Source organism: Mesorhizobium sp. L48C026A00, assembly GCF_000502375.1.
Taxonomy (GTDB): Bacteria; Pseudomonadota; Alphaproteobacteria; order Rhizobiales; family Rhizobiaceae; genus Mesorhizobium; species Mesorhizobium muleiense.
Genome location: NZ_AYWU01000022.1, coordinates 1 through 115,343 on the forward strand (window position 1 = coordinate 1; position 115,343 = coordinate 115,343).

Annotated in this window: 86 protein-coding genes and 29 pseudogenes (1 of these 115 running past the window's edge); 48 read left to right on the forward strand and 67 right to left on the reverse strand. The window is 60.6% G+C overall.

What is annotated here, in order from left to right; translation table 11 throughout:
* Positions 1–548: 548 nt before the first annotated feature.
* The 3 genes and pseudogenes from istA to X738_RS70340 form a co-directional block, all read right to left on the reverse strand.
* A pseudogene (gene istA / locus X738_RS87465) lies at positions 549–2,158 on the reverse strand (IS21 family transposase); the annotation flags it as partial.
* Between the two features lie 336 nt (positions 2,159–2,494).
* The gene (locus tag X738_RS70335; protein WP_023801900.1) at positions 2,495–3,148 is read right to left on the reverse strand and encodes a prolyl oligopeptidase family serine peptidase; all 654 of its coding nucleotides are present in this window, start codon (positions 3,146–3,148) and stop codon (positions 2,495–2,497) included.
* A 129-nt stretch (positions 3,149–3,277) separates the two neighbouring features.
* The gene (locus X738_RS70340) at positions 3,278–4,453 is read right to left on the reverse strand and encodes a M24 family metallopeptidase (protein ID WP_023801901.1); all 1,176 of its coding nucleotides are present in this window, start codon (positions 4,451–4,453) and stop codon (positions 3,278–3,280) included.
* A gap of 797 nt (positions 4,454–5,250) precedes the next feature.
* Here X738_RS70340 and asnB point away from each other — a divergent pair.
* The 6 genes and pseudogenes from asnB (at position 5,251) to X738_RS86280 (ending at position 11,236) form a co-directional block, all read left to right on the forward strand.
* Positions 5,251–7,008 (forward strand): asparagine synthase (glutamine-hydrolyzing), encoded by a 1,758-nt coding sequence (asnB, locus tag X738_RS70345; protein WP_023801902.1) that lies wholly within the window; start codon positions 5,251–5,253, stop codon positions 7,006–7,008.
* A gap of 77 nt (positions 7,009–7,085) precedes the next feature.
* Positions 7,086–7,311: pseudogene (locus X738_RS87470) on the forward strand (IS110 family transposase); the annotation flags it as partial.
* Positions 7,312–7,329: 18 nt separating this feature from the next.
* Positions 7,330–7,987: pseudogene (locus X738_RS70350) on the forward strand (transposase); the annotation flags it as partial.
* Between the two features lie 243 nt (positions 7,988–8,230).
* Positions 8,231–8,972: pseudogene (locus X738_RS70355) on the forward strand (IS5 family transposase); the annotation flags it as partial.
* 271 nt (positions 8,973–9,243) lie between these two features.
* Positions 9,244–10,283, forward strand: a pseudogene (locus tag X738_RS70360) (IS110 family transposase).
* A gap of 557 nt (positions 10,284–10,840) precedes the next feature.
* Positions 10,841–11,236, forward strand: coding sequence for a tyrosine-type recombinase/integrase (locus tag X738_RS86280; protein ID WP_023801908.1), 396 nt, complete (start codon positions 10,841–10,843; stop codon positions 11,234–11,236).
* Positions 11,237–11,636: 400 nt separating this feature from the next.
* On the opposite strand, the pseudogene X738_RS83235 reads toward X738_RS86280, so the two are convergent.
* From X738_RS83235 to X738_RS83240, 4 pseudogenes are all read right to left on the reverse strand, one after another.
* Positions 11,637–11,822 (reverse strand): annotated as a pseudogene (locus X738_RS83235) (transposase zinc-binding domain-containing protein); the annotation flags it as partial.
* Between the two features lie 159 nt (positions 11,823–11,981).
* Positions 11,982–12,367, reverse strand: a pseudogene (locus tag X738_RS89230) (tyrosine-type recombinase/integrase); the annotation flags it as partial.
* 146 nt (positions 12,368–12,513) lie between these two features.
* Positions 12,514–13,539: pseudogene (locus X738_RS70375) on the reverse strand (IS256 family transposase); the annotation flags it as partial.
* A gap of 199 nt (positions 13,540–13,738) precedes the next feature.
* Positions 13,739–13,989: pseudogene (locus X738_RS83240) on the reverse strand (IS110 family transposase); the annotation flags it as partial.
* Positions 13,990–14,205: 216 nt separating this feature from the next.
* Between X738_RS83240 and X738_RS70385 the strand changes: the two are divergent.
* From X738_RS70385 to X738_RS89235, 6 genes and pseudogenes are all read left to right on the forward strand, one after another.
* Positions 14,206–14,418, forward strand: a pseudogene (locus tag X738_RS70385) (transposase); the annotation flags it as partial.
* Between the two features lie 545 nt (positions 14,419–14,963).
* Positions 14,964–16,226 (forward strand): ATP-grasp domain-containing protein, encoded by a 1,263-nt coding sequence (locus X738_RS70390; protein ID WP_023801913.1) that lies wholly within the window; start codon positions 14,964–14,966, stop codon positions 16,224–16,226.
* A gap of 180 nt (positions 16,227–16,406) precedes the next feature.
* Entirely contained in the window at positions 16,407–16,589 is a 183-nt protein-coding gene (locus X738_RS85175; protein ID WP_156942663.1) for a hypothetical protein, read from the forward strand.
* A 699-nt stretch (positions 16,590–17,288) separates the two neighbouring features.
* On the forward strand, positions 17,289–18,341 hold the full coding sequence (locus X738_RS70395) for a 3-hydroxyacyl-CoA dehydrogenase NAD-binding domain-containing protein (RefSeq protein ID WP_051407914.1): 1,053 nt from the start codon (positions 17,289–17,291) through the stop codon (positions 18,339–18,341).
* A 62-nt stretch (positions 18,342–18,403) separates the two neighbouring features.
* On the forward strand, positions 18,404–18,661 hold the full coding sequence (locus X738_RS83245) for a hypothetical protein (protein ID WP_198032871.1): 258 nt from the start codon (positions 18,404–18,406) through the stop codon (positions 18,659–18,661).
* A 222-nt stretch (positions 18,662–18,883) separates the two neighbouring features.
* Positions 18,884–18,985, forward strand: a pseudogene (locus X738_RS89235) (IS110 family transposase); the annotation flags it as partial.
* 60 nt (positions 18,986–19,045) lie between these two features.
* On the opposite strand, the pseudogene X738_RS89240 reads toward X738_RS89235, so the two are convergent.
* Positions 19,046–19,135: pseudogene (locus X738_RS89240) on the reverse strand (recombinase family protein); the annotation flags it as partial.
* Between the two features lie 531 nt (positions 19,136–19,666).
* On the opposite strand from X738_RS89240, the gene X738_RS87490 reads away from it, so the two are divergent.
* Positions 19,667–20,149, forward strand: a complete 483-nt coding sequence (locus X738_RS87490) for a recombinase family protein (RefSeq protein WP_023801917.1) — start codon at positions 19,667–19,669, stop codon at positions 20,147–20,149.
* A 224-nt stretch (positions 20,150–20,373) separates the two neighbouring features.
* Here the strand turns inward: X738_RS87490 and X738_RS87495 are convergent, their stop codons facing one another.
* From X738_RS87495 to X738_RS70445, 8 genes and pseudogenes are all read right to left on the reverse strand, one after another.
* Positions 20,374–20,697 carry a hypothetical protein gene (locus X738_RS87495; protein WP_023801918.1) on the reverse strand — a complete coding sequence of 108 codons (324 nt, stop codon included), beginning with the start codon at positions 20,695–20,697 and terminating at the stop codon, positions 20,374–20,376.
* A 77-nt stretch (positions 20,698–20,774) separates the two neighbouring features.
* Complete coding sequence (locus X738_RS85180; protein WP_023801919.1) at positions 20,775–20,981, reverse strand: aminotransferase class III-fold pyridoxal phosphate-dependent enzyme; 207 nt, start codon at positions 20,979–20,981, stop codon at positions 20,775–20,777.
* Positions 20,982–21,048: 67 nt separating this feature from the next.
* Positions 21,049–21,786 (reverse strand): annotated as a pseudogene (locus X738_RS83250) (IS5 family transposase); the annotation flags it as partial.
* Between the two features lie 207 nt (positions 21,787–21,993).
* A pseudogene (locus X738_RS83255) lies at positions 21,994–22,745 on the reverse strand (IS5 family transposase).
* A gap of 167 nt (positions 22,746–22,912) precedes the next feature.
* Complete coding sequence (locus X738_RS89245; protein ID WP_084833845.1) at positions 22,913–23,440, reverse strand: group II intron maturase-specific domain-containing protein; 528 nt, start codon at positions 23,438–23,440, stop codon at positions 22,913–22,915.
* 12 nt (positions 23,441–23,452) lie between these two features.
* The gene (locus tag X738_RS70435) at positions 23,453–24,652 is read right to left on the reverse strand and encodes an IS256 family transposase (protein WP_023801922.1); all 1,200 of its coding nucleotides are present in this window, start codon (positions 24,650–24,652) and stop codon (positions 23,453–23,455) included.
* Positions 24,653–25,264: 612 nt separating this feature from the next.
* Positions 25,265–25,432, reverse strand: a complete 168-nt coding sequence (locus tag X738_RS83270) for an ATP-binding protein (RefSeq protein ID WP_084833847.1) — start codon at positions 25,430–25,432, stop codon at positions 25,265–25,267.
* A 988-nt stretch (positions 25,433–26,420) separates the two neighbouring features.
* Positions 26,421–26,840 carry a hypothetical protein gene (locus tag X738_RS70445; protein ID WP_023801925.1) on the reverse strand — a complete coding sequence of 140 codons (420 nt, stop codon included), beginning with the start codon at positions 26,838–26,840 and terminating at the stop codon, positions 26,421–26,423.
* Positions 26,841–27,563: 723 nt separating this feature from the next.
* Between X738_RS70445 and X738_RS70450 the strand changes: the two genes are divergently transcribed.
* Together X738_RS70450 and X738_RS83275 are read left to right on the forward strand one after the other, a co-directional pair.
* The gene (locus X738_RS70450; protein WP_210163893.1) at positions 27,564–29,201 is read left to right on the forward strand and encodes a formyltransferase family protein; all 1,638 of its coding nucleotides are present in this window, start codon (positions 27,564–27,566) and stop codon (positions 29,199–29,201) included.
* A gap of 390 nt (positions 29,202–29,591) precedes the next feature.
* Positions 29,592–30,025: pseudogene (locus tag X738_RS83275) on the forward strand (IS21 family transposase); the annotation flags it as partial.
* Here the strand turns inward: X738_RS83275 and X738_RS89250 are convergent.
* Positions 29,919–30,212, reverse strand: coding sequence for an iron-sulfur cluster assembly scaffold protein (locus tag X738_RS89250; RefSeq protein ID WP_373420459.1), 294 nt, complete (start codon positions 30,210–30,212; stop codon positions 29,919–29,921). The pseudogene X738_RS83275 and the gene X738_RS89250 overlap by 107 nt on opposite strands.
* Before the next feature lie 574 nt (positions 30,213–30,786).
* On the opposite strand from X738_RS89250, the gene X738_RS88485 reads away from it, so the two are divergent.
* The 5 genes and pseudogenes from X738_RS88485 to X738_RS89780 all read left to right on the forward strand — a co-directional run.
* Entirely contained in the window at positions 30,787–31,011 is a 225-nt protein-coding gene (locus X738_RS88485; protein ID WP_084833848.1) for an MmgE/PrpD family protein, read from the forward strand.
* Positions 31,008–31,421, forward strand: a complete 414-nt coding sequence (locus tag X738_RS70460) for an MmgE/PrpD family protein (protein ID WP_023801929.1) — start codon at positions 31,008–31,010, stop codon at positions 31,419–31,421. The genes X738_RS88485 and X738_RS70460 overlap by 4 nt, the downstream gene beginning before the upstream one ends.
* A 493-nt stretch (positions 31,422–31,914) precedes the next feature.
* Positions 31,915–38,982 carry a non-ribosomal peptide synthetase/type I polyketide synthase gene (locus X738_RS70465; protein WP_156942664.1) on the forward strand — a complete coding sequence of 2,356 codons (7,068 nt, stop codon included), beginning with the start codon at positions 31,915–31,917 and terminating at the stop codon, positions 38,980–38,982.
* 3 nt (positions 38,983–38,985) lie between these two features.
* On the forward strand, positions 38,986–39,381 hold the full coding sequence (locus X738_RS89255) for an aminotransferase class III-fold pyridoxal phosphate-dependent enzyme (protein WP_084833850.1): 396 nt from the start codon (positions 38,986–38,988) through the stop codon (positions 39,379–39,381).
* A 97-nt stretch (positions 39,382–39,478) separates the two neighbouring features.
* Positions 39,479–39,610 (forward strand): annotated as a pseudogene (locus tag X738_RS89780) (IS110 family transposase); the annotation flags it as partial.
* Between the two features lie 150 nt (positions 39,611–39,760).
* Here X738_RS89780 and X738_RS85190 read toward each other — a convergent pair.
* Positions 39,761–39,940: pseudogene (locus X738_RS85190) on the reverse strand (transposase); the annotation flags it as partial.
* A gap of 714 nt (positions 39,941–40,654) precedes the next feature.
* Between X738_RS85190 and X738_RS70470 the strand changes: the two are divergent.
* A pseudogene (locus tag X738_RS70470) lies at positions 40,655–41,032 on the forward strand (DDE-type integrase/transposase/recombinase); the annotation flags it as partial.
* Here the strand turns inward: X738_RS70470 and X738_RS89785 are convergent.
* Positions 41,027–41,416 carry a helix-turn-helix domain-containing protein gene (locus X738_RS89785; protein WP_245277777.1) on the reverse strand — a complete coding sequence of 130 codons (390 nt, stop codon included), beginning with the start codon at positions 41,414–41,416 and terminating at the stop codon, positions 41,027–41,029. The pseudogene X738_RS70470 and the gene X738_RS89785 sit on opposite strands and share 6 nt — an antisense overlap.
* A 96-nt stretch (positions 41,417–41,512) precedes the next feature.
* On the opposite strand from X738_RS89785, the gene X738_RS89790 reads away from it, so the two are divergent.
* Positions 41,513–41,824: a hypothetical protein gene (locus X738_RS89790; protein WP_023801937.1), complete on the forward strand. Its 312-nt coding sequence runs from the start codon at positions 41,513–41,515 to the stop codon at positions 41,822–41,824.
* Here the strand turns inward: X738_RS89790 and X738_RS89795 are convergent.
* The 9 genes and pseudogenes from X738_RS89795 to X738_RS86285 form a co-directional block, all read right to left on the reverse strand.
* A complete protein-coding gene (locus tag X738_RS89795) occupies positions 41,791–42,870 on the reverse strand; it encodes a recombinase family protein (protein WP_441295557.1) in 1,080 nt (359 codons plus the stop codon). The two genes, X738_RS89790 and X738_RS89795, sit on opposite strands and share 34 nt — an antisense overlap.
* Before the next feature lie 227 nt (positions 42,871–43,097).
* Entirely contained in the window at positions 43,098–44,219 is a 1,122-nt protein-coding gene (locus X738_RS70480; protein ID WP_023801939.1) for a recombinase family protein, read from the reverse strand.
* Complete coding sequence (locus X738_RS85195; RefSeq protein ID WP_156942665.1) at positions 44,216–44,692, reverse strand: hypothetical protein; 477 nt, start codon at positions 44,690–44,692, stop codon at positions 44,216–44,218. The genes X738_RS70480 and X738_RS85195 overlap by 4 nt, the downstream gene beginning before the upstream one ends.
* Positions 44,673–45,353 (reverse strand): IS110 family transposase, encoded by a 681-nt coding sequence (locus X738_RS70485; protein ID WP_023801940.1) that lies wholly within the window; start codon positions 45,351–45,353, stop codon positions 44,673–44,675. Before X738_RS70485 ends, X738_RS85195 begins: the two co-directional genes overlap by 20 nt.
* Before the next feature lie 283 nt (positions 45,354–45,636).
* The gene (locus X738_RS70490) at positions 45,637–46,473 is read right to left on the reverse strand and encodes a LuxR family transcriptional regulator (RefSeq protein WP_084833855.1); all 837 of its coding nucleotides are present in this window, start codon (positions 46,471–46,473) and stop codon (positions 45,637–45,639) included.
* Between the two features lie 1,084 nt (positions 46,474–47,557).
* Positions 47,558–48,400 (reverse strand): 2OG-Fe(II)-dependent halogenase WelO5 family protein, encoded by an 843-nt coding sequence (locus X738_RS70495; protein WP_023801944.1) that lies wholly within the window; start codon positions 48,398–48,400, stop codon positions 47,558–47,560.
* A complete protein-coding gene (gene ectB / locus X738_RS70500) occupies positions 48,390–49,649 on the reverse strand; it encodes a diaminobutyrate--2-oxoglutarate transaminase (RefSeq protein ID WP_031256055.1) in 1,260 nt (419 codons plus the stop codon). The genes X738_RS70495 and ectB overlap by 11 nt, the downstream gene beginning before the upstream one ends.
* A gap of 514 nt (positions 49,650–50,163) precedes the next feature.
* Positions 50,164–51,434 (reverse strand): annotated as a pseudogene (locus tag X738_RS70505) (integrase core domain-containing protein).
* Positions 51,435–51,464: 30 nt separating this feature from the next.
* A pseudogene (locus X738_RS86285) lies at positions 51,465–51,677 on the reverse strand (1-aminocyclopropane-1-carboxylate deaminase); the annotation flags it as partial.
* Positions 51,678–52,643: 966 nt separating this feature from the next.
* Between X738_RS86285 and X738_RS70510 the strand changes: the two are divergent.
* The 5 genes and pseudogenes from X738_RS70510 to X738_RS85205 all read left to right on the forward strand — a co-directional run.
* On the forward strand, positions 52,644–52,886 hold the full coding sequence (locus X738_RS70510) for a hypothetical protein (RefSeq protein WP_023801948.1): 243 nt from the start codon (positions 52,644–52,646) through the stop codon (positions 52,884–52,886).
* A gap of 23 nt (positions 52,887–52,909) precedes the next feature.
* Complete coding sequence (locus tag X738_RS70515; RefSeq protein ID WP_023801949.1) at positions 52,910–53,695, forward strand: acetoacetate decarboxylase; 786 nt, start codon at positions 52,910–52,912, stop codon at positions 53,693–53,695.
* Positions 53,679–53,819 carry a hypothetical protein gene (locus tag X738_RS85200; RefSeq protein ID WP_023801950.1) on the forward strand — a complete coding sequence of 47 codons (141 nt, stop codon included), beginning with the start codon at positions 53,679–53,681 and terminating at the stop codon, positions 53,817–53,819. Before X738_RS70515 ends, X738_RS85200 begins: the two co-directional genes overlap by 17 nt.
* Before the next feature lie 163 nt (positions 53,820–53,982).
* A complete protein-coding gene (pyrE, locus tag X738_RS70520) occupies positions 53,983–54,579 on the forward strand; it encodes an orotate phosphoribosyltransferase (protein WP_023801951.1) in 597 nt (198 codons plus the stop codon).
* Between the two features lie 347 nt (positions 54,580–54,926).
* Positions 54,927–55,037 (forward strand): annotated as a pseudogene (locus tag X738_RS85205) (glycine oxidase); the annotation flags it as partial.
* A 288-nt stretch (positions 55,038–55,325) separates the two neighbouring features.
* On the opposite strand, the pseudogene X738_RS70530 reads toward X738_RS85205, so the two are convergent.
* The 29 genes and pseudogenes from X738_RS70530 to X738_RS70655 form a co-directional block, all read right to left on the reverse strand.
* A pseudogene (locus tag X738_RS70530) lies at positions 55,326–55,682 on the reverse strand (pyridoxal-phosphate dependent enzyme); the annotation flags it as partial.
* A gap of 37 nt (positions 55,683–55,719) precedes the next feature.
* Positions 55,720–55,944, reverse strand: a complete 225-nt coding sequence (locus tag X738_RS70535) for an exopolysaccharide production repressor protein (protein ID WP_245277783.1) — start codon at positions 55,942–55,944, stop codon at positions 55,720–55,722.
* Positions 55,945–56,006: 62 nt separating this feature from the next.
* Entirely contained in the window at positions 56,007–56,324 is a 318-nt protein-coding gene (fdxB, locus tag X738_RS70540) for a ferredoxin III, nif-specific (protein ID WP_023801956.1), read from the reverse strand.
* Positions 56,321–56,524, reverse strand: a complete 204-nt coding sequence (locus X738_RS70545; RefSeq protein ID WP_023801957.1) for a CCE_0567 family metalloprotein — start codon at positions 56,522–56,524, stop codon at positions 56,321–56,323. The genes fdxB and X738_RS70545 overlap by 4 nt, the downstream gene beginning before the upstream one ends.
* A gap of 25 nt (positions 56,525–56,549) precedes the next feature.
* Entirely contained in the window at positions 56,550–56,933 is a 384-nt protein-coding gene (locus X738_RS70550) for a DUF269 domain-containing protein (protein ID WP_023801958.1), read from the reverse strand.
* 435 nt (positions 56,934–57,368) lie between these two features.
* On the reverse strand, positions 57,369–58,529 hold the full coding sequence (locus X738_RS70555; RefSeq protein ID WP_023801959.1) for a TlpA disulfide reductase family protein: 1,161 nt from the start codon (positions 58,527–58,529) through the stop codon (positions 57,369–57,371).
* A 463-nt stretch (positions 58,530–58,992) separates the two neighbouring features.
* A complete protein-coding gene (locus X738_RS83295; RefSeq protein ID WP_084833852.1) occupies positions 58,993–59,166 on the reverse strand; it encodes a FixH family protein in 174 nt (57 codons plus the stop codon).
* A 372-nt stretch (positions 59,167–59,538) separates the two neighbouring features.
* Positions 59,539–60,426 (reverse strand): universal stress protein, encoded by an 888-nt coding sequence (locus X738_RS0143105; protein WP_031256062.1) that lies wholly within the window; start codon positions 60,424–60,426, stop codon positions 59,539–59,541.
* 107 nt (positions 60,427–60,533) lie between these two features.
* Positions 60,534–61,238 (reverse strand): winged helix-turn-helix transcriptional regulator, encoded by a 705-nt coding sequence (locus X738_RS70565; RefSeq protein WP_373420460.1) that lies wholly within the window; start codon positions 61,236–61,238, stop codon positions 60,534–60,536.
* Positions 61,239–61,346: 108 nt separating this feature from the next.
* Positions 61,347–61,826: a NifX-associated nitrogen fixation protein gene (locus tag X738_RS70570; protein ID WP_031256066.1), complete on the reverse strand. Its 480-nt coding sequence runs from the start codon at positions 61,824–61,826 to the stop codon at positions 61,347–61,349.
* A 17-nt stretch (positions 61,827–61,843) separates the two neighbouring features.
* Positions 61,844–62,341, reverse strand: coding sequence for a nitrogen fixation protein NifX (gene nifX, locus X738_RS70575; RefSeq protein WP_023801965.1), 498 nt, complete (start codon positions 62,339–62,341; stop codon positions 61,844–61,846).
* Positions 62,307–63,689, reverse strand: a complete 1,383-nt coding sequence (gene nifN, locus X738_RS70580; protein WP_023801966.1) for a nitrogenase iron-molybdenum cofactor biosynthesis protein NifN — start codon at positions 63,687–63,689, stop codon at positions 62,307–62,309. Before nifN ends, nifX begins: the two co-directional genes overlap by 35 nt.
* Positions 63,690–63,698: 9 nt before the next feature.
* Positions 63,699–65,186 (reverse strand): nitrogenase iron-molybdenum cofactor biosynthesis protein NifE, encoded by a 1,488-nt coding sequence (gene nifE / locus X738_RS70585; RefSeq protein ID WP_023801967.1) that lies wholly within the window; start codon positions 65,184–65,186, stop codon positions 63,699–63,701.
* A gap of 56 nt (positions 65,187–65,242) precedes the next feature.
* Positions 65,243–66,784, reverse strand: coding sequence for a nitrogenase molybdenum-iron protein subunit beta (nifK, locus tag X738_RS70590; protein WP_023801968.1), 1,542 nt, complete (start codon positions 66,782–66,784; stop codon positions 65,243–65,245).
* A gap of 127 nt (positions 66,785–66,911) precedes the next feature.
* Positions 66,912–68,414: a nitrogenase molybdenum-iron protein alpha chain gene (nifD, locus tag X738_RS70595; RefSeq protein WP_023801969.1), complete on the reverse strand. Its 1,503-nt coding sequence runs from the start codon at positions 68,412–68,414 to the stop codon at positions 66,912–66,914.
* 100 nt (positions 68,415–68,514) lie between these two features.
* Positions 68,515–69,408, reverse strand: coding sequence for a nitrogenase iron protein (nifH, locus tag X738_RS70600; RefSeq protein WP_023801970.1), 894 nt, complete (start codon positions 69,406–69,408; stop codon positions 68,515–68,517).
* 469 nt (positions 69,409–69,877) lie between these two features.
* Positions 69,878–71,134: a type II toxin-antitoxin system HipA family toxin gene (locus tag X738_RS70605; RefSeq protein WP_031256068.1), complete on the reverse strand. Its 1,257-nt coding sequence runs from the start codon at positions 71,132–71,134 to the stop codon at positions 69,878–69,880.
* Entirely contained in the window at positions 71,109–71,435 is a 327-nt protein-coding gene (locus tag X738_RS70610) for a helix-turn-helix domain-containing protein (protein ID WP_031256070.1), read from the reverse strand. The genes X738_RS70605 and X738_RS70610 overlap by 26 nt, the downstream gene beginning before the upstream one ends.
* Positions 71,436–71,556: 121 nt before the next feature.
* Positions 71,557–72,141, reverse strand: a complete 585-nt coding sequence (locus tag X738_RS89265; protein WP_051407917.1) for a transposase — start codon at positions 72,139–72,141, stop codon at positions 71,557–71,559.
* Positions 72,142–72,280: 139 nt separating this feature from the next.
* Complete coding sequence (locus X738_RS70620; RefSeq protein WP_023801974.1) at positions 72,281–73,447, reverse strand: NAD(P)/FAD-dependent oxidoreductase; 1,167 nt, start codon at positions 73,445–73,447, stop codon at positions 72,281–72,283.
* A gap of 54 nt (positions 73,448–73,501) precedes the next feature.
* A complete protein-coding gene (gene fni, locus X738_RS70625; protein WP_031256073.1) occupies positions 73,502–74,551 on the reverse strand; it encodes a type 2 isopentenyl-diphosphate Delta-isomerase in 1,050 nt (349 codons plus the stop codon).
* Between the two features lie 85 nt (positions 74,552–74,636).
* Positions 74,637–75,533 carry a terpene synthase family protein gene (locus X738_RS70630; RefSeq protein WP_023801976.1) on the reverse strand — a complete coding sequence of 299 codons (897 nt, stop codon included), beginning with the start codon at positions 75,531–75,533 and terminating at the stop codon, positions 74,637–74,639.
* Positions 75,530–77,080: a hypothetical protein gene (locus X738_RS70635; RefSeq protein ID WP_023801977.1), complete on the reverse strand. Its 1,551-nt coding sequence runs from the start codon at positions 77,078–77,080 to the stop codon at positions 75,530–75,532. Before X738_RS70635 ends, X738_RS70630 begins: the two co-directional genes overlap by 4 nt.
* A 148-nt stretch (positions 77,081–77,228) precedes the next feature.
* The gene (locus X738_RS70640; RefSeq protein WP_023801978.1) at positions 77,229–78,227 is read right to left on the reverse strand and encodes a polyprenyl synthetase family protein; all 999 of its coding nucleotides are present in this window, start codon (positions 78,225–78,227) and stop codon (positions 77,229–77,231) included.
* Positions 78,228–78,381: 154 nt separating this feature from the next.
* On the reverse strand, positions 78,382–79,725 hold the full coding sequence (locus X738_RS70645) for a cytochrome P450 (RefSeq protein WP_023801979.1): 1,344 nt from the start codon (positions 79,723–79,725) through the stop codon (positions 78,382–78,384).
* Complete coding sequence (locus X738_RS0143110) at positions 79,725–80,549, reverse strand: SDR family oxidoreductase (RefSeq protein WP_031256075.1); 825 nt, start codon at positions 80,547–80,549, stop codon at positions 79,725–79,727. The genes X738_RS70645 and X738_RS0143110 overlap by 1 nt, the downstream gene beginning before the upstream one ends.
* A 27-nt stretch (positions 80,550–80,576) precedes the next feature.
* Positions 80,577–80,864, reverse strand: a pseudogene (locus X738_RS87535) (ferredoxin); the annotation flags it as partial.
* A gap of 1 nt (position 80,865) precedes the next feature.
* Positions 80,866–82,155, reverse strand: coding sequence for a cytochrome P450 (locus X738_RS70650; RefSeq protein ID WP_023801981.1), 1,290 nt, complete (start codon positions 82,153–82,155; stop codon positions 80,866–80,868).
* A gap of 93 nt (positions 82,156–82,248) precedes the next feature.
* Positions 82,249–83,451: a cytochrome P450 gene (locus tag X738_RS70655; protein WP_023801982.1), complete on the reverse strand. Its 1,203-nt coding sequence runs from the start codon at positions 83,449–83,451 to the stop codon at positions 82,249–82,251.
* A 1,574-nt stretch (positions 83,452–85,025) separates the two neighbouring features.
* Between X738_RS70655 and X738_RS70660 the strand changes: the two genes are divergently transcribed.
* The 3 genes and pseudogenes from X738_RS70660 to X738_RS70665 all read left to right on the forward strand — a co-directional run bounded on the left by X738_RS70660 (position 85,026) and on the right by X738_RS70665 (position 88,266).
* Positions 85,026–85,559 (forward strand): peroxiredoxin, encoded by a 534-nt coding sequence (locus X738_RS70660; protein WP_023801984.1) that lies wholly within the window; start codon positions 85,026–85,028, stop codon positions 85,557–85,559.
* A 69-nt stretch (positions 85,560–85,628) separates the two neighbouring features.
* Positions 85,629–87,065 (forward strand): RNA polymerase factor sigma-54, encoded by a 1,437-nt coding sequence (gene rpoN, locus X738_RS0143120; protein WP_031256078.1) that lies wholly within the window; start codon positions 85,629–85,631, stop codon positions 87,063–87,065.
* A 57-nt stretch (positions 87,066–87,122) separates the two neighbouring features.
* Positions 87,123–88,266 (forward strand): annotated as a pseudogene (locus X738_RS70665) (MFS transporter).
* An 83-nt stretch (positions 88,267–88,349) separates the two neighbouring features.
* Here the strand turns inward: X738_RS70665 and X738_RS0143125 are convergent.
* On the reverse strand, positions 88,350–88,697 hold the full coding sequence (locus X738_RS0143125) for a hypothetical protein (protein WP_031256079.1): 348 nt from the start codon (positions 88,695–88,697) through the stop codon (positions 88,350–88,352).
* Positions 88,698–88,715: 18 nt separating this feature from the next.
* On the opposite strand from X738_RS0143125, the gene X738_RS70670 reads away from it, so the two are divergent.
* From X738_RS70670 to X738_RS86295, 6 genes are all read left to right on the forward strand, one after another.
* Entirely contained in the window at positions 88,716–89,087 is a 372-nt protein-coding gene (locus tag X738_RS70670; protein WP_023801990.1) for a type II toxin-antitoxin system RelE/ParE family toxin, read from the forward strand.
* Positions 89,087–89,482 carry an XRE family transcriptional regulator gene (locus X738_RS70675; protein WP_023801991.1) on the forward strand — a complete coding sequence of 132 codons (396 nt, stop codon included), beginning with the start codon at positions 89,087–89,089 and terminating at the stop codon, positions 89,480–89,482. Before X738_RS70670 ends, X738_RS70675 begins: the two co-directional genes overlap by 1 nt.
* Before the next feature lie 66 nt (positions 89,483–89,548).
* A complete protein-coding gene (locus tag X738_RS83305; protein WP_023801992.1) occupies positions 89,549–90,163 on the forward strand; it encodes a hypothetical protein in 615 nt (204 codons plus the stop codon).
* The gene (locus X738_RS83310; RefSeq protein ID WP_023801993.1) at positions 90,133–90,531 is read left to right on the forward strand and encodes a hypothetical protein; all 399 of its coding nucleotides are present in this window, start codon (positions 90,133–90,135) and stop codon (positions 90,529–90,531) included. The genes X738_RS83305 and X738_RS83310 overlap by 31 nt, the downstream gene beginning before the upstream one ends.
* 102 nt (positions 90,532–90,633) lie before the next feature.
* Positions 90,634–90,891 (forward strand): hypothetical protein, encoded by a 258-nt coding sequence (locus tag X738_RS83315; RefSeq protein WP_156942666.1) that lies wholly within the window; start codon positions 90,634–90,636, stop codon positions 90,889–90,891.
* A 190-nt stretch (positions 90,892–91,081) separates the two neighbouring features.
* A complete protein-coding gene (locus X738_RS86295) occupies positions 91,082–91,252 on the forward strand; it encodes a hypothetical protein (RefSeq protein ID WP_023801995.1) in 171 nt (56 codons plus the stop codon).
* Positions 91,253–91,265: 13 nt separating this feature from the next.
* Here the strand turns inward: X738_RS86295 and X738_RS70685 are convergent.
* A pseudogene (locus X738_RS70685) lies at positions 91,266–91,915 on the reverse strand (IS110 family transposase); the annotation flags it as partial.
* A gap of 82 nt (positions 91,916–91,997) precedes the next feature.
* Here X738_RS70685 and X738_RS70690 point away from each other — a divergent pair.
* Positions 91,998–92,186, forward strand: coding sequence for a hypothetical protein (locus tag X738_RS70690; protein WP_023801997.1), 189 nt, complete (start codon positions 91,998–92,000; stop codon positions 92,184–92,186).
* A 109-nt stretch (positions 92,187–92,295) separates the two neighbouring features.
* Here X738_RS70690 and X738_RS86300 read toward each other — a convergent pair whose 3' ends face one another.
* Positions 92,296–94,314: a hypothetical protein gene (locus X738_RS86300; protein ID WP_198032872.1), complete on the reverse strand. Its 2,019-nt coding sequence runs from the start codon at positions 94,312–94,314 to the stop codon at positions 92,296–92,298.
* A 2,369-nt stretch (positions 94,315–96,683) separates the two neighbouring features.
* On the opposite strand from X738_RS86300, the gene X738_RS70700 reads away from it, so the two are divergent.
* The 7 genes from X738_RS70700 (at position 96,684) to X738_RS70725 (ending at position 105,578) form a co-directional block, all read left to right on the forward strand.
* A complete protein-coding gene (locus X738_RS70700) occupies positions 96,684–97,775 on the forward strand; it encodes a hypothetical protein (RefSeq protein ID WP_023802000.1) in 1,092 nt (363 codons plus the stop codon).
* A gap of 188 nt (positions 97,776–97,963) precedes the next feature.
* Positions 97,964–98,773: a hypothetical protein gene (locus X738_RS0143140; RefSeq protein ID WP_156942667.1), complete on the forward strand. Its 810-nt coding sequence runs from the start codon at positions 97,964–97,966 to the stop codon at positions 98,771–98,773.
* Positions 98,774–99,217: 444 nt separating this feature from the next.
* Positions 99,218–100,525, forward strand: a complete 1,308-nt coding sequence (locus tag X738_RS70705) for a metallophosphoesterase (RefSeq protein WP_023802002.1) — start codon at positions 99,218–99,220, stop codon at positions 100,523–100,525.
* Positions 100,518–101,612, forward strand: coding sequence for a GTPase-associated system all-helical protein GASH (locus X738_RS70710; RefSeq protein WP_156942668.1), 1,095 nt, complete (start codon positions 100,518–100,520; stop codon positions 101,610–101,612). The genes X738_RS70705 and X738_RS70710 overlap by 8 nt, the downstream gene beginning before the upstream one ends.
* A 6-nt stretch (positions 101,613–101,618) precedes the next feature.
* The gene (locus tag X738_RS70715; protein WP_156942669.1) at positions 101,619–102,635 is read left to right on the forward strand and encodes a TRAFAC clade GTPase domain-containing protein; all 1,017 of its coding nucleotides are present in this window, start codon (positions 101,619–101,621) and stop codon (positions 102,633–102,635) included.
* Positions 102,628–103,548: a TRAFAC clade GTPase domain-containing protein gene (locus X738_RS70720; protein WP_156942670.1), complete on the forward strand. Its 921-nt coding sequence runs from the start codon at positions 102,628–102,630 to the stop codon at positions 103,546–103,548. Before X738_RS70715 ends, X738_RS70720 begins: the two co-directional genes overlap by 8 nt.
* Positions 103,533–105,578 carry a GAP1-N1 domain-containing protein gene (locus tag X738_RS70725; RefSeq protein ID WP_156942671.1) on the forward strand — a complete coding sequence of 682 codons (2,046 nt, stop codon included), beginning with the start codon at positions 103,533–103,535 and terminating at the stop codon, positions 105,576–105,578. The genes X738_RS70720 and X738_RS70725 overlap by 16 nt, the downstream gene beginning before the upstream one ends.
* Positions 105,579–105,891: 313 nt before the next feature.
* On the opposite strand, the gene X738_RS0143150 is transcribed toward X738_RS70725, so the two are convergent.
* Positions 105,892–106,404, reverse strand: coding sequence for a hypothetical protein (locus X738_RS0143150; RefSeq protein ID WP_031256086.1), 513 nt, complete (start codon positions 106,402–106,404; stop codon positions 105,892–105,894).
* 293 nt (positions 106,405–106,697) lie between these two features.
* On the opposite strand from X738_RS0143150, the pseudogene X738_RS70730 reads away from it, so the two are divergent.
* Positions 106,698–107,647 (forward strand): annotated as a pseudogene (locus X738_RS70730) (IS481 family transposase).
* A 349-nt stretch (positions 107,648–107,996) separates the two neighbouring features.
* Here X738_RS70730 and X738_RS85210 read toward each other — a convergent pair.
* From X738_RS85210 to X738_RS70755, 4 genes and pseudogenes are all read right to left on the reverse strand, one after another.
* Positions 107,997–108,104: pseudogene (locus tag X738_RS85210) on the reverse strand (ABC transporter permease); the annotation flags it as partial.
* 260 nt (positions 108,105–108,364) lie between these two features.
* The gene (locus X738_RS70740; protein ID WP_031256088.1) at positions 108,365–108,976 is read right to left on the reverse strand and encodes a nitrogen fixation protein NifQ; all 612 of its coding nucleotides are present in this window, start codon (positions 108,974–108,976) and stop codon (positions 108,365–108,367) included.
* 319 nt (positions 108,977–109,295) lie between these two features.
* Positions 109,296–109,528 (reverse strand): annotated as a pseudogene (locus tag X738_RS70750) (ferredoxin); the annotation flags it as partial.
* Positions 109,529–109,568: 40 nt separating this feature from the next.
* Positions 109,569–110,786, reverse strand: a complete 1,218-nt coding sequence (locus tag X738_RS70755; protein WP_031256090.1) for a cytochrome P450 — start codon at positions 110,784–110,786, stop codon at positions 109,569–109,571.
* A gap of 437 nt (positions 110,787–111,223) precedes the next feature.
* Here X738_RS70755 and X738_RS70760 point away from each other — a divergent pair.
* Positions 111,224–111,564 (forward strand): annotated as a pseudogene (locus X738_RS70760) (hypothetical protein).
* Between the two features lie 91 nt (positions 111,565–111,655).
* On the opposite strand, the gene X738_RS70765 reads toward X738_RS70760, so the two are convergent.
* Both X738_RS70765 and X738_RS81825 read right to left on the reverse strand, forming a co-directional pair.
* The gene (locus tag X738_RS70765; RefSeq protein ID WP_023802016.1) at positions 111,656–112,723 is read right to left on the reverse strand and encodes a hemin-degrading factor; all 1,068 of its coding nucleotides are present in this window, start codon (positions 112,721–112,723) and stop codon (positions 111,656–111,658) included.
* Between the two features lie 33 nt (positions 112,724–112,756).
* Entirely contained in the window at positions 112,757–112,933 is a 177-nt protein-coding gene (locus X738_RS81825; RefSeq protein ID WP_245277779.1) for a hemin uptake protein HemP, read from the reverse strand.
* A gap of 518 nt (positions 112,934–113,451) precedes the next feature.
* On the opposite strand from X738_RS81825, the gene X738_RS70770 reads away from it, so the two are divergent.
* Together X738_RS70770 and nifS are read left to right on the forward strand one after the other, a co-directional pair.
* Positions 113,452–113,772 carry a HesB/IscA family protein gene (locus X738_RS70770; protein WP_023802018.1) on the forward strand — a complete coding sequence of 107 codons (321 nt, stop codon included), beginning with the start codon at positions 113,452–113,454 and terminating at the stop codon, positions 113,770–113,772.
* 281 nt (positions 113,773–114,053) lie between these two features.
* Positions 114,054–115,343: the 5' portion of a cysteine desulfurase NifS gene (gene nifS, locus X738_RS70780; RefSeq protein WP_280811027.1), read on the forward strand. The gene runs 108 nt beyond the window's last position; only the first 1,290 of its 1,398 coding nucleotides appear in the window; the start codon lies at positions 114,054–114,056; its stop codon lies off the right edge, out of view.

Sequence of the window (115,343 nt, forward strand, 5' to 3'; positions counted from 1 at the left end):
AGCAGCATGGCAAGCCATTCGCCGTGCTCGAGGCCGCGCACTTCGGACTGTGCGTCGAGTTCCTGGAAAGCGGTTGCCATGCCGTAAAGGCCGAGCTCTCGCAGCATGTCGATGGTGGGATTGATCAGCATGGGTGGATCTCCTCAATGAAAGTAATCAGGGCCACGCAGATTGGCGTGATCGACGATGGCGGTTGGTTCGGTGGAATGGCGTGCGGCTTTGTGGTTGGCGATGAGCGAAGCAATGCTCTTGCAGTTCAGGCCACCGATCTCGACAGCGCGGGCTGACACGGCTTCGGCCCGATTGCGATCGATGTCCCGAAACAGGCGTAGGATGCCCAGACATGTTCGAAAGCCCTGCTCGGGATGCGGACGGCTGGCGAGAATTGCGATGACCAGACCTTCGGTTTGCGGCCCGATCGACGTGGCCCAGCGGCGAAAGCGCTCCGGCGTCCATTCGGCATAGCGCCGGTGGGAACTGGGCATGTGATCCGGATCGGTTCCATGGCGAGGACCTCCATAGCGGCGCTGATGCACCGCGACGCGNCGTAGGATGCCCAGACATGTTCGAAAGCCCTGCTCGGGATGCGGACGGCTGGCGAGAATTGCGATGACCAGACCTTCGGTCTGCGGCCCGATCGACGTGGCCCAGCGCCGAAAGCGCTCCGGCGTCCATTCGGCATAGCGCCAGTGGGAACTGGGCATGTGATCCGGATCGGTTCCATGGCGAGGACCTCCATAGCGGCGCTGATGCACCGCGACGCGCTTGCCGCGGTGGAAGATCTCGATGGTGCGCGCCGTTGCTCTCAGATCGACCTGCTGACGAATGAGGCTGTGGGGCACGGAATAAAAGAAGGTCTTGAACTCGACATGATAATCCGTCGAGACGCGGGCCAAACGCCATTCGGCAAACTCGTAATCCTCCAGTGGAAGACTGGCCAAAGCCGGGCGCTCGACGGTCTCGAAGAGCTGTCGGCGACTGACGCCCAGCCGGCGCATGACGTGGTCGTTNCGCCATTCGGCAAACTCGTAATCCTCCAGTGGAAGACTGGCCAAAGCCGGGCGCTCGACGGTCTCGAAGAGCTGCCGGCGACTGACGCCCAGCCGGCGCATGACGTGGTCGTTGATGCGATCGAGCGCCTGGGCAATGGCGGCATTGGCTTCAGCAAGCGAGAAGAAGGTCTGATTGCGCAGACGCCCCAAAATGCAGGACTGGGCGAAACGCACTCCATTCTCCACTTTCGATTTATCCCGGGGCTTTCTTGGCCGTGCCGGAAGAACGCCGACGCCATAGTGGGAAGCCATCATGCCGTAGCTGCGGTTGATCTCGGGATCGTAGAAACTGGCTCGACTGACGCCAGACTTCAGATTGTCGGGAATGACGAGTCTGGGAACGCCATGAAAAAAACGAAACATCCGGACATGCGAGCCAATCCAGTCGGGGAGCGTTTGCGTCCAGGTGGCCTCGGCAAAGGTGTAGCTGGACGCACCCAGCACCGCCACGAAGATCTCCGCCTCGCGGATCTCACCGGTCTTGCGATCGACAATCGGAATCTTTTTGCCGGAATAATCCACGAAGACCTTGTCGCCGGCCGCATGCTCCTGGCGCATCGTCGGTGACAGTCGCTGCTTAAATCCCCTTAGAAGTTCACAAAAGCGACTATAGCCGTAACCGTCGGGNTGCGATCGACAATCGGAATCTTCTTGCCGGAATAATCCACGAAGACCTTGTCGCCGGCCGCATGCTCCTGGCGCATCGTCGGTGACAGTCGCTGCTTAAATCCCCTTAGAAGTTCACAAAAGCGACTATAGCCGTAACCGTCGGGATGCGACCCACGATACTCCTCCCACAGGATGAGCAAGGTGACGCCGGGCTTCTTGAGCTCGACCGCAAGATCGGGCCAGTTCGGTTCCGTGCGTCGTCGCGTGCCCTGTTTGACGCCGTTGCGACTGAAGAGCTTGTGCTCAAGCGCATCGTCGGTCAGCTCGCCCGGCAAGGGCCAGCTCAATCCAACCGCGGCTGCACGCTGCAAATTATCCTGCACCGTACTGCGCGCTATCCCCAATACGACCGCAATCTCGCGGGAGCTCGTCCCGCTTCCGGCAAGCCGCAGCATCTGTCTCAATTGTCTCATGGTCAGCCTTCTCTTTGCCGGCATCAAAATGTCCCCGTTCATGGCGAGGTGATTGATGCCAAAGTTGCTGACCCAGGAGGTAATCTTCAGTGCCGAAAACTGGCCGGCTTTTGATTGGAANGAGGTGATTGATGCCAAAGTTGCTGACCCAGGAGGTAATCTTCAGTGCCGAAAACTGGCCGGCTTTTGATTGGAACGGTGGCCGGCTTCAAATCGGAATGGTGGCCGGTCTTTGATCGGAATGGCGGCCGGCTTCACGTCGGAATCCGCAGGTACCAGAGGCGCCGAGGGCCTGCATAATCAATAGCGACGACAGAGTCCCTTTTGCCCACAGTCGTCAGGGTTTGCGACATTCTCCGCTCAGCCGCTCGATCGTCGAACTTGCTCGAGCACCCAGGCGATGCGAAATGCGGCTGTCTCGGCTACGCTAGGCCCATGTGACGCGCTGCTGTGGCCGCCCACCATCCGCATGCGGAAGACTAGCTCGGGGTCACGATCGGCCGCAGAACCGACGCTGCGCCACGTACCGAGCGGCTGGTAATAGAGCACCTGACCGTCATTGAGTGCGGCGTCGACGTACGTTGGCGGAAGTGGGCGATTGGCGCTAAGGTCGTGGTATGGGTCGTAGCTGCGCAGGTACCGATACTCGTGAGCAATATGGGGATCTCCGTACTCCGCCGTTTCCGGTAGGGCGTACGGCATCGTGAAGTCCATCTCGGTATCTAGGATGTCCTCGAGCGGAACCTCGGCGAGCACGGCGCGAAACAACTCGGGCCGCAAGAGGGCCGCGGCAAGCACGGTACCCCCGACAGCGCTCGCTCCCTCAATGACAATGCCGTCGCGGGTGGCGACTCCCTGCTCAACGAGCCCCTCGGCAGCCGCGATCAGATCTGTGTAGGTGATACGTTTTCGATCGCGGATAGCCGCCTCGTGCCATGGACGTCCGAGCTCGGCGCCCCCCGTACGTGCACGATACCGAAAGCAAATCCGCGATCGAGCAGGCTCATATTTCAAGAAAACGTGAAGTACGCGATGGCTTCTACAAGGTCCTTCAAGCCATGCTCGGAGAAAATTCCCGGAGACCCTCCGAGCCGCACCGTTGCCCCCTCTTTGTCCATCGACTGGATTGGACAGGCCTAAGCATCATGCGCGATAGAGCGTAGGGGGCGTTTGGCTCAGTAGTTCCGCACCACGCTCTGTCACTAGGACGTGGGCGCCAGCCCCAAAGAGGTAGCCGTTTTCACTGCACAATATATTTGGCATGTGCAAGGTCATGCCGGGCTTCAGGATATCCTCCGCGCCCGGCTCTATGCTCAGGTCACCGCGTTCAGTCCACTTAATGCCAGTCTGGTATCCGGTTCGTTGGCGAAAGACTCCCTTTCTCCCAGATCGCTTCAGCACCTCACGGCCGGCAGCGTCGACTGCCGCCGCGGAGGTGCCCGGCTTAACTGCCGCAACGAGGGCGTCAATGACCTCCTCGGCCAAGGCGTGTAGAGACTCAGCCTCAGGATGTCGGCCAAGAACAGCGCACCGGACCATCCCTACGGTGTATCCGTGTTTTGATGCGCCGATTTCCAGAAAAGCTGGTTCGTTGTTTCTAATTGGATGCTGAGATGGCGGGCCATGCGGCAACCTAGTCCGTTCCCCGAACAAAATGGCACCGGGAGAAAGCCCAATTTCCCCGCCAGCGTTGCTGGTTTCTGCCCTGACGGCCGCCGCCATGATCGCTGCCATCTCCAGTTCTGTAACACCTTCCCGTAGCGAGCTTTGGAAGGTTCGCACTGCCAGATCAGTCATGCGCATTGCGTCGCGCATGCACTCCAGTTCTAGCTCGCCCTTCACCGCTGCCACCAAAGAAACCAGCCGAGTGGCGTCAGCGATCTTTAAGTCGGGAAGCTGCGCCTGAAGCGCATTGACATCTGCCAGCGCGAGGTTCCAGCAGCCAAGCTCAAAACCGATCCTCTTGCTTTGCAAACCATACCGACGAAGGACGTCGGCACACACTTTCCCAAAATCTTGCTGATGGGTATAAGTAACTATCTCATCAATACAACTATACGAACGAACCGCTTGCTCGTCATACTGCCTGACAACAAATATTGGCGGACGACCGGGCACCATGATCAAAGGAAACGGTGCGAAGTATCCACCACTGCCATCGTATCCGCTGAGATACCGAAGATGGCCATGGGCAGTCACTACAAGAGCGTCTAGCCCCGCGCTCGCCACTGCCGCCAGCACGTTGAGCTGCCTGCGCTCGTACTCGGATCTCGGGAACGGGACACCCGTCAGAGGAATAGCTGAGGACATCGTCGCCATATCTCACCTCAATGATTTGCCATGTAGTGGTTTGGTTACGCGACAGTACGCATCGGACCGATGCTAGAAGCTGTCGCTTAACGTTCAGGACATTGGTTCAGGCAGACATTCCACCGTCCTAGCGGCTTGCGTCAAATGCAGTTTTTATATCGTCGTCATCTGGCGGCGAGATGCAGCAAAGGCAATGGCGATCAATGAGGATATTCCTGCTCCGCCACGTATTCGGTCCGCGGTGAAGTGCTTGCCAACTCTGATTCCAAGAACGTCAGAGATTATAGGCCAGGTACCAACGCACGAAAAGCAGGATCACGGACTGGTCGAGCTGACGGCCTTGAAAATTGCGACCCTCCGAAAATGATGGAAGGCTCCATGCCACTGTGCTGGTAATCAAAAGGTGGCAACAGATCCCCTATTCAGCCGTTGCAACAAAACCTCCACTTGACAACTACCAGAACAGGTCGGTGCGCGTTTTGTAGTGGTTTGCTAGGGTATTTGGGAATGAACCGTCGCGACGCATCGAGTTTACTCAACTTGAATCGATGAGACGGGCGTGAAGATTCATAGCTTGTTCGCAACTGCGGTGCCCCCGGCCCCGAAGTTGCACGACAAGGCAAGGAGCCAAAACATGTGCGGCATCTGTGGATGGATTGATTTCGATCGTGACCTAGGAAGTCCCGACGCGCGCAGGGAGCTTGCCGACATGACGGCCACCATGGCCTATCGTGGTCCGGACGACGAGGGGACTTGGATCGACGGGCCTGCGGCACTGGGACACCGCCGCCTGGCGATCATCGANTATGACGGCCACCATGGCCTATCGTGGTCCGGACGACGAGGGGACTTGGATCGACGGGCCTGCGGCACTGGGACACCGCCGCCTGGCGATCATCGACATCGAGGGCGGTCGTCAGCCGATGACGCACCAGGAAGACGGCCGACCGGCGTTGGTGCTCGTCTACACGGGCGAGACTTACAATTACCGCGAGCTGCGTCAACGGCTTGCCGCCCGGGGCCATCGTTTTGACACGAGCAGTGACACCGAGGTGGTGCTGCGCGCCCACCGCGAGTGGGGCCACCGCGACCCCCGCAGCGCCGTGAGCGAACTCAACGGGATGTTTGCCTACGCACTCTGGGACACCGCCAAGCGCGAACTGCTTCTCATACGCGACCGGCTCGGCATCAAGCCGCTTTACTACTACCCGACCGAGCACGGAGTGTTATTCGGCTCCGAGCCAAAGGCGATTCTCGCCAATAGTCTCGCGGAACCGGCCATGGACGCCGACGGGCTTCGTCGGACCCTGTCCTTCATATCCGACCCGGGCAGTACCGTGTTCCGCGGCATGCGTGAGGTACGGCCCGGCCACATCGTCCGCGTGACCCGCGACGGCATCAAAGAGATGCGCTACTGGCATCTCACCGACAGCGGGCACACCGACGACGTGCCTACCACCGTTCGGCGCGTCCGCGAGTTGCTCGAGGACACGATCCAGCGGCAGCTCATCGCCGACGTGCCGCTGTGCACACTGTTGTCGGGCGGGCTTGATTCCTCGGCCATGACGGCACTGGCCACGCGCTTCAGCGACGAGCGGATCCGGTCCTTCGCCGTCGACTTCGTCGGCTACTCTGATAACTTTATTCCCGGCCCGTGGCACCCCACACCCGACGGGCCGTACGTGCAGGAGGTCGCAAAACACGTTGGTACCGACCACACGGACATCACGTTGTCCGCGCACGAACTCATGGACCCGAACGTGCGGGCCGCCACTCTCCACGCCCGCGACCTGCCGTTGACCTACGGCAACATAGATAGCTCGCTCTACCTGCTGTTCGGGGCCATCAGGCAGCACTCGACCGTGGCTCTGTCTGGGGATTCGGCCGACGAGCTTTTCGGCGGCTACTTTTTCTTCCACGATCCCGCGAACGTTCAGCGCGACACGTTTCCCTGGATCGAAGACAGCGACGATATCGTACGGCGGTCCCTAGACCCCGGCCTGGTCGAAAAACTCGACCTCACCGGCTATGTCGACGAGCAGTACCGCAGGGCACTTGCGGAAGTACCCGCCCTGACCGGGCCGGCCTCGGCCGATCCGCACGAGCGTCGCATGCGCGAGGTCTGCTATCTCTTTCTCACACGTTTCCTGCCGCCGGTGCTCGACCGCAAGGACCGGATGAGCATGGCTTTGGGTCTCGAGGTGCGGGTTCCTTTCTGCGACCACCGCCTTGTTGAGTACGTGTTTGGCACCCCATGGGCCCACAAGACTTTCGACGGGCGCGAGAAGAGTCTATTGCGGGCCGCCACCGCGGACCTGCTCCCGCTGTCGGTGGTGCAGCGAGTGAAGAGCGCGTATCCGGCTATCCAGGATCCCACCTATGACAGAATGCTGCGCACGCGTTTCACTGCGCTGCTGAATGACCACAATGCGGCAGTGGCGCCGCTGTTGTCCCTCGACCGTTCCCGCGCGTTGCTCAATGCGAACCACAACCTCAGGGGGGTAGAGCATATCCTGACCCTGCAGGATTTCCTGACCGATTACAACGTGAGCCTCACGATCTGAGACTGCGGAACGCATAAGGATACCAAAGGAGTCCGCGCGTCCAATCGTCCTGTCGGACCCTGAGGCGCGCGACCATACGGCGGGTCGTGTTCGAGACGGGGCCGCTGTGAATGTGGTTCTATCATGCCTGACCGCAGAGGGCCTGCTGGTGATCTGCATCGACTCGCGGCATGCCAGGGCTGCGCTCGATATGGCCGCGGACAAGACCGATGCGAAGGATGCGACGGCCCGGCACATCCGGCGGAGGTCGTCTTCTACCGAGAGATTCGGGCCAAAGGTTTCGACAGTATGCTGATCCGCAGCTGATCACCGTCGGTTCGTGCCAACACCTGCTTGCCGGCGATCTGCACTGAGACCCGCCGCACCAAACGTTCCTCAAGGCGCAGCCGAATAACAGCGATCGCAACGATGCGCGCGGCATCGCCCAGATGATGCGCTTCAACTTGTGCCGCCCCGTGCACGTAAAGACGATGAGCAGTCAGAAGCGCCGAGCGGTGCTGACGGCGCGCAAGCTGCTGCAGGAAAAAGGCTCTTGCCATCGAGAACGAACTGCGTGCGGCCTGCTGCGCAACTTCGGTCTCAAGGTCGGCGTAGTCGGCACGGAAAGTTCGAAGCACGCATTCGCGAGCTCGTGGAAGGAAATTTCGATCTGTCCGAATTGTCGAGCCGCTGCTTGATGCGCGCCGGAAGCTGCGAGAAAATATCGTGACGCTGCACCGCAAGCTTCTGACGATCGTCCGGGATGACGAGGTCTGTAGGCGCCTGATGATGGTTCGCGGCGTTGGTCCTGTCGTGGCGCTGGCCTATACGCGACGATCGACATTCCTCAGCGGTTCAGGAACTCCAAAGCGGTGGGGGCGATCTGGAGCTGACACCCGTTCTCGACCAATCAGGCGAGAGCCACCGCATCGGCTGCATCTCGCTATGTGGCGACGTCATGATGCGAAATTTGCTCTACGAAGCCGCGCAGGTCCTGCTGGCCACGTGAAAAAATGTATGGTCCGCCCCGTCCGTCCAAGGGTTCGCGACATCGCCGACGACGATTCCAGTTGCATAAATGTATCCGGCCCCTCGCGAGTGGACGGCTGTTGCAGCCATACCATGATGAGATCCGTACACGCCGTTCCCAATAAATGGTTCGCAAGCGCGCACCTATCCTCCCGTGAATCCTATCAGGCCGCAGCCCCTTTCGGTGGAGGCTGGTTTGTGATTCAAGCTGTGGATGTGGACCGAACAGAGCCGTGGCCGGATGGCCAGATCGCCAAAAAGACCAAGCGCTACCCGTCCGATGTGACGGACGAGGAGTGGGAACAGATCGCTCCGCTGATGCCCAAGCCTGGGCGTCGCGGCCGTCCGCGCGAGGTTGATTTCCGTGAGGTGATCAACGCGGTGCGCTACTTTGTGCGCTCGGGTTGCGGCTGGCGGATGCTGCCGATCCATTTCGGCGCCTGGCAGACGGTCTGCGGCTGGTTCCGCCAGTTGGCGCGGCGCTTTCTGTTCCAGACCATCCACGACGTGGCGCTGGATCGCGAGACCGGGCGCGAGGCCAGCCCCACGGCGGGCGTGATCGACAGCCAGTCGGTCAAGGCTCCGCACGCGGAAACAAGAGGGTACGACGCCGGTAAGAAGATTGTCGGCCGCAATCGCCACATCGCCGTCGATACGAATGGGCGGCTGTTGATGGTCAACCTGACGCCGGCCGACATCTCCGACAGTTCCGGGCTCTTCTGGATGGCATCCGCAAGCGCTGGCCCTGGGTGAAGCATCTATTCGCCGACGCCTACGACCGACTGAAGCTCATCCGCGGATCCGACGAGAAGGGCTTCGAAGTCTTGCCCCGCCGCTGGGTCGTCGAGCGAACCTTCGGCTGGATGACGCGGTGGCGGAGGCTCGTGAGCGAGTACGAGAAGCGCATCGACGTTTCTCACGCCATGATCCTCGTCGCTAGGCGGCGATCGCATCCCCGACGTCTTGCGGAATCGGCAGACGCACCTCGTAGCGCGCGACTTGCCCGAGACCCGCAGCGAGCCTGGCTCCCACTCGATGTCGTCGAGGCGGAGTTGCGCCACGTCGCCGGCCCGCAGCCCGAGGGCGCACCAAGAGATGGGGTATTCGGCTTGAGCCCCATCTTCGGGTGAGCGTGCATGGTGGATATGTTGAAGGTGCTGCGCTTCGAGCTGATGATAAACGTGGTCTGCTTGGAGCAGCCACAAGCATCAGAGGGAGAAGCGCAGCATGAAATATTATGCCGGATTGGACGTCTCGGTGAAGAGACCGCAGTGTGCATCATCCACGAAACAGGCCAGATTTGCCGCGAGATAAAGGTGGCGAGCCATCCAGAGGATCTGGCACGGGTGCTCAAGGATCCCAACTGGCGGCTTGAGCGCGTTGGGCTTGAAGCCGGGCCCTTGTCGCAGTGGTTGTTCGAAGGCCTGGCCAGGGCCGGCCTGCCGGTGATCTGCATCGAGACCCGCCACACCAAGGCATTCCTTAAGGCGCAGGTGAACAAGACCGACCGCAATGACGCCCGCGGCATTGCGCAGATGATGCGGGTCAACCTGTTTCGCCCGGTGCATGTGAAGACCCTGACGAGCCAGAAGCGCCGGGCGCTGCTGACCGCCCGCAAGCTCTTGCAGGAAAAGGCCATTGCCGTTGAGAACGACCTCCGCGGCTTGCTGCGCAATTTCGGGCTCAAGGTCGGCCCTGTTGGTGCCGTCAAATTCGAGGTGCGCATCCGCGAACTCACCGAAGGCATGCCTGACCTAGCTGAGATCGTTGAACCGCTGCTCGAGGCACGCAGCAAGCTGCGGCAGAACTTTGCCACGCTCCACCGCAAGCTTCTGACCCTTGTCCGCGACGATGCGGTCTGTCGGCGGCTGATGACGATACCTAGCGTCGGTCCGGTGGTGGCGCTGGCCTATACCGCGACGATCGACATCCCGCAGCGGTTCAAGAGCGCGAAGGCGGTCGGGCCGGCTCTTGGCCTGACGCCGGTGCTCGACGAGTCGGGCGAAAGCCGGCGCATCGGCCGGATATCCTGCTGTGGCGACCGCATGCTGCGAACGCTGCTCTACGAGGCCGCGCAGGTGCTGCTGACGCACGTGACGAAATGGTCGTGGCTGAAGGCCTGGGGGATGAACGTCGCCAAGCGGCGTGGCCGACAAAAGGCCATTGTCGCGCTGGCACGCCGGCTGGCGGTGATCATGCATCGCATCTGGAGCGACGGCACGCGGTTCCGCTGGACGCGACAAGATATCATGCCGGCGGCCGCCTGATCGCAGGCCCCGACTACTTGCAGCCTGCCGCCGTGCGCGTGGCCCGTCAAGGGCAAGTCGCTGGGCGATGGCCTGTCGGCCACCCCTGACCGGCCACGGCGCGCGGGCGGCAGAGCGGAACCCCGGGTCGGGACGAGAAGATGCTCACCAGACCTCGAACAAGGGGAGACGGGTATGAAACGAGCGTGACAAGGATCACGCCATAAGGTTCCACTTGCCGGTGTAAAAGTGTCCTTCGCGGGACGATGGATGAGGTGAGTTCGCAATGTCCGCAGTACCGATCGCATCACCGATCAGGACGCCCAAGAGATTTGTTCCGCCTCATTCTTCTGATCCCCATCCAGGCGAGGGCCCGAGCGCCGATCCCGTAGAGAAGCACGACCCCGCGAAAGACATCAGACGCCGGCGAAGCGAAAAGCTCGACAAGCGCTTGACTTCAACGCGCCGAATAGAGAAGGACGATCGCGCGGGCGCGCGACAACTTCGCCATCGTATGCCGCGATCAGCCGGTTCACCTGCTCCGCCGCCAGATATCGCGGCAAGTCGGCAAGCCTCCAATGGGCATGGCCAGGAACGACATCGGCGAGACCTGCTCGGCAGCGGCCTTCGACAGCAAGATAACGCAAGAACGCGCGCAGGCTGGTCGTCAACTTCTCGATGGTTCGATTGCTGGATTGGCTCGCGCGGTCCAGGAAAAAGCTGCGAATGGCAGCCGCGACCGGGCCATGCTGCATCTGGCGGTTTGTGCGGGGCTGCGCGTGTCCGAGCTGACGGGGTTGAAGCTCGAAGACATCGACCTGTCGTCGATGTGCATTCGTGTCCTGGGCAAGGGACGGCGGGAACGGACGCTTCCCTTGTGGAAGACCACGGCCGCAGCCCTGCGCGCCTGGCTCGCCGTTCGCGGGCGGGTCGCAGCACCCGAGGTGTTCGTCAACGCCGGGGCGTGCCGCTGAGCCGATGGGGCTTCGCCTATCTCCTCAAACAGCATGCAGCGACCGCCGCTCGAGCGCATCCTGGCCTCGACAAGAAACGCATCTTGCCCCATGGGCACACATGCGCGATGATCATCCTGCAAGCAACGCATGACATCGTAAGGTGTCGCTGTGGTTGGGGCACGCCACTCTGACGACCACTGAAATCTACACGCGTGGCGATCCGACAGAAAAGCTCGACGCCATGGAATCGATCGTTCCACCACATCTGCGTCGCGGCGCGTTCCAGCCGTCCGACAGCTCATCGCGCTCCTCAAGCGCCCTTCGTAATGGTGAGCCGGGTTGGCGGCGTGGACAGAAGAGCGCGATCAAGTCGCCGCCAGCTCCCCATTACTGGATCTGCCCATAAGGCAGCTGTTGAGGCGATGCGCCGGTGGCCGCATTGATCACATGCTTCGACGTGCCCGCCGAGCGCGGCGGGCCGGCACAGTTCGATCGCCGTCATGACGCGGCGCTGGGCGGTCGACAGCGAGGCATCATGCTTTGCGCGATAGGCTCCGCCGTAGCAGCGGAATATGTCCCGCCGCTTCCGACCCCGAGCGGCCATTGCCGCTCCAATCAGAAGTATTGCGGCTTGGCAGGCGACAGGGTGGGCGCCGGACGCGGCAAGAGCTCGAAGGGGCTCGACCGTGGCGCAGACCTTGTTGGTGGCGATCCGCAGGTAATGGGCGGTGGTCGCGAGGCTGCGGTTACCGAGCAACAGTTCAATGGTGCGCACGTCGGCGCCGGCCTCCAACAGATGGACGGCGAAGGCGTGCCGCAAGCTGTGCGGCGTGACCGGTTTGGACAAGCCGGAGCGTCGCGCGCTTTCGCGCAGGCTTGTCCCACCGCATCCCTGGTGATCGGCTGGCCGGCGCGATCGCCGGGGAAGAGCCACGCATTTGGCCGCCGCTTCCAATAGTCGCGCAGAATCTCCAGAAGCTTGGGCGACAGCATCACATAGCGGTCCTTCTGACCTTTGCCCTGGTCGATGCGGATGGCCATTCTCTGGCTGTCGATGTTCGTGGGTTTCAGCTGCACCGCTTCCGAGATACGCAAGCCGGCGGCATAGCAAGTGGTCAGGATGGCGTGGTGTTTGACGTCGAGACGCAACCGAGGAACCGCTGAACTTCCTCGGGACTGAGGACGATCGGGAGCCTCTGCGGCTTCTTGGGAAGTGGGAGGACCTCTTCAGGCGCCCAGTGCCGATCGAGCGTCACATTGTAGAGAAAGCGCAGCGCCGCAATGGCGGTGTGAATCGAGTTCAGCGCCTCTATGGCGTTGGTGGTGTAGATGATCCGCCGCACGCTTTCGGGATAGGCGAAGAATGGGACGACGTGCTGCCAGTTGCGCCGCCAGCTTTGCGTGATCGCCGGATATCGCTGCCCCCAGTAGCCGGCCTCGAAGTCATCAAGGGCCTTCATGCCGGCGTCGGCGTCCCTGGCCCGGTAGATCGCCCGCAGCGCCGGCACGACGGGCTTGCGGTCCTTCCAGGACACGAACTCCAGGGAATGGCGGATCAGGTGCACGATGCAGGTCTGGACGACGGTTTGGGGAAAGACGGCGTTGATCGCCTCGGGAAAGCCCTTCAGGCCGTCGACGACGGCGATCAGAATGTCGCCGACGCCGCAGCTCTTCAGCTCGTTCATGACGCGCAGCCAGAACTTGGCGCCCTCGGTCTGCTCGATCCAGATGCCCAGAATCTCCTTCGTGCCATCGGGCAGGATGCCGAGCGCGATGTATACGGCCTTGTTCCTGACGAAGCCCTCGTCGCGGATCTTGACCCGGATCGCGTCGAAAAAGACCAAGGGAAAGCAGGCATCGAGCGGCCGGTTCTGCCATTCGGCAACCTCCTCCAGGACGGCATCGGTGACAGCCGAGATCAGGTCCGGCGATACGTCGATACCGTAGAGCTCCTCCAGGTGGCCGCGGATCTCGCGCACCGTCATGCCGCGCGCATACATGGAGATGATCTTGTCGTCGAAGTCTGGGAAGCGGCGCTGATATTTGGCGATCAGCTTCGGATCGAAGGTTCCGGCACGGTCGCGCGGGATCGTCAGCGTCATCTTCGATGTGCCCGTCAGCACCGACTTCCGCGAATGGCCGTTGCGACGATTGACGTTCCCCTCGGTGCTCTCGTCCTCGAGGTGCTCGTCGAGCTCGGCGTTCAAAATGCGCTCCGAAAGCGCCTTCTTCAGGTCGTCAAGCAGACCCTCCTTGGCGAAAACCTCGTTCGGATCACGACCGGCAAGCAGCTGGTCCAGAAGTTCTTTCTCGATAGCCATGTGATGATTCTCTCCTTTCCATCATCATGGCCTCGCGCACAGAATTCCTGACAGTCCCGTCCGATCAAGTGCAAACTTCTACACATGACCAGCACGACAGACGACGCGATCAACACCACGCCGGCGGCCCACACCCTCCTTGCCGCTCCGCAATCGCGGAGCGGGTCAGTCCAAGTGAAGTATGCTCACCTGACCATATCTTTACGCACGGTTTGGCATATCGCGGAGGGATCAGCTTCACGTGCCCGAACGACTGCAGGAGACGCGCCCAGCGGTGCGATCCGCCGCACGCTTCGATCGCTACCACGTCGACGACAGCTTCTCGAACAACATTACCACCTCCTTGCGCCGCAACTTCTTGCGCAGCACCGGCCCCTCAGCCGCGTTTACGCCATGGAGTTGGAAGACGTGCTTTGACGTGTCGATGCCAATTCGAATAATGTGTTCCACGGACGGTCTCCTTTGCTAGAGATTTTGCAACGACCCCATTCTGGAACATCGATGCCGTGCGGGGGCCGTCCACCCCACATCATACGGCGGCCTAACGTCGACCGCGAAGAGAAGCGAGTGACCCGCGGGGCGACATGGTCCGGAAAAATATCAGGAGGAGCTTGACCTCAACGACCCAATCACAAAAGCCTGCTAGGTCCGTCTCGTTCTGCACCCGCATACTGGTTAATGCTCACCCTGCGCGAGGCGGTGCCCACGACCCGTCATCTGCGCAACGCCGAGTTCGCCACGGTGCGGCTCAGGCTTCTCAAGCTCAGCGCCCGCGTTGCCGAAACGGTCTCGCGCGTCCGCCTGGCCTTCGCCGCCGTCTGTCCTGAGGCAAGTCTGTTCCGAGCGATCGCCATCACGCGGCAGCCCGCGGCGCCATGAGCGCCGGGGCATCAAGCCCCAAATGAACCCGCATCAGCCGACCTCCAGCGTGTTCCAAAGTCCAGTCTCAGCTGCGGTAAAAAAGACGCCTAACACCTTCATGACCGAACGCTCAGCGACAAGGGAACCAGCTGCTCGTGAATAGGACGGGCTAGCCTGGAAGCAGTAGAAATCATGTTGTTTGAACGCACTCAGCAAGAGGCATCGACATTCCGAGCAACGGCGTGACGAGGCTGGGTGTTCAGCAGGCGAGCTGTACAGAACTCCGGTCTGGCCCGGTACCAGCGCACGCAATGCTGGATAACTGACTTGTTATACTGGGGTCTCTGGAACATCACAATTCTCCGAGGCTCATCGAGACGAATCCTGTCACACCGGCTGCAATTAACGGCGCAACAGATCCTACAAATACATTTCACTGAATCTTTGCAACCGCAAATCGCTGACAATGGTACGTTCATCCCAAGGTCTGAGGTGAGGCAAGGATCAAAAGCGATACCAGTTTTACGCTGTGACCGCACAGCACGCAACGGAGGTCAGTTGCAATGGCAAGAAGAGCACTCATCATGGTTGAAGGCCACAGGCGTATTGGTCTGCTATTCGCCCAAGCGGCCCGGCGTCTTGGTCTTCATCCAATCACCCTGTCGGCTGATCCAGCTCTATACGACTACCTGGCAACGGAAAAGCTTGAGGTAATCCGTGTCAATACTGACAATCTTGATGCGCTGATCCACGAATGTTCCCGATTGCGCGTGAACTATGATATTGCTGGCATTACGGGCGCCGAGGAGGAAGTCTATGCGACAGTTGGCAAGCTCTGCCGACATTTCGATCTACCGGGACCGAATCCCGCATCGATTGAACGATGTTGCGACAAATTCACTCAACGGCAGCTCCTCGCGGAGGCCGGCGTTCCAATACCTGCTTATCGCTTAGCAACGAATGCGCCGGACATAGAAAGCTTTGCCTCGGAGATCGGCCTGCCCGTGGTTCTCAAGCCAGCCGTCGGCACCGGCAGCAGTGGTGTCCGACTGTGCCGCAACGTCGGCGAGTTAGCCGAACATGCGACTTATCTGTTGGGCGGGAAGCACATTTGGCGGTCTTCGCCGCGGATACTGGTCGAAGAATTCGCAGAGGGCCCCCACTATAGCGCTGAGATGATGGGAAATGAGGTTATAGGGCTTACGGTCGCTGACCTCGGCCCCCTACCGCATTTCGTCGTTCGTGAGGCCACCTTTCCCGCCCCGTTGAGTGATGAAAAATATAAACGTATCGCCGATGTTTCGCTGAGTTCTTTGCAAGCTCTCGGCCTTGCCTGGGGGCCAGCAAGCGTTCAACTCCGGTTGACGAAACGTGGCCCAGTCGTCATTGAAGTCAATCCGCGTCTTGCGGGTGGGACCACCCCTCAACGGATTCAACTGGCTTACGGTGTCGATCTCGTCACCGAACTCATCAAGCTTGTCATCGGCGACGAATGCGATTTGCGCAGAAGGCATTCACAGACTGCGGCCACGCGGTGCCTACTTGCTGATCGCGACGGCATTCTCGATTGGATCGATGGCGACAGTCGGGCAGCTGCGATCCCAGGTGTCGCCGAGGTGAAATTTTATGTTGGAGCCAAGACGTCGATCGTCAGGAAAGGCGATCACCGAGACTCTATGGGACATGTCATCGCCGCTTCACCCAGCCTTGCTGAGACCGAAGCGATACTTCAGCGTGCCGTCGACTTAGTCCGTTGGTCGATCGCACCATTTTCGACCGACCAGGAACATCAGCGGCCCCTCACCACTCCGCACCAGCGCAGGTGACCGGCAAAGGGTGATCGTGGCCGAACGTCGGGGCAACCGAGAGCACGAGATGTTGCGTTCCTGCTGCACCGCTCTTTTGCCCAAGGGAACAAACCGGCCTTCGACAGGCTGTGTAGCATGACGCGAATAGTTACTGCGGGACCTTGGACAGGATCGAGTTGTCCAGTGGCGGGGGGTGGTGTGCGCGACGACCTTACTAAAGTCCCTGATGGAAGAAAGACCATTGCACTTTATCGAGTCACGGCATTCTCGCTGGTCGCGCGCGGACTTAGCCGTGGCGGCAAAACCGCCAGGTCATTCTGGAATTCGCCGGCGGCAGCTACAAATAAGATCATCCGCGATGAAACGGCTTCACCCGATTGAGAACGCTACCGCATTAAGCTCCTCCTCATGCCGACCTCGAACACTTCCGGGCGACTTGCTATGGTTCAGACCATGGTTGCCTGGGGCACCGTCACGTGAGAGATGTGATTCGAAGGCGAAATGGATGCCGAGGCGCACAGACCGCTTGGCGACAGGTGACATTTTACACGTCTGGACCGCGTTCAGCAAATGCTCCGACCACCATCCGGCACTTGGAATGTGTCAGGGATTGTCTTCGGCTGCGGAGCTACACCGCGATGCGACTCAGCGAAGACCGCGGCTGGCACGTCAAAGGCCTCGCTACTTCGCATATCTTAGGGTCCTGTGCCGCGACAAGCGTGTTGTACCGGTTGAGCTCCAAGCAGATTGCGGACGTCCACGGGTGTCCCCTGGCGCCAGCGGCTTGGTCAGGGCGACATCAAGCACATTCACGAGGGTAACCTCCGCGTCTTCAACGGGCGTTCGCCGTAAGACAACCCGCATTCCGCCTCCCCTATGCGCTGGCCTCGAACTGCAGGACAAGTCCTTCACGAAGGGCCGCCGCGAAGACTAGCCATGGAGGAGCGGTACGCGATGCCATGATCGAACGGCCCAGTGACATCAGTTGCGTGACCCGCCACCGAGGCGGAATCGACCTCTTCAAGACGCTTGCCAATAGATGTTCGAATCTCTGAATGAACTAGCAAGAGGACGTGCGGCATGCCTCAACTCTCTCAGTCTAAAAAGGAAAATCAGTCAATGCAATCGGATTACACTAATGCGTCGCGTATTGCGCCAGACGCCGTCAAAAAGGTAGGTCTCGTTGGAGCGGGAACGATTGGCGCTGGTTGGGCGACGCATTTCCTCGCGCGTGGGCTCGATGTTATTGTCGTCGCCCCGAATCCAAGTGCCGAAGAACGCATGCGCCGCACGATTGCCAAAGCATGGCCAGTGATGGAAAGTAAAGGGCTAGCAGAGGGGGCGTCACTCGATCGGCTACGTTTCCAAGAAAAGCCGGATGGTGCCTTTTCCGACGTCGATTTCGTGCAGGAATCGGCTCCGGAACTGCTGGACGTCAAGAACGCTGTCATCGGCGATATCAGCAAAGTCATTCGGCCGGACGTCGTGGTTGCCTCCTCCGCGTCATATCTTACCGCAACAGACATCCAGCAGCATTGCCTCAATCCTGCACGATTAATTGTGGGCCATCCGTTTCATCCCGTTTATCTGTTGCCCCTGGTGGAAGTTGTTGGTGGCCGACGCACATCGCCAGACACGGTCGATTGGGCGATGAAGTTCTATTCATTGTGGGGCCACCGCCCGTTGCGTTGTCGAAAGGAAGTATTGGGTCACCTGGGCAACCGGCTACAACGGGCATTGTTTTCGGAGGCATTACGCCTCGTTGCCGATGGCGTGGCGACTACGGAGGAGGTTGACGCTGCCATGACTAACGGAGCGGGACTAAGGCTTGGCTTACTTGGACCGTTCATGACGCGTGCAATGGCTGGAGGAGACGCCGGACCAAGAACCGTCATTGAGCGGCAAAGAACCAACAAGATTACCTTTTCCTTTGAGCGTAACAACCCTGAGTTAACCGACGCTCTTGTCGATGACCTAGTCGCAGGAGTGGTGCGGCAGATCGATGGGCGCGCAATCGAGGATTTGGAAGAGGCACGAGATGCTTACATTCTGTCGCTGATAACGCTACGGGACCAGGCGCTTGCCCGTGCCAGCGTCCACAAGACTGAAGGCACTCAGCGCGATTCCAAATAAAGATACCATAGCGGCATCAACGGCTTGGCGCCGCTATTTTCATCGCCACCCCGAGCTTTTGTTTGACGTCGACCGCACCGCTGCACGCGTTGGCGATCTGCTGCAGCTTCCGGTTAGACGAGGTGGTGGCCGGCGTCGCTCGAAGCGGGGTTGTCGCAGTGATCCGCGGCGGAACTGCGCCGGCCGACCGGACCATCGGCCTCCGCGCCGACGAGGACGCTTTGCCCATCATAGGCACCTCAGTCGCCACGGCGTTTGGCCCGGAGGCCGGCCTCGACTACGCCGGTATGCCATCGATGACAATTGTCCCGTCGAGGTAATTCTGGACGCATATGTGCTAAGCATAGCTCTCATCGGCCCTATTCGCGGCCATGTCACGCGCGGCCTGGGCATGCCGCGCGTCTCCTCCAGAACGCGTGGGGTGGGCGCTCTGACCCGAACCTCGCGGCAGAAGCCGACCTCGGCCAGAAGCTGTCGCCGTGCGGTGATCAGCGTGCCGTGCGGTGATCAGCGTGCTGTCGAAACTTAAGACGCGTTTGTAGATATCCAACCAAATCCGTGGCTTGATGAAGACGTTCGGCATGTTCGTGCCCCTATGCGCCGGCAGCATGTTCGAGCGCAACGTTCGCGACCTTCTGCAAGGGCCAGTCGCGTCCGTTACGCGCCAGACGCGGCACTTCGATTGCGAACACAGCACCGACACGGCCTTCACAGATCGCTGACAGCAGCTTCTCGAACCCCGAACGACTGACGCCCGAACCCGAGCGGCCAAGGTCGTCATCGATAACTGTCACATCCGTCCAGCAAGAGCACGGGCGCGCTCGGCAAGACCATTTGACGCCGCCGGCTCTTATGATTGTTGGCAAGCTGGTCGACGGTCGATTGGATCCTCCGTCATCCAGAACGGCAACTGCACCAGGATGCCGTCAGGCTGGCGAATGATCAGAGCGACCTCGTCACCACGGCGATTGCGCCCGGCAACAATAACCGCTTCCCCGTAACGGGATGAAATCGATAGCGGATAATCGCTTCACCCGAATGATAGCGGGCATTATGAAGTTGTTGCGCCTAAGTCGGGCACCGACATGAGCAGACGGCAGTGCTGGTGCTCACGGCCATAACCGCCAGCTGCTTGCTCAGCTCTGCTGTTTGGATTCGCATATCATTCCACTCATGAAGCATCGGTGCAACGATGCGCACCGGCTTGTCTTCGCCACACGCTGATCGAATTTTGCGGTCTGGCTGGCGCGGTGATCGTCGATGAGGATGGCATCTAAGAACCCCGCCATCCAAACGATCCGTTATTGCTGGGCATGAAAGGGACGATGAGCGAGCTCGAACTGTCGCTCCTGCGGGCCCGTTCGATGGAAGCCTTGAAGCAGAAAGCACGACGGGGCGAGCTCTTCTTCACGGTCGCCGTCGGCTATGTGAACGTGGGCTCTGACAAAATCGAAAGGGATCCCGACCTGCGCGTGCGCGAGGCGATTGGGTTGGTCTTCACTCGCTTTGCCGAAATGCAAAGCATCCGCCAGGTGTTCTTATCGCTTCGCAGTGACCAGATAGCGCTGCCGTACATCAACCCCAGGATCTCGGGACAGCAGCAGGTGCTGTGGAAACCTCCGGTCTACACGACGGTGAGCAACCTTCTCACCAATCCTGTTTATGCCGGCGCTTACGCCTTTGGCCGAACCGGAAGTCGGACGATAATCGAAATGGCCGCAAGCGAATCGTGCGCGGCCGTCGCAAAGCTCGCTCAGATCGGGCAGCTCGTTGATCATCACGAAGGCTATTTGCCCTGGGCAGTTTGAAAGGAATCAACGGCTGATTACTGACAATGCCAACGGCAAGGGCATGATGGTGCGCGGGCGAGTGCGCAAGGGAGAGGCTTTGCTCGCCGGGCTAATTGCGTTGCGGTCATTGCGGCCGCCGGCTGCTTGTTGGCTATAATGGCGCCAAAGGTGATGTCGGCCGCCATAAGTGTGACGCGACCCGGAGCAATCCCGACGGTGATCCCTATATCTCGTTTGGCGCATTACGGGTCGACGAGGCGGTGGGAGCCGAGATCGTGCGGTTGCTGCAGCCGCTCGGCGTTGAAGCGGCCATCCAGACGATCGCACAGCGGGAGCATCAGTCTGGCGAAAAACAGCGCCAGATCAAGTTGGCGCTCGAACAGGCGCGATATGAGGCAACCAGAGCGCGCGGGCAGTATGACACGGTCGACCCTGAGAATCGTCTGGTTGCTCACGAACTCGAGCGCCGGTGGAACGGCGCCCTCGCGACCGTACGCGCACTCGAGGAAGAACTGGAGGCCGTGGTTCGACAGCGGCCGGCCGCTTTGAGCGCCGAGGAGCGCCACCGCGTATTGCAAAATGGGGGTCGACCTGGAAGCCGCGTGGCATCATCCGGCGGCCACGGCCGTCACGCGTAAGCGCATCATCCGATGGCGTCGTTCAGAGCATTAACGATCACAGGGTCACTGTGGCCATAGAAGCCAGCGATAAAATCGTCGGCGAAATCGATGTAGGTATGTCCGTCAAGGTCGGTGAGGTGGCTTCCTGAGGCGCGATCAATGATAAAGCGGAAAAGATCGAAGTGCAGTGCCGTCCGCGTGCTGCCACCTGGCAGGACCTGTGCCGCCATTTTGACTTGTTCCGCGCTTTTGGGGTGGCTCACCATATAGTCGCGTTCTTAAGGCCGCAGACTCATAAGCCCGCAACCATATGCGAACTGAAGCGAGTTTGATCGCTTGCGAGAAAGTTTCGCGGATCGCGGTCGTATCGGGTCGCTATTCCTCTGAAATGTTTGAGCTATTGAAGTATCGCTCGACGAGGTTGCGCTGCTTGTAGCCCCATGCGCTGAAAAAGAAGCTGCCGGTTCGGGTTTTCTTCGGCGGGATGTTGGCCCAGGCTCCTTTTTCTGCGGCGAGGGCCGCGAATGGCGTCGCTGTCGTAAGCACGGTCGGCGAGCAGGATCGCGTCGGGCTGGAGGGCGTCGGGCATGGCGAGAGCGGGCCTGCCGTCATGCGCCTGTCCGGCCGTCAGGACGAGATCGATTGGCCGCCCTTCGGCATCGACAAGCGCATGAATCTTGGTGGTGAGGCCGCCGCGGGAACGTCCCATGCAACCATCGTCATCGCCCCCCTTTTTGCCGTGGCCGCATGCTGGTGAACGCGGACACAGGAGGAGTCGATTATGATGATCTCGCCGTCAAAAGCCTTGGGAACCTCCGCCAGCAGCCCCAGACCCCGGCTTTGCGCCATCGCACGAACCGGTTGTAGCATGTCGTATAGGGACCATAGCGATCCGGCACATCGCCCATGGCGAGCCGGTTCGGAAGCGCCACAGGATGTCGTGCGGTCATCAACACGCGCCACACGGCGAACCTTGTTCGGCAAATGCGGTTGGATCACGCCCAATTTAAAGTCGCTCAGTTCGTAACGACGCATCCAAGCCTCCAAAAGAAGCCTTGAATCAGAACTCGTCACAAAACGAAACTCAGTTTATGAGTTTGCCGGCTAGTCTTAGTCTAGTTCGTCGAGCACCTGCTCAAGGCTGGATGTTGCCGACCGATTTTGTTTCACCATTTCCATATCTCGATTTGGAAGAGTTGAGTTTCAGGAGGCTCGTCGACTAGCAGGGTCAGTACTCATTGATCAGAGCCAGAAGATGACGGCTGCAGCGATGCAGATGGCAAACAAGTAGGTGTGGGCACATCGGTCGTAGCGCGTTGCGATGCGTCGCCAGTCCTTGAGCTTGGCGAATAGGTTCTCGACCCTGTGCCGCTGGCGATAGAGTGTCTTGTCGTAGGCGTAAGGGAGTTTGCGGTTGCGGCTCGACGGATGCAGGGCACGATGCCTTTGGCTTGGAGTTCTTGGCGGAACCAGGCGCTGTCGTATCCGCGATCCCCGATCAGACTTGAAGCGGGCGGCAGGGCGTCGAGTACAAGGCGGGCACCCTTGTGGTCGCTCATCTGGCCTTCCGACAGGAGCAGGATGATCGGCCGTCCGTCAGCATCGCAGACGGCATGCAGCTTGGAGTTCAGTCCGCCCTTGGTGCGCCCGATACGGCGGGGAACATCCCCTTTTTGAGCAGGCTCGCCGCGGTGCGGTGGGCCTTCAGGTGGATCGCGTCGATCATGATGCGCTCGGGTCTCGGCCCTTCGCCGGCCAACGCGGCGAAAATTCTGTCGAACACGCCGAGCCGGCTCCAGCGGATGAAGCGGTTGTAGAGCGTCTGTGCGGACGGTAGCCCGCCGGCGCATCCTTCCACTGCAGCCCATTGCGGATCACATAGACGATGCCGCTGACGACGCGTTGGTCATCGACCCTGGCACCCCGTGCGACAGCGGAAAATGTGGCGAAATCCGCGCCATCTGGCGCTCGCTCAGCAGAAACAAATCACCCATAGCGGCCTCCTTCAATGGAGACCGTGAATCACATCTCAAACGAAATTAATAGATCCTGAGCCTAGCACTACTTTGGCAGATTTTTAGTTCTGGGCGCGTTTTGAGGATTGATCGGGATAGGGGGACGCCTCGCGGCGCCGCCCCTCCCACACCACCGGGCATACGGATCACGTACCACGGCGGTTCGACCGGATTAAGCTTAGACAGAGACATAGAGACGGGGAAGACCGAGCGACTCGAAGTGTTGGTTGCGCAGGGCCTGTTGGACCGCCGGGTGTCCTGACATGCGCCAGAATCCCGTCGGTGAACCGGCAGCAACCGCGGCCCGGAGCTTTGGCACGCCACGACGGCGCAGCTCCTTGTAGCGGTTGTGCCCGTTCCCCCATTGCCGCCAAAGATAAGCGTAATCTTCGGCGGGTCCACGCTTCCAAGTTCGTAAGCACCCGTGGGGTCTGGCAGAAGCCGAAGTAGCCGCGCCATCCGATGAGGTATGGCTTCAGCTCCTTGACCAGCTGCGGCAGACTTATGCCCCGGGTCCGGCGTGGTGATGACCTATGACACGTGTTTAACGACGTCGTTTGCGACGTGTCTTGGGCGAGGTTTGCGATGCGTGTCGAGATTCTTGGTGAGGAACGGCGGATCGTGCCCACTGGCGTGATGTAGCTGACGGCATTGGTCGCCGTGCTCTCCGGCATGGGCCGGAATGATCAGCGCGCCACTGCCGGCAGGCTGATGAGCGGATCATCGCTCATCTGGCTGATGGTCTCAAGCGTCATGTAGCGGGCCCGCTGCACGGCCCATTCATCGTTCTGTTCGAGCAGGAGCGCGCCGACGAGACGGACTATGGCATCGTCATTGGGGAAGATGCCGACGACCTCGGTCCTGCGCTTGATCTCGCCGTTGAGGCGCTCGATCGGGTTGGTGCTATGCAGCTTGGCGCGGTGCTCCCTGGGGAAGGTCATGTAGGCGAGCACGTCGGGCTCGGCGTCGTCCATGATGGCGGCGAGCTTGGGCACCTTCGGCCGGATCTGGTCGGCGACGGCGCGCCATTGGGTGCTGGCGGCTTCCGGCGTCTCCTGGGCGAAGGCTGTGGCGATGAAGGCCGAGACGACGCGGCGGCCGCTCTTGCCGGCATGCGCCAGCACGTTCCTCATGAAATGGACCCGGCAGCGCTGCCATGTCGCGCACAGCACCTTGGTGACGGCCGCCTTGATGCCTTCATGGGCATCGGAAACGACGAGCTTGACGCCGCGCAGGCCGCGCCGGGTCAGCTTGCGCAGGAACTCAGTCCAGATCGGCTCGGCCTCCGAGGTGCCGATCTCCATGCCCAGCACCTCGCGCCGGCCGTCGCTGTTGACGCCGACGGCGATGATGACGGCGACCGAGACGATGCGCCCGCCGCGGCGCACCTTCAGGTAGGTGGCATCCACCCACACGTATGGCCAGTCACCCTCGATGGGCCTGTCGAGGAAGGCCTTCACCTTGCCGTCGATCTCTTCGCACAACCGGCTGACCTGGCTCTTGGAGATGCCGCTCATGCCCATGGCCTTGACCAGGTCGTCGACGGAGCGTGTCGAGATGCCCTGGATGTAGGCCTCCTGGATGACGGCCGTCAGCGCCTTCTCGGCCATGCGCCTGGGCTCCAGGAAGCTCGGGAAGTAAGAGCCCTTCCTGAGCTTGGGGATGCGCAGCTCGACGGTGCCGGCCCGCGTCTCCCAGTCTCTGTCGCGGTAGCCGTTGCGCTGAGCCGTGCGCAGCGAGTTCTTCTCGCCATAGCCGGCGCCGGTGGCGGCGCCCACCTCCAGCTCCATCAGCCGCTCAGCGGCAAAGCCGATCATGTCGCGCAAGATATCGGCGTCGGGGGTCTTCTCTACGAGCGTACGCAGGTTCATCATGTCGTTGGTCATCGGTGGTTCCTTCGAATCAGGTTGTGTCAGCAACCCAACCCTACCGAAGAACATCGATGACCGCCGCTACGCCGCTCGCTTGCNCCATCATGTCGTTGGTCATCGGTGGTTCCTTCGAATCAGGTTGTGTCAGCAACCCAACCCTACCGAAGAACATCGATGACCGCCGCTACGCCGCTCGCTTGCTACAGCGCTGTTGAGGGCGCGCTCGCGAGCGGCTTCGCTACCGCCGAGCTACACCACTCAGCGGGGCACGACCGAACGGCGTGTCACCGAACTTGTCATGAGACCTTCTTCCTCGATCGCTTGGTGCGTGTGAGCCGTGCTCGCATGGTATGATTTGGTCATCCGAGAGTTCGATCTGCCACGGCTGCCCCTTCGTAAGCTGGCGCCCCTCGAGCAAGCCGCATGCGAGATAGTCGAAAACAGTTTGTGGTGTGACGCCCAGGGCGGCCGCCGTCCCTTGAACCGAGTAGGTTCCGTCTGGCCATCGGTCGGGATTGGCGCTCGTCCCGTTGATCTTGACGGTGGGGATGCCCCGCCGTGTTCGCAGAAGCCAGACATTCTCGCCCTTGAACGCGCAGCCGCGTGCTGCGACAGAGCCTTCCGCGTTCAGCGCCGATAACGTTCCTCGACGATTTCGAACAGGTGGAAGCGCTGTTGATCGGTGAGGCTGTGGGTTCCGAAGTCATCGAGGATGAGCAGTTGCGCGCGGTGAGTTTGTCGATGAGGCGTGGGAAGCGGCCTGGCGAGCGCCAAATCCTCGAACAGGCGCGGCACGCCTGATTGTCAAGCATGCTCCTGTTCGTTTCCTCATCTCCTCGTTCGGCCATTGGCGACCATCTTCTCGTCCCGACCTTACCCTGGCGCTCGCCGCCGCGCGCAGTGACGGTCAAGGATGGGGACGCAGGCCCATCGCGTGAGGGACTTGTCCTTGACGGTCACGAGGGCGAACGGCAGGCTGACTGGTCGGGTGAGCCCTTTTTTGCAGGGGAGCCAAAAAGCCGACGACAGATTCCGAGGCGAGTTCGCCGAGCCAGGCGCGAAGGGTCGCGCGGCAGACTTGTATGCGGTCGATTCCCGTGGATCCGAACCATGATGCAGCATGCCCATCGGGGCGAAGCTCCGGGGCGGCGGGCCCATTCTACATCGGCGGTCCGAAGGACCATGTGTAGCTTCGGGTTGCCGCCACCTCGGATCGTCATCGGCAGCCTCGGCCAATTGGGCGACCATCTCCTCGTCCCGACCTACCTTAGCGCTCGCTGCCGCGCGCAGTGATGGTCAAGGATGGGGCCGCCAGGCACCCATCGCGCAGCGACTTGTCCTTGACGGTCACGAGCACGGCGGCAGGCTGTTTGGCTCGGCGAGACCTGAACGAACGAAGACAATTCCGAGGGGAGCTCGCCATCAGGCGTGGTAACGCGCCGCAAGCTTGTATGCGATTGATCCTCGCGGATCGCGAACCATGACGCAGCCATACGCATCAACGGGCGAAGCTCCGGGCGGCGGACCCATTCTACGGGCGCGGCTTGAGAAGCCATGTGAGCGATCGGGTCACCGCCACCTCGGAATCCTTGTCGCTAGACCTCTTCCGGTCCACCGGATCGGCTGTCTCCCTCCTCTGGCATCATGCCGCGCGCAAAACGACGCCTTTCGGGATTTCACCAGTCGTGACCAGTCGCCATAGTGCTATCAACAGTTTGAGCGCCAGTGCCACGATCATTGTCTTGCGCGTGCCGCCGCGACCATCGGCGGTGCGCGTCGTAAACTATCGGGCAAGGGCGCTGTCCTTTTGGTATTGTAGAAAGCGCCACGCCAGCAGGATGATGCCGTAGCGAACGCGCACATTGCCGGCCCGTGCGAGCCCTTTCTCGCGCCGACGTTTGGTCGTCGGGCGCCCGGTGAGACCCGCGTACCGGGGCGATCGCTCTTCGATCGCGTAAGTCGCGCGACAAAATCTCATGGAGCAGCACGTCTGCCGTCTCGACGGCAATCCCGATGACCCGCGCGAGGGACGAACCATCGCATGCGCCCCTTGCTCCGCCGCAGGTACCGTGGAAGCTGAGGCGCGCCGGTACAAGCGCTCGCGTTCGATCTCGCGGATCTGTTCGTGTAGCAGCCGCATTCGGGTAAAGTCGCGGCTCAGTTCGGCGCGCGTGTTCTCTGCGTTGTCTTCCAGCGCCGGCATCCCGAGTGGCCGCTTGCCGCCATCGGCTTAGAGAATACAGACCCGTCGCACCAGCTGCGGCCGGTTACGTCCGGTGTGGACCCGTTCCGTTCATGGACGGGCACCCGCCAAGGAGCCCCCCTCGGGAGCGAGTGATGTGAAAGTTGCGACAATGTCTGACCTGCGACATAGCAGAGTTGGCCCCATCCTGTTGAGCTAAAACGGTTTCTCCTTGGCACGCCGTATGCACGTGAGGTGTAAAAGTCCCTGAACTAAGGAGAAGCACTCGGAAGCGTATGACACTCCACTGAATACTGAACTTTCATCCAGTGGCGGTTAGAGCCTCGGCTGTTTCCTCTCGTGATCGGCATGCTGCAACACCCACAGAGGGTTGCGAGCCAGTGGTTTTGGGACAGACAGGCGGCGGCGACTTCTCTCTCATTGAGATAGGTGTGATGATGCAGGATCGTACTGAATTTCGAGCGGCTCCGAGACAGCCAGAAAAGTTCAAGGCAAAGTTCCGCCGTGCTCGATTGGGTACTGCCAGAGGAAGCGCAGCGGCTAGCACAGAAATTTTGCAGACTGCACATAAGATTCCCCCGGGGCCGTGAGATGACCCAGTCGTCCTCAACCACTCAAATAGGCGATAGGGATGAGCACCGCTCTGGAGCCCGATCAGTCCCGTCTAGCATTATTATCGGCAAGGGTACGCTCGCGATCAGCTGCGCTCAGCAGGCAATGGAGATGGGCCACGACATTCGCGCGGTGCTGTGTGCAGACGCGATATTCGCCAGCTGGGCGGCTCGCGCCAACGTCCCGTGCATTGCAAGTGTGGCAGAGCTCTCGAGCTTCCTGAAGACCGAGCCGGTGGAGTGGCTTTTTTCCGTTGTCAATCCGTTCATCTTGCCGGCCGATGTGCTCGGGCGGATCAGTCAAGGGGCTTTCAACTACCATGACGGCCCTTTGCCGCGATATGCCGGAACTCACGCGACGTCTTGGGCGCTGCTGGCGCAAGAGTCCGAGCATGCCATCACGTGGCATCGTATCGCTGACGGTGTTGACACAGGTGACGTGGCGGTTCAGCGCCAAGTGTTGGTGACGCCCGCCGATACGGCACTGACCCTGAACCTCAAATGTTACGAAGCCGCTGTCGAGGGCTTCCGCGAGCTTTTAACTGGCTTAGCGGGGGGCAAGCTCAGTACCCGTCCGCAGGCATTGGAAGACAGAAGCTACTTTCCCAGACATCGGCGTCCCGATGCGGCAGGTATTCTGCGTTGGGATCGATCCGCGCAATATCTGTCGGCGATGACGCGGGCCTTGGATTTTGGGCCGTATTATCCCAATCCATTGTGTCTGTGCAAGGCCATCGTAGGGGAAGAGGTCGTCGCCGTCAGGCGCTTGGAGGTGTTGCCTCGTCGCTCGGGCTTTGCGGCAGGTCGTCTGCTTGAAATCCATCCGAGCCATTGGCGTGTGGCGACGGGTACGCAGGATGTCGACGTCTGGTTTGGCAGCTTGGACGGCCAGGCTCTGGAGGCGGGAGCACTCGCCAGCCGCTGCAATCTGGATGAAGGCGAGGCCCTTCCTGTCTTGAGCGACGATCTGGTGCGGCGCCTAACTGCTATCCATGAGGAGATAGCGCCTTCAGAGAACTTCTGGCGGCAGCGGCTTGAGCAGTTTAAAATAGCGGAGCCGCCTTTCCTGTCATCCGGCACAGCCGAAGCGCCGGCGAGATGGCAGTCGAGTTCGTGGCTAAGCCCAGGGGCCTTGGCCGAGCTGTCGGCCATTGATCGGGTGGAATACTTGGTAACGGCTTGGCTGATCTATCTGGCCCGCATCACAGGCCAGGGAGAGCTTCAGCTGGGATGGACGCCGGCGCCGACAGCGTCGCGAGCCGGCATGCAAACAGTGGAGGCCGTTATCGCTTCTGCCGTGCCCATGGAAGTCACCATCGACCTTGCCGATCACTTCAAACAAATACGCAAAGCGGTGGCGGCCGAATGTGCTCAGCTGAGGGAGCGCGACAGCTTTGCGCGCGATCTTATCGGGCGCTGCCCGCCATTAAAGGGGATGGAGGCGCTACGATCGCAAAGGCCCTGGCCGGTTGGAATGGCGATTGCGGCAGAAAACAATGGTGCCGTTGTTCACTCAGCCTCGAAGGTGTGTTGCGAGGCAGCCCTGCCGGGCAAGTTGCTGACATTTGAGGTTTGCGCTCTGGATGGGAGCTTTCGCTGGCACTTTGATGCCAGTCGCCTCGCACCCCAGCAGATCGACCGCATGACGCAGCATTTGCAAACTTTGTTACATGGTGTAATGGTCGATGCCGGGCAGCCGGTCGGCCGCATCGAGCTTTTGCCGGCCGAGGAGCGCGGCTATCCCCTGTAGGAGCTGAACCGGACGGCGGCTTCTTGTCCTGCGGACAAGTGCATCCACGAGCTGTTCTCGGCGCAGGTGCGCCAGGCGCCGGATAGGGTGGCGGTGGTGCATGAGGCGAGGAGCAGCAGGCGAGCGCGGTGGTGTTTCGGGCTCGCGACCTGCTGGTGCAGAGGACGCAGTTGATCAACGCCCTGCACGAGCAGCCGTTCGAATACGGATTGGTGGTGGCCAAGCGGCCTTCCCATGTGGCCAGGCTGCTGGAGTGCCTGCGGAACCCGCAAAGTGAGATACCGGCTGCGGCACGGCTGGCGCTCAACCTGCTGGTGGAGGCACTGGGGGACGCTGCACGACAGGAAGAATGGAGAATCACCTTCGTGCCAGGCCGCTACCGACCATCAGATGAGGCCCTTTATGAAGTTACGACAGGAACACACGACCGAGGTTGCCGCGGCCAAGGCGTCGATCAGCAGAGCGACGGCCTATCGCATCAAGAAGAATCCGGACCTGCCATCGCAAAGCAAAAGGCTCGCGGCCGGCGACGGCCTGACCCTCTCGAGCACCTTCGATACCGAGGTCGTTCCCCTTTTGAAGGCGGCGCCAGGTATCCATGCTGTCGCTATCTACGAAGATATACTGCGGCGGGACCCGGAACTGAGCGAGGGCATTCGCCGGACCCTGGAGCGGCGCATTCGGTCATGCTCGCCATCCAGGGCGAAGAGCAGAAGGTCATCTTCCGTCAGGTTCACGAGCCCGGCCGGCCCTGGCTGTCGGATTTTGCCGACATGAGCAGCCTGGGCGTGTCGATCGCTGGCCAGCCGCTCGATCATCTGCTCTAGCACTTTCGGCTCGCCTGGTCGGGCTTCGAGCACACCTAGGCTCTGCGCTGCGTCCAAGCGCTATGATGATCATCAATTTATGCGCATCGCCGCAGGAGATGGCGCCAACTTCACCGACTGCATTGGCTTTTTCCAGCACGCCGGCATTCTTCGGATTGAAGAAGTGTTCACTGTAGTCCCACATTGCCCCTGAAGCGCGGTCCTCACGGCGGCGACGGCATTTTCGGTGAGCGTGATCATGGGACGATTTCTCCTCGGTCCGTGACGCATTCGCGTGGTGACCACGCACGTTCCGTGCCAAAAGAAAAAATCATTTCAAAACAGTAGACGGCTCTACCACCCTATGTCGCATGTCTCGACATCGGACAACGTGGAACCCGGTTGAATGATGCGTGAATTCGGCTCCCACCGCAGAGGAATTCTATCCGAGATTCAGCGGGAACGCCGAGCAACCGGTACTTACTGTCAGGTTTGTCGAGTCCGCAACACGGCGGTGTTTGGCCAGGGTTCCTGCTATACTCTTCTACAGCTTTGAATAGATTCCTTCTGGCTCTTTATGCGTAGTTGGCACGACTTTTGAACCTGTCTCGCGGCGAGGCGGCAGGAGTTGCTGACCGGTATTCACATGGGACATCTTCGTCGACGGCAGAACTAGGCACTTTTTCGACAAGCGGCCGGCGGGCCGCACTTGATCTTGCGTTTTCAGAGAGGTTCAAAATCATGTCGCTGACACAAGACGTCACCACTAGGTCGCCAACATCACGTACGATGAGCTTCCGGCACACGTGCGCGACAAGGCGAAGCTGCTGGTCCTCGACCACGTCGGCTGCATGATCGCGGGAAGCATGACGCGCGGGGCCAGGCAGATGACGCCTTACCTTGGGCGCATCGACTCCGGTGGGGCCAGCACCGTGTTCGGTCCGTCGCTGCGCTTCCATCCCGCTAATGCGGCCCATGCTAACGCGCATAGCGCCAGCATGTGAGCCTCGATGACTCCTACATTCTCTTCGGCCATCCAGGCGCGTCGAATATCCCGGCCGCCCTCGCCGTCGCCGAAGAGCTCGGCAGCTCTGGAAAGGAGCTGATTGCAGCGATCGTCGGCGGCTACGAAATGTCGCTGCGCCTTGGCACCGCCATGCGTCCGAGCGAAGACCGCGACCGCAAGGTAAAGGGCTATGCCACCTGGCAGATATTCGGCGCCTGCACCGCGGCAAGCCTATTGCAGCGATTCAGCGCCATCCAAATTGCGGATGCCTACGGGCTAACGCCGATGCATGCTCCGCTCCCCTTCTTGTGCAAGTTCCACTCACGGCCGATGAGCCTTTTGAAGAACAATTACGGATGGGCGAACAAGGGCGCCATCATGGCGGTGGACCTCGTGCGCCAGTCGTGACAAAGTTCGCTGCCGGTCCGCCACATCATCGCTTTTCAAGGCCTGCTCAGGCTTCACTCACGTTACGGCCCATCGGATTGCTCAACCGCTCAAGGCGGCCTCTGTCACGAGGTTTCGACCCGGCCAGTTACCCGACCGAGCCGCTCGTCAGCTACCAGACCAATCGACTACTATCTGGGTGGAACCTTCCTCCACTGGTGATACGTGCCATCGGGGCGCAATGAATTTTCAGGCTAGGAGACGCATACGCTGCCGACAATTCGCGATGTGGAAAGATATATGAAGGCTGTTCAACGATCGCGCTCGGCTTGATCCTCGTCATGCATGTTGGGTATTCCGATGAGGCCGGCCACCGATTCCGATTTGAAGCCGCAAGTATGTATTATACAATACGAAAAGTTCATATGTATGACACAATAATTCTCCAAAAATTCGAACCGCTTCTACGAGAAGAGGGGTAGCGTTCTCCGCACAACAAGTGACGGAGAAAGCAATGGACCATTTCACGCGTCGGCTGTCGCATGGCCAAATGGGCCTTTGGCTACATCATCAAAAACGACCGACCGGTAGCGAATACAATCTACCAGTCGAACTTCGCATAAGGGCCCCGTTCGACATTGATGCCTTGCGGCGCGCACTCCAGGCATTGATCGATCGTCATGAAATGCTGCGCACGACCTTCCATCAGGAAGGCGAGCACGTCGTTCAACGCATTCATCGGACAGGCTCCCTGAGTCTTCATGTGGTTCGGCTGCCAGGAGTCGAAAAGGCGGAGTTCCATCAATCTATCGCCGGAGAGGCCCGCTTGCCTTTCGACCTGGAACATGGGCCGTTGTTTCGCGCTCACCTGTTCATTCGAACTGCTACGGAAGAGGTACTCCTTCTCAACTTCCATCACATCGTTTCCGACGCCTACAGCATTCGTACATTCCTGCACGAGTTCGGAAGACTTTACCAGGCGTGCTGCGGCAACGCGGAAATGCCGAGTCTGACCACCGCTGCTCCTTACGAAGACTTCGTAGCCTGGCAAGGGCGCCTTCTTGCCGGCAACGACGGAGAACGCATGTGGACCTACTGGCGCAACCAATTTGTCGATCACGAGGCCGACTTGGCGCTTCCGACAGACCGACCACGAGAAGCGCATGCCACGCACACCGGGTCTGTTGTCTCGCTGGACCTTGAGATGCCGCTGATCTCGCGCTTGGAGCAGCTGGCGCACAAAGAAAAGGTAACGCTGGCCACCGTCCTGCTTGCTGCCTATTACGTCCTGCTGCATCGTTATGGCGAGCAGGACGACATCACCCTCTACGTCCGACGCCTCGGTCGTCCAGCAGGAAATTTCTCGGGAACCTTCGGCTACTTTGTGACCTTGGCAGCGTTACGTCAGGATCTTTCCGGAAATCCCACTTTCCTCGACCATTTGCGGCAGGTCCGTCACGTGATGCGATGCGCGCGCAGTCACGAGTATTTTCCTCTTCCACTACTGTTGGAGAAGCTCAAGCTACCTGCCGCACCTGGCAATCCGCTCGCGCAAGCAGTCTTCAACTTCACTCCGGAGGCAGTGAGTTCTCTCGGCTTCACGCCATGCGACGTCGACCTATCCGGCTTGCCTGCACAAATCCGATTTTGCGAGACCGATACCTGGATCGATCTTGACTTTCGTATCCTCGCTGGCAAAGACAGCGTCCGCCTTAACATCGTATATAATGCGGATTTGTGGGATGGCAGAAGCATCGAGCGGCTTGCGAAGCACTATTGTTTGCTGCTTGATGCGATTGCAGATGCGCCTTCGCAACGGATAGGCGGTTATAGTCTTCTAACGCCAGAGGAAGAGCACCAGCTCCTGCATGATTTTAACGACACAGCTACACCGTTTCCCTCCGACATTTGCCTGCACAATCTGATCGAAGCGCAGGCCGCCAGTTACCCAGACAATATCGCTGTCAGCTGTCCCTTGGAGGCGCTCAGCTATGCTGTCCTTGAGCAAAGGGCAAACAGGCTTGCCCGTCAGTTGATTTCAAAAGGTGTCCGCCTTGGAGATGTGGTCGGCGTTCTCGTTGAGCGTTCGTGCGATCTCATTGTCGGCTTTCTAGCGGTATTGAAGGCGGGGGCCGTCTATCTTCCTCTCGATCCGCAACTCCCAGCCCAGCGCCTGCGCTTTATGGTGCGGGACGCTGGCGCCATTGCGGTCATCAGCAGAACGGAGCTCAAAGAGCAAACGTTCGGGAAAGCCGATCCAGCGCCAAACATTGGGGGCCTGAATGGATGTGCGATGGTTCTTTTCGACCAGGACCACACCGAAATTGCTCTGCACGAAGTCACGCCTCCGCAGTGCCCCGCCGGCCCCTCCGATTTGGCTTATGTGATCTATACGTCCGGTTCCACGGGGCAGCCGAAAGGCGTGATGATTGAACATCGAAGCGCCTGCAACATGGCGGAGGATCTAAGACGCACCTATCAGCTGGGGCCGGATAGCCGGGTATTGCAGTTCGCTTCCTGCGGATTTGATGCATCTCTGTTTGATTTCATATTGGCCTTATCTTCTGGTGGTCGATTGTGCCTTGCGCCGCCATCAGCGCCACTGCCGGGAGCAGAGCTTGTCGAGTTCATGCGCCGTCAGCGCATTACCGCTGCCGGTCTTACGCCCACAGCATGGAACTCCTTGCCGTCGACGGACCTTCCTGATCTCACCGTGGTCAAGTCAGGTGGAGAGCCTTTGCCGCCGAGCCTCGTTGACCGATGGGGTGGGAAGCGCCGCGTCTTCAATTCCTATGGCCCCACCGAAACGACCGTGTATTGCATAAGGACCGAGGTGAAACCCGACGGGCGAAAGCCGCCCATCGGGCGCCCTGCCATCAATACCAAGGTTTACATTATCGATCGCTATGGAAATCCGGCGCCGATCGGCGCAATCGGCGAGCTCTGCATCGGGGGCGTCGGCCTGGCTCGCGGCTACATCAATCACGATGAACTCACGCGCGAGCTTTTCCAGCCAAACCCCTTTGATGATGAGCCGCAGTCCAGGCTCTATAGGACTGGAGATCGGGCCCGGTATCGGTCAGATGGCACGATTGAGTTCCTAGGTCGGAAGGACGGACAGATCAAGATCCGCGGCGTGCGGGTCGAGCTTGCCGAAATCGAGCAGTGCCTGATGGAACACGAAAACGTCAAAGCATGCTGCGTTACGCTGACAGACCGTCTCGATGAAAATGCGAGCCTGACAGCCTACGTGGTGAGGGCACGGGACAATTCGGAGGATACCGATGAACTTCAGTCTTTTCTGCGCGCCGCGCTGCCTGGTTACATGGTTCCCTCACAGTTCGTGTTTCTCCCGCAGCTACCGACCAATCGCAGCGGCAAGATCGATCGGCGCGCCCTTCCCCGGCCGAGAAACGCCTCGAAATTAAAGGCCGCAACTTTACCGACCGGTGGGTTGCAGGCGGAATTGGCTGAAGTCTGGAAGGATGTGCTGAAGCTGAACTCCGTCAGCGTTGAGGACAATTTCTTCGATGTTGGCGGACATTCCCTGGCCATCGTCCAGGTTCAGGCGCGCATCCACGATCGTTTGGGAATTGATTGCAAGATTCTGGATCTTTTCAAGCATCCCACCATAAGAGCGCTCGCTGCGCACTTGAAGGCGATTCCAGCTGCTCTTCACCCCCTCCAAGATTTAAAGAAACCAATCGGCTTTGCGGGAAACGGGAAGGAGCCCAAACAGGATCGCAATGCTATCGCGATCATCGGTATGGCGGGCAGGTTCCCGGGAGCGGAGAATGTGGATCAATTCTGGAGCAATCTGGTCGATGGCATTGAGTCCATCGCAGATCTGGATGAACAGACATTGCGAGAAGCTGGCGTCGATCCTGAGACGTTTGGCAAGCCTAGTTATGTGAGGCGCGAAGCCGTTGTCAGCGGAGTTGATCTGTTTGACTCAGCATTTTTCGGCTTCTCGCCTAAGGAAGCAGCGTGGATGGACCCGCAACAACGCTTCCTGTTGGAGACAGCGTATCAGGCGCTCGACCATGCGGGATACGGATCTCGCGAGACAGAGGGTGACCGTGTTGGTGTCTTTGCCGGCGTGGGTGCCAACCACTATCTCGCCGACGGCGAAGCGAGCCGCGACCTGCTGGATTCAGAGAAGTTGCAGATTCGCATTCTCAATAGCTGCGATTTCACGGCGACGCGGATTGCCTATAAGCTCAACTTGACCGGCCCCTGCGTCTCAGTTCAGACGGCCTGCTCCACTTCGCTGGTTGCTGTCCACCTCGCTTGCCAGAGCCTGCGCGGCAATGAGTGCGACATGGCGCTGGCAGGCGGTGCATCGATTTCCCTGCCGCACGGAAAAGGTTATCTCCATCAACAGGGCCACATCTTATCCCCTGACGGCCACTGCCGCGCGTTCGATGCTAAAGCACAAGGAACGGTGAGAGGCAGCGGAGCCGCGGTCGTCGTTCTCAAGCGGTTGAGCGATGCCTGTAGAGACGGAGATTATATCTGGGCGGTCATAAAAGGGACCGCCATTAACAATGACGGCGCCGCAAAGGTAGGCTTCACCGCCCCCAGCGCCGACGGCCAAGCTGCAGTTATTCAAGATGCCCTCACCGATGCTGACGTCCCAGCGGATACGATTGGCTACGTGGAGGCGCATGGTACTGGAACCTTCCTTGGAGACCCCATCGAAATCTCCGGCCTGAGCAAGGCCTTCAGTTCCCAGACCGCACGAAAACAATTCTGCGCAATTGGTTCGGTGAAGACAAATATCGGCCATCTCGACGCCGCAGCAGGTGTAACGGGATTGATCAAGCTCGCCACAATGCTGAACAAGGGCGTCATTCCCGCTAGCCTACATTTCGATGCACCCAACCCAAATATCGACTTTCAAGAGAGCCCGGTACGGGTAAACAAGACCCGCACCGCTTGGCCCAAAGGTGATGCGCCAAGACGCGGCGGGGTTAGCTCATTTGGCATTGGTGGCACGAACGCGCACGCGATTCTCGAGGAGGCTCCGCCGCGAACCGGGGAGCAGGCGAGTCGCAGGCCGCACGTCTTTCCGGTGTCGGCGGCGAGCAGATCGGCAATGACCGAAATGCTCCGGCAACTGGCCGGCTTTATGCGCCGCAAGGATATTCAGCACAGCGCAGCTAACATCGCATACACCCTGCAAAAGGGTCGAGCCGCTCTCCGATACCGCGCGAGCTTCGTGGAATCCGACCTGGCGGAATTAGCCGACCAACTTGATCAGGCGGCACTGCAGACGGACGCGTTGCGAGGAGTGTCAAGCAGTGAACACCGTATCGTGTTCATGTTCTCCGGCCAAGGCGGGCAGCAAATTGGAATGGGTCGAGAGCTTTACGAAAATGAGCGGGTGTTCCGAAGCGCGATCGACGAATGCGCAAAGTGGCTTAATGAGTTCGCACATATTGATTTCCGCCCCCTCCTCTACGGGGAAGGCAAATCCGATCGTGAGCTTGAGCTTCAGCTGGAAGCTGTCATACAGCCCGTCATCTTCGCCACCCAATATGCAATGGCGAAGCTCTTCATGTCGTGGGGCGTTTTCCCCGCAGCTGTGATAGGCCACAGCATCGGAGAATATGCGGCAGCTCACATTGCGGGCATCATCTCGTTACCCGATGCCATTCGACTGACGCTGATAAGGGGACAGTTGATCTCACGTGTGCCTGCAGCCGGCATCGTTGCAGTCGGCCTATCGCCGGAAGAGCTCCAGCCTTATTGGAACGAAAGCCTCTCATTGGCAGCAATAAACGGGCCGCGTCAGTGCATCGTTTCGGGAGCCGCATCCGAGATCGCAGCGTTTCATGAGCGATTGCAGGAGAAATGCATCGCAAGCAAACCAATACGCGCAACTCATGCGGTGCATTCATCGTTGCTCGATCCTATCCTTCCGGAGTTTAGGATTGACGCAGAACAAGTCGAGTTGCAGGCGCCGCAAATACCCTTCATGTCAACAGTGCTCGGTGACTGGCTTGAGGCTGATGTGCCTATGGACGCCAGCTATTGGGTCCGCAATCTGCGAGAGACGGTGCAATTCCATCTGGCTTTCGATCGGCTGGTGGAATCGGGCTACGAGTTGTTCATCGAGATGGGGCCCGGCGCAGCTCTGACCAGACAATCCAGGCAGGTCAAGTCAAAGAGCGACCGGCGCGGCTTGGTCGCTTTTCCAGCCTTGCCAGGAGGCAACCATGGACAAGGCGATCACGCGACACTCTTACATACGCTGGGCAAGCTGTGGACCTGCGGCGTTCGCATCGATTGGTCTGGCCTGCAAGGCAATAAGCCTCTGCATCGGATTCCTCTCCCCCCGTATCTTTTTGATCGCAAGCGTTACTGGCTCGATGCGGTCGCCGGCAAAGAGAGGGGACAAAATGCTGATTTGAATCAACCCGATACTGCGGCTGTATTCGTCGATCGCGCGGCTGGAGAAGAAGAAGCGCGCGGTCCGAATTTGATTGAGATGTCTGGCGAGCCAGCTTTGGACCGCCAAATCGCGGCCGTCTATCGAGACATTTTGGGCTTGGATGACGTTGCCCTGACCGACAGCTTCTTTGATCTTGGTGGCGATTCATTGAGCGCCTTGAGCGTCATCAATCGCATCGAGCAGCTCACGGGAGGGAGATTGGCTCTCTCCCTGCTGCTGGAACAGCAGACACCAAGAGAACTCGCAATAGCCCTCTCGAAGACCCGTGGAAGCGCGCGTCCGGGAGCATTGGTGCCGATACAAAGCGGTGGTTCGCGGGCGCCTCTGTTTTGCCCCCACCCTTTTGGCGGGCATGTGCTCTTCTATACGCCTCTTGCTAAAGCACTGGGCGTGGAGCAGCCGCTCTTCGGTCTCCAGGCGCGCGGTCTGAACGGTGAGGCAAGACCTTATCTGAGCATTCCGGAGATGGCGCAGGAATATGTTGAGGCCATCAAGAGTGTTCAGCCACGCGGCCCTTATCAACTCGCCGGCTTGTCCATGGGCGGCAGCATTGCTTGGGAAATGGCCTGCCAATTGCGCGATGCTGGTGACGAGGTCGCAATCCTTGCGCTGCTCGATGCCAAAGCGCTTCACAAGCATGAAGAGGACATAAGCGGCCGGTATCATCGGCTGCTCGGCCACAGCCCCATTCCCGATTGGCTAAGCGAGCAAGCGGTCATATTGAGCGTCCTTTTTCCCGCGCTCAAGAAACATTGGCGAAAGCTGAAATCCATGAAACGCGAGCGTCAGGCGGTGGCCTTATTCGATTTCGGAAGGCAGGCTGGCCATGTCCCAAAGATGACCGACGCACAACTCGACCATATCCTGACGGTTGCCGAGGCTAATAGAATTGCGCTGCGTGACTATACGCCTCGGCCCAACGACAGTAGGGCCATTCTTTTTGCGGCCAAGAAGGGACTTCGTGTGTCCTCCAATCAACCCGATGGCGATCTTGGGTGGAAGCAATTCGCGCGAGGCCACTTGGAAATTCATGAGGTGCCAGGTGATCATTACACCATGGTCTCTCCCCCTCATGTGAGCGTCCTGGCAAAGAAACTTAACAACTATCTCAATGCAAACGACTGAGCGATGGCACCGGCACGTCCTCATAGGCACGAAGAGGGGCTGGCCGAAGCGATATGCAGTCGTTTCCCATCAATCGAGCGTGTCCGCTTCTGCAATTCCGGCACCGAGGCCAATCTGGTGGCAATGGGCTTGGCGCGCGCGATTACGGGTCGGCCATTGGTCCTTGCTTTCCGCGGCAGATATCACGGCAGCCTTGCGAGCTGCGTAAGAATTGAAGCGCCGCTCAACGTCGACAAACCGCATATGCGCTTTGCTCGCTACAACAACGTGGAAGACGTCCGGCGTGTCCTGGAGAAAAATGGCCCACAGACCGCCGCCATCATCGTCGAACCCATGATGGGGAGCGGCGGCGGCATGCGACCAATCCTTCCTCGCCGCTCTTCGGGTCGTTGCGGATGAGTGCGGCGCTCTTCTTATCTTCGATGAGGTGCAGACCGCCCGTATTTCCCCGGGCGGCCTCCAGGATCTGCTCCGAGTCCGCCCCGATCTCACAACTCTCGACCGAACGCGTGATTGCTTGGGAAGCTGGCTCAACTGTCTTCAGTCTCGCATGCATCCGAACAAAGCCGTCGTCGCACTTGCCGCCAAGATGGCACGCATTGTCTGGGTGNCTGTGCAAAAAAGCGGGCTTCGTGCCCGAACCATTTATTGGGAACGGCATGTGCGGATCTCATCATGGCCTGGCCTGCAACAGCAGTCCACTCGCGAGAGGCCGGATACACTTATGCAATTGAAATCGTCATTCGTGATGTCGCGACACCACCGACGGGGCGGACCATACATTTTTTGACAGAAGCTCGCGCAATGCCGAGGCTTCGAGCATCTGGTCTGCGAGCAGCTTCTTCAGATTGGCGTTCTCGTCTTCCAAGGCCTTCAGCCGCTTGGCGTCGGAGACGTCCATCCCGTCATACTTGGCCTGCCAGTTATACAGCGTCGCCTCGGAGATCCCGTGCTTGCGTGTCGATGCCGGCTCAATACTCCCCAGAAGTGCCGNTACTTGGCCTGCCAGTTATACAGCGTCGCCTCGGAGATCCCGTGCTTGCGTGTCGATGCCGGCTCAATACTCCCCAGAAGTGCCGTTTGAATCTTCCCCAGTTTAGCGCTGTCGCCGGTCTTCCGGAGCGCGCGCCGGGAGACCGGCGGCGCGTGATCGTTGATGCTTCTCCTGATGGTCGAGAGAGGGATTTCGGTGATCAAGATCGGGGAGATGATGATGATACTGGATTTGCATCGGCCGGGCCTGTCGGTGTCGGCGATTGCCAGCAAGAGCGGGATCGACCGCAAGACGGTGCGCAAATACATTGCGCGCGGGCTCGAGGCTCCGGCCTACGGACCGCGCAAGCCGCGTCAGGCGGTGATCGATCCCTTCACAGCCTACCTTCGCGAACGGGTCACGCGATATCCAGGGCTCACCGGCAGCCGGCTTTTCCGCGAACTGAAGGACCTCGGCTATGGCGGCGGCTACACGGCCGTTACCGACTTCCTGCGCGACGTCCGTCCTGCCGCGGCGGAGCGCGGATACGAGGTTCGCTTCGAGACCCCGCCCGGCGAGCAGGCGCAGGNAGCTTTCGACGAACAGGAACGGGATTTCAGAGCAGGCGGCGGCTACACGGCCGTTACCGACTTCCTGCGCGACGTCCGTCCTGCCGCGGCGGAGCGTGGATACGAGGTTCGCTTCGAGACCCCGCCCGGCGAGCAGGCGCAGGTCGACTTCGCCCAGTTCAATGTCGTCTTTGCCGATGAGCCGACCACGCCGAGAATCGTCTGGCTATTCTCCATGGTGCTTGGCTTCAGTCGTCTTATCTGGGCACGCTTCGTCGTCCACCAGGATCTGCCGACTGTCTTGCGCTGCCATGCTGGGGCTTTCGAGGCGCTGGGCGGCGCTCCTCGCGAAGTGCTTTACGACCGTATGAAGACGGCTGTGATCTGCGAAGGCGATACCGGCGGCATCGTCTACAACCGTGCCCTCGTCGATCTTGCCCGCCACTATGGTTTCCATCCCAAGGCGTGTCGGCCTTACCGCGCCAAAACGAAGGAGCAGGCATCACGATGCACCTTGTTGGAGTGGTTGAGCGACAATTAATCTGGGCGGACGACCACCATATCGACTGCCGGCGCCTTTTTCGAGTCTGACGTTGCCCGGCGGTTCGTACAGGTATCGATGGTTGGTGGCGTATCGATGGCGCTTGAGAATGCCCTTGCGCCCGAGTTGGTGAACGGTCGAGACGCACACGCCGAGCTGCTGGGCTACTTCCTCGCCGGTGATCATGCCGCTCTCCCGCAGCCGTTCGTACCGGCTCTTCAAACCATAGGCGCGGCGCACGAGCATAACCTTCTTCAGCGTGAAGAGTTCGCCGCGCCAGTTGCGATGCCCGAGTTCATTGAGACGGGCGGCGATCTGCTGGTCGTTGGCGGTCTCCAGCAGCTCGTTCATTAACGCCACGACCTGTGCCGGCGTCTTGCGTATCACTGACATAGGCCGTGGTCTGGTCACCGACAGACTCTGCGTGCGCCCGCCGCGCCAGCGGATATGGATGTTGACCTGCTCGTCGACGAGCAGCGTGACGTCTTCGATGAGAAGGCCGAGCATGCGCTTGCGTTCGACGGCACCGGTGCGCTCGTCGTTCCAGATGCGCGGAAAATCGGCGGCCAGCGCCCTGATGCGCTCCTGCGCGGGCTCGTCCAGCAGCGAGCGGTCGGCCTCGTTCTGGCGCTCGTGCTCGCGCTGGAGCGCGTCGACGTCGCGCAGCCGCGCGTTCCAGTCGGCTTCCAGCGCGTCGGCGACCAGGCGGTTGTCCGGATCGACCTTCAGGTAGCGTCGGCGGCCAGTTCAGCCTCATAGCGGGCGCGTTGCAGCTGCGCGCCGCGCAGCGCCGTGGCCTGCTCCACGCGCTGGGTGATCTCCTGCTGCACGGCAAGCGCGACATCGATCGCTGCCGGCGCCATCGCCTCCAGCAGTAGCGCGCTCACCGCGTCGTCGACCGGAGCGCCGCGCACCCATTGGCAATGCTTGCCGGCGTGTCGCACGACGGCTTCGTTGCAGACGTAATACGGGCGCAGCCGCCCCTCGAACGGCTCGTAATGGACCCGCATGCGTGCACCGCAGCGGCCGCACAGCAGCCGTCCCTGCAACAGACCGCTACCCTGGCGGGGCATGCGCCCACGCAGGCCGGGTGAAAAACCGGCAGCGTTCTGCTCCAGGGTAGTCTGATTGCGCTCGTACTCGGCCCAGGAAATGTAGCCCTCGTGGGCTTCGGGAATGAGCACCTGCCAGTCGGATCTCGCCACGCGCAGCTGCACGGACTTGAGCTTGGCATTGTAGGCGGTGCGCGTGCGCCCATAGGCGAACGCGCCGGCATATCGCGGGTTGTGCAGAATCTGGAGCACGCGGGAATGGTCGATCTCGCTCCACAGGACGTCGCCCTTGCCGATGCCGCGACGGATACGCCGGGGAAAGAGGATCTTCTCGCCCCGCAGGCGGCGCACGACGGCGCAGGCCGAGCCGGTCTCGCGGAAGGTATCGAACAGGAGCCGCACCGTGTCCTGGATCTGTCGGTCGGGATCGAGCACGACCCGCGCGTCTGGGGTGTAGACCAATCCAATTGGCAACGGCATCTCGAGCTCGCCGCGGCGCGCCTTGTTAAGAATGCCGCCTTGCAGCCGCGACTTCAGGATGTGCAGTTCGGCCTCGCTCATCGTGCCTTTCAGCCCGAGCAGCATGCGATCGTTGAAATAGGCCGGATCGTAGACGCCATTCTCGTCCATGATGAGCGTACGCGCCAGGGCGGCCAGCTCAAGGAGACGGTGCCAGTCGGCATTGTTGCGCGCCAGGCGCGACCCTTCCAGCCCCAGCACTATCCCTGCATGCCCCATCGCCACTTCGGTCACCAGGTGCTGGAAACCGTCGCGGTCCTGCGACTGCGCGCCGGAGAGGCCAGGTCCTATCGATGACGTGGACACGTTCAATCGGCCAGCCCAGCGCCACTGCGCGATCGCGCAAGGCGTATTGCCGCTTGGTGCTCTCGGTGTTCTCGAACACCTGACGAAGAGAGGACTGACGCACGTAGAGGAATGCATCACGCCGCAGATGGTCGGCGTCAACCTTCATGGCGAAGTCAGTAAACATGATTCCCTCGGGTCTCACCGCCAGGGTTGCTTCGGGTGGCGTCACACTTATAGCGGCCGACATCGCCCTTGGTGCCGTTGTAGCTGACAAGCAGGCGGCGGCCGCAATGGCCGCAGCGCAGCAGGCCTGCGAGCAAAGCTTCCCCCTTGCGCACCGGCCCGCGCACCATCATGCCCTTGCCGTTGGCATTGTCAGCGATCAGCCGTTGGTTCCTTTCAAACTCCGCCCAGGACAAACAGCCTTCGTGATGGTCAACGAGCAAGACAGCCCAATCTGAACGATCTTTGCGACGGCCGCGCACGATTCGCTTGCGGCCGTTTTCGATTATCGTTCGACTTCCGGTTCGGCCAAAGGCGTAAGCGCCGGCATAAACAGGATTGGTGAGAAGATTGCTCACCGTCGCATAGACCGGAAGCTTCCACAGCACCTGCCGTTGTCCGGAGTTCCTGGAGTTGAGGTACGGCAGCGCGATCTGGTCGCTTCGAAGCGACAAGAACACCTGGCGGATGCTATGCATTTCGGCAAAGCGGGTGAAGACCAACCCGATCGCCTCTCGCACACGCAGGTCTGGATCCATTTCGATCTTGTCGCGGCCTACTTTCACATAGCCGACAGCTACCGTGAAGAAGAGCTCGCCCCGTCGAGCCTTCTGCTTCAAGGCTTCCATCGAACGGGCCCGCAGGAGCGACAGTTCGAGTTCGCTCATCGTCCCTTTCATGCCCAGCAACAACCGATCGTTTGGATGGCGTGGTTCATAGATTCCATCCTCATCGACAATCACCGTGCCAACCAGTCCGCAAAATTCGATCAGCGTGTGCCAGTCACGTCCATTGCGCGCCAGACGCGACACTTCGATCGCAAAAACGGCACCGACGCGGCCTTCACAGATCGCTGCCAGCAGCTTCTCGAAGCCCGGACGACTGATGCCCGACCCCGAGCGGCCAAGGTCGTCGTCGATGACTGTCACATCCGTCCAGCCAAGAGCATGGGCACGGTCGGCAAGTCCATATTGACGCCGCCGGCTCTCATGGTTGTTGGCAAGCTGATCGACGGTGGATTGCCGAATGTAGATGAAGGCACCGCGCGCCAGGTGATCAGACGTGATCTTCATCGCCGGCCTCCGTCACTGCGGGGACGCTGAGTGTTTCCGACAGCAGCGCGCTCACCAGTGGCAATAGCTTCGTCCGCTCGGACGCTGCTACCGGCACCGGTGGGGTCTTGGGCACGAAGAGATCGAATTGGCGGTGACAGGGTTGCCGTTGCTTCATGCTTGTCTCCTCCTTCGTGACGGGAATCGTCACGCAGCAAGGTTAGAGAGGCATCGAGCTCCAGACGAAGTTCGTGCAGATACGCCAGCGGCAAACGGGGACGCTTCGTCATCATCATCGCCTCCGCCTGATCTTCCGTCATCCAGATCGGCAGATGCGCCAGGGTGCCGTCAGGCTGGCGGATGGTCAGACTGACCTCGTCACCACGACGATTGCGCCCGGCAACAGTAACCGTTTCCCCGTAACGGGGATGGAATCGGTAACGGATAATCGTCTCGCCCGACTGATAGCGGGTATTATGAAGCTGTTGCCCCAACGCCAGGCATGGTCATGAGGCGACGGCAGATGGGATCCACTCGAACCGCTCTCAGGACGAGCCGGTGCAGATCCGCCAGGTTCTCGCGCAGACACCTGTGCATCTGCAAGAGCGGTTCAAAGATACCCAGCAACAGCCGATCCGCTCCGACCAGCTGTCGAACCCTTGCCTCGAAACGAACGCGCGTGACGGCGCCAATCTTTAGCCCCAGGGGACGCAACAAGCCTCGGATGACCTGCTCGTTGGCAGTGACCGCCCTGACGCCAGCCTTGCACGCGGCGGTGAGCGTGCGCAGCCTCTGGCCGGCAGCGGACTTCAGATGAACTGCCTTGAACCAACCTGTGCGCACAATCTGTGCAATCCCCTGCGCGTCATTCCGGTCCGTCTTCACCGTCATCGTGCCCAGAGCCGCTTTGACATTTCGACTCTCGAGACACACGACAGGGAAGCCCTCGTCGACCGGGTGTCCGCCGATCCACTCCGATGTCGCACCGGCTTCCAAGCCACCGCGAACTAGATCGTCCCGCCATCGCTGAAGTGCAGCCGTCACAGCATCCGGGTCACCGAGCACCTTTCCCTGCCACAGCATCTCGCCGGTCTCGGCGATAACGCAAATAGCTACAGCGTCGAGTGAAGTATCCAGTCCTGCATAAACACTCATGCCGATCTCCTTTTGCCAGGTCGGCTCTGAGCATCAGACAAACGTCATGATCCGAAAAGGGGCCAGGCGTTCAGCGAGCTGAACCGAATACCCCTGCTCTTCCGTAAACCGATTTATCTTCATCAGTCCGTCCTTCAATCAACGCCCGGACTCTAATCTTAGATGGAGGAAATTCTCAGTGGCAGATCACATGGACTGTCGGCGTCACGCTCTCGGGCGCGCGGCGTAGCTCGACAGCCACAGGTCGGCCAGAACCGAATAGCACCAGCGGCGGCAATCCCCTTTATAATTCGATGATGCCGAAGTTCACGGCTGTTATCGCAGCGAGCGTTCTGCTAGCGGCGTCCAATTTTCGCATCACATTTTTTATATGGAAATTGACAGTGTTTACGGAAATCCCCAAAATCATTCCTATTTCCCATGACGATTTTCCTTTTGCCGTCCATAAAATGCACTCTTTTTCTCTCGGAGAAAGCTCAGGAACTTCCTCGACCCCACTTGAACTGGAGAACTCCGCCACCCTCAGATGAAAATGTAACGCGGCAAGTTGCAAGCAAGTCATTGTTTTTTCTGGAAATTCATGCTCCCAAGGTCGAGCAAAACTCATGATCGCGAAGCTGCCATCCGGGCCGTGCAAGGGAACGCTAATGCCTGACCTTAAGCCGAACCTCGCAGCCTCGTCGAAAACGCGACGCTCGTCTTTAGTCGTGCTTGCGTTGTTATACGCCTCGCTCCATCGGAAGGCGCCTGCCCGCTTTCGACTCGTTTTCACGATCGGGTCTATTCGGTCATAACTCATTTCGAAACAGCGCTCCTGCCATTGATGAGGATAGGTCAGGATGGGGACCGGATGGTGTCGGACCGGCCTGGAGCGTCTTTGGTCGGGCAGGGAGCCATAGGCGATCCAGGGGCAACCGAAATTACGTGCAAAACCAGACAACAGATCGAACAACTGCTCGGATTGAGCAATGGCATCACTCTGTTCGAGAAACCGGCCGAGTTCCTCGGCAAACGCCACTGTAGCCGCGTTCGGGCAATGCAACGGGACAAAAGAATATCGGTCGGACACTCTGGTTGCCTGCCCTCGAAATCGGGGGGCATTGATCGGCGAGAGTTTCATAGTTCTCTGCTCCGCAGCCATTTTGCCGGATGACACTGACGCAAAAGTTTCCGGCCGTGATGGCTGAGGCTGGGCCCTGTCCTCGGCAGGCCGGAAACCCCAAAACCTTACCACCTTACTACCTTGCATAGATTATGTTTTCGCTAAGCGTTAGTTTTGCCTATTTTGCAGAATTGTAATATTACGATAGTTTAGTCCTGTAAGTTTGTTATCCTATAAAATATCCGTCGAAACTGGGCCGCATTTCCGCGCAATCCATGCCAGGAGCTTCTTTCTGGACTTTTCGCCTGGAAGGCTGACCGAGACATACGTTGCAGAATAGTCACGGGGCTTTTCGAAAGATGTTCTCTGCTTCGGTCGGAGCTTGCATCGCGCTCAAGGCAACGGTGCAACCCCCTGGGGCTGAGGTTAGGGATCGCATCCCTCAAGGCTATCCAGCATATCGTCCAGAGGCAGAAGCGTCTTCTTGCGCAATGCCAGCACAATGGCTCCTCCGCCGAGGTCAGCACCGTGCTTCTGGGCACCCATCGGTTCATCGGATGGCTTAATCCTCACCGCCCCAATGCCGTGCTTTGATCGCAGCTAGCGAGGACGTTGCGAAGTTGCGCGGGGATCAGACAGGCCGATAGATTGCAAGCCTCCATCGCCAATGGAAGCACGCTGCCAGCAAGAGCCAAGGACGTAGGCGGCAGACCCGCGGCCTGTTCGCGGCTGGGATCGCCCCGGCCTGCACCATCCCGCTCGCGCCGAACTGCTCGGTGAGGAGGTTGATCTGCTGTGGGGCGCCCTACATCGACATGGACCGGGACGGCTGCCTCTGGTCCACAGGACCGACGTTCCAGATCCTCGTCCTGACGTACTTCGGCCGCGAAGACCGACTTCATCCGCGAGCCCAAATCCATTGGCGGCGACCGACCAAAAACGATGATATGGCTAAGAGCCTTGGGTTATGACCCCCGCGCTTACTGTTTATTGTCGCCACATCGAAGGCAGCTTTCTGCTACGCCGAGCTGCGCCAGCGCCCTGGCGGAGTGCCAGGTATGCCAGGCAGGCCGTCCACCAGATCGGGTCACAAGGTCCAACTTCAAGTCCACCAGAGAACAAGATCCGGCCGCGCAAACCCGAAAAAGCTGTTCAGCACCAGGCGACGCTTTCGGTTGCCTGATTGACCGGTGACCCCGTGAACGAAACCGCCATCGATCAGGCCGATATCCCCCGCCCTGAGCTGGAAGTCGCGACAAGGAACGCCCTCGAGATAGGCTGCCGAATAGGGATAGCCCGTAGTCTCCACACCTTGCGACTTTCGGTCGGTGACCGTCGGCTTGTGGCTCCAGAGCCGCAGATTGCCACCTTCCTCGGGCATGCTGGGATAGAAGTTGAGTGCTGCGACGGTGTTGTGCGCCACCGCAGAAAGCTCGTAATCGTTCCCAGCACATAACACTTGAGCGACGTCGTCGTGGGGGTCCAAGGAGAATGTGCCGCTGCCAGACCAACTGAGAGCGCGACAAACATTAGCCTGACCGTGCTCCGAACGGGCCAGCCGCAATTCAATGCCCTGTTTGCGAAGCTCGCGCTTCAATGCGTCGAACAATGCTCGGACCGGATCAACCAGATTCTCAAAAAGGGCGTCGACGTACGGTCGCGCAGTTTCCGCCTCTGCGAAATAGGTGGCTGCATCCTTCCTGTAGTGGGATGCGCCGACATATTGTCCGGGGACGCCATCCTTACGCTCCTTGAGACTGGGACTGCCACTGAAATTCGCGGTGATCTCCTCGGCTATTTCGGTGCTGAAAGCTTGCTTGATGTGCAGAGCGGTGATCTCACCTTTCAGGACTGAGATGATCTCCGCAGTGCTGATCGAGCCGGTTCGCTCTCTAATCTCGACAGGCGAGATGGCTGGGGCTTGGAACACTTGATTAGTCTCCATTGGCTTGCTCCTTTAGTGCGTGATCAAGGATGGCGATGCCATGATCGAGTTCGTCATCGGTGATGGTTATCGGCGGGAGGACTTTGATGACGTCACGATTTGGTCCGGAAGATTCGATCAGCAGGCCATTTTCGAACGCGACATCGTGCACACGGCCGACAACGGCCTGCGAGCGGCACTTGAGGCCGGCCATCAGACCGCGGCCGCGCTTTTGTTCGATGCGCTGAGGAAATTTCGCGACGAGGCGATCAAGGTGTTTTTGCAGGTTGACAGCAGTCCGCTCGACGCCTGCAGTAAACTGCCTGTCGGACCACAGTTTGCACATCGCCCCTGCAGTCACGAAGGCGAAATTGTTGCCTCTGAAGGTACCGCTATGTTCTCCGGGATTCCAAATGTCCAGGTCGGGGCGAATCAGAACGATAGAGAACGGACTGCCTGATCCGCTTAGGGACTTTGAAAGGCATACGATGTCGGGATCAATCCCCGCGAACTCAAACGAGAAGAACTCGCCTGTTCGTCCCGCACCCGCCTGGATGTCGTCGACGATCAAAACAACACCGTGCTTGCGGCAAATGCGCTGAATCTCTGTGAGCCATGCTGCAGATGCAGTGTTCAGGCCGCCTTCTGCCTGGATAGTCTCCAGAATGATTGCGGCTGGCTTTTCTATGCCGCTCCCTGGATCCCCCAAAACGCAGTCGATGTAGCCGGCGGAATCAAAAGTTTGGTTCGGATAGCCGTCATAAGGGACACGGATCACATCGTGGCGAGCAACGCCGCCTAACTCCTTGGTTGACGCCGAACCCGATACCGCCAGAGAGCCGAGCGACATCCCATGGAAGGCGTTTGTGAAGGCCATAACGCTCGAGCGGCCGGTATATTTTCGCGCCAGGGCCAGTGCCGCTTCGTTAGCGTTTGTGCCGGTCGGCCCAGGAAACTGTATTTTGTAGGAAAGGCCTCTAGGCTTCAGGATCGAGTCGACAAACAGTTCAATGAATTCACGCTTTGCCGCCGTATACATGTCGAGCGATAGAATAATGTTCTCGCCAACCAGGTATTCGATTGCTGGTGCAATAATATTCGGGTTGTTGTGTCCGTAATTGAGGGCGCCGGACCCTACGAGGAAATCGATATATGGCTTACCGGCCTCGTCCCAGATTGTCGCCCCAAGGGCTTTCGTAAAGACTGTGGGAAACGACCGCGCGTAGCGACGAACGTTAGACTCATAAGTCGTAAAAACGTCGGTGTTCATTTCAGGGTCCCTCTGCGTGTCGCGTCGCGTTCAACGAGCAAGTGATTAAATGCGTTTGGTTTGTTGCGGTTGTTTTCAGTTTCACTGAAGATCGGAACGGTCCGGGCGGAACTTTGGACGGTCGTGACTTCCCATGAATATGTTCGGAATGCCGACACGCTCCTCAAAAAGGTCCGCGACAAAAGGGAGACCGGACTCGCGCGACAGCTCAACTGCTGCACTGACGCACTTCGGAACCTCTACCGTAGTCACGTTGCTCTGCACGGCGATATCTCTCGTCTATGCGTTGGAACGAACTTAGTTCTAGAGTTTTCGGGGAGGCGTCGATACTACGGTATTTGGTAGTTGACGCACCTGCTTGTACCCGGCGAAACGCCCTGCCAACCCTATCAAGCTCAGCGCTAGCACCGGCTCATGGGTGGCAGGCGCTTCTGCCATGCAGCAGCATGCTAACGTGTTGCAGGCGCTCCGGGAGCAACACGAACCATCGTGCCCCTGACCTGCCACCGAATTTTCATCCAGCGGCAATTAGAGCCTCGGCGGGTTGTACGCCGTGTGGCGCGGGTTGAGCAACGGGCGATCGGCGGGAGCTGGTCGGGGTTGTGCAGCTGATCGCCCGTTGCGGTGAGATTGGCGGAATAAGCCGCGGGCGTGATGTAGCNGGAGCTGGTCGGGGTTGTGCAGCTGATCGCCCGTTGCGGTGAGATTGGCGGAATAAGCCGCGGGCGTGATGTAGCCGAGCGCCGAATGTGGGCGCGATCGGTTGTAGTCGTCCGCCCATTCGGCGATCGTCGTCCGGGCATGGTCGAGGCCGAAGAACAAGGTTTCGTTCAAGAGTTCGTCGCGCATCCGGCCGTTGAAGCTCTCGCAGAAGCCGTTCTGCATCGGCTTGCCCGGCGCGATGTAATGCCATTCCACCTTGTGATCCTTCGACCAGGCGAGGATGGCGTTCGAGGTGAACTCGGTGCCATGGTCGGAGACGATCATGCCCGGCTTGCCGCGGCGGGCGACCAGTTCCGTCAGTTCGCGCGCGACACGCCGGCCTGAGATCGAGGTGTCTGGGATCGCCGCCAGGCATTCGCGTGTCACGTCGTCGACGATGTTGAGCACGCGGAAGCGCNGAGATCGAGGTGTCTGGGATCGCCGCCAGGCATTCGCGTGTCACGTCGTCGACGATGTTGAGCACGCGGAAGCGCTGGCCGCAGGCGAACTGGTCGTGGACGAAGTCCATCGCCCAGACGTCGTTCGGCCTTGCCTCGACCAGGATCGGTGCGCGGGTGCCAACCGCGCGTCGTCGTCACCGTCGCTTGCGAACCGTCAGCCCTTCCTCGCGATAGAGCCGATAGATGCGGTTGATCCCCGACGGCTCGCNCACCGTCGCTTGCGAACCGTCAGCCCTTCCTCGCGATAGAGCCGATAGATGCGGTTGATCCCCGACGGCTCGCCCTTGCGTCTGAGCAGGATGAACAGCCGCCGATAGCCGAAGCGCCGGCGCTCATTGGCAAGGTCTCGCAAGCGGCCGCGCAGTTCCGTCTCAGACGGCCGGCAAGACCGGTAACGGATCATCTTGCGGTCGGCAGCGACGATCGAGCAGGCCCGCCGCTCCGACAGGCCCATGGCGGCCCTCAGATGCGCGACGGCTTCGCGCTTGGCGACGGGCCCTACCATTTTTGAAAGAAGCTCGCGCAGCGCCGAGGCTTCCAGCATCTGGTCGGCAAGCAGCTTCTTCAGCTTCGCGTTCTCCTCCTCCAGCGCCTTCAGCCGCTTGGCGGCCGCGGCGACCATCCGCGTGTGGTTGGACTGCACGCCGCCGATGGAGACGAGCGTATCGGCATTTGACGCGATCGCGTCGGGGATGATGTATTCGAGCTTGCGGAGCTTGTTTCTGTCGAACGCGAGACCGGAGTTGCAGTCCTCGCGTTTGGCGTAGATTTCCACCCCTCCCCCGAGATGCTTGCCGAGGCGTTCGAGCTTCTCGATGGGCGTGGGTCCAAAGGTGAGTGGATATCGTTCGAACTTTTGCAGCATGTTCTCTCCGGCAACACGTGATTGAGCTGGAACTTTGGCGGCTAGTCGCCGTTAGACGCCGGCTCATGGCTGCTTTCCACCCAAAAGCGGTATTCCCTTTCGGCTCCCAAGCGTCAGATTTTCACCACTAATAGCGTAAGACGATCTTGCAGCCGCACGCCGCCCTGATAGCACTCCCCGCCAGCGAAGAGCAGGATCTCGCCAGGCGGCATCCCACCGGATCGCTAACCGCCAGCCGAGGCTAGTCCGTGCCGTTTCGTTGAGGCGCGGCGCCAGTCGATCGCGACGAGCGCGCCGCGTCGCGAATGGTGAGACCGGGTTGAGCGGAGGGCCCGGACGGGCGAGTTGAGCATGTGCACACGCTGGAAACGATCCAGCGTGTTGGGCGGGCATTGCTGCCCACTACAGGCCGCAAACCAAAGGCGCAACACCGCTGCGCCAGTCCTCCTCTCCGCCAAATGTCTGGGCTGGTGCGCTTCAATCAATGTCGATGCGGCTATACTTCGACCAAAATAGCGGGCTCTCACTCTTTCGCCAGACATTCGCCTAACAGCGCTGTCCCTTGTTGACGCCGGCGCGCATTCACCCTCTCCTCCGTTGATTGAGCTGGTACAGCTCCGGGCCAATGGTGGGTGGAGCATAGCGACGGAGCCATTTGCCTGAGCGGCAGAGACCTTCGAGGCGCAACCTTTTCCGCATGAGCGAGATATCCTCCCAACCCGCAAGCTGTTCCGTTCGGAGCTGTCCGATATCCGACAATGTCGGATTACGCAACGTAGCTGAGCCAGATCCATCGCTTTGCCTCGAAACGACTTCTCATTTTGGCATGGTAAATGCTTGCTCATCCGCAAACCAGCACGCTCGACCAAGTCCTGGCAACAAGAGACGGTTGCTCATCCGGCTCGGCGATGCCCGCCGATCCACCTTCTCCTACAACGAGGGCAGCCAGGAAGCAGCGCCTTCAAAATGAGGAACAAAATCACTTTGCCTCAAACCTTGCCACTCGTCCCGCGACCACAACCGGAGCCATCGAACCGCGTCCGCGCCCAGATCCTGTCCGGCATCATCGCCAACGAGCGCGCCCCGAAGGCAATCGCTCAGCGCAAATCGCTGCGCGCGATCTACCGCACGCATCCTTATTCGAGGCCGAACGACGGCGCCAAGGAGAGCCTCGCCGCTAACACTCAGACCGATCTAAGCGCCGCTTGATCCAGCACAAAGGAATTTCAGACATGCACCAAGACACCGTCCGGTCGAGAGCTTTCGCCATGCCCCTGACCAGCCCGGCCTACCCGGCTGGCCCATATCGCTTCCGGAACCGGGAGTATCTGATCATCACGTATCGCACCGATCCGCAGAAACTGCGCAACCTGGTGCCGGAGCCGCTCCAGTTTTGCGAGCCTCTCGTCAAATTCGAGTTCATTCGCATGCCGGACTCGACGGGCTTCGGCGACTACACGGAAGGCGGACAGGTCGTCCCTGTCTCCTTCCGCGGCCGCAGGGGGAGCTACACCCACTGTATGTTTCTCGATGACCATCCGCCGATAGCCGGCGGCCGCGAGTTGTGGGGCTTTCCCAAGAAGCTCGCCAGCCCAACGCTCCGAACGGAGACGGATACCGTTGTTGGCACGCTGGACTACGGCCCCGTCCGCGTCGCGACGGGTACCATGGGCTACAAGCACCGAGCCGCCGACCTTGCGAGCGTGAAGGCCTCGCTCGCCGAACCGAACTTCCTCCTAAAAATCATCCCGCATGTCGACGGCACGCCGCGCATCTGTGAGCTCGTGGAATATCACCTGGAGGACATCGATCTGAGGGGCGCCTGGACCGGCCCGGCAGCCCTGAACCTCTGGTCGCATGCGCTTGCCCCCGTCGCCGAACTGCCGGTGCTGGAAGTGGTCTCGGCCGTACACCTCGTCGCAGATCTCACGCTCGCGCTCGGGAAGGTCGTCCACGACTACCTCGAGCAAGCCGAGCCTCGCTATCCGAAAGGAAGAACCCATGAACTTTCAGAATGATATCCTATCGAACCAGCGCGACGACGGAGCCGGTGGCGGGCTTCTCGACAAGGTGGCGGTGATCCCCGGAGCCGCGAGTGGCGTCGGCAAGGAGATGGCGCTCATGGGAGCCGCCAACCCGTGATTACGCTTTAGGCCGCAATAACGATAGGGGAAAATCTGCGCGAAACGGTCGCACCGGTATTGACTTTAATTGACACATCCCGCGAACACTTGCATAAGCCGCATAGCGGTAGTAGCTGAGGGCATGCCGCACCCAATTTTTTCCTAGGGGCGAGGTCTGATCTATGGCGGCACTGGCAAAATTCAGACCAGTTGATTCCGGCCAACACGACAAGGACGAGCTCCGCGAGATTGTCCGTGAGCGCTCTTTTCGATTCGGACGCTACACGCTCTCGTCGGGCATAGAGAGCGATATCTATTTCAATATGAAGCCTACTATGATGGTGGCGCGCGGCGCGCAACTTGCCGCTCTTGAGTTCCTAAAGATCGTTGAGCAAACGAAAGCAGAGTACGTCGGCGGCCTTGAAATGGGCGCGGTCCCCGTAATCGGATCAATGGCGGCTGTCAGCTCGGTCATGAACAAACCGATAAACACGATCTTCGTTCGCAAGGCTCCAAAGGCCCACGGCACAAGGGACGTGATTGAAGGCCTTGGCCCCAAAGAAGATCTCAAGGGAAAAGTCGTCCTGATCGTTGACGACGTTGCCACTAGCGGCAAGTCGATATTGAAGGCGATTGAAGAGGTTCGCCACGTCGGGGGCATTGTGCGTGACGCTGCTTGCCTCGTGGACCGCGACGAGGGAGCTACGGCGCTGCTAGCCCAACATGGCGTAGCGCTGCATTCCGTGCTGCATGCGAGCGAATTTGTGGAACGCCACTGACAATCTCATACAAAGTCTTTCCGGCGAGCTAGCCTTAGAGGACATTCCGCCGATTTGCAGCGAGTGCAAGCGCCTCGCGACTGAGAGCGATTGCCCTTGCCCATCCTCCCTGTTGTTGGTGCAACATATGCTCGCTGCCGTTCACCAGCGGCTTGACGCCCTTGGCTACCTCTCCGAGAAAGGCGCCATAAGACTGAAGGCTTTTACCGATTATCTGGCGGAGGTCGTTCGCATAGCTTCAGAGACCGGCGACGCGGCACCCTGGATTGATCTAGCCAGGCGGTTTAGCGCTCTTTTCGGTCCCGAAGAGGTTGCCCATTAGGGCTTATCGCGCTTTTGCTGGCGAGCAGATCGGCGGCAATGCGTCATGGTTCGCCGGCGGCATGCCGGCGCCATGGTGCGAGCGTAAAAGCGCCGAGCACCCGGTGCTGGATCTCGGACGCGACGCCGCCGACTGGTAGGATGCGGCGTTGGTGCACGCCTCGTGCCGCGTTCCAAGCACGGATGAGCTGCGTCTCCCCATTCCGTGGTATCATGCTCGCGACCCCCTCGGTGGCGTGTCATACAAGCGGGCCCGCGCGAATTGCCATCGAGATAGACCCGATTTAGACATTCCGAATGAACCCGGTCACCTTCGCGTTGGGCGGCAGTTAACAGCCGGTCCCGGGTTTGCCGGGCAGGCCCCCGAACGAACTTGGAGCGCATCGCTGGCACGGCAGCGCGGCGCAATCGCAATCCGTGGAGCGTCAGCCATTGCGAAAGGTGTATCCATAACCGTTGATCGCCGGCGCGCCGCCGAGATGCGCATAGAGGACCCTCGACCCCTCCGGAAAGAAGCCTTTCCGGACGAGGTCGACCATCCCTTGCATCGATTTGCCCTCGTAGACGGGATCAGTAATTATACCCTCGAGCCGCGCACACAGGCGGATGGCCTCCTTCGTTGCCTCGGACGGAAGGCCGTAACACGGAGACGCATACCCCTCGAGCAACACCACGTCATCCTCAACGATTTCCGTGCCAAAGTCGACGAGCTTCGCAGTATGCCCGGCAATGTTTAGCACCTGCGCCTTGGTTTGGGCGGGAGTGGCGGAGGCATGCCGCCCATAGGAAGGAGCTGAGGCACGTCTGAAGATTCATTCCTCACCTCATCATCGTCTGGCGGCTGGTATCCAGTTCCTTGCAACGACCGAAATGCTCAGCCCTTTGGCCAGCTCTGCTAGCGCAGCTGGACCGCCAGATCAGAAAGAGCACGCTTGCGAAATACGCCAGCTGAAGGAGCAACGAACAAGCCAGCGTCGTGACGACTACTGTGCCGATGGAATGAGAAGCGAAGTAGACGGTCAGAGCGGTGCTGCACAGGACCATTCCCAGGACGCGACAAAGGATTTTTAAGGGCAACGCCGTTCTCCTGGTTTTGTCTCCTCAGATCATGCTGCGACCTGGTCGGCCGCAACATGGGTCTGGCAGTTCTTCGGGCAGACGCGGCCGCAGGCTCCGCAGCCAACGCAGCCGCCGGCATGATCGACGACCATGATCATGCGATTGAGCTCGCCGTCGAAATCGTCACCTTCGCCGTCGCAGGCGCCGAGGATTTCACCCGCGTCATCGACGCCGTAAAGATGCATGACCTCGCGAGAGCAGACTTTGAAACAGCGGCCGCAGCCGATGCAGGTCGTGCCGTCTATAGCGGTGAGGTATTCCGGCATCCATCCGGATCCGTCGCGGGTGGTGAATGTGCTCCTCATCGTAACTTCTTCATTGCAGCGAGCTCTCTCTTGGCACCATCCAACTCGGCAAAAACGGCCGACGTTTCCTCGGCAACTTCCTCTATCTCCGTCCATTTTCCCGGGAGATCCTCTGCAAGGTCGCGCAATTTCATCTTGGCAACTGCCGCGCGCAGCTGAAGCTTTCGGACTTTCTTCCCCATCTCATCTAGCTTTGACATAGATCCTTCCTCGAAATCGGTTTCTTCACGCCCGTGCCACGTCGGGATAGGCTTCAATGGCTGCAGTCGCATCGTCGACCAGTTTCGTACCGGCCTCCGCGAGCTTCCTGAACGTCTCGAAGCCGAACCGGTGGATGGTTTCGACAGAGCAACCAACCGCCCGACCGTGAAAAGCAATCTCCGAAGCCCCCATAGCTTTCATCTCAATCATTGGCGGTGTCACCAGGCCGGAGCGCTCCTCGATCGCAAGCCCCACGGCGGTGTAAAACATGTGGAGCCTCCACAGCACGTCCGGATCGGGATCGCCGATGACAGGAATCGCACGGCGCTGTTTTCTGGTGACGATGAAGTCTGCCAGCAGCTCGGCGTCCGATTTGCCTTTCCCACGAGCCGTAGGAGTCTTGAGCACGGATCAGCCGCACGAGGCATCTGACAAAAGGCATGGGCAAGGGCCGCCTCGTCCTCGTTGATAGCCCGGCTGACCGCGGCACCAGACATTTCGTCTTCTCCTCATTTCAATCCTCTTCCTCGAAGCACGATGTCTGTTTTCGGGGACGCCTACTTCGGGCAGACTTGCGCAGCCGGCGCCCGGCTCGGGGCGGCCGATTCCACGCAATGATGTCCCACTGGCCGACCTTGAACACGTCCTCGACTGCGAGGTCTTCCACCCCGGCCGGAATTCGCGTCGAACATCACTTCCGCCGCGATGCGGCCGCAGGTCATCGCAAGATACGAACCTCGAACCTGCTGCAAACATCCGCCCTGTGCTGCATGGGGCCTGCTTGCTGCGGCCACGCCAGGGAAATGAACGAGTTGGCCCGTAAACATTCGACCATCCCCCCTTTTAGGTGTTCTTCTCGCCCGGCTGCGCTTTGGCCCCTTCGGGAAGCTTGTTTTGCGGAGCCGCACAGAGAGAGCCGTAGCAAACCTTCCCACCCCTGTAGTTGGCGAGGGCCTGCAGCAAATCCGGTAGAAGGTGCTCTTTCAATTCGTCCGGGACAGGCTCCGGACCGTCCAGCGACTGCAGTGCCAATTCGACCAGCTCGATCGCGCGATTGTTGTTGCCGTTCTCGTAATGGTACCGGGCGACTGCGGGATAAGACCGGAACTTAGGGCTGTCGCCTTGCGGGGGATTCAGTGCCAGAATGTGTTCGGACAGCTCCTTGCCCATCGCGAAGCGCTCAGCGGGGGGAAGGCGCGAATGGTCATTGGCCGGATGGAAAAGTTGGTCTAGCGCCGAAACCATCCAGTCCTCGGAGTTTTTGTCGATCGCGTCGCGAACCAATTGGCGCATCACGGGCAAGCCGGTCCACATGTCTTGTATTTTGTGGAGCAACAGGTGCGCATGAGCCAGGCGGAAATTGATGTCGTCGGGCATCAAGGCGATGCCCCCTTCGATCGCCCAGAGCGCCGTCTTCCAATCTTCTAACTTCACCGCCGCCCAGAATGTGTCATCGATCGGCTGCTTCAATGCTTTTTCGCGCGCCATGGGCTCGCTTGTGGCGATCCGCTCCGCATCGGCGGCTTTAGCTTTATCGCTGATGCGCCAGCTGCCGTTGAGCACTTTCGGCAAAACCTCATCGAGTTGGCTCGGATGACCGATAAAGGCGATGTGGCCGTCTCGGTCGACCACGAACGAGGCCGGAATCCCAACAGAAAAGCTGGGCTCCCTCCAAAGCTTCTTCATTTCACCTGTGTAGTCGAACGCGATCCGATAGTTCAGATGCGAGCACTTTTCGGTCAACCACGCGTCCAACTTGGTTCGAGCCTCAATGGCCGTTGGAGCGTCTTCATCAGCCGCGACGCCGACGACCTCAAGTCCGCCGTCCTTGTATTTTTCCTGGAGCCGCATCAGATCGAGCATCTCCGCCACACATAGTTCGCACCAAGTTGCCCAAAATTCGATGATATACACTTTGCCGGGTTGGACGTTCGTCAGGGGCTCGCCACGCAGCCAGGTGTCCACTTTGATCGGAGGAGCCGGTGACTTCATCTGCAATACCATGCTGCTCTCCAAAGCTGTTGCCACAGGTTGCGCGACTTTATGCGCGAGCTTGTTTCCCTCTTTAAAGAGGGGGCACACGGGCAGGAAAAGGAGAGCATCGCTCGTCTCGCGCGTCTGCGTGCAGTCAGCCTTCACGCAGTGTTGCCGCATCACAATCCGCAAACACCGTGCCAGCGCGCTCAGGGGGGTAAGCGCATGAATCGCTAGAAAAACCTTCAAATGCCAAGATGGCCCGTTGTATTGAAGCCGACATGTTTCTGCCCCTGTCAGGTTTTGAACAAACATCACGCGCTTCACGTCGGCAGAAAAGCGTGGCCCGGAAGACTCAATATGTATTCGGGCCGAGGGACGAGGCTGATGGACATCATGACAGCGTTGGCTGCCGCCAGGCCCGTCATCATCGTCCGCTTCACGCCACCGGCTGAGCATCTTGCCGTTCCGGTCCCTCAGGCGGTAGCGGATCTCACCATTTGCGGTTGCAGGGAGGCGCTCCATCCCGACCGAGCGCCGCCTGCGCCCTGCCCTCTTGCGCGTTGCGATTGAATTCCTGGCTGGCGACATGGGAGTTGTTCACGACGAAGCCGGTCCTGCTGCGGCTCGCCAATACCGCCATCGTCAGACCGACGATGATGATCATGACGGAAAACGTCAGGATGAGCGCCGGCCGGTGAACTCTGCGGGATTCCTGCTTTGTGTTTATCTTCTGTGTTCCCGGTGCTCAGGTGCAACGGAACCTCGTGGCGCGACCTGAGCGTTGGCGGAATTGACAATCCAAGACTGCTCGGTCGCCACGCAGGTTGGGCGGACCAACGGGAAACGCTGAAGATGCGGCTGTCCGCCACGCGCGTTAGAGACGTTCGGGATGTTCTCGGCGACGGCGCGTGCAGATTGGCTCCTAGGAGCTTCGCGAAATGTGCGCGTTTGCCGCGGCCTTTCTCCGACTTGGCACCAGGATAGGTGACCCAGGGGAGTAGAGCTTCGAACAGCATCGGTGCTGCTTCAAAACCCGTCAGCGAGCCAAAAACAGCGGCAATGGCGGCTTCCCCACTATCCATCTCGTTACGCCACCGAAGAGCCGCTCGCGCAGCCGTCGGCTGCCATAAGCGCCCATCACTATCATGTCGGCAGACGTGTCGATTGCGTGCTGCGCGAGCACCGTGGCCACTGGTTTGCCGGCGCTCGCCAGCCGGTCAACCGACACCCAAGCACCGTGCCGAGTGAGATAGGCAGCGATGTCGGCTCCCGGCTCGGTACCGTTTCCGGTGCAGGTCGCCTCCGGATCGACTAATGCGACGCGAACTTCCTCAGCACCGGCTAGCAGATCCAGCGCTTCCCGAACCGAACGGGACGCCTCGACTCGCGAATCCCAGCCGACCAGCACGCGCCGTGGCGACAGAGTCGCCTCAGCGCCCTCCGGCACGACAAGCACCGGCTTTCCCGTATCGAACAGGCTGCCGTTGATAACAAGGGGTCCGAGATTAATGTCGTTGAGAAGTGCGGGGCCGACGATTGTCAGGTCGTTGCAGCGCGCCCGCTGTCGCACCGCGTCACCGACGCTGGCCTGATCGCAGTAGTGGGTATCGACGTCATAGCAAAGCCGCATAGCTCTCAGCTGTTTCTGAATTTCCTTGGATGTTGTTTCCAGTCTGGCCATGTCCTGTGAAAATCTCTCGATTTGCCTATACCGTTTTTCCAGTGCGGCAATGGCGTGTGCGCGTTGTTCAGGCCACCCGGGGATGCCATCGCCCAGCGGCGGAGGCGACACAGCGAGCGGCGGAGGCGACATAATCAGTACCGAAAGATACGCGCCGACCTCCGCACACAGGCCGGCTGCTATTCTTACATCCTGATCGGAGTGGTCAGCTCCCGTCACAATGAGTATTTTCTTGAAGGCCATCTGACTGCTTCTTTTTAGAGTATGTCGTACCTGTAGGCGCGTTTCGAAGCCGCAAGACTTGCCCTCAGCACGACGGAGACGAGAGTGGCACTACATCCGTTCGCTATTCAGTCGTCCGGCTTCTCGAGCGAGTAGCCGGCCGACCTGACGGTACGAATGACGCTGCCGGGCGAGGCCGTCTTCAGCGCCCTTCTGATCCGGCTGATATGGACGTCGACGGTGCGTGCACCGATGTGGATATTGTCCGGCCAGGCCGCGGCGATCAGCTCGTCTCGGCTGAAGACCTTGCCGGGATTCTCAAGCAAATGCCGCAGTAGGTTGAATTCGATCGGTCCCAGATGGATGTCGTGGCCATTGCCGCGAACTCGGTGGGCATCGAGCTTCATCTCAAGGCTGCCGCAGCAGAGCCACCTGCCGTTTTCGATCCCGTTTGAACCCGGCTTCGGCAGCGCCAGCTTCGTCCGTAGACAGTCGAGCAGCTTGGCCGGCGCGAAGGGCCGCACAAAGCTCTCGTCAATACCTGCCTTCAAGAGATCGAGGTGCTGGTTCTCGGCGCCGGGCGCGATCAGCGCAATTACCGGCAGGCCGCCGGTCCGGGGCGCCCCCTTGAACCGGGCGCAGATTGTGGAACCTATCGCACTTGCTGGCCCGCAGTCCAGCACTACCGCCTGGAGCTCCCGTTCATCGGCCAATGCAAGTGCTTCCTTCACGCCGTCTGCCGGCTCACTCGTGAAGCCGTCCACTCCCAGAATGTGGCTGAGGAACAGATACAACTCAGCATCTTGCGAACAGATCAGGACCAGTGGCTTCATCAGCGCTACCCCAAGAACCACATCAGCCTCGACCGCCTCGATTGAGAGGGCTGGCCATCGCATGTCCTCAAGGCCTGACATGATCCCCTTGATCGAAAATCGGTTCCATCACGCCCGCGCCACCTCGGGATGAGCCTCAATGGCTGCGGTCGCATCGCCGGCCAGTTTGGAACCGGCCGCGGCGAGTTTCCAGAACGTCTCGAAGCCGAACCGGTGGACGTCGCGCAGGGTCTTGGACAGAACGACCAACCGCCCGGCCGTGAGAAGCACGCGCCCGAAGCCCTCATGGCTCATCTCCATCATCGGCGATGCCATCAGGCCGGAGCGCTCCTCGATCGCAAGCCCGACGGCGGTGTAAAACATCTCGAGCCTCCACAGCACGTCCGGATCGGGATCGCCGATGATCGGGATCGCACGGCGCTGTTCCCTGGTGATGATGAAGTCGCCCAGCAGCTCGGCGTCCGATTTGCCTTCCCAAGACCCGTGGGAATCATGAGCCCGGACCAGCCGCACGAGACATTTGACGAACGGGGTGGCAAGGGCAGCCTCGTCTTCGGCGACAGCAGGGCTAACCACGGCGTCAGACATTTCGCCCACTCCTCATTTCAGTCCTCGTCCTCGAAGGACGGTTTCTGTACGGCGACCCCTGCCTGCGCCAGCACCTTGCGAAGCCAAGGGGGAGGACACGTCCTGAGCATCATCTGCGTGCGCAACAGCACCTCTTGGATGGTTTGGGGCTGCGGCACTTTGATCGGATGGATTTTCGCCGAAACAACCTTGGCTGCCGAAGGTCCACCGATCGCCAGACAAAACAGGAGATGACAGCCCTTCAGCGCCTCCACCTTCGGGGTGATGCGGTCATCACCCTCAGTCCGATGCTCCCCGCTCTCATCGGAAACGTCATCGAAGGCCACGACTTCCACGAGATCCCACTCCTCCCGCGTCACGTCGTAGATGGCAAAGCGCTTGGCCGACCCGAAATGGGCATTGAGTTCCTTCATGTCTTGCGTGGCGATCGCCACCCGCAATGCGCCGGCTTGGCGTTCTGGCGTCGGTGCGTGAACCTCGTCAGTGACGAGCGAGAGGCGACGAACGGAGCTCATCTGGGATTTCTCGCTTACGGAGTGGATCAAGCGCCTCAGGCGTCGGCGCGTGCCGGTTGGCTTCAAAAATGTTGGCAACCTCGAAGATCAGGTCGCGGGTCCCTTGGTAGAGGATTGTGAGCTTGTGCTGGCTGCCGAGCCGGTCGAAGATCGGGAAGCCGACCCGCATGAGCGGAATGCCGAGGCGCTGCGCCGCCTGGCGGCCGTGGGAATGGGTGACGAGAAGATCAGCGCCGGCGCCAAGAGCTTCCAAATCGCCGAGATCGCCGATCTGAACCGACTGCGCCGATACTTCCTCCAAAATTTTCGACATGTCGGTCGTGGTGACCGCCGCCGCGATTTCGGAGCCCATGCCGATGAAGAAGCTCGCGAGTTGGTAGAGTTGGTCTGGTTCAGCAGCGATCGCAATTTTCTTGCCTCCAAAGTGGAAATGTCCGTCGAGCAACGCGTCCTGCAACTGCGCCCGGCGACGGCGCACCCCAGCCGGCGCCCGCGCGCCCGAAACCGCGGACAGCAGCGAGACGAACCGGTCGGCGTCCTTCAATCCAGTCAGCGACCGGAACAGCACGTAAGGCACGCTGGTCAACCTCTGCAGCATCTCGGCCGGGCGGCGCATATGCTCACCGATGACGATGCATTGCTCGGCCGTGCCAAGCTCACGGATATCCTCGACATTGGTGCCGCCATAGGTGGTCGTGACCCAGCGGTCGGGCACTGTACCGTCGAGCGAGCCGGAGACGTCCGGCAGAATCACCGGCTTGAGTCCAAAGCTTTCAACCATCTCACGCAAATGCTCTAGGTCAGCCACAGTGAGGTTCCAGCCAGGCAGGATCACGATCTTTTTCGACTGCCGCGCCTGCTCGCCGGGCCGCGTAATCCTTTCGATCATCGCGGTGACAGCCTTGGCCCAGCCCTCTTCGATCGCGCCGTCGAAATCCGGTGTGTTGGCTAGCACCACCTCCGTACCCGCGAGTTCTTCCGCGCGCTTCAGCCTGATATCGGCGATATCTCCTGCGCAGTCTTCGCCCCGGGTTTCCACCAGCGCCGTCGTGCAGACCCCGATCAGCGTTGGCTTTGTGCGGGCCTTGAGGTTGAGGATCGCCTCTTCCAGATGGTCTGCCCCGCCGAGGATCGTCGCCACCTCGTCCATCGCCGTTGTCTGCAGGGGGATGGCTTCCTTGAAATGCCGCACGAAGAGCACGAGGGCGAAGCTGGTGCACCCCTGGCTGCCGTGGAACAACGGCATCGCGCCGTCGACGCCAAGAAAGGCCAAGGCGGCACCCAGCGGCTGCGACGACTTCAGCGGATTGACCGCCGCCGCTTTGGTCTGGGGAAGGATGCGGACCATCGGCTTTCCTCACTCGCCGAAATCGTCGGCCGTCGTGCCGGCGAATTCCTGGACAACATGCAAGGTCGCGGTCTCGCTTTTCGTGCTCGGCAGTTCCTCCCTCACCGCGGGCTGGCAATCCCATGGTGCCGGCTCCCGCACCTGGCGCCAGATCGGGTTATGAATGGCGAGGTCGATCTGGCGTACGAGTTCCACCATGCCGTCATAGCCGGCGTAAGGGTGTTGGCGCTCCTGGTTGATATCGAGCCATGGCGTCTTCGCCTTCAGCGCGATGAATTGCGTGCGCCCGCCAGACAGCATGATATCGGCCTTGCATTCTGAGAGCATGGCGTAAAGCTCGCGCGCTGCCATCTGCTCAAATATGTGGTTGTCGTCCTTGAGTATCTGCTTGATGCGCTCCTTGTCTTCGACCGTCGACTTCTTGACAGAGGTGCCGACGATCTCGATTCCGATCTCCATCAGCGCATGGACGACCGACCAGGACTTCACACCGCCGGTGTTGAGCAGCACGCGCTTGCCTTCGAGCCTCGGCCGGTAGGCCGCGAGCTTCTTCCAAGCGATCGCCTCCTCCTCTGCAATCAACGCCTCGGTGCGGCCGAGGATCTCCGGATCGGCACCCTTCTTCACGAGCAGCTGAGAGATCTGTCGGAGCGCTTCCGAGGTGTCGGTGATGCCGTAGAAGGAGCCCTCGAAAAACGGGATGTCCCAGCGCTGCTCCATCTTGCGGGCGAGATTGATGAGGGCGGTCGAGCACACCATCATAGCCGCCCGGGCGCGGTGCGCGCAGGCAATATCGAAGTAACGCGCGTCACCCGGAATGCAGGCGCGCACCCGGATCCCGAGCCGATCCAGCAGCGGCTTCACCAGCCAGAATTCGCCCGAGAGGTTGAATTCGCCAAGAATGTTGATGTCGTAAGGGCCGGCATCGTCGGGCTCCACCGTGCCGATGACATGCTCGAGCAACGCCTCGCCGGCAAGCTTGTTGCCGAGATTCTTGGAGCCGACGAAGCCCGGCGCATTGACCGGCACCACCGGCAGCCCAAACTTTTCCGCCGCGCGCTTGCAGACGGCCTCGATGTCGTCGCCGATCAGCGCCGTCACGCAGGTTGGATAGACGAAGATAGCCGGCGGCCCATACGCTTCCTTGATCTCGCGGATCGCTTTGAAGAGCTTCCGCTCGCCCTGCCCCATCACAACATCGAGTTCGGTGAGGTCGGTCGTGAAGCTCGTGCGCCACAGCGTTGGCCCGGACGAAGCCGCACCGCGGTTGTCCCAGGAATTGCCCTCGCAGGCGAGCGGCGCATGGATCAGGTGCGCGACGTCGGTGATCGGCTGCAGCACGATCTTGGCGCCATCGAAGGCACAGCCGCCGGCCGCCGCCCCGGGGGTCAGCGGCTTCGAACAGCCCTCTTTGCGCGCCTTGGCATCCTTGCCGCGGTTCTTCTCGCAGGCAGGCTCGTTGAAGACATCCTGGATTTTGGCTCTGAGCAAGGACATTGCGTCGGTCTCCAAAGTCCCTCAGGAAGACGACCGGCCAAAGCCGACCGTCACGCTTAGCGGGTGAGGTCATACGAATAGTCCGTCACGCCCGTCTCGCTTGTCTCGCGATCGAGCTTGTCGAAGATCTTGTCGAGGATCGTCGTCAGGACGCGCAACCCGCCTTGGTAGCCCATGAGCGCAAAGCGATGGTGATGGTGGCGGTCGAAGATCGGAAACGCCAGCCGGATCAGCGGCGTGCCGGTGTCGCGCTCCAGATACTTGCCATAGGAGCTGCCGATCAGCAGGTCCACCGGCTCGGTGAAGAGCAGCGAGCGCATCGCCCAGAGGTCCTTGCCCGCCCAGACTTGAGCGTCCTTGCCGAAGGGCGATGATGCAAGCAGTTCCTTCAACTCCGCTTCCCATGCTGAGGTGCCGTTGGTGGCGAGGCAATGGGTCGGCTCGCCGCCCGTCTCCATGATGAAGCGGGCCATGGCGTAGACAAAGTCCGGATCACCGTAGATGGCGTATTTCTTACCGTGCAGCCAGGATTGGCTGTCCGCCATGGCGTCAACAAGTCGGCCGCGCTCCAGGCGGATTGTCTCGGGGATTTGCTTGTCGGAAATCGCGGAGACCTCCATCAGGAAGTCGTCGGTCGCCTGGACTCCGAGCGGGTAATGGAACGAGGCAGTCGCCTGCCCTACCCCCTCGCAATACTCCAGTGTTTTTCGGGTGTTGTAATGCTGTAGCGAAAGTGTCGCCTCGGCGTTGAGTGCCTTCCTCACGTCTTCGATCTTCGTGCCGCCGTCGTACATGCGGTATTCGCCGTCCGACGGCGTGTCGAACTGGTCAGAGGCGTCTTGGATGAAGGTATAGGACACGCCTATCAGATCGAGCAGGCGCTTGAGCTCCCGGTTGTTGCCAACGCAAAAGCCGTCGAAACCCGGAATGATGTTGATGGTTGCCTCGGCTTCCGTTCGCTCCTCGCCTTTCCAGAAGTGCTCCAAAATGCCCTTGACCGTTACGTCATAGCCGTCGACATGACTACCGACGAAGGCCGGCGTGTGGGCGAAGGGCACGTCGAAGTCGCGCGGGACCGAGCCTTGGTCCTTGGCGTTCTCGATGAAGCTGTGCAGGTCGTCGCCAATGACCTCGGCCATACAAGTGGTCGAGACGGCGATCATCTTCGGGTCGTAGAGTTGGTACGTGTTGGCGAGCCCATCGACCATGTTCTTCAGGCCGCCGAACACTGCCGCGTCCTCGGTCATCGAGGAGGAAACTGCCGAAGCAGGCTCCTTGAAATGGCGCGACAGGTGCGAGCGGTAATAGGCTACGCAGCCCTGGCTGCCGTGGACGAAGGACATGGTTCGCTCGAAGCCCGCGGCCGCGAACACCGCGCCAAGCGGCTGGCAGGCCTTGGCGGGGTTCACGACAAGCGCTTCGCGAGCGAGGTTCTTTTCGCGGTATTCCCACGTCTTGGTGAATTCGCGTTGGTCGGTAACGACCTGGTCCGGGTGCGGACATTCGAAATTCAGCCTCTTCTCGGCGAGCATCTGCCTGTATTCCGGCTCGCGGAACAGGGGCGCGTGGTCGAGAACTTTTTCAGCCGACTGCGGCATGGGTGGTTACCTCTTTTCCACCTGGCCCGCCATACGGCGGCACAGGGACGTCGAAACGTTTCAGGTCTCCCGCGGACAAAGGGCCACAGGCGTTTAACGGCCTCCCGGCTTACGGAAGGCCAGGTTTTCATTCGGCTGCGATCGCCGCCGACGGCTCGGCTTTTTTCTTCCAGGGGGCGTCGTAGAGGTTCCAGACCGGGTTGTTGATGGCCAGATCCATGTCGCGGGCGAAGATGGCGAAGCCGTCGTAGCCGTGATACGGGCCGGAATAATCCCAGGAATGCATTTGACGGAACGGTATGCCCATCTTCTGGACCGGGTACTTCTCTTTGATGCCGGAGCCCACGAGATCAGGACGGATCCCCTCGATGAACTTCTCCAACTCGTAACCAGTCACGTCGTCATAGATCAGCGTGCCCTTCTTCACGTAGTGGCCGGTGCGCTGATAATCGTCGTTATGGCCAAATTCATAGCCAGTGCCGACAATAACCATGCCCAGGTCCTCATATGCCGTGACAACGTGACGGGGGCGCAGCCCGCCGACATAGAGCATCACCGTCCTGCCTTCGAGGCGCGGCCGGTACTTGGCTATGACCGCATCGACCAGGGGCCGGTATTTGGCGATGACCGCCTCGGCCTTGGCCTCGATTTCCGGCCCGAAATGCTTGGCTATCTTGCGCAGAGAGGCTTCAGTCTGGGAAGGGCCGAAGAAATTGTATTCCATCCAGGCGATGCCATACTTTTCCTCCATATGCCGGCAGATGTAGTTCATCGACCTGTAGCAATGGATGAGATTGAGCTTGGCCTTTGGCGCCCGCTCTATTTCGGCCAGCGTAGCGTCGCCCGACCAGTTGGCGACCACGCGCAGGCCCATCTCCTCGAGCAGGATGCGCGAAGCCCAGGCGTCGCCGCCGATATTGTAATCGCCGATCACATTGACATCGTACGGGCTGGCCTCGAACTCGACGTCCTTCTTCTCGAACACCCAGTCGCGGATCGCGTCGTTGGCGATGTGGTGGCCGAGTGATTGCGAGACGCCGCGGAAGCCCTCGCAACGCACCGGCACGATCGTCTTTTCGTGCTCCTTGGCCTTGTTGCGGGACACCGCTTCGGTGTCGTCGCCAATCAGGCCGATCGGACATTCGGATTGCACGCTCATGCCCTTGTTCAGCGGAAACAGTTCCTCGATCTCGTCGATGATCAGTTCCAGCTTCTTGTCGCCGCCGAAAACAATGTCCTTCTCCTGGAAATCGGAGGTGAACTGCATCGTGACGAACGTGTCGATGCCGGTCGTGCCGACGTAGTAGTTGCGGCGTTGCGACCAGGAATATTGCCCGCAGCCGACTGGGCCGTGCGAGATATGGACCATATCCTTGACTGGACCCCACACCACGCCTTTCGAGCCGGCATAGGCGCAGCCGCGAATCGTCATCACGCCGGGGATGGACTTGATGTTCGATTTTACCTCGCATTCGGAAAGGACCTCGTTTTCCTCGCCAGCCTCGTCGCCGCTCTTTGCGACGCTGAGGTGCTTCTTGCGGCGCTTCGCCGACTTGTCAGGATATTGCGACAGCACCTCCTCGATAAGCTTCGCATGGAGGGCGCCGTCATTCTCGTATTCCAGGCTCATGGGACCCCTTTCAAGGTTCAGGGTGACGCCTCACCAACGAGGCGCCGTTTTTTTGAAAGGCGCGCCGGGTCAAGGCCGCGCCCCCAGTCAGTAGCGGTGGTTACTGTGCGGCCGCCTTGGCCGCTTCCTTGACCTGAAGCTCGGCAAGCATCTGCTCGTCGGTCTTCATGATGCCGAAGTCGAGCAGCATGTCCTCGAGCTCCTCCATGGTGATCGGGGTCGGGATGGTGCCCTGGCCCGAATTGGCATGGATCTTCTCGGCCAGCGCCCTGTATTCCCCGGCCTGCTTGGAGTCCGGCGCATACTGGATCACAGACATCTTCCTGAGCTCGGCGTGCTGGACGATATTGTCGCGGGGCACGAAGTGGATGAGCTTGGAATTGAGCCTGGAAGCCAGCGCTTCGGCGAGGTCGAGCTCGCGGTCGGTTTGGCGCTCGTTGCAGATCAGGCCGCCGAGCCGCACGCCGCCCGAATGGGCGTATTTCAGGATGCCCTTGGCGATGTTGTTGGCGGCATAGAGCGCCATCATCTCGCCGGACATGACGATATAGATTTCCTGGGCCTTGTTCTCGCGGATCGGCATCGCGAAACCGCCGCACACCACATCCCCGAGCACGTCGTAGGAGACATAGTCGACATCGTCGTAGGCACCGTTCTCCTCGAGGAAGTTGATCGAGGTGATCACGCCGCGGCCGGCGCAGCCGACACCTGGCTCAGGGCCGCCCGACTCCACGCATTTGATGCCTTTGTAGCCGACCTTGAGCACGTCCGCGAGTTCCAGGTCTTCCACCGAACCTTCCTCTGCGGCGAGGTGCAGGACCGTATCCTGCGCCTTCGCGTTCAGGATCAGGCGGGTGGAGTCGGCTTTGGGGTCGCAGCCGACGATGAGGATTCTCTGCCCAAGGTCGACAAGGGCGGCGAGCGTATTTTGGGAGGTGGTGGACTTGCCGATGCCGCCCTTGCCGTAAAAGGCGATCTGACGCAAACCTGACATGTAGCTTTCCTTCCTTCGTTCCATTCATCGCGGCTGCCGCGACATGAATGCCGGTCGGGCAGCTGTCGCCGCCTCGCACCCAAGGATCTCAAGACTCGTGCCAATTTGGCTGATCGAACCGAAGAATAATTTCATGGTTGCTTTTCAGGGATTTAGCTTGAGGCCAAGGAAAGGATCGTCGGAACAAGCCGTGTAGCGGACTCGACAATGGTGACACAAAGCGTCGGATCGCGAGCCTCAGTCACCCCAATCGTTCGAACCGCAGTGGGCGAACAGCATCTCGACCCTCTAACGTTAATTGCGGGATGGGCGAACTCTTCTGTTCCGGCGAGCTGACGTGCTTGCTCTCGCGTGTCCTCATCGACACTGCGAATCTTGCGCGCCACGCTGGCATACCTTCGATCCACGGCCATCCATACGGGGCCGCGGGCGATAATTCCGCCATATCACCAACTCGAGGGGACTCGGCTCACTTATCGGCGCAGGAGTTCAGTACCGGCGTCATCGCCTTCACATGTTCGTCGATCCGCTCGAGCACTTTCGCCGCGACAACGTCGCGCTCAGGCAGATGCCACCAGTGCTCGTTGACGAGTTCGACCGTCTCGACCACTGCCTTCAGGACTGCGGGCTCCGGAAGCCTTGCACGGTTCGCAAATGCTTTCCATCGCGGTGCTGCTAGCGCCTTGAACGAGCGCTCCCCTCCAAGCGAAAGCGCCATGGCGCCGGCGGGAATATATGGCACGGTCGACAGAACGTCGTAGATTGGTGCAAGCACCGGCTTGTCGCCGTTACCGGGATAAATCAAAGACCAGTTCTTGAGGTGCATGTCGCCATTGCCGGTGATGACCGTCAGCACCAGGCGGCGGACGAATTCGAGAGCCGCCGTAGGCGAGACGGCCATGCCAAGGGCCAAGGCTATGTCGTGATAAGCGGCCCCCTCATATTTGCGCGAGGGATAGACACCGAAGACCTGAGCGAAATCCTCGATGTGTATCCTCTCACCATCGGCCACGCGATCGAAGCGTTTGACGAGAAGGACCTTGCCCTCCGACAGCGTGTTGAATTCTTCGGGAACGCCCTCAAAATCGGACTTCTCGACCAGTTCGCATTCAGGAACCTCCAGGCCGATTGCTGCAGCCAGCGCGAGGTTGGCGAATTCGTTTTCGGAAACGCCTGGAAACGCCGTCGGAGGGAACTTGGCGTTGTATCGGCCCTGCTCGTCGTCCATCGGCAAGGTAAGGCCGCCGCCTTTTCCAGTGTTCTTCATGACCGACAGCTTCATCTGCACGCCGGCAAGTGAGAACCGCGCCTTGGGCTTATCCTTTGAAGCATCCTGCGAAACTGCTATCGCGCTGTCACTGGGCAACGCCCGTACGGCTCCCGGCAGATCGGCGCCCAGCGCCGCTAAAAGATCGAAATCATTGCCTGGCCGCACATTGCCTTCGTGGTGCTTTTCCATCGCCTGGCGCAATTTCTCCTCCGGCAGGAGGTTCGCGAAGAAGGCGGGCAAGGCGCCCGCCAGAGGCTTCGGATCTTTCCGCAATCCTCCCGTCGCTGCCCGGAACGACAGGCTGAAAACCGGAAAGCCGCCCGTCGCGCGGTAGGCCTCATCGAAGTTGAATGCGTTGAAATCGCCCGGCGTCCTAACGATTGTGCCGATCTTCAGTGCGTTCAAGAACACGTCCAGCGACGGGATCGTCTTAGGTGCGCGAAAGACTGGAGCCATGATAGTCATCGTCAGGTTGAGAAACAAAGGCGGGTCGATCGTCATCATCATGCGGGCGCAATAGAGCCTGGACAGCCGGCACCATGACTTGCGGAACCAGCATCATTTCCAGACCGAGCGCGCGAGCGATATTCATGAGCGTCGTCGCACGCGCCGCTGCGGCTCCCTTTTCGATGTCGCGATAGCGGGGACGGGATATACCCGCCAAGTCAGCGACCTGCTCCTGCGTCATGGCAGCGGCCAGCCTCGCCTGCCTGAAAAGCCCACCGATCTCGCGCAGAATTTCCGATTCAGAGTCCATCATGATACCTATAGGATGTATTCCAATGCGCGATGATACGCAAAGGTACTCATCCAGCGAGCAAGTCAAAACTTTAGATCTGTTCGCGTATCATATATAAAAATAATGATATGCAAAGGGATCAATCCTTCTTCGAGGATCTCTCAGACTTTAGCGCCGCACAGCGAACGGCGTTCCTCCGAGAACAGCTGCTATGGCCACCGGGCTCCTCTGATGGCGCCGCCGCCGGTTTGCCAGGTTTCTTGCGGCCTGCGGCCTGGTGCTGCTCTTCTTTTTCGGCCTCGATCCGGCGCTCTTCGTGCGCCGCCAGCTTGCCTTGGCTTCCAGCGACGCCATCGGCCTGCTGGATCGTGGCCAGCCGCTTCTGCTTGTCGCCGGCCCAATCCGGCATCTCGTCGCCGCGCTTGTCCTTGCCGAAAGTCACGTCCTCCTCGGCATCCGCGGCCTCGGCCGCCGCCAGCATGCGAGCGACTTCGGCTTTCAATTCCAGCTCGCGCTTCTTCATGCGCTCATAACTCATCGCCTTGTGTTTCGACGCGTTCGCCTTGATCTTCGTGCCATCCAGCGCGACATGGCCGAGTTTGACCAATCCTGCCGTCTCACACAGCTTCAGAACCTGCACGAACAGCGCCTCGAGCGCCTTCAAATGCCGCTTGCGGAAGTCGCTGATCGTCCGGAAATCCGGCGGATCGAGCGCCACGATCATCACAAAATCATTCCGTTCGCGGCAGGCCCTGGCCGGCTGTTTTCGCCAGCTTTGGGCCATCGACCGCCTGTTGCGTTCCTTCGCCCCCTGTGTCCCTCCAGCATCAAAAGGACCGTCGCGGCGCACCCGCCCTTCCTGCTCAAATCACATTCAATTCCCTGGAAGCCCGCCCCTCAGCGACACGGCTGTACCCGAACGCCGTGCAATCCACCGTGCGGTAGCCACCATGCACGATCAGCTCGGCCAGCGCCTTGCCGACGGCCGGCGCCTGCTGCAGGCCGTGGCCGGAAAAACCGTTGGCGAACAGGAAATTCCCGACTTCGGGATGCGGGCCGATCACGGCGTTCTGGTCGAGTGTGTTGTAATCGTAATGGCCGGCCCAGGCGCGCGTCGGCTTGATCGCCTCGAAGGCGGGGATGCGGGTCGCCAGCACCGGCCAGATCACCTCTTCGAACAGCGGCCAGTCGGGCTCGAAATCGCTCGCGTCGGCGGGACCGTCGGCCTCTTCCGGTTCGGCCCCGCCGGTGATGTAGACCGAGCCTTCCGGCCGGACATAGATGCCTGAGGGATCGACCAGCAGCGGCATGTCGTCATATTTCTCGCGCGCCTCGAAGATGAAGACATTACGCTTGCGCGGTTCCACCGGCAGCACCAGTCCGGCCATTGCCGAAACCTTGCCGGCATTCGGCCCGGCGGCGTTGACGACGATGCCGGCGTCGAGCCTTTCGCCATTGTCGAGGCTGACCCCGGTGACGCGGTCGCCCTGCCGTTCGATGCCGGTCACGTCGGCGGTGATGAAATCGATGTTTTTCTCGCGCAGCGCCTTGCGGAACAGCATCAGCATGGCATGCGCGTCGAACCAGCCCTCGCCGCTGCGGCCATAGGCGCCGGCGGTGATGCCCTCGGCCGACAGCCATGCAAACCGGCGGACAAGCGCCTCCGCATCCTCGAGCACGATGTCGGCGCCCTCGGCCATCTGCGCCTCGTGGTTGGCTCGCAGGATCGGCAGCCCGTCGTCACCGGCAAGGATGAGATAGCCGCCTTCGCGAAAGCCGATGTCGGCGTCCGCGCCAAATTCTTCCCTGAGCCGCCGGAACAGTTTCAGCGTGAATTGCGACAGCCGGATGTTTTCCGGGATCGAAAACTGCTGGCGGATGGAGGCGCAAGACAGCGTCGTCGCGGCGCGGGAAAATTGCGGGTCGCGCTCGACAAGCGCGATCGAGCCGGAAAATCCTTCCTCGCGCAGATAATTGGCGACCGAGGAGCCGACGATGGCTCCGCCGATGATGATGATGTCGTAATGCACTTTTTCGCTTCTCCAGTTCTAGGCGCCCGCCGCCACGTGCGGGCGATGCCGGCATCAACCGGCGGGCAGATGTGCCGAGGGCAACAAGCGCGCCTGACGCAACGCCGCCAGATCAGCCGAGCCGGTGCAGAAGCAGGCGACGGCCAACTGGCGCATGACGATCTCGAAATGCGCGACAACCGCCTCGGTGGATACCCTAGCCGCGCGCAGCACGCCGGCCGCCTGCCCGGCGATGTCCGCGCCCAGGCGGATGGCCTTGGCCACGTCGACGCCGTCGCGGATCCCGCCCGACGCAATCAGCTTCACTGTTGGCAGCGCCCGACGTACCGCCTGCACGCTGGCCGGGGTCGGAATCCCCCAATCGGCGAACGCCATCGCCACTGCACGGTCGGCGGCATCGCGGGCGCGCTCGCCCTCCACCGCGGCCCAACTGGTGCCGCCGGCGCCGGCGACATCGATCACCGCCACGCCCGCCTCGACGAGCGCACAGGCCACCGAGGCGGACAGGCCCGACCCCACTTCCTTGGCCACGATCGGCACGCCCACGCTGCGCGCGGCGCGAGCGATCTGCGCCAGGACGCCGCGCCAGTCGCGGTCGCCCTCCGGCTGCACCGCTTCCTGCAGCGGATTGAGATGGACGATGAGTCCATCGGCCTCCAGCGCATCCACAGCCCGGCGCGCCATGTCCAGGCCGTCGGCCTCGCGCAGTTGCGCGGCGCCGATATTGGCCAGCAAGGGAATGTCTGGGGCCAGGCGGCGCAGCGCGCGCGTCAGCCCCTGGGAGTTGCGGGATTGCAGGCTCACGCGCTGCGAACCGACGCACATGGCGATCCCCAAGGCTTGCGCTGCCTCGCTCAGATGCCGGTTGATGGCCTCGGCGCGTGGCATGCCGCCGGTCATGGAGCTGATCAGCAGCGGCGCGCGCATGGTCTTGCCCAGCAGCGAGGCGCGCAGGTCGATCTGCGTCAGGTCCAACTCGGGCAATGCGCAGTGTTCGAAACGGATGTACTCCCAGCCGGCCGCGACCGTGGCCGGCGCCGTTCGCCGATCCAGCACGATGTCCAGATGGTCGTCCTTGCGCCGGCTCAGGGCGGTGTCGCTCATGCTCGCTCCATCCGTCGCATCGGGCGACGGCGTTGCGTCGGATCGGACCGAGGGCAGCGCGCGCACGCCGCCGCCTCCCGCGCGTTCAGGCCGGCGCACGCTGGCCCTCCCCCGCAGCGTCGCTGCGGTAGCGGCTGGNCTGGTAGTACTGCGCGCGGATGGCCGCCATGGCCTCGATCAACGGTCCCCACGGCGCGGGAAAGCGTTCTTCCGCCATCACCCGGTGCAGCATGCGCGTATGGCCGGCCAGCTCGTCGTTGAGGAACTCCACCACAGGCATAGCCGGATAGCGCTGCAGCAGCAGGATCGCCGCGTTGTCGGTCTCGCCGGCCGACCTGTCCTTGTCGCGTCCATGCAGATCGTTCTGCAGGCGCCCTATCGCGGAGATGAGCCGCAGGACGTGGCGGAACGCCGGACGCGCGCGCAAGGTCGCCATGTCCAGCCCCCACAGCAACGACAGGCAACAGAACACGTTCGTGTAGGCGATCGAATCGATGCCGTTGTGCAGGTATTCGGCGTAGGACCAGCGTTCCGCCCCTGCCGCCTGCGCGTGTCCGGCGCGCAGCGCCGCGCAGTAGCACCGGGTATCGTCGAGAAGCTGAGCGTAGTCGCGACGATCGTAGGCGAGCGCGGCCAGCGAAGCGCGCAGCACAGCGCAGCCCTCGAATCCGGGGAGCGTGCACGGCCCGCCCTGCCCCAGCGCCTGCTCCACCGCGGCGAGCTGCTCCGGCGCGATCAGGCCAAGGTCGTTGCAATCGTCGAGCCAGAACAGCAGCGCCAGTTCGCGATAGAACGCCACGATCAGCGTTTCGTCCTGCGGATCGCGGCCGGTGCGGGCGCTGGTGTCGCGCAGGCTCGGGTGGATGCGCTGCAGGATATACTGGCCGCCCCTGACCGCTTCCACGGCATGCTCGTCGGCGAACCCGGTCAGGGAACGCCCCCACTCCAGCACCTGCTGCAGCGCGCGTTCGGTCTGGATCATGGCGCCGCTCCTGCTCCCTCGGCCAGGACGTGCAACCCCCAATGAAGCGCCAGCCACAACCCGGCAAGTTCGGCCACGCGCACCACCCGGGTGGGGCAATACAGTTCCTTGCCGATCCACAGCGGCGTTTGCGGCAATCCACGCGCGGCATGGCGGGCGAGCATCCACTCCAGCGCAGGCGCCACCGCCTGCGCGATGCGCCGGCGCCCTGTCGCCTCTTCGCTCCCGTCTATCACGTGCAACGCGAACAGCGCATAGGCGGTTTCCTCGAATGTAGACGCGCGACCGGCGCCCCAGCCGCCGTCGTCGCGCTGCGCCCGCAGCAGCGCCGCCAGCGCGCGCTCGTCGCGCCACTGGGGCCTGCCTTGCGCCAGCGCAGCGACCGCGTGCGCGGTGGGATACAGCCACGAAACGTGCCATTTTTCGTTGTCCCATAGACCGTGCGGGTTGCGATTGGCCTCGACGTAGGCGCTGGTGCCGGCGGCGGGCTTTCCCAACATTCGCAACGCATGCAGGGCATGGATGTTGGTCGACACCGAGGCATTGCGCTCGCCGGGGAAGGTGACGAACAGCTCGCCGATTTCGAAATGGCGCAACGCATCGACCGCCGGGTCGCGGCCTGCAAGGCGCAGGACGCACATCGCAACGGCGGTATCGTCCGCATCGGCCGCGAAGTGCAAGGCCGGGCCCAGACCGCGCACGTCCAGGCGGGCGTCGAGCTGCGCGACGATCACTTGCACCGCCTCGGCGAGCGCGGGATGCGCGAACAGACCGGCCAGATGCAGGGTGTACAGCGACCAGCATGGCTCGAATACATTGATCGGCCAGACGTTGGGAAAGACACCTTCGATGCCGCTGCGCGTGGCCCGCGATGCCGCCTGCAGATACGCGTCGGCGCGCCCGACCTGCGGCGTGCTTCCCTGTGTCACGGCGTGCGCACGCCACGCGGCGGTGGCCGCCGGACTGATGCCGATGCTGCCGTCGTCATCCGGGCATACGGTGGTCGGCGTCGTCCCCCAGGCTTCCCAGGAGTGCAGCAACGGATGACCGCTCGGCAACGTCGCCACCGCCCCCAGCTTGACCAGGCACGCTTGCCGCAACGGCAACAGCGCCGGGTGGCGCGGAAACGCCACGCCGCCCAGCAAGGATGCGGCCTCGCCGCACAACTGCGGCAGGATCAGCTCCGCGCCGATCGGCGCGTCTTCCGGCACCGCATGCGCGTAGGGATCGGGCTTGCGCTCGAGGAACCGGGTTGCAGCCTGGACTGCGTCGGCAGCGCCGGGAAGAGGATCGGCACGCTGCAATGCCAGCAACGCCGCCCACGTGGGCGCATGGCGGAACAGTGGGAAGTCCGCGCTTCCCCATCCGCCATCGGCCTGTTGCTGCGCGATGAGCCACGCGTACGCGTCCTGCCGACCGGTGACGTTGCCGTGGAACTGCAGAGCTCGCGCCGTGTCGTAGACGGACGGGCCGACGCTGCCGCCGTCGCTCATCTCGCCCAGCAGGTGGCGCAATTCGGAAAGGATCTGTTCGGACAGCGCGTTCACGCGGGATGTTCCTTCTGCAGACGGTTGACGAGAACCAGGATCGGCAGACGCCGCGCACATCGCCGCGGACTCGGACACAGTGCAGCATGCACCGCTGCCGCCGGCCGATCGCAGCGGCACAGGGTCGACTGCATGCGGACGGGCGTGCTCATGCGCATGGCGCGTGCTTGAACAGATACCCGTTGGCCCGCTGCAGTATCTGCGCCAACCGTTCCGCACGCGGCCCCAGCGGGGCGATGGCTTCCCCGGCGTCGCGCAACAAATCCAGCGCGAACTGGCGCGCTGCCTGCAGCCCCATAATCGACGCGCAGGTCGGCTTCTGCGCCGCCGCATCCTTGCCGGGGGTCTTGCCCAGCGTCGCGGTATCCGCTGTCGCGTCGAGAATGTCGTCGACCACCTGCAACGCCAGGCCGAAACAGGCGGTGTAGCGATCGAGCGCACAGTACAGCGCAGCGTGCGCGGCATCCTCCGGGATGGCGCATAGCGCGCCCATGCGAACGGACGCGCGCACTAGCGCTCCGCTCTTCATCCGGTGCATCGCCACAATCCTGTCCAGCTCGGCGTGCTTTCCGACCAGCGACAGATCCATGGCCTGCCCGCCTGCGGCACCCTCGGCGGATACGGCCTGCGCCAGTTCGCGCACGAGCGCGATACGGTTGTCGCCCGGCGCATCCAGGCTCGCCAGGGTCAGGAAGGCGTGCGCCTGCAGCGCATCGCCGACCAGGATCGCAGTGGCTTCGCAGAACTTGACGTGCACGGTCGGAAGGCCGCGGCGAAGCACGTCGTCGTCCATCGCGGGCAGGTCGTCGTGGACCAGGGTACAGGCGTGCATCATCTCGATGGCGGCGCCGACGTCGTCGAGCATGTGCGCCGGCGTGTCGGCCAGTGCGCCGCCAGCCAGACAAAGCAAGGCGCGGGTGCGCTTCCCGCCATGCAAGGTGGCGTAGCGCATCGCCGCCATCAGCTCGGTCTCACCGTCGTCTTCGGCGCAGAGAAGACGCGCCAGCGCCTGTTCGACCCGCTTTGCGCCGTCCTGCATCCAGATCTCCGGCAGCAGCCTGCCGGATGCGCCGCGCGCCTGCGCGCCCAATCCGCCGAGCGCGGAAACGCCAGTTCGGTCGTCGTGTAGCGTGGAACCGGTCTGCATGTTTTTCATGTCCTTGTACCTGACACGAGATGGCCACGGCGAGCGCCAAGCCGCCGCGGTGTTGCCGGCGTCGCACCGAGCGCGTGCGCTGAGTGCAGCAATGCCGCGCCTCGCCGGCGCCGCTGCCTCGCCACACGGGGCATGCGATGCCAGCTCATGAGAAGCCTATGCGGATTGCCATGGACGGATGTGCAGTCGGGTAATAGCGCCGGCCTTTTTCGACGCCGCTCAGCAACCGCGGCCGCACCCCGGCCTTGTGCATGGTCAGCGCCAAGGCGATGCAGAACTGCACCATTTCCAGCCATACCAGGTGGTAGCCGATGCAGACGTGTGGGCCGGTACCGAACTGCAGCATGTCCACCGGCCGGATCGGCTCCGTGCGTTGCAGCCACCGCGCCAGGCGGAACTGATCAGGCGCCTCGTGCAGCAGCGCAGAGGTCGAGAAATGCAGCAGCGGGATGCACAGATGGGTGCCCGCGGGAATGCGCCGTTGGCCGAGTTGCAATTCCTGCAGGGCGCGACGCGGCAGGAGCGTGGTCGCCGGATGCAGGCGCAGCGTCTCCCGGAACAGCGCCTCGGCGACCGGACACACCGCCAGGTCCGCGTGCCGGGTCGGCACCGCGCCCACGCGTTGCGCCTCCTCGACCAGGGCGTCCCACAGCACAGGCTGCCGCGCCAGCTCGATCACCATCCAGGCCATCGTCGAGGCAGTGGTGTCGTGACCTGCAAGCAGCAGCAGGCGGATATTGGCGACCAGAACGTCATCGGAAAGCGCATCGTCGCTGCGGTCGAAGGCGCTCACCATGTCGTTGATCAACCCGGTGCGCGCGGCATGCGCGCGCGCGTCGCGGACGAACTGGCGCAACTGTGCGTCGATCCAGTCGCGGGCGGCGCGGCCGCGCCGCAAGGGCAGTCCGGGCAGGTCGACCGGGGGCGCGACGATCAACTGCAGCAGTTGCCGGTACTTGCGATGCCATCCCGGCAGGTCCTGCGCGGGGATTCCCATGAGGCTGAAGATGAGCTTGAGCATCAGGTCGCCGGTTTCGCGCAGGATGGTTACGTCGCCGCGGTCGCGCCACGCCTGCACCCGCGCCCAGATGACGGGCGCGAACAGGTCGCCGATGCCGGCCTGGGTCAGCCCCTTGGGCAGGAACGCCGCCTTGATCGCATCGCGCGCCTGCCGGTGCGCGCCGCCGTCCTGGGCAACCAACGTTCCGCCAAGCAATTCGGGCGCGATCTCTTCGATCAGCGCCGAGGACACGTCCTTGTGCCGGAGCAGTGCGAACGCATCCGGATCCACGCAGGTCATCAGGTGTCCGGCAGGGCCGAAATCCAGCCAGAAGTGGCTGCCCAGCGTCCGTTCCGCGCGCCGCAGCAGGCGCGGCAGGTCGCAGACGATGGCGGGAAGATGCCCGACCAGGGGGAAAGCGCCGGGCATGACCGGGATGTCGTATCGCAGCCGGTGCCGACGGTTGAGCGGGTTGAGCAACATGTCCATCAGCAGCGCGCCGCCGCGGCCGCTTCGGCGGTGTCGCCGGCAGGCCGCGCGGCGCAGCTGTTGCCACCGTCGGCGTACGTCGGCACATGCGCCAGCATGCCGCCGTCGATGCACACGACCTGGCCAGTGATGAACGCAGCATCGTCGGAGAGCAGGAACGCCACCAGCGCCGCCACGTCCTCGGGGCAGCCGACGCGCGGCAGGAGCTGGTGCCGGCGCAGATGCCGTTGCATGCACTCGTCCAGCTTGGCGAGGAGACGCTCGGTCATGACGAGACCCGGCGCAACCGCGTTGCAGCGGATCTGCGCATGACCGTACTGGGTGGCGAGCGAGGCCGAGAGCATGTTCATCGCCGCCTTCGACGCGGCGTAGGACGTCTGCGCCGTGTCACCGCTGAGCCCCTGGCACGACGACATGTTGACGATCGCGCCACCGCCGCGGGCGATCATCCGTGGGATGGCCTGCCGGCAGCAGAGCAGCGTGCCGCGCAGATTGGTCGCCATCGTCTGATCCCAGACCGCCAGGTCCAGGTCGAGGATCGCGCGGTCGAGTGAGGTCAGATGCATGGCGCTCGCATTGTTCACTAGCAGGTCGACCCCACCGAAGTGCCGCTCCGCCGTCTCGAACAGCGCTGCCACCGCCTGCGCATCGGCGATATCCATGGCCAGGGGCAGCGCGTGGCCTGCTTCGGCCGCGATCTGCGCGGTGCAGGCGATGGCCGCCGAGCCATCAATATCGGCCACCACCACTCTGCCGCCCCCGCGCGCGATGGCGAGGGCGCATGCCTTGCCGATGCCGGCGCCGGCGCCGGTCACCACGGCCACCTTGCCTTCAAACCGTCCATCGTGTCCTCCTGGATTGCGTTCGTCTTTCGCGGCATGCCGCTCGGCCTCCGCCGGAGAAGGCGCAGGGTCGGCGCTGGCGCGCTCGCCATCGCCAGCGTCGCTTTCGATGATCCGAATGGCGGCGACCGGGCACTGGCTGGCCGCGAGCCGCACGGCGGCGTGCAGCGCCTGCGGGACCGTCGCCACGCACACTTCGGCCACGCCGTCCGGTTCGCGCTGGCGAAAGGTGCCCGGCAGCGTCAGCACGCACTGCCCGGTGGTTCCGCACAGATCCTGGTCGACCACGACGCGCATCTCAGCCCCCCTGCGCATGCAGCCGCACCGGCAGCGCGCGGAACGTCCTAAGGAACGCGGAGGGCTCCCGGGTCGGCTGCTCGGCCAATGCCAGCGTGGGGAAGCGCGCCTGGATCCGCGGCAGGCTCTCGGCCAACTGCACCCGGGCCAGTTGCGCACCGAGGCAGAAGTGGATGCCGTGGCCGAAGCTCAGCATGATCTTCCCGTCGATCGACATGCCAGGACTGGTGCCGTAGAACCGCGCGGGATCGAAGCGGTCAGGATCGGCGAAGGCGTCCGGGTCGCGATTGCCGGCCGCGATCAGCACGCGCACGTCCGCGTTCTTCGGGATCACCACGCCGCCCAGTTCGATGTCGCGCTGGGCGATACGCGGAATGGAGCTGAACATGGCGGGCGCGTCGAAGCGCAGGACTTCTTCGACGAATGCCTTCACCCCCACGGCATCTCCTTGCAGCCAGTGCCGCTGTTCGGGATACGCCAGCATCGCCAGGACCGCATGGTCGATGGCCGCAGCAGTGGTGGCGAAGCCGCCCAGCAGCATGCCCCACAGCATGCTGATCAACTCCGCATCCGACAGCATGTCGGCATCGTCGTCGTGTGCGCCGACCAGCATTGACACGATGTCGTGGCGGGAATCGGTGCGCCTGCGCTGTATGAGGTCGCCGAAGTAGGCCTGCACCCTGGCGCTGGCCGCGTCCGCCGCGGCGAGCTGGGGATCGCTGGCGTGCGGGCTCAGGCCTTCCAGAATGGCGCTGATGCCGGCGACGAGCCCGAACATGTCGTCCTGGGGCATGCCGAACAGTTCGCCGAAAACCAGCATGGGCAAGGCCAGCGCGAATTCCCGATGCAGGTCCACCGCCTCCCCGCGCTCCAGCGCGGGCGCCATGCCGTCCAGGCGCGCTGCGACGATGCGAGCGATGGTCGGCCTCAGGTTGTCGATCTGGCCCATGGTGAAATCGCGCGAGATCAGCCGGCGCAGACGCGTATGCGTCGGTGGTTCCTTCATCGCTAGCGTGGACGCCAGCAGATTGAGTGACAGGCTGGTCGCCGCACGCGGGAAATAGCGCGCCAGTTCGCCCGGCGCCGGTCCCCGAAAAGCATCGCCCGTGGCCTTGAGCGCCCAGTAGATGTCGGCGTGGCGGCTCAACAGAAAGAGGCCCGACGCCGCGCGATGCACCGGATCGTGCTCGCGCAACCACCGCATGAACGGATACGGGTCGTGGATGCACGCTGGCGACGCCAGTTCGGCGAAGGCGTCCCGGCATGCTGGCGTGGTTTCTTGCACGTCCATCTTGGTTACCTGTTGGCTGGCTGATCTGACCGGCGCGCGCCAGGCGCGCCGGCAATTGCGGAGAAGATCGCGATTCCCGGCGGCGTCCGCGCATCACCAGAGCACCGGGAACTCCTCGAACCCGCCAGTGATGATCTCCTTGCGCAACTTCAGTTCTTCGGGCGCCACGGCCAGGCGCAGCGCGGGAAAGCGCTGGAAGATCGAACCGAACACCACCTTGAGTTCCAGCCTGGCCAGCGCCGCGCCGATGCAGTAGTGCGGCCCGTAGGAGAACGCCAGGTGCGGGTTTTCGTCGCGTCCGATGTTGAAGATTTCCGGGTCGTCGAAATGGCGCGCATCGAACGACGTCGCCGGCAGGCCGACCAGCACCTTGCTCTCCGCGGGAATATGCACGCCCGCGATGGTCACGTCGGTCCTCGGATAGCGCATGATGCCGTCCCAACCCGCGCCCGGCGGGTACATGCGCAGGATTTCCTCCACCGCCTTGTCCACCAGAGATGGATCGCCGACCAAGCGTTCGCGCTGTTGCGGATGGCGGAACATGGCCAGCAGGCCGAATTCGATCTGCGCGACGGTGCTCTCGTGCCCCGCCACCAGCATTCCCGCCGCCAAGCCGATCGCCTCTTCCTCGGTCGCCTTGCCCTGGTCGACCGCCGCGAGCAGATCCGTCAGCAGGCTGTCGCCCGGATCCTGGCGCTTGTCCCGCATCTTGCCGCGAATGTAGGCGCGCAGTTCTTCCCAGGCCAGGCGCGACGCGCTGCGCGGGCCGCTTTCATGCTGGTGCGTCATCACCTCGTCGGACAGCCCGGCGAAAAAGGCGTGATCCTCGTAGAGCACGCCCATCAGCGCGCTGATGACCATGGCCGGAAGCGGAATGGAGAGGTGGCGCCGCAGGTCGGCGGGCTGGGGCTGGGCCGCCAGCGTCTCGAACAACTGCGAGGCGATCGCCTCGACCTGCTGCTCGAGCAGCTTGACCCTCCGGTTGCTGAAGGCCGGCGCCACGATCGTGCGTAAGCGGGCATGCTCGCCCCCCTCGTGCGAGACCAACCACCCCGGCGAACCAAGAATCACCGAATCCGGGGTGAATGCCGCCGGCGGCATTCCCGAGGGCCGGAACGCCGCGTCGGACAGCACCGCCTTGGCTTCATCGTAGCCTGTCACCCACCAGCCTTCGTGCCCGGACGGGAAGCGCACGCGGTGGATCGGACCGTTGGCGCCTAGCGCCAACATCTCGGGCGAGGGCTCGATGTGATCGACGCGCCACATCGGCAGCGTCGGCAAGGGTTGTTCGGACATGGTGGCACTTCACTCTCTAAGCGATGGAAGGGCGGAAGGTGACCGGCAGGCGCTACGGGCATCGAATGACGTAAGACGGCATCTAGACGACGTCCTCCGCGGCGTAGCCCGACTCGATTATCAAGATCGGCCAACGTCTAACTGCCTAGGCATACCGCGCGGCGAGATGCAGAACGTTATCCTGCGCCTTCGAGTTCAGGATAAGGCCAGTGTGGCGGGCCTTTGAGCGCAGCCGGCCATCAAGATTCCTGCGCAAGGGTCGACAAGGGCGGCGAGCTGTTTGGTAGGGGGCGGTTTCGCCGAGCGCCCCTTCCCATAGAATGCTATCCGATGCGGATTTGGCATTTGCTTTTCTTTCTTCGTTCCATCGATCGCGGTGTCATCCACGAAATGAATCGGTCGGGGCTCCCGGCTCGCAACGAGGGAGCTTCAAAACTCGTGCCAATTTGGCCGACCCAGCAGAAGCCGCGCCTTTGCGGACCTTTCGGTCGGGCCTGCGACATTCTTGTCCAGTTTCGAACATGAGAGGGTTGCGAATGGGACACGCTTGGAGAATTCGGTCCTCACGGAATCAGGGCGCTTGCCGAAGAGCGCGCGCGCTCATGGTTGCTGCGACAGGCGCGTGTTCGCGATAGCCGTGCCTCCGCACGCAAGAACACGCTAGCGGCACACGCTACGCAATCGCTGCAGTGCCCGCCGGTGTGAGGTAGTGCATCGGCTCGGCTTCCGATTCGTCTTTGCCCAGCCGGGGCGGAAGCGCCGAATATCCGCACCATACAGCACCCGTTGTTGCGTGTGGTGACGAGGCGGTTATAGCGCGCGCCCGATCTTCTAAGACACGGCCTCCGAGAAAAAGGGGGCGGTCCAAAAGCATCTCTATTTGAAATGGCACGCCGCTTGCTGCTCCTGGTCAGAGCCCATCAAAACACGATGAAAGCGACTTGCGCCATGCCCGACACGCGAAACTCTAGACCGTGGCCTGAGGAGACGGTGCCCGTTCCCGCTGAACATCGGTACATCATCTCCTCCGGAGGTCCTTCCTCGGCAGCCGCTTTGCGCACGGCTGGTCCGATGCCGGCACGCCAACAGATGGCGCTCGCGCAATTGCCGTCTACCGGTTCTGTTCAGCGTGTGAGTGCCCAAGAGCCCCATCAAACGGTCACCCAAGCCAAGGTCGGCGGGTCGCTGCCAAATATCGACAATACCCTGAACCAGTTCAGTGACGCGGGTCTCTTGCGTGAAGTCACATTTGAGGCCTCGACATGCTTCCGATATTGGCTACTTCCGGCCGCTATCACTTTTTCCCGGGCACGAGCGCGAGTGATCGATGCCGCTTCCGACGCCATAGCCGTGGGAAGATCGCCCAAGCGGCTCGACGGCATCCAGCTCGCTCAGATCGATGACGTTCGGGTGGCGAAGACCAAGAGCCAAGACGTTCCCATACATCGGGATGGAAAAAGGAGGTTGCGAGCCGCGCGGTCCTCACTTCGTGCCCGGCATACGAGCCTTTGCTCGGTATTGCGCCAGCCTCTGCCAGAATCCAGCGCGCCAGTTTTTTCCTGAGGAGCAAGTTGATGACCGTTCAAAAGAAGGTTCCCTTCGTCACCTTTCTCACGCGTGTTCGCGATGAGTCAGTCCAGGGGCCAAATCCATATCGCTGGGAAGAAAAGACCTCTGACGACTACTTTGCCGGCAAGCGCGTCATCCTGTTCTCACTGCCTGGCGCCTTCACCCCGACCTGCTCGACCTACCAACTGCCCAAGTTCGAAGAGCTCTATGATGAGTTTGAGAAGGAGGGAATTGACGCGATTTACTGCGTCTCCGTCAACGATGCCTTCGTCATGAATGCGTGGGGGAAGTCCTTGGGCCTGCAGAAGGTCGAGCTCATCCCCGATGGCTCAGGCGAGTTCACACGCAAGATGGGCATGCTGGTCGCCAAGGACAATCTCGGCTTCGGGATGCGGTCCTGGCGCTACGCCGCCCTGATCAACAATGGCGTGGTGGAGCAGTGGTTCGAGGAGGAAGGTTTCTCCGACAACTGCGAGGCCGACCCCTATGGCGTCTCATCCCCGCAAAACGTTCTCGAAACGCTGAAAGCCGCCGCATGACCTAGAAAACGTCTCACTGGTGCCATTGCCCGCCCCAAGAGGCTCCTCGACAGGACCATCGCGCTCACCATGCAATCCTCAGCAAGCCTGCTTCAGCGCCAGAAGCAATCCATGGTCGCATCGCCTCAACTCATTGAGTCGATTCGCCTGCTGCAACTGGCGCATACTGAACTGCATCAGTTCGTGGAGCGGGAAATTGAGAAGAACCCGCTGTTGGAATCTGCATCAAGCGATGGCGGGCCTTTTGACGACGTTTCGATTTCGGGAGCGGATCAGCCTATCGGCCCAGGCGCAAACGCCGTTGACGGACCGACCGGGGCAGGGTCGCCTGAACGGCTCGGGCAATGGAAATCACTTCGCAACAGGACCAACAACCCGCCGGGCAATGGCCCTTCCCTCGACGAGTTTGCCACCCTCGCCGAAACATTGCACGACCATGTCGCTCGTCAGATCGCCCTCACTGCGTTCACACCACAGGAGCGGCTGATCGCTGGCCAGCTTGCCGCCGATCTGGAAGACACTGGCTATCTTCGGGCAAACGTTTTGGAGCTGGCCGAGAGCCTGAATGTCCGTGAGGCTGCTGTGGAACGGGTTCTCGGAACGTTGCAGCAATTTGATCCACCGGGAGTTTTTGCGCGAAATCTCAGAGAATGCCTCGAGATCCAGTTGCGCCAGCGAAACCGGCTCGACCCGGCAATGGCAGCTTTGGTTGCCAATCTTGAAATGCTTGCGCGACGCGATTTTGAGGCGCTGAAGCAGCATTGCGGCGTCGATGAAGAAGACCTTCTCGACATGATGCATGAGATTCGGGCGCTCGATCCCAAGCCTGGGAACAGATTCCAATCCGGTGCGTCTGAATCAATCATACCCGACGTCTGGGTCACGCCCTCGCCGCAAGGCGGGTGGCAGATCGAACTTGATCCGGCCACGCTGCCGAAGCTGCTGATCAACCAAACCTACTATGCCGAAGTCACGCGTCAAACTGCCCAAAATTCGAAAGATCAAGCATTTCTCGACGAATGCTTGCAAAATGCGAACTGGCTAATCCGCAGCCTCGATCAGCGCGCCAAGACCATTGTTAAGGTTGCGGCTGAAATCGTGCGTCAGCAGGATGCCTTTTTGGAACATGGCGTCGCCCACCTGCGGCCTCTCAATCTTAGAACCGTCGCTGATGCGATCGGCGTGCACGAGTCAACGGTAAGCCGGGTGACCTCGAACAAATACATGCTTACCCCGCGCGGCGTCTTTGAGCTGAAGTATTTTTTCACAGTCGCGATCGCGTCCTGCCAAGGCGGCGATGCGCACTCCGCCGAAGCTGTCCGGCATCGGATCAAAGCGATGATTGCCGCAGAATCTCAGGGCGACGTGCTTTCCGATGAGGACATCGCTGCCCGGCTGAAGGAAACCGGCATCGATGTTGCGCGCCGCACCGTCACAAAATATCGCGAAGCAATGAACATACCCTCCTCCGTGCAACGCCGCCGGGAAATGCGCCTGTGTTTTTAAATTTGGGTCAAGGCAGCCAAGATCACGTTGCATTGCATCAAAGTGGAGACTTCGTTCATGACCCAATCCGCGGCAGGCGTCGTGGACGCTGTTCTGCACGACTCAGAAAAGCCCGTCCAACCGTCTGGTCCCGCATGGGGTGCGGTCATTTCGCTTTCCTTGGGCACGTTCGGGCTGGTGACGGCAGAGTTTCTGCCTGTTAGCCTGCTCACGCCCCTCGCGCATGATCTCGGTATCACCGAGGGAGCGGCTGGNCCGCAGGATCGTCATGTGGGCGATGACGCTGCTGCTGATCCTGTCGGACGTTCTGGCGGCCGGCGCGTGGTCGCTGGCGGTTCTCCTGACTGCACGCGTCGTGCTCGGCATAGCGCTCGGAGGCTTCTGGTCGATGTCGGCAGCACTGGCGATGCGGCTCGTTCCAAGCCACCTCCTGCCGCGCGCTATGTCGATCATCCTCACCGGCGTTTCCGTGGCTACCGTTTGCGCAGCTCCAATCGGCGCTTATGTCGGCGATATCTGGGGATGGCGAAGCGCCTTCATGCTCGCCGCAGTCGGCGGCGCGGCTACACTGCTGGTGCAACTCATAACCATTCCGAGACTGCCTCCGATTGGAGTGGCTAGCTTCCGCAGCCTGCTGGATGTGGCTAAGATTCCGATGGTCAAGGTCGCGCTTGTGGTCGTCCTGCTGGTCGCTTCCGGCCACTTCGCCGGAATCACTTATATCCGCGCCTTCCTCGAGAAGATTCCCGCGCTTGACGTCGAGACGATCTCGCTTGTGTTGCTTGCTTTTGGCATCGGCGGATTCTTCGGCAATTTGGCCGGCGGGCTTCTAGCCGAGTACAGTCTCAAGGCAGTCGCGGCCCTTGCACCGCTGCTCATAGCGATAGCCGCTGTTTCGCTGCTGACGACGGGAGCATCGGCCTTCGCCTCGGCGATTGCGGTTGCAGCGTGGGGCTTTGCCTTCGGCGCGGTGCCGGTGGGATTACAGACGTGGATGGTGCGGCGGGCCGTTCCCGAGCAGGCCGAAAGCGCCGGTGTGCTGATGGTCGTAGCATTCCAAGTGGCAATCGCAGCCGGCGCGATTTTCGGCGGAGTATTGGTGGACAATGCCGGGATTACCAGTGCCATTGCCTACAGTGCTGTTGCCACGTTCGCCGCCGCCCTGACAGTGTTCCTGCTCGGCCCGAAGCGCGAAACCTAGACCGCCTGACAGAAGAGGCCTCAGCAGCGCAGCGGGACGAGAGATGCGATGCACGGCGCGGCGCGGCGCGGTCCTCCGCACGATTACGCATGGACCAGCGCAAGCGCCTCGCCGGCTTCACCTCCGGGCCACGCGACCTTCGCCGCCAGACACGCGAACCTCGCCGGCACCGGTTTCCATTTGGCGACGGTGAGCGCTGCCGGCGCGATGGAACCCTTGCTGGCGGTCATATCCTTCACGACAAGCCGGGATTCTGGGCAAGCGACAGCTACGCGCCGGCCATGCCCGTCAGAACGCCGGTGACGATGCCGCTCGATAGCGCAGACAGGTCGCGAATTGCCAGTCGTGTCAACGGCGGCCGGATTATCGTCGACCGCGCTATCTTGTTTCGGCCGCAGACTATCGTTCGGCAGCTTGATGATGTTGACCACATAGCCTAGGAGCTATATATGACTTGGGAAGTCGTTTTTGGCGATGAGTTCGATAGGGAGTTCGAGGCGTTGCCCCAGACAGTCCAAGATGAGCTATTGGCCTCGGCTAAGCTGCTCGGTGTGTTCGGGCCCCAGCTGGGGCGACCGCATGCGGATACCTTGAATGACTCGTCGTTCGCGAACATGAAAGAACTTCGCTTCGACGCTGATGATGGTGTCTGGCGGGTTGCGTTCGCATTCGACCGGAAGCGGAAGGCGATCCTGCTCGTCGCCGGCGATAAGTCGGGCGTGAGTGAGAAGCGCTTCTATAAAAGTCTGATCGCCAAGGCGGACAAGCGCTATCAAGGGCATCTCGACCGTTTGGCGGCGGCGAAGAAGGAGAAGAAGTGATGGGACGCAAGCTTGACGACCTAATCGCTGCGCTCCCCGAGGATCGTCGGGAGCGGGTCGACGCGCGTTTCGAAGAGTTAAGGGGAGAAGTCGAGAGTCTCGGCGATTTGCGGCGTGCCGCTGGAAAGGCCCAGGCCGAAATCGCTTCGGTCCTCAAGATCAAGCAGCCTTCGGTCTCGAAGATCGAGAAACAAGCCGACATGTACTTGTCTACTCTTAAAAGCTACGTCGAGGCGATCGGGGGGCAACTCGAACTCGTCGTTCGCCTTCCCTCGCGCGCGCCCCTCCGTATAGAGCGGCTCGGCGACGTCGTGGCTCCCAAAGCCGTCTCCGTGCGTAGCGTTAAAAGAGCGGCAGGTGGACGTAATCGCACAAAGGCCGCACGCGCCGGCTGACCTCACTCTGTTTCGGCTAAAGACTACCGATGGGGCGAGATGGTCTCGTCGATGCAAGGAGTAGGTATGAGCAACGTCCTAGTTAAGCCAAAGACCGACCTGCCCGCCGTCACACTGCCCGACGTGACCCCTCTCTCCTCGCCCATGCTAGCCCAACTTACCGCCGCGTTGGGAGTCCCCCGCAATGTGCTCGCCGAGGACGACCAGATCGCCCATGCTTGGTCCCAGCTCCCACGCCTGATCAAGAAGATCCCTCCGCACCTGCGCGATGAGCGGATCGTCAAAATGTGTGTCGCCGTCGCCAGCGGTCTGTTCGACGCAGCGATCAACTACGTTTGGAACGCGGCCGTGGTGGAACTGCGTGACAAGGTGCGACGGTTCGGCATCAACGTCGTCCCTCAGATCCTCGACGACAAGTCCTTCGACGAGGACACGCTCCTCGACCTCAAGGACGCCGAGCTGCTCGACCTCTGCCGTAAGCTCAACCTGATCGGTGACGACGACTTCTTTTTCCTCGACCAGTGCAGGGCCACACGCAACAGTTTCTCTATCGCACACCCAGCTGCGGGGACGGTCGACGAAGACGAGTTCCTGAGCTTCCTAAGCCGCTGCCAGAAGCATGCGCTCTCGAGCGCCCACACCCTAAGGGGGTGGACACAAAGTCCCTGCTCGCCGCGCTGAAAGCAACGAAGTTCAAGAAGGATCAACGACAAGAATGGGAACGCCGTATCCAGGAAACATTCGAGGCCCAGCGCGAGCTGATCTTCGTCATGTTACACGGCATCTACTGTGACCCAGCGTCGGGAGAGGAAGCCCGCCTGAACGCCATCGCAACCTGCGAATCGTTCAGTAACGACCTTAGCCCCCGGACCAGGTCGGCGCTGGTGGATCGACACCAGGACTATAAGGCAAAAGGCGACGAAGCTCGTCAGAAGGCTTCGCTGCAGTTCTTCGAGACGCTGGGCCAGTTGTCGCTGCTGAGCGAAGCCGAGGTTCACAGTATCTTCACATCAGGGAGTAGGAAGCTCTTAAGTGTGCACAATGGCTGAGATAACTTCCACAACGAGCCGCCCTTCGCCGATCGGCTCCTCAAGCTGTCGCGGAAAAACCGCGTCCCGGAAACAGCGCAGGCCACTTTTGTGGAGGCAGTCGTGACGGCAGCGACTGGCAACTCATACGGCGTCTCGAACGCGGCGTCGCCATCCTACAATGAGATGGTCAAGTCGTTCTCGCCAAACGAGGTCAAGCTGATGCTGGATCTACCGAAGGCCTCAACCCTCGTCGCAAGTCGCATCAACCTGAACAGCGGCTGCGAGAAGCGGTTCCGCTCGCTCGTCGCTCTCGTTGATGCCAAGACGGTTCCCACGGCCTCGAAGAGCCTTTACGCAAAATGGGTTCCTAAGCCTTGATTCGCTGCGTTCCCGCTGACCCTGTTTCGCCCCTAGACTACTGTATGTAGGTGACCGGCAACCCGCTGGTTCGCAAAAAGGGGACGGCGAGGTTGAACGAGGAAGAACCCCCGGGATCAGGTCCCGTCGCCAAGGCGTCGGTCTTCTTGTCCAAAGCCCAGAAGGCACCGAGGCGAAGGACGCACTAGGCATGATCGAGGCGCTTCATGCGAGTGGCTACCTCGCCGGTCTGAAGCGTATGCTTCAGTCCAAATGGTCCAAACTGCCTGCGGCCGATGTCGACGATAGCGTCGCCGAGGCGGTCGAAGGCGCGTATTCCGCTGTCTCGACAGGACGCAGGGTCGGCAGCATAGGTGCCTAGCTCTGGAAGGCGGCTGACAACATCGCGAACGACCGATGGAACCGCGGCCACGCGCCATCGCTGCCAGCTGCTTGCTCAGCTCTGCGTTTGGTATCGGATACCACTCCATGCCTGCAGCATTGGCACGACGATGCGCGCCAGCTTTGCTTCGCCCTGCAGAAGATCGTGAACGTTGCGCTCGAACACGCTGCCGGCGCCCTTGGGCACGACAAGGCCGAACGTCTTCATCAATCCGCGAATTTGGTTGGATATCTGCAAACGCATCTTGAGAAGCTGGCGCCGCGCGGTGATCAGCGTGCGGATCAGCATGCTGTCGAAACCTTTGACCCGAACCTCTCGGTAGAAGCCGACCTCGGCCAGATGTGCCAGGCCATCGGCATCGTTCGCATCGGTCTTGTTCGCGGCCATGTCGAGCGCGGCCTTGGCATGCCGCGCGTCGATGCAGATCACCGGCAGCCCCTCCGCCGTCAGCGCATGGTAGAACCACACCGACAGCGGCCCCGTCTCGAATACCACCCGCCGCACATCGGGTGCGCGCTTGCGGATCAGCGCCGCGAGTGTTGCGGGTCGGACGCGCACTTGCCCCCACATCCTTTTGCCGTCCTGCCGGATCGAAATTGCCGTCTCTTTCATGGATACGTCGAGACCGATATACTGCTCCATGGCTGTCCTCCGTTCGATGCCTGGGCCCGGTGTTCATCGTGAGCCCGTTCTTCATCCTATCGGGGGACAGCCAGCCGGCCAGATGTTCGAACATCGCCGCTACATCTCAGGTGGCCACCGCTTCCGCGATTACTTCATGTTCGTGCATGAGGCGCATTGCAGCCCGGCGGCTGTGGGGCCGGAAGCGGACTGGCAGCTTCTTTCATGCTCGAAGCGATTGCAGACACCAACAGGATGCTCGCGGCCCGGCCTGATCGAAGGCCCGGACTAGAACAGCGGATACCAAAAAGGTCGTGCCAAACCATTATTGCGTCACGCGTTGGCTTAGGCTTTGCTTCTGCCGTATGCCAGTATTTTTTGTCCCGTTCGAGGTATGAATTCTAGTGACGAAGACGGCGGCGAATGCCCGCCTCTGTGTCCTGCTGATCGGCTTCACGCTCATAAGACCTGACCATCGACATCAGCAGCGAGGAAGACACAAAGGGATGTGTGAACTGCAACGCGTCGGCCCATTTGCGATACTTGTCCGCAAGCTCGCGTTCCTGCCCTCCGCCTTCGCCTCGCCAGTGGACGCCGCGTGCATTGTAAAGACCAGTGTGCGCCCCGTTTGAAAGGCACTCCGATTGGAGGTCTTCCATCACGTCGCGAACGATTTCGTTCGGCCAAACCTCATCCTCTCCCGCTGGTGCGCCTGAGAAAAGTTTGCCAAGACAAAGATCGGCTATATCGCCACGGTCGAGTTCGGCGCACGCTTTGCGTACAGTAGAAACCCATTCGCTGAGCTTTTCGCGCTGTTCTTTTTCAGTAGGCTTGCCCTGTCCGGGAATTCGTTCCAGCGCTTCGAGCAGGCGGTAGCCGCGTGTCGCGAGATGCTCACGGCCTTCCCCAACCCGGTATTCGGGAGGGTCTTCACCGCGATCTTTACGCTTGTACGCCCAGGCGACCGCCTGGACGAACATGTCGGGGTGGTCCTCAACATAGCGTTCAAGATTCGGTATTTGATGCCCGTCGCCGCCACGGAAAGTTCGGGCGAGCACATCGATGTAGGCGAATTCCAATCCGGCTTTCTCTTCGAGCGAAATATCCGGGTTGCGGTCAAGCAACTGGAAGGCCCGCTGAATGTCGTAATCATGCAGCTGATATTCCCCGGGCTTGTCGTTCCCTCCCTGCGCCATGCCCGAGAGCATCTGGACGAGAAGAGGTGGGCGAATCTCATCCAGCTTGAAGTGCAAAGCCGCAAAGGCAGCGCGGGGTCTCTTGGCTTGGAGAAGACGGCGCACGCTCTCGTTGTTCTCATCCGGCGCATCAAATGCGTACTGAGGCACCACATCGCGCCAATAGGTAGCGCGCGCCTCGGCCGACAGCTGATCCACAAGTTCCCACGTCGTAAGCCGGTAGGGAGATAGAAGCAGGAGGCGAAGAGCCTCTTCTTCTGTTAGCATTGAGCGCAAGTTCGTGTAGAGGGCCCCACGGCGATCAGCGTCCATCGCCCAAATTGCCCCTGCGGCGATGCCGTCCCTGCCGGTTTCGCCCCTGGGCGGACGCAGGGACCGCAAAACGAGGTCCTGGATCTGATCTTCATTGAGGATGCCGCTCGCCAGATACGCGCCGATCTGACGCTGCGAGCTGCCTTTGGTCGCGAGATCAAACACACCATCGAGGCTGCGTTCCTGGACGACTGCCGTCAGTGCTTCAGTACGAAGCTTCTCGACGCGTTTCTCGCGCGCCTGAAAGTCGATTTCTTCTTCGGCGAGTTCGTCGGCCGACTCGTCGACCCAGCCCTGACGGAAAAGCCATTCGTGCTGATAGACAACATCCGTGGGCCGCATCGCTTCGTAGATCGCCTTCGCGGTTTTGGAGAGACTTGCGTGCCCTTCCTCATCAGCTTTCTTGCGGCCGCGCCGGGAGAGCACTGTCACACGTAACTTTTCGCGAACCTTGGCGATTTCGTCATCGTTGGCGCCGCTCTTGCGCCACTCGTCGATGATTTCCCAGACCCGCACCTGAAACTCAGGCCCAAGCGCATGAAGTCTGCCGATGAGATCACAAAGCATCTCCACTGTATAGAATGGTCTGCTCAGAGCGATCTCTACCATTTCGAGTACGAAGGCGTTGATTGGGCCCCGTGTCTTGAAGGGTTCACCAAAGCCATAGCCGTCGGGCCGCCACTTGGGCTTGTGGCTATAGTCGCCAACTCGGCTGCCATAGTCCCCAAACTGCTGAAGGCAGATTTGCCAGCCAACCGCAGGATGCTTTTCCAGCAGCATGTGAATAGCCTTGAGCCGCGCGTCATGATCGGCTGCGGTCTGCGGCATCCACACGCGGAAGATCGAGCCGAGCGAGTTGATAGGCTTGTTCGCCCAGTTGTCGTTGATTTCGACTTCTGACAGCTGACCCAAAGTCTTCACGACACGCGAGAAGGTCGCAGAGTTCCATGCCAGTCCCTCCAGAGCCCAAAGCAGGCCGGTGCGCGGGCAGGACGAACCGAAGAGACCAGTGTCCGCTGGCCGGAGTAGGCCCAACGTCTCGGGGTGAGCAGCGCGCAGATCACGTTCGATAATGAGATCGGAAGAGCGTCGTGTAGGGAAANTAGGCCCAACGTCTCGGGGTGAGCAGCGCGCAGATCACGTTCGATAATGTCGAGAAAAGCACCCGGCGCCGCCTCGGCATAAAGCGGAAGGTCGCGATCATTGGCTTCGAGTTTGCGCGTGGAGATCGGTTCGAGAAGATCTCTTATCAGCTTCGCGGCAGCGAGATCGCCATCGAACCCCAGGCGCATGCCGAACAGGTTCTTGCCGTGAACGGCGAGCAAGACCAGCGTCTCGGAGATACCTTCGCGCACAGCGCCCGAAAACTCGCGTTTCTTGCCGTGCATCGATGCCGCCCAGCGGTCCTTATGTGGAAGGTCAAGTGCAGGATCGTCTTCGCCAAGCACCATGCGGGCAATGTCAAAGAAGCGGTCGAGGTGGGCTTTGGTGAACGCACCCGCGATCGCGAAGAGTGAGTCGATCTTAGAGATAACACCGCGATAGCCCCCGATCGACCACACAGGGGCGTCGTTCAGCTGTGCAAGCTCCTGGACGCGCTTTTCGAGATGCTCAAAAGGAACATCACCGGCAAGTAGTGACAGCGCTGTCTGGTCTGCCTCGTTTTGGGCATCCCATGCGCCAAGCAGGACCAGCGGGATGAGGCCGGACGACGTCTCGTGATCCTCGGCCCATATAGGTATGCGGATCGCCGGGATTGTCGAAAGCTGACGGCGCAAGACAGTCAGCGAGCGGCCCGATGCATTGGCGAGTGACGTCAAGTCATCACGACCCTTGCCCATCGCCTCGAGGGCTTTATTGAAGGCCTCGTAGCCAACAGGCTCCAGCACGATGTCGGGGTCAGAGTTGGTGGCGTTGCGCGGATAGACAACGATGGTATGCAATGCGGTACTGTAAGGTCCAAACTCGCGTTCGACCTCACGTGTATGCGCAACAGCGATGAAATCGGTAGTGCCTTGCGCAAGCTTTGGCAGCACGCCCGGCTCGTCAAAGACGAGCACGCGGTCCTTGTGTCGTTCCAGTTCTGGCTCGGCCAGAACCTGGCTGAGGAAAGCGAGCGCTTCTTCGACAGAGTCGGCGGCAATCACAAGGGGTTCGGAACGGTCTGTCGCCACGAACCCTTTAATCCTGTTACCCCAGACCTTATTGGCTATACTGAACAGCGACGGATGAAGCACAGGGGCTGTAACGTTGGCCCAATCGCTCCAGCATCGATCCAGCGTTCGTACACCACTTGAAGGCCGGGCCGTCTGGTTCGCAAACCATGTCTGCGCCGCAAGCGACTGCTCCATCCACTGTTCAAGGTCGCTGGCGTCGTAGGCGCGAACGTCCTTCCAGAGTTTCTTCGCTTTCATGGCGGCAATCCATGCAGTCTTGCCGGGCCAGCGGCGCGGCGTGACGAAAACGAAGGTGTTGTCGTCGCGATCGGCCTTCTTCGTCGCCTTCACGCTCTTTGCTAAGTCGCCGTTGGCCTTGTCATTGATGTCAGCGGTGACGCCAAATTCCCAGCCCGACGTACCAGCCGGAATCCAAGGGGTACCCGAGCCAGCCTCAATGAAGCCATCCCAACCAGGACGCTCGGCATCATCGTTGCCGGGGAAATCGACCTTCTCAAGATCGTGCCCCGTCGAATGGACAAGTGTGCGCAGCAAGATTGAAAGCTTCGTGCGCGCTTGGATGGTTGTCGTGAACCAGTTCACAAGGTCGTTCGCCTGCACATTCAGGAATGGCGTCACGTAAGCGCGCGCGTTTTGCGCAGTGCCCGCGGCCTTGCCTGCATGGGCATCGTATGCGCTTTGCAGATCGAGGATCGTCTTCGCAGGAACGCCAAAGGCCCGCTCGATGCGCATCGCCATGTCTGGCGTCGCCGAAACTTTTCCATTTAGGAAGTTGGACACACCAGGGCGACTGATACCGAGCAGCTTAGCAGTCTCTGTCACGTTCACCGCTAGGTTATTGAGGATATTTTCCCGGACATACTGCCCGGGATGCAGAGGAAATTTTATTTCAGCCATGGACTGATTATAGCAGTTGCGTTATGTGTAACGCAACACCTTACAGAACTCGTTCGATGGAATTGGCCAACAGGCCGGCGCGCCCCGCGACCGGCGTCCTTTTGCCACCTGCGAGGTAGCTTCGAGCTTGGTCGCTGAGCGGCACAAATAGATTCCTGTTCGGGGCAATTTCGGAAACGCGCTCAAATACCCCAGAGGAAATCAGAAATGGCAAAACGTGACCCGAACAAGACCGCCCGCAATAAACGGGACGTCGAAATAACGGGAGAACTGAAGGCGCTATGGCCAACCGTATCTGCAGACACCGGCATAGCTGACCAGCAGTCGTTCAACGCTCTGATCGGTGGCAAGGCGGCGACATTCATCGACCTTAAGAATGCCGTCATCAAATCGGCCGATGAATACACCTCCCTCTATCTGTCCGGGTTCAAAAAGGCCCGGGAGAAAGACGGATGGTCGGCCGGCGGAAGCCCGTTCAGCGCCGACACGCTGGACAAGAACTTCGCCACGTTGACGAAGTCAAAGGCGGTTAAGAGGTATTTTCTACTTTTTCTTCAGCGTTCGTTCTTGCGTCACTACGACGAGCTAGTTCGGGAGCGCCCGTCGACGGCCGATGCCGAGGTCTGGATTGGCCAAAATAATAATGACTATGGCATCCTGATCACGCCTAGGTACAAGAACGGGGAGTGGGAAAACGACCAAAGCGAGATTCGGCACTTTCCGAAGTTGTACTGGACGATCGGTCATGTCTTGAGCTCCGGCCTTGTTGTTCAGAAAGACCCTAAGCCTCTTACCTTCGCTACTGTCGACGACTACCTACAGTTTTTTATGAAAGTGTTGGTGAGGCCGTCCGGGTCTACGTATGAGCGAGAAATTGCGAAGCGCTATTGCGACTATGTGAAAGCCCAGGAAAAGCCGGAGGACGTTCCCCTGCTTATCCCGGAACTTCGCTACAACGGCAAGGACAAGAAGCACAAGTATCGGCTGGATTTGTGCATCATAGATCCCGTGACCCTAAGAAAGGTCGGCATCGAGCTTTCTCCATGGTCCACCCATGGACTGCTCAAAGGAACTGCCGGGAAGACCCAGAAACAGATAAACGAGGAAGCGCTAGCGAATTTTGAGAAGGAAGCAACCAAGATGCGAGAATACTTTCAGAAGCACCGCATAACAACGCTAATATATACCGACACTAGGCTCGCCGCGATTGACGCGGTGTTCGAAGAGATCGTAGTCTACCTCGGCGGGGGCAACCAAGTGAGCCAATTAGAATTCGATCTGATCAGCGAATTCCTGTAGCCAGTGTTGCCAACGGTCTAAGAAAAAACCTAAGAGCAATTCCAGGAAAAGTGTGTAACTGTTTTTCCACAGGAATGCGTAGGCCCCGGCATAGCCGGGGCCTTTCCGTTGCTGCTGGTGAAAACTCTAAAGTTTCGCCCCACATGAAATTCACTTCGCATTCAAGGCTTGCTGAGAGGATAAGCAAGATGGCCAACGAGAACGACGAGGATTTCGACAGCGAATCCGACGAAAACTCGGAATATCCAGCAGTCGATGACATCGATTGGAACGCCTTTCGGCATGCGTTGGGCTCCCTAGGGCTCTTCGACGATATGTTCCTGGCCATGCAAGCGAACAACCTGGCGATGGTCGACCAATTTATTTCCGGAATAGAGCAAGAGGTTCTGGAGGAGGATATCGAGGGCCGGGACTACGGTCGCCTGATTTTTTTGAATGCGCAAACCCAGATGTGGATTTTCAGAGTTTACGAACTTCTTCGGACATGGCGTGCACGGGTGAAGGAAGCGATCAAGCTCCATGAAAACGGGGGACTGAAACTTAGGATTGACGCATTGAGACTGGAAAAGGGCTTCATCCACGCCAACAAGCTGTCGCGCGCTGATCAGCTTGAAAGAATGTTGAAGAATCCCGCCGTCGTCGACCGCCTGCGCGAAGATCTCCGCCTGACTCATATTCTGTTCGGGCAAATTGAGTTTCTGCGGGTGTCGATGGCAAAGCATGAAGTCAGTGGCAAAGCCAAATCCGTTGCGTTCTCGCCCGGCTATGGCCGCGTGAACATGTGGACGGGTTCGCTCGATTACCAACTCGAAAGCGGTCAAGTCATTCTCGGCACGCTGAACCGCCGTCAGATTGCGGACGGGATTCGAGCTTTCGTCGACCGCTCCGAAATTCCTGATGACAATGCAATTGCATCGTTTGACGAGTTCATGAAAGCGGGTGACGCCCCGGATGTTGTGAAAGACATCTTCGAGAGAGGCTTGTCCACGAAAACCTAAATGGATGACAGCTTTCGGGAAACGATCAGTCGTCCCGGAACGTCGAATATGCGGCGCATTTCCGCCGGGCGGTTGTGGCCCAAAGCTGACTGGCAGGTTCTAGGGTTGCTCATCGGAAAGCTGCCGGCTGTTCTTCGACACTTCTTGAACCGCGGAACGTGCTCGATGTCCGTTGATAGAACGCTGCGGCATCTCGGCTCGCTGTCCGAGCCATGTCACGGAGTGCCTTCTCGTCCAACCGAAACGATTGATTTTGGTATCGGAGCGAGTGCCGAAACTGGGATTTACTCCTTCTCGCCAACAAAGCACTCCGTAGCGACTGGCAAAACCACCGCATCAATCCTATACATCGAAAAGTGTTAGGATCGGTCGAATGGGCAGTCTATTCAACTCGCTCGACTTTCCTTCGTCGTCCAGTGACCGGTGGAGTTTCAAGAACAGATTATGCGGATACTCCATCTCTCGGACATCCACTTCCGTGCGCCTCAATGCTTGGACCCCGACACCGACCGCGATCGGCCTTACCGGACGCGTCTCGAGCGCGATGTGGTCAAGCGGGTGGAGGCCCTCGGGCCGATCGACGCCATCATGGTGGGCGGGGATATAGCCTTTCAGGCCGATCCACGGGAATACGTTGAGGCGCGTCGGTGGTTAATCGACCTCGCGACGATGTGCGGGTGCGACAAGGAAAGCATCTGGGTCGTGCCCGGCAATCACGACATGAACCGCAAGTCGTGTGAGGATGCGCCGACGATGAACGCGCATGCCATGATCTTCCAGGCATCCCCGGAATCGCGTGAGTGGATGCTTGAGAAGCAACTGGGACACAACGAAACTGGACAGGCCCTCTTTCACGGCCACGTCGCTTACAACGATTTCGCCAGGAATATGAACTGCCAGGTCTATCCCGGTCATCTTTACTGGAAGCAGGAGCGCGACCTCGGCCCTGGCGTAAAGATCCGGATTCACGGCCTGACGTCGACTTTACTGTCGGGGCGCAACGGTAAGGATGATCCGCGGGGGTCCCTATACCTGAGCGCCTTGCAGACTACGCTCGACCCAGCGCCCAACGTCATCAACTTCACGATATGCCACCATCCACCAGATTGGCTCATGGATGGTGACGACGTCGACGACTTGCTCAACGCACGAGCCATGTTCCAGGTCTTCGGTCACAAGCATCGGCAGCGCATTCTGGAGGGCAAGGCAAACGTGCGTTGGAGCGCGGGAGCGGTGAACCCGTCGCGTTCGGAAAGACAGTTCGAGCCAAGCTACAACATCATCGAGTTGCAGGTCGTCGGCAACGGCGCCGACAGGCGGATCGGCGTCAGGAGCCACCTGTACAAATTCCAATCCAACCCCGAGGCATTCCATCCGATCAAAACTGATGGCGGTGACGAGGTGTTCAGCCACTCAATCCCGTTCCCTGTCGAAGCCGGGCGGATCGCGGTCGACACGGTGGGTTCGGTGATTGAGCTCTCAGCGACGGAGACCACCACGATTCAGCGAACCATGGCGGCCGTCGCCAGCGACGCGGAGGCATCGATGGGCGACCGACGGACAAGGCATCTCGTCGATCGCTTCTGGGATCTGGACGCGAGCGATCGCCGGGAGATCACACTGGAGCTGGGCCTGATCACGAAGGAAGAGATCCAGCTGCCCGAAGCGCAGCGTTACGGCGTAGCGCTCATCCGCGCGGCAGAACGCAATCTCATCGACCGGCTGGACCAGTTGGTAGCCGAGCGTGAATGAGAACAAGGGAGCGAGACTGGCAGCCATGCATCAGGATTTTCCGAAGCTGTTTTCCGAAATCTCGGCCGACGGCGCTGAGCGCGACAAGCGTTGGGCGGGCGTCGAAGCGTTCGCCGGCAACTATACGGTCCCAAAGGCCGAAGTCCTCCTGCGGCTGGCGTTCGGGACAAAGCCGCCCGCTGGGGGTTATCGGCAGGAGGCGCTCGAGAGCGCGCTCACCGCCTTCCACAAGGCATTTTCGGATGTCGATCCCTCCTACGAGCCAGGTGGGCGTCAGGATCAGATCCTCGCGGCCGCAACGCTGCTGCAGTACTCTACTTCTAGGTCTCTCACCGCAATGGCGGTGACGACCACGGCTTGCGGAGGTTCGCGTAAGGCCGCATTCCCGATCGACCTCGTTACTGCTGCTGAAAACGCGATTTCGCGTCTAGCGGCGGCTCGTCGCAAGAGACCGGATCTGAGCATCGTGAAGGTTGAACTCCCCGAATACGAGTTCGAGCCTGATTTCTCGCAAGTCCAAGCCAACCAGCCACAGACCTTCAAGGTCGTATTTGATCAGTTCCGAGACTTCGTGGATGAGACGCTTAGCGATCTCACGGGCAAATTCAACGCATCCCTCGAGAAGGTAGTCGAGGCGAACAAGATGGCTGACGAAGAGCTCGACATGCTGTCCTGGGTATTCGGTGGCAAGGCATTGATGCCCGATCAGGCGTTCGGAGACGTGCAGGCCGCCCAGAAATTATTGGTATTCGCGCGCGATCTCGCTTCGCTGACTAAAATCTATCCAGGTCCCTCCGTAGTGCCCGCCCTGCTGTTCCGAGCCGGCGTCCAGACGACCGGGAAGGTGACAATCGCTGATGCGGTCAACGCCGTATCTGACCGTTGGACGGCAGCCGTTTTGAAGGGCCGAAATCCGTCGCCCGCCAGTTCGCCGATTCACTTCGCGCTGGCGCGTCGTGAGGAAACGGGAGCGGGCGAGGGTTGGAAGGCCGGTTGGGCGGCGACCACGGGCATCGACATCACTGCGACACTGTCGCCGATCTCGCTCGCCGAACTTTTCTACCGCGAAATCCTTTGGCTTCGTTGATCTGATATGGCTGACACTGAGGTTATCTGCGCGAACCCACAATGCCGCGTGGCCGAGGACCGTAAATGCCTCGAGGGCTATGAAGAGCTGGGTAAATGTCCCTTTTATGGGCGGGAGCCGGAAGAAGCCGAGGACGAACAGACCGGTGACGATGAACGGGTCGAGGACACTTTCGACGGGATCCGTCTTCCGGACGCGCTCGCCCTTGACACTGCGCGCGCCAACCGGATTCTCACCATCCTATCTTCGCGGATGATCGGCATCATCGGCGCCTACGATTCGGGTAAGACCAGTGTCATCGCCGGCCTATACGACCTATTCCAGATGGGCCCGGTGTCCGGCGCGATCTTCGCGGGGTCATCGACGCTACACGGCCTGGAAATAATCTGCCATGACGCGAGGGTCACCTCCGACCGCGATGAAGCGCATTCCGAGCGCACCAAGCGCGGGGAGGTCCGCTTCTATCAGATCGATGTGCGCAGCAGCGGCGAATTGCAATCGCTGCTCATCGCCGACCGCTCGGGTGAGGAATATGAGGAAGTTGCCGATCTCGCCGCGAATGCCTCAGCCATGTTCGAACTCCGGCGCGCCGACGTGATCACCGTCCTTGTAGACGGGCGACGCTTGGTCCTTCCGACGGATCGGGCCGACACGATGGGCGCGATTCCGTTGATCATTCAGGGCATGATCGAGAACGATGCGTTCGTGCGCAAGCCGAACCTGGCGATCGTCTTGACCAAGGACGATGTGGTCCAAGCATCGCCAAAGAGGGACCGAGTGAGGCAGGATTTTTTAGCTATCGTCGACGGCATCCGGGAAAACTTCGGCGACAGCTTCGGCGACCTAAAATCGTTCATAACTTGCGCATCCCCCAAGGAAGCGAATGTTGAGCGCGGTGCAGGCCTCGCGGCGTTGCTGGACTACTGGTTGGAACCGAATGCGGCGCCAAAAGGTGCCCTCCTGAAATTTCGCAGCGGGCGTGTGTTTGATGGGTTGACGATTGAGGAAGCGGACCTTGGCTAATCCCGATCGCAAAATGGTGTCAATTTCCATCATCGGCTTGCCTGGATCGGGCAAGACCACATTCCTGGCGGCCCTTTGGGAGCTCGTGAACGAGCGGCGCCTACCCAAGGTTCTCCGTTTCCACTCAATTGGTGACAACGACCAGAGCTACCTGCGCAAGATCGTGAAGGTCTGGCGCAGCGCAAAGGAGCAGGCGCGTACCCGACTCATTGGGCTCAGCGCCGTGAAGATGAATCTTCAGAACGGTGTCGGCAACGTGGTACAGATAACGATGCCGGACGCCCCAGGCGAGGATTTCCGCTCGATGTGGGAGGAACGTGAACTCGGGCGCGTGCTGGGTGACAGTCTTGCGGCAGGGAGCATCATGCTTCTCGTCAACGGCAACAAGGTGAAGGGACCTGCGTGGATCACGGAGCGCGCGACGCAGCGCCGGGCCATCAAGGTGCAAAAAGTCGAGGTCCTGCCTAGGGATTGGGAACCCAGTTTCGCTCCGACCCAGGTGCAACTGGTGGATCTGCTTCAACAGATTTCGCACCCGCCTGTCGGTAGAGCTTGCCGCAAGATCGTCGTAATGATCAGTGCGTGGGACAAGGCGGAAGGCGAGGGTCTAACCCCAGATGCCTTCCTCGTCCAGAAGTTGCCGCTCCTCGCCCAGTACCTCGAGGCCGGTCGGGATGGTTGGACATATCGTGCGTATGGCGTCAGTGCCCAGGGCGGCGAGTACGACAGAAATGCCGAGAATGCCGAGAAGAACGAGGAGGGGGAGGAGCCCGAAAAAAAGGCGAAGCCCGCGAAGGGGAAGGATGCCGACCGCCTGCGCGAAGTGGATATCCCCGCCAACCGCATCCGTCTTGTGTTTGGTGAGCGAGAATCGAATGACCTTACCGAGCCATTGCAATGGCTGATGAATTGAAGAGCGATCGCATTAAAGTCAATCAGGCGCTCCACGGCTACAGTGAGGGGCACCGGCTGATCGAAGGCTCAATGAAGCTGCCACAGGCCGATGCTCGGACCATGCTCGTGCTGAGCGACGCATCGGCAAGTGGCGCCCGGATCCCTGCGGACGGGTATTTAACAGGATATCCTCTTCCGGAGGCGGGGAAGTACGCTTTGGCACGGACATGGGCCGCACCAGAGATGAGCCGTCCGGGCTGCGTATGGACCCATTCCCTGCTGATAGACTTCGCAGACTTGGCACGCCTCGCGTCGGCCGATGACCTCCTGGAGCGGTTCATGTGTCCCTCAAAGGGCGTAACGTCTACCTTCGGTTCGCCAATCGAAATCGAAGTTACCCAAACACCTGCCACCGTATCTTCTCCGGATATTTATCGTGCCGGCCAGTGGGTCAGCGCATTGTACGGCAAGCCGAGAAGCAGGATCACCGCCGAACGTACGGGTTCCGGCGACGACGAACTGGTCGCTGCGATATGGATGCAACAATGGCCCCGCTTGCGACGTACATTTCGGTTCTGCTCTTTCACAGTCGAGGACCGTTCGACCTCCGCGGACATCTTCGACTTGCAACTGGTTGACGGCTCACGCTCAAGCCGCTCCCGCATGCCCGAAGGCGTCCCCGCTTCAAGCGTTGAAGGCGGTGACTGGATCAAGCCGCTTCTTGATGATCTCGAGCATCCGTCCCGGTCGGGACTGCGGCGCTTCCTTCGCAACCTGGGAGCTGATGTCACCAACGGCCGGGCCGCCATGGCGTCTCTAATCCAGCTGTTTTCTGCGGTGGATCCGGCTTCGGACCCTGACCGCATAGCCGGCGCCGTTTTAGAGTTGCAACGGCTTGGGCCCACCCAAGGACGGATGGGACGCGCGGCAGCCGCCAAGGTTATCCTCTCCCGGCCAGACCTTGCCGATCGCAGGCTTTTCGAGTTTGCGCTCGAGCAGGTCCGTACCGATCAGGACCTATTAGGAATCGACGCCACGCTCGTGGGGCGGGCCATCCTTCGGTGGAGGCCCGATCTTCTTGGCGGAACGATGCCGGACGAGGATCCGCTGCAAGCAGCAGTGGATGCCATACTGACAGATGCAGACGCCGATGAACTGGTGGAAGTGCTGACAACCGCTCCGGACGCGATGCCTGCCATACTTGCTGCGCGGCCAGACATCTTGGAAAAAACGTCTATATGGCGGATACGATCGGTCGACGTCACCCGCCTGCTCCAATCGGTTGATGTCGATCAGGATCACGCAGCGGCGATCGCCGCCGCCATGATCGCCGCCGGACGCGACGACTGCTCGTCCCTGGCTGTCGACCGGCTCGGCGTCTGCGCCGTCGTGCGGGCACTTATCGAAACGAGTCGTGGGGATACCCAATCGATCTCGCCCTGGCTGCGTACCGTCGCCGGCAAGACGGACGAATTGGCGGCCTGCCTCGCGGAAGGCGTTCTGACGGACAGGTCATTGCTGATCGGACTGGCAGCGATCCTCGACCCCGATGCCGTGCCGAACAGCGTCGGCCAGGACCCTTGGGTCACCGCAGTCGAGTACAGCAGGGCGTTGGTTGACGACGGCGGTGAGGACATACTCGCGTCCTTCCTATTCTGCCGCGCGATGGGTTGGCGATCGAGGTCGGCCGGCCGTCTCTTTTTCCTCTCTGTACAGCGTCTGCACGAAGCGATGGCGGCGAGGCGATTATCCGATGCGGCTTGGCGGTTGACCGATCGACGCCTCCCGTGGGTCGCGCCGTGGCGCGACTGGGATCGTTGCGAACGGCTCCGGCGCGCTGTCGTTGATCAGTTCATCGAACGCGACCTGCCGCCGCTCGAATTCGGAACGGTCGTCGATGACGGCAAGCTCTGGTCGAGATTGGTTGATCTTGCAGCGGACAGCTTTCGCGGCCGCCGCTATCTCGAGCGGGTGCGTCAAGTACTTGGCAATGGATCCGACGGCTGGTGGCACGAACGAGCCCGCGTGATTGAGCGAAAGGCTAAGTAGGAACTGGGGTTTAACGATCGATTAGGTAACCTCGAAGACACGAATGAATGGCAGAATCCAACATGGGCTGCGATATGCTCAACGGCAAGAACGAGCCGCATGACGGACACGTGAAAACACTGGCTCAAATGGCTGCTTTCAGCCTAAGGCAGAGTCTGCCTGTATGACCGACATTGGGCGCGTTGCCGCCAGGCCGCTACCCGCCTCGTTGCGGTCGTTAGCCCTTCCCTCCGGCAAGGAAAGCTCCTGTCCCGAAGCTACCGCTCGAAACGAACATTCAAGGCCGCATCGGGGCCTCCGATCCGGACTACATTCAGGATGGCCAAAGCGGCTTCACCCGCTCAATCCGATATCTCTTCTCGAATTCACGAAGCACCATTTCGAGCGTTGCCTCAAAAGCACCCTGATCGAACATCATCGATTTCTTTGCCTCGTGAAGGTAGCGCCAGTCGGTGAAGGCATCTTGGTGCTGATACAGAATGTGACGAATGCTGTAGTCGATGTACAAACCATTGGGATGATACGGGACCACTGACCTTTTGAACTCCGCGTCGAGTTTCTCTTGGCTTTCGGGCTTTAGGCGATCAAACAGCTTCATCAGGTTGTGCGATTTGACAACTCTTGGATCGTCGTGGTCGAAGACGAACCACGCTTTGAGTGCCAGCTCCATAGAAAGCGCCAAAAGCATCGGTTCAACACCGACGTGTTCGCGTTCGCTCAGGTCTGCATGCTCTCCAAATTCTCGGCTTGGAAAGCTCTGAGTTTTTCGAAAGATCGCCTTTGCGGCTTCCCCGATCCTAATGGCCGTCGATAAGCGCGCACTCATTAGAGGTCCATTGGATTGATGTAAACTAGCTCAGGAGCTTGAGCTGAGATATTGCATGAACGCAATCGCTTAGACTAGGAGGCACGGAATCACAACTTAACGACGACAAGTTAGAGTTGAGTTCACCGCCGGCGGCCTGTTTTTCCCCACCTCTTTGGGGCGCGAATGCTATCTGGTTGCGATCCTTATTACCTGAGCCAAGGTCTCTAGATGTGAGTTTTCAGAAGGTTGTCCATTCGGGCCGGACCGAGGAGACTGGAGTTACCACGCTTCAGATTCGTCGGAGGACCCGAATGAACATTCATAAGAATGCCCGTCTCACGCCGCTGCGTCGAGAGGAGATGGCGCTTGGGGTCATAGAAGGCGGTCTTTCCCAAGCCCAAGCAGCGTTGAAATTCGCGGTGACGGCGAAGGTCGTGAAGCGATGGTCGAGCGCTACAAGGCCGAAGGCTCGTCGCGGCCCAGGCACAGCCCGAATGCGACCGAACGGGCCGTGGCCGATCGGATCGTTGCGCTGCGGCGCCCGCGCCTTACGGGCAAGCACATTGCAAGTGTAGTCGCCGTCTCGCCGGCGACGGTGAGCCGGGTGCTGGCGCGGGACGGACTGTCGCGGCTGAAGGATCTTGAGCCAGCAAAGCCGGTGCGTCGATATGAGCGTGACGAGCCGGGCGACATTATCCACATCGATATCAAGAAGCTCGGTCGTTTCGACCGTATCGGCCATCGCATCACTGGCGATCGCACCGGCCAAAGCAATGGCCGGACTTCCCGTAAAGGCGGCGCAGGCTGGGAGTTCGTCCACGTCTGCATTGACGATGCCTCCCGCATTGCCTTCAGCCAAATCCTGCCCGACGAGAAAAAGGAAAGCGCCGTCGCCTTCCTCAACGCCGCCATCGCCTACTATGCCAGCCTCGGCGTCACCATCTCACGGGTCATGACCGACAACGGCGGCTGCTATAAAAGCCGCGCCTTCCGCGCCGCCTGCAAAGCCCTCGGCCTCAAACACATCCGAACCAGGCCCTACACGCCCAAGACCAACGGCAAGGCCGAACGCTTCATCCAGACCGCGCTCAGAGAGTGGGCCTACGCAAGAGCCTACACGACCTCAGATCGCCGTGCTGCCGAGCTGCCCGTCTGGCTACACCGATACAATTGGCACCGCCCGCATGGCAGCCTAAAATCCAAAACACCCATCAGTCGCCTCGGATTGTCCGAGGACAACCTGTTGAGGCTCCACAACTAGAGCGGCGGCGCATCCGCGCGAGCTTATCGGGCTATGTCAAGCTCGTCTGCATTAAAATGCTGGCGTCCGGCTAATGAGCAGACTGTCCGCGTCAGGAACTCCCGGAAGGTGGGTGAACGACCGGAATGAGGCGCATAGCTGCCAATACGACACATAGAGTTAAACTCTTTCGTGCTGACGTGAACGACCGGCGAGGTCGCGAGCGTTAGAAATCCGAAGCCTCCTGAATCTATCCTAAATCCGAATCTGGTGACCTAATTTGTCCAACAAGCACACGCAATTCGGGTTGAGGCGGGATCCAGAAAGTTCGAAAAGCTTCCAGGAACCCCAGCGCGCGCCCTGCCGGAACCTGGCCGAGAATGATGGCGGAGCCGGCAGCAACGAAATTGATGGCGACGCCGGAGACAATCTGGCCGCCCCAATGGGTGATCGAGGCGAAACTGTGCACCAGCGCGAACAATGACGGCGGTGAACCGCGGCCGCCCAGGCGCCGCAACCGCCAGGCAGGCGAGCAACAACGGCCCGGAGAACACCAGTTGCTCGGCGGCGATGGTGCGGGTCGCATCCTGCACCGCCATCATGACGGCGCCCGCCGAGCATGGCGAGTAATCGGACAGCAGGCACAGCATTCAATCCCCGAAGGCGTCAGTCGACATTCGACAAGAGACATATGGCGCGGCGCGAGCGCTGCGGCTGTACGACAGACGAAAGCGGTTCTCAATCCGAGGCGATTATCCGTGTGAGGCGGCTTTCGCCTTCCTCCGGGCCGAAGCAGCTTTCGAAATCATTGCATTCCCGGCAACTGGGCGCGCTGCACAGCGAAAAACCTTCGGCCTCGCAGAGCTTGCGGTAAAAGTATTTCTTCCATTTCATGTTTTGGGTGTTGCCGGCCGCCAGCGTCGGAAAATGCTCGGCGAGCAGGCGGCCGAGGTCGCTTCGACTAAAAAGGCCAAGGTCCTGCCAGAGATGGTCATTGCGCATGGCACGCCGGGCGATGATCTTGGCGAAGCGGGCGCTTGCCGGGTCGCCCGGCCGGGCATGCGCCAGCAGCAGTCCGAGCAGAAGTTCTTCCTCCAGATCCGGCTCGGGCTCGCTCACCTCTTCCAAGGCAAACGCGTTGATAGGAAAAGCAGGGAAACAGCGGGCCAGGACATCGCGGAGCTCGGCGCGCGCAAGGCCGGTTGCCTCCGTCGCCGTCGCCTCGCCGGCCTCGATCTCCTCGAGCGCACGTGAAAGCACACAGGCAAGAACATGCTGGTCGAACCTCCTCTCCAGCTCGATCTGCGGCCATTGGCCGGCGCTGAGCCGGGCATAGTGTTGGGCAAATATGGTGCCGTTCTCCTGGTTTGTCCTATCAAGTCATGCAGCGACCCGGCCGGCCGCAACATGGGTCGGGCAGTTCTTCGGGTAGAGGCAGTCGCGGATCGCCTCACGATCGAGTAGGTCGGTAATTTTCGTCTGGTCCATCGGCTCTGTCGCAAATTCTGTGATTGGAAGAGGTGTTTCGCGAACGCCCGCCGTGCCGTTTGCGCCTCATGGGGCGCACCTCGGCGCCGGGATAGCCCCCGCGGAGTTGGACGTGGACCGTGCGGGACAGAGGTCGCGTGCTGTCCTTTCCAATGCGGCCATATGGTCGACCCCATTCAAGCCCGCCAGACTCACGGTTGAATGACGTCTGATTCAAAAGCGTCAGCGGGTGAGTTCCAGCGCACGTTCAGGACAGGATCGCGCGCCCCGCGATGCAGGCAGCTCCTCCCCTTCCGCAACTTCAATGTCACCAGGCAGGATGTAACCCTCGTCATCAAGCTTGAAGATGTCCGGCGCTTGCGCCGCGCATCGCGCGTGACCCTGGCATTTGGCATTTTGGACGATGATGCGCATGGAGCTGTCTCCATTGTCTGTGCCCCGGCTCGGGGCGGGCCTAGGACCAGTCCAGGATCAAATTTTCGATCCCGAACACATGGCCGCCAGAGGTTATGGGTGCCGTACCCTGCTTGATCCTGAAAGCCGGGATGCGCGCCAGCCACTCCTCCAGGCCAATGACAATCTCCCGCCGGGCAAGGTGTGAGCCAAGGCAACGGTGGGGACCATAGCCAAACGCTGCGTGGCGGTTGTCCTCCCGCTCCAAATCGATCGTGTTGGGGCATTCGAATTCCGCCGGGTCACGATTGGCAATCATCGTGGCGCAGGAAACATAGTCCCCCTTCCGGATCGGCGCGCCTTCGAAGTCGATATCTTTCGTAGCCACGCGGATCAACTGAATGGGCGGATAGGCCCGCAGCAATTCTTCGGTTGCGAGCAGGATGCGGTGCGGTTCGCTCCGCAGCAATTGCTGATCTTTGAGGTTGCGCGCGAGGTACGCCAAGTCAAAGCCTATAGCTGCTGCCACCGTATCGAGCCCAGCGACGAAGACAAGCACGCCGATGCCGCGGACTTGGGTGTCCGTCAGCGGGCGGCCCTCGACCTGTGCCTGCACGATAAAGGTCATGAAATCGTCAACCGCCTCCTCGCGGCGCATGGCTGCAAGTTCGTCGATGAATGCCACGATCGTCCGGGCAGCCACAGGTCGTTCCACATCGTCGCCGTGGAGCAGATCTTTCCCCCAGCCGACAAATGTATCGAGTCGATCATCCGGCAACCCCAGAAAGCGAAGAAACGTGCTCACCGCGAAAGGAAAGGCAAAATCCTTCATCGCGTCGCAGCTTGTGCCCGATGCGACAATCCTATCGATCAGCATGATCGCTTGCTCGCGGACAGCCGGCTCCAACACCCTCACCCGCTTTGGCGAAAGCAGCGGAGTGAGCAGTGAGCGAAAGACGCCGTGGGCCGGTGGATCGAGCTCAAGCGGGATCGTCGGCCAGGTTTCACCTAGTATGGAGGAGAAGATGCTGCGATGGCTGGAAAAAGTCTCAGCGTCCTGCAGCACCTTGCGCTGGTCCGCGGCACGGGTGATGACCCAGGTACCCCGGCCATCTTGCGTGTTGTAGCGGGAATAAAAGATCGGAGGCCCGTCATGGGCGCAAGCGACAGCTGCGTGTGGATCCCCGTTGGGCGTCGGTGACATCCCTGGTGACGTAAATAGGCTGAAGTCCCTCACCATTTCGGGCGGCACATGATCTGGAACGGGTTTGGTTGCCATTTTGCTTTCTCTACATTGGCGTTCATGGCTCGATTGAGATTGCACCGCTGTTCATAAAGTCGATTTCCAGCATGGGTACGTCTCTTGTCGGGCCCCTTCTACATTCTGTCGCCCGATACAGCCCACCTGCACCAGCGCGGATGAGATCGGTTGCGAAGTCAATCAGAAGGGGCATCTCCGCCGCGCTGCGGTCATGAAGCAAAGCCGCCGCTTATCCCCGTTAGGGTAGAGAGGCTGGTCAATCACCGCTGAGCTCCGTGACGCACTGCTGATGCCCTGCTGATCAAATTGTCGAAGCAAGTCGCGTGCCGGATAGGCGTACCCATGGCGCTGCACCAAGCGATGCCAGCCTGCACTGGGCCCGCCGCCGCTAAGTTGATGATCACCTGTCCATCATTCTTAGGACAACGTCCGACAACCGACATCCACGGTCGGTTTTGTCGAGTCCGCGACATCGGGCTGTTCGGCCTGGCTGCTGCTGCACTGCCTTCCGGTCGACGAGCGAGAAGATCGCTCGCACGGCCCGGATTGAGCAACGACGCGATCCAGCGCAAGGATCGGGTGCGGTCCGACAAGACTCAGCGGCGCTTGCGCGCGATGATCGAAATTATCAACAAGGTCGAGCCGCGCTTCGGTTCGGCGCTGATGGCGTATGCGTTGTATCGCTCGCAGCCGCTGCAAGGATTTGCGGTGAGCCGGCGATGCACTCGTGCGCAGCGGTCCGCCCGGCGACGAGCTTGACTGTATCGATGCGGTCAATTCCGGCGTGCACACCTGACCGTCCGTATGCGCTACGACCTCGCAGCCGCTGTCGCAACGTGGTGCCGAGTCCTATGGCGGCCGGTTCAATCCGAGGGCCTGCCGGCACTCTACACATCCCTGTCGGTCGGACCGGGAATGCGTGGCAGGTTCTCGGCCAGAAACCGCCAGTCGCTGCGCTCGCGTTCGCCTTCCTTGCGCGTGCCGAAGAACTGGATGATCATCTTGCCGTCGGCGCCATAGGCTTCAATGGACGTGACGTGACCGTCCCTCGTCGGCTTGCGCACGGCCCAGACCTCGCGGATGTGATGGGTCCTAAGATGCAGATGGAAGGTCTCGTCGAGCACATTGATCCGCGGCCCGATCTGCTTGACCGACTTGATCGGGCCGGAATGGATCTGGATGCAACCACGGTTGCCGACAAAGCACATGATCGGCATCTCGTCTTCGGCCGCCTGTTGGAACAGGGCGCCAACGGCATCATTGTCGAGCAGCCAGGCGTAATCCTCGTCGGCCATACGCATCGCCTGGCAGCGGCTGAGCTTCAGTGTCTTCAACATATGGTAGAACTGATGCACGTCGCTCAGCCGGCTCCATTGCTCGCGTAGGTCGTCGACCGTGGCGGCTTGGTCTGGACTCACTGCGTTATCGCGCGCCCCGTTCGCCTCGACCGATATGATCGGCTCCTGGTCGGAGGATACGAGTTCTGCCGCCAGATTCTGATAGGCGTGCAGGTTCGAGGCGGGCCTGAGATGTACTTTGTGCATCGCCTCGCCGGTGGCATCAAAGAATTGCAGGCTGCGGCGGATCTCGGCTCCCTCGCGCTTCTCGACGGCGAAGCCATACGCCCACGCTTTCGGGAAGATGCGCAGGTCGATGTCGTCGCCGAGCACCATGGCATGCTGGTTGCCGGTGACCACTTTGTCGTAGACGCCGATCTTTTGGTGCACGGCACTTTCGTTGCGGGTGAGCGCCATGACCTCGCCGACCGCTTCGAGGCCGGTCAGCAGATCATCGACGCGCGGCTCGATGCGCACCGCGCCGTGACCACAATGCGCCGCGACCAATTCGGCTTCCGAAATGCCCAATCGAGCGGCGAGATCATGCTCCCGGATTTTCGGATTGTCTTCGCACGCCCGCCGGATTTCGTCCGGCGACGGTTTCTCGCGCTGGTCCATGTCTTACCCCTGCTTCCACCTACGTGTTGAGGATCAGCTGCCCTGCCGGGGGATCTTCAGCCGATAGGGCGCGCCGTAATCCTCGATCCCGATCTGGTGCTCGACCAGGAACAGAGTGTCGCTGGCCAGCGTGCGCACGTCGTCGGACACCCGCCCGAACCCGGGCGGTGCTGTCTGAGCGGCGAGACCCGAGTGACACGACAGGCACATGCCGATGGAATCCCATCGAGCCGGTCGGCGGCCACTGGGCGGTGGTGAGCGATTGTGGGTGTTGTCGCAATCGGCCAATCGGGCATTCGGATGCCACGGGCGGCGCTGCTTTGCCAAACAAAGCGTATCTGACCCAGTCCTGACATGTTGCTCCCTTGCTTCGCCCCATCGATCGCGAGGGCACCCACGACATGATTGTGGATCGGCAGTCTCTTGCCGCCTCGCCAGATGGAGCTTCAAAAACCGTGCCAATTGCGCCGAAGCAAGCTCAGAAGAAGTCTTCTGTAATGGTCATTGGTTTAATGTGAGTTCAGCCAAGAACTCAGGCCCCACATCCCCCGTGGCGGACCCGACAAACCCGACAGTACGTGTCGGTTGGCCGACACCTTCGCAGCAATGGACTCACAAGAACCACGGCAGTGTCAGAGATGCCGCGCTGTGTTGAAACGTTTTTTCGCTTTGGCACGGTGCATGCAGCGCGATGCGCAAGCAGGTCCCGGACTGAGGAGAATGGAGCCATGATTACGCTCACCGACAACGCTGTTGCCGCCATCAAGACTGCTCTTTCCCGCGCCAGCGAGCCGGCGGAAGGCTTTCGCATCATGGTCCAGGCGGGCGGCTGCGCCGGCTTCAAATACTTAATGGGCCTGGAGAGCGTGTCGCGCGAGGGCGACGCGATCACCGAGACAGATGGGATCAAGCTGTTCGTGGACGCGGGCTCCCAACCCCATGTCGCCGGCATGACCGTCGACTTCCTCACCGGGCTCGAATCTTCCGGCTTTGTCTTCGATAACCCCAACGCGCGCGAGAAGTGCGGCTGCGGCAAGTCCTGCGGTTGATCGCCGGAAGCGCTTGTGCGGGTCCATGAAGTGATTGCCGCCGACGACTCATTTGCGGCAGAGGAGGCTTATATGGCCGGCCCAACAGATGTCCCCGTCCTCAAGAACAAGGCAAGGTCGAAGCCGATCTCGGGACCGCCATTCGCTTCCGGTAGGATGCAAAGAACGTCGCCTCACGAAACAGTTCGGTTCCTGGTGGCACCCGAGCTGCTGGCGGTCAAATCGCGCCGCTGCGTCAAATTCGGCTTATCGATAACGTTGTCGCGTTCTGGCGTCCTTACCTGCGGGCTGGCGGCGGCGACTGCGAACTTGTCCATGTCGAGGCCGATCGGGTCTACGTCAAACTGTCGGGCGTCTGCGCCGGCTGCCAGTTCGGGCCCATCATCATCAACGGCATGCGCCAGAGGCTCAATGGGGCGGTCTCGCGCTCGCGTCATTCCGGTAAACTGAGGATCGCACCTATGAAGCCTGTCTACCTCGACAACAACGCAACCACACGGGTCGATCCTGAGGTCGTGCAAGCGATGTTGCCGTTCTTTACGGATAAATTCGGCAACCCTTCGTCGGCGCACGCTCTTGGCGCCTCAGTCAGCGCGGCGGTGAGAAAGGCGCGGAGGCAGTTGCAAGCGCTGATCGGCGCGGAGTTCGACGATGAGATCACCTTCACCTCGGGTGGGACAGAAAGCGACAATGCAGCGCTTCTTTCGGCGCTCGAGGCGGCGCCCAACCGAACCGAGATCGTGACTTCCGCGGTCGAGCATCCCGCCGTGCTGACGCTCTGCGCGCATCTTGAGAAGACCCGCCGCGTCAAGGTGCACAGGATCCCGGTGGATTGCCGTGGCCGGCTCGACCTCGACGCCTATATGGCCGCCCTCACCCCACAGGTGGCAATCGTCTCGATAATGTGGGCGAACAACGAGACTGGTGTGATCTTCCCCGTGGCCAGGCTTGCCGAGTTGGCCAAGGAAGTGGGGGCCCTTTTCCATACCGATGCTGTGCAGGCGGTCGGCAAGCTTCCGATGGACCTGAAGTCGACCGCAATCGACATGCTGTCGCTCTCCGGCCACAAGCTGCACGGGCCGAAAGGGATCGGCGCGCTTTTCGTAAAACGTGGCGTCAACTTCCACTCGCTGATCAAGGGGGGCCACCAAGAACACAACCGGCGTGCGGGCACCGAGAATACGCCCGGCATAGTCGGGCTCGGCACGGCGGCCGAACTCGCCTTGAAATTCATGGACGACGAGACCACACGGGTAAAGTCGCTCCGCGATCGCCTGGAGGACGGGATTCTCCAGCGCATTCCAAGCACCTGTGTCACTGGTGATCCCCTGCAACGGTTGCCCAACACCGCAAACATCTCCTTCGAACATGTCGAAAGTGATGGAATTCCACTTCTCCTCAGCCGCATGGGCATCGCGTGTTCCTCCGGCTCGGCCTGCACCTCCGGCTCTCTGGACCCGAGCCATGTCCTGAGCGCGATGAAAACGCCACACGCGGCAGTCCGCTTCTCCTTGGCGCGGGACAACGGCGAAGAGGACGTCGACCGGGTGCTCGAGGTCATGCCGGGAATC

Coding starts and splice junctions, on each gene's coding strand:
- nifK (WP_023801968.1), bottom strand. CDS start 66,784: ATGCCGCAGTCGGCTGAAAAAGTTCTCGACCACGCGCCCCTGTTCCGC.
- X738_RS70515 (WP_023801949.1), top strand. CDS start 52,910: ATGCACCAAGACACCGTCCGGTCGAGAGCTTTCGCCATGCCCCTGACC.
- X738_RS86295 (WP_023801995.1), top strand. CDS start 91,082: ATGATCGAGGCGCTTCATGCGAGTGGCTACCTCGCCGGTCTGAAGCGT.
- X738_RS70700 (WP_023802000.1), top strand. CDS start 96,684: ATGGCAAAACGTGACCCGAACAAGACCGCCCGCAATAAACGGGACGTC.
- X738_RS89790 (WP_023801937.1), top strand. CDS start 41,513: ATGGATGTTGACCTGCTCGTCGACGAGCAGCGTGACGTCTTCGATGAG.
- X738_RS70390 (WP_023801913.1), top strand. CDS start 14,964: ATGGCAAGAAGAGCACTCATCATGGTTGAAGGCCACAGGCGTATTGGT.
- X738_RS0143150 (WP_031256086.1), bottom strand. CDS start 106,404: ATGAGTGCGCGCTTATCGACGGCCATTAGGATCGGGGAAGCCGCAAAG.
- X738_RS89785 (WP_245277777.1), bottom strand. CDS start 41,416: ATGAACGAGCTGCTGGAGACCGCCAACGACCAGCAGATCGCCGCCCGT.
- X738_RS89250 (WP_373420459.1), bottom strand. CDS start 30,212: ATGTGGGACTACAGTGAACACTTCTTCAATCCGAAGAATGCCGGCGTG.
- nifD (WP_023801969.1), bottom strand. CDS start 68,414: ATGAGCCTGGAATACGAGAATGACGGCGCCCTCCATGCGAAGCTTATC.
- X738_RS70565 (WP_373420460.1), bottom strand. CDS start 61,238: ATGAAGCCACTGGTCCTGATCTGTTCGCAAGATGCTGAGTTGTATCTG.
- X738_RS89265 (WP_051407917.1), bottom strand. CDS start 72,141: ATGATCGTGGCGCTCGATCCGCCGGATTTCCGGACGATCAGCGACTTC.
- X738_RS70770 (WP_023802018.1), top strand. CDS start 113,452: ATGATTACGCTCACCGACAACGCTGTTGCCGCCATCAAGACTGCTCTT.
- X738_RS70485 (WP_023801940.1), bottom strand. CDS start 45,353: ATGAGTGTTTATGCAGGACTGGATACTTCACTCGACGCTGTAGCTATT.
- pyrE (WP_023801951.1), top strand. CDS start 53,983: ATGGCGGCACTGGCAAAATTCAGACCAGTTGATTCCGGCCAACACGAC.
- X738_RS85180 (WP_023801919.1), bottom strand. CDS start 20,981: ATGGCGGCACAGGTCCTGCCAGGTGGCAGCACGCGGACGGCACTGCAC.
- rpoN (WP_031256078.1), top strand. CDS start 85,629: ATGCAATCCTCAGCAAGCCTGCTTCAGCGCCAGAAGCAATCCATGGTC.
- X738_RS70705 (WP_023802002.1), top strand. CDS start 99,218: ATGCGGATACTCCATCTCTCGGACATCCACTTCCGTGCGCCTCAATGC.
- X738_RS70765 (WP_023802016.1), bottom strand. CDS start 112,723: ATGGACCAGCGCGAGAAACCGTCGCCGGACGAAATCCGGCGGGCGTGC.
- X738_RS70545 (WP_023801957.1), bottom strand. CDS start 56,524: ATGTCAAAGCTAGATGAGATGGGGAAGAAAGTCCGAAAGCTTCAGCTG.
- X738_RS70450 (WP_210163893.1), top strand. CDS start 27,564: ATGGGCCACGACATTCGCGCGGTGCTGTGTGCAGACGCGATATTCGCC.
- X738_RS70495 (WP_023801944.1), bottom strand. CDS start 48,400: ATGGAGACTAATCAAGTGTTCCAAGCCCCAGCCATCTCGCCTGTCGAG.
- X738_RS70755 (WP_031256090.1), bottom strand. CDS start 110,786: ATGGCAACCAAACCCGTTCCAGATCATGTGCCGCCCGAAATGGTGAGG.
- X738_RS70465 (WP_156942664.1), top strand. CDS start 31,915: ATGGACCATTTCACGCGTCGGCTGTCGCATGGCCAAATGGGCCTTTGG.
- nifE (WP_023801967.1), bottom strand. CDS start 65,186: ATGTCCTTGCTCAGAGCCAAAATCCAGGATGTCTTCAACGAGCCTGCC.
- X738_RS70610 (WP_031256070.1), bottom strand. CDS start 71,435: ATGGACTCTGAATCGGAAATTCTGCGCGAGATCGGTGGGCTTTTCAGG.
- X738_RS81825 (WP_245277779.1), bottom strand. CDS start 112,933: ATGTGCCTGTCGTGTCACTCGGGTCTCGCCGCTCAGACAGCACCGCCC.
- X738_RS70655 (WP_023801982.1), bottom strand. CDS start 83,451: ATGTCCGAACAACCCTTGCCGACGCTGCCGATGTGGCGCGTCGATCAC.
- X738_RS70645 (WP_023801979.1), bottom strand. CDS start 79,725: ATGGACATGTTGCTCAACCCGCTCAACCGTCGGCACCGGCTGCGATAC.
- X738_RS70725 (WP_156942671.1), top strand. CDS start 103,533: ATGGCTGATGAATTGAAGAGCGATCGCATTAAAGTCAATCAGGCGCTC.
- X738_RS70535 (WP_245277783.1), bottom strand. CDS start 55,944: ATGGTCCTGTGCAGCACCGCTCTGACCGTCTACTTCGCTTCTCATTCC.
- X738_RS70490 (WP_084833855.1), bottom strand. CDS start 46,473: ATGAAACTCTCGCCGATCAATGCCCCCCGATTTCGAGGGCAGGCAACC.
- X738_RS0143105 (WP_031256062.1), bottom strand. CDS start 60,426: ATGGCCTTCAAGAAAATACTCATTGTGACGGGAGCTGACCACTCCGAT.
- X738_RS70670 (WP_023801990.1), top strand. CDS start 88,716: ATGACTTGGGAAGTCGTTTTTGGCGATGAGTTCGATAGGGAGTTCGAG.
- X738_RS70605 (WP_031256068.1), bottom strand. CDS start 71,134: ATGGCTCCAGTCTTTCGCGCACCTAAGACGATCCCGTCGCTGGACGTG.
- X738_RS70640 (WP_023801978.1), bottom strand. CDS start 78,227: ATGCAGACCGGTTCCACGCTACACGACGACCGAACTGGCGTTTCCGCG.
- X738_RS70555 (WP_023801959.1), bottom strand. CDS start 58,529: ATGGTATTGCAGATGAAGTCACCGGCTCCTCCGATCAAAGTGGACACC.
- fni (WP_031256073.1), bottom strand. CDS start 74,551: ATGAGCGACACCGCCCTGAGCCGGCGCAAGGACGACCATCTGGACATC.
- X738_RS70510 (WP_023801948.1), top strand. CDS start 52,644: ATGAGGAACAAAATCACTTTGCCTCAAACCTTGCCACTCGTCCCGCGA.
- nifH (WP_023801970.1), bottom strand. CDS start 69,408: ATGTCAGGTTTGCGTCAGATCGCCTTTTACGGCAAGGGCGGCATCGGC.
- X738_RS70660 (WP_023801984.1), top strand. CDS start 85,026: ATGACCGTTCAAAAGAAGGTTCCCTTCGTCACCTTTCTCACGCGTGTT.
- nifN (WP_023801966.1), bottom strand. CDS start 63,689: ATGGTCCGCATCCTTCCCCAGACCAAAGCGGCGGCGGTCAATCCGCTG.
- X738_RS70650 (WP_023801981.1), bottom strand. CDS start 82,155: ATGGACGTGCAAGAAACCACGCCAGCATGCCGGGACGCCTTCGCCGAA.
- X738_RS89255 (WP_084833850.1), top strand. CDS start 38,986: ATGGCACCGGCACGTCCTCATAGGCACGAAGAGGGGCTGGCCGAAGCG.
- X738_RS0143140 (WP_156942667.1), top strand. CDS start 97,964: ATGGCCAACGAGAACGACGAGGATTTCGACAGCGAATCCGACGAAAAC.
- X738_RS87490 (WP_023801917.1), top strand. CDS start 19,667: ATGAGCGAGCTCGAACTGTCGCTCCTGCGGGCCCGTTCGATGGAAGCC.
- X738_RS70445 (WP_023801925.1), bottom strand. CDS start 26,840: ATGCCGGCGCTGGAAGACAACGCAGAGAACACGCGCGCCGAACTGAGC.
- ectB (WP_031256055.1), bottom strand. CDS start 49,649: ATGAACACCGACGTTTTTACGACTTATGAGTCTAACGTTCGTCGCTAC.
- X738_RS70675 (WP_023801991.1), top strand. CDS start 89,087: ATGGGACGCAAGCTTGACGACCTAATCGCTGCGCTCCCCGAGGATCGT.
- nifX (WP_023801965.1), bottom strand. CDS start 62,341: ATGAGCTCCGTTCGTCGCCTCTCGCTCGTCACTGACGAGGTTCACGCA.
- X738_RS70395 (WP_051407914.1), top strand. CDS start 17,289: ATGCCTCAACTCTCTCAGTCTAAAAAGGAAAATCAGTCAATGCAATCG.
- X738_RS70435 (WP_023801922.1), bottom strand. CDS start 24,652: ATGACCAACGACATGATGAACCTGCGTACGCTCGTAGAGAAGACCCCC.
- X738_RS83305 (WP_023801992.1), top strand. CDS start 89,549: ATGAGCAACGTCCTAGTTAAGCCAAAGACCGACCTGCCCGCCGTCACA.
- X738_RS70480 (WP_023801939.1), bottom strand. CDS start 44,219: ATGAAGATCACGTCTGATCACCTGGCGCGCGGTGCCTTCATCTACATT.
- fdxB (WP_023801956.1), bottom strand. CDS start 56,324: ATGAGGAGCACATTCACCACCCGCGACGGATCCGGATGGATGCCGGAA.
- X738_RS70340 (WP_023801901.1), bottom strand. CDS start 4,453: ATGGCGACGATGTCCTCAGCTATTCCTCTGACGGGTGTCCCGTTCCCG.
- X738_RS86280 (WP_023801908.1), top strand. CDS start 10,841: ATGGGCATGGCCAGGAACGACATCGGCGAGACCTGCTCGGCAGCGGCC.
- X738_RS85200 (WP_023801950.1), top strand. CDS start 53,679: ATGAACTTTCAGAATGATATCCTATCGAACCAGCGCGACGACGGAGCC.
- X738_RS89245 (WP_084833845.1), bottom strand. CDS start 23,440: ATGCCGGAGAGCACGGCGACCAATGCCGTCAGCTACATCACGCCAGTG.
- X738_RS70715 (WP_156942669.1), top strand. CDS start 101,619: ATGGCTGACACTGAGGTTATCTGCGCGAACCCACAATGCCGCGTGGCC.
- X738_RS70570 (WP_031256066.1), bottom strand. CDS start 61,826: ATGTCTGACGCCGTGGTTAGCCCTGCTGTCGCCGAAGACGAGGCTGCC.
- asnB (WP_023801902.1), top strand. CDS start 5,251: ATGACGGCCACCATGGCCTATCGTGGTCCGGACGACGAGGGGACTTGG.
- X738_RS70690 (WP_023801997.1), top strand. CDS start 91,998: ATGTTCGAACATCGCCGCTACATCTCAGGTGGCCACCGCTTCCGCGAT.
- X738_RS83295 (WP_084833852.1), bottom strand. CDS start 59,166: ATGATCATCATCGTCGGTCTGACGATGGCGGTATTGGCGAGCCGCAGC.